Below are 97,686 nucleotides of genomic sequence, written 5' to 3' on the forward strand. Positions count from 1 at the left end.
TTATCGAATTGAGTTTGAAAAAGAAGCAAAAGAAATACTGCTATCTGATTTTGTATTATGGCATTGGCCACTATGTTATCATGACTATATAGCCAATTCAGAAGAAGAAGACATTCGTTTTGAGAAAGAAAAAGAAAATCAAAATGTTCATGGTTTTCTTAGTGGTTCTCTTGAAAAATTACCGACGTCATTGCAAACGAAAATCACCCTTAGTTGGGAAAAGATTTTTGATATGGATTTTGATGTACAATATTACACAGATTCATTTGAGGAAAAGAAAATTCAAGCAACTTTTTGGGAACTCAAAAAAGAAGAAATAACTAGAGTGGATAGATTCATTACGAGATAATTCAAAATAGTCATCTGTAACACTTTACAAAAACTCAGTACAGATACTACAAGAAACCGAAAAACGTTACCACTATGCTTAAAACTTCACTCATACCATTTGTTCTTATCATTTTAGCATATACTTCTTGTGATTTTACTACGAATTCCAAATCTCAGTTAGATGGTCTTTGGATAAAGAGCTACGCTCAGTTTTCGCAGAATGGTAGTTTTATCAATAGCCGTATTGATAATTATAAGTTTTTTTTAAAATTTAATGGAAATGAAGTTCGAATTGTAAAATTTGATGGAAAAGAAACTGGAGAACCAATAGATACAATAATCAATTTTAAACAGAAGGATAATAAAATTATTTTAGAAAATGATCTAGGAAGTTTAGTTGAGATAGAAATAGCAAAAGATAGTCTAATCATGACATCTTATTATAATCAAATACATCGTAGTATCTTAAAAAAGCTACCTGAAAACTCTAAAAGAGTACATTGGAATCCTTCGAAGAAACAATATAAAGTTTTTTATGATGAAGGAAAAGAATATTTTGATTTTAGAAATGATTCCATACTGCATTCATTTTCAGATGGTATAGGGAGATTAATTAAAAATCATTGGAAAATAGAACATATTGACAATCATACAATTTTAGTTTTTGGCTATGATTTCGAATTGTATGATAACGGTACTTTGTTGATAGATTCATTGGTAGGAAATAAAGTGTATGCAACGGATTATACATATAGGAAAAGGCAATTTGTTTTAGAAGAGCAGAAAATTGTACATAAAAAACCAACAACGTTGCTTGGAACGTGGAAACTTATTGCAAAAGAAAATTCAGAAGCAGATACACTTAGATTACCTTATCCGATTTCTTTAAATTATTTAGAAAAAATAAACTTTTACAAAGATTCACTTTTGGTTTTTCAACCACCGTTTAGGCATGTAGATGAATGGAAGTATTATGAAAATAATAAAACGATTGTGTTAAATAAGCGAGGCAATGTGATAAAAGTGGTAAAATTAACCAAGGATAGTTTGGTGTTAAATATGGATCTTACAGAACATTATCTTATGAATAAAAAATTTACTTTCATACGCGAATAAAACTCAAAATATATAATTGCTGCTAGTTATAAGTAGCAATTATTCTTTCAATTCTTTCAAATATACTTCTCGTACTTTTTTGAATAAATCAGAAGAATATACAAAGTTAGTCACAGATTCGTTATCTGTTTTAAAGATTTCTTTGTTGGTGCCTTCCCAAGCTTTGTAACCGTTTTTTAAGAACACAATCTTTTCACCAATCTCCATCACAGAGTTCATATCATGTGTGTTAATCACTGTGGTAATATTGTATTCGTCAGTAATTTCCTGAATCAAATTATCAATTACAATTGCTGTTTTCGGATCTAAACCAGAGTTGGGTTCATCACAAAATAAATATTTCGGATTCATCACAATAGCACGAGCAATTGCGACACGTTTTTGCATTCCTCCAGAAGTTTCTGCCGGAAATTTATGATGTGCATCTATTAAATTTACACGCTTCAATACAAAATCCACACGATCTTGCATTTCACTCACAGACTGATTGGTAAACATGCGCAAAGGAAACATTACATTTTCAGAAACCGTCATAGAATCAAACAAAGCACTTCCTTGAAAAACCATGCCCATTTCGGTACGCAATTCTCGTTTTTCTTTATCAGATAAGCTTTTATAATCCTTTCCATCAAACAAAATAGAACCTTCTTCAGGTGTAAATAAACCTAATAATGATTTCAAAAAAACAGTTTTTCCAGAACCACTTTGACCAATAATTAAATTGGTTTTCCCTTTGTCAAATGAGGTGCTGATTCCTTTTAAAATTTCGACACCATCAAAAGATTTCTTTATGTTTTTTACTTCGATCATTAAGTCAGTAATAATTGTGTGATGAGGTAATTTATCAAAATAATAACAACACTCGTCCAAACGAATGAGGTCGTACTCGCTTTTCCAACTTCCAAGGCACCACCTTTCATGTAATATCCGTAAAAAGAAGGAACGGTAGCCAACACAAACGAAAATACAAAGGTTTTAATAAACGCATAAGTTACATGGAATGGAATAAATTCGATTTGCAATCCTTGAATAAAATCTGCACTTGTGGAAAAACCTCCGTAAATAGAAGCCATCCAACCACCAAGGACACCTAAAAACATCGCAATGGTAATCACAAAAGGATATAAAGACAAAGCAACAATCTTAGGAAATACTAAGTAATTCAAAGAATTTACTCCCATAACTTCCAAGGCATCAATTTGCTCAGTTACACGCATAGTTCCAATACTTGAAGTAATGAACGAACCTACTTTCCCTGCCATAATAATAGAGATAAATGTCGGAGCAAACTCTAAAATTACGGATTGTCGTGTGGCAAATCCAACAAGATATTTTGGAATTAAAGGATTGGTGATGTTTAAGGCAGTTTGTATCGCAACAACACCACCCACGAAAAAGGCAATGAAACATACAATTCCCATGGAACCTATGATCAAATCGTCAATTTCTTTAAAAATAAGATTTCTTAGCATTGACCATTTGGTCATCTTACTAAATACGCTCTTTAACATCAAAAAATAGCGTCCTATATTTTCTAAGTAAATCATGGGCTAAAAATACATTATTCAGAGAAGCTAATAAAATAATTATTGATTTAATGATTAGTTAAAATGTTATTTACAGTAAAACAATTACATTTGACAGATTATAATTTTACCAAACCTAAAATAAACGATAAAAACTGTCATGAAAAATAGTATTCTACTTAGCGTCTTGTCTTTATTTTTTATTCAATGTATTTCTGTAAAACAGAAGGTAAAAACAACTCCTAAAACGACTACGAGTTCAACTACAGCATCTATATCAACTAAAAAAACAAAATTAGTTGTTGGAATTGTTGTTGATCAAATGCGCTATGATTATTTAACGCGTTTTGAAAATAAATATGGAAATGGTGGTTTTATGAGAATGATCAGAGAAGGATACAACTGTAAAAACAATCATTACAATTATATCCCAACTTATACAGGTCCAGGACATGCTTCTGTATATACTGGAACAACACCAGAAAATCATGGAATTATTGCCAATAATTGGTATGATAAATTCATAAAAGGCGGAGTATACTGTGCGTCAGATGCAAGTCAATCTTCAGTTGGAGTAGAAGGACAATGGGCAGGGCAAATGTCACCACATAGAATGCTTACAACCACAGTTACAGATCAGTTACGTTTAGATACACAAAACCAAGCGAAAGTTATCGGAATTGCCATTAAAGATAGAGGTGCTATTTTGCCAGCAGGACATGCAGCAAACGGTGCATATTGGTTTTATGGAAAAGATAAAGGAAACTGGATTACAAGTACATATTATAGAGAAGCATTGCCTACTTGGGTAAAAGAATTTAACGCGGCAGATGAAGCAGAAAAATATCTAGCTACTTGGAATACTTTATACGATATCAATACCTATACAGAAAGTGACGCGGATTTAAATTTGTATGAAGAACCATTTAAAGGAAAAGCAAAGCCTACATTTCCTTATGATTTAAAAGCTTTGCAAACCGAAAATGGTGGATTTGACGTTTTAAAAGCAACTGCTTATGGAAATAGTTTGACTACAGATTTTGCAATTGCAGCAATAAAAGGTGAAAGTTTAGGAAAAGACAGCAATACTGATTTCTTAGCAGTAAGTTATTCAAGTACAGATTATGTTGGACATCAATTTGGCGTGAATTCCAAAGAAATTCAAGATACCTATTTACGATTAGATCAAGATTTAGAACGTTTGTTTGCAACGCTTGATGCTGAAGTAGGAAAAGGAAACTATACTATTTTTTTAACAGCAGATCATGCAGCAGTGCACGTGCCAGCATTTTTGCAAGACATGAAAATTCCAGCAGGATATTTTGATCATGGTGCTTTAAAGAAACACTTAAAAAGTTTCCTAAATACTATGTATGGAAGTGAAAACATGATAGAGAATATTTCTAATGGACAAATATTTCTAAACTATGCAGAAATTAAACGTTTACAACTTTCTGCTACTGCTATTGAAAATGCGTTACAACGTGAATTGCTAAGCTATGATAAAATTTCTAAAGTTTATACACGAACTGCATTGATGAATAGTGAATTTACGCATGGAATTGCAGCTTCTTTGCAACGTGGTTTTAACCAAAAACGTTCTGGAGACGTATGTTATGTGTTAGATATTGCAACTATTACTTATTCGCGCACGGGTTCTACACATGGCTCAGGATTTAACTATGATACACATGTTCCGTTACTGTTCTATGGAAATGGAATACAGCAAGGAGAAACATTACAACGAACAAAAATTACAGATATTGCTCCAACAATTTCAGCATTATTAGAGATTTCATTTCCAAACGCTGCAACTGGCAATCCAATAGAAAGTGTCTTAAAAAATTAATGTTTTTTACTATTGTAGAGTTTTAAAAAATCAATCACTTTTTTACGATTTCTAGAAGAAGTTACGATTTCTTTGTTGTCAATCATAATCATAATTCCGTCTGGAGTAAACTCTTTCACATTTCTTAAGTTGACTAAATACGATCGATGCACTCGGAAAAAATCGCTATGTTCTACCATTGTTTCTAAAGACTTTAAGTTTTTAGAAAACAACAATTCCCTGTTGTTTCTTAAACGGATATTAGTATAACTTCCTGCTGCTTCACAATACAAAATGTTTGAAATACGAATCGTAGTATATTCGCCTTTTTCATAAATAGTAATGGATTGGTGTTTGTTTTCTAGTTGTAATTTAAACGCTTCATATTTTCGTCTATCAAAAGCGGAACGTTTTAATTCATACATGTCTAATACTTTTGTAAGCTGCACTTCATGTATAGGTTTGTTTAGGTAGTAAAAAGCAAAGTAATCCATGGCTTTTTCTTTATAGTCTAAAAAGCCTGTTGTAAAAATGACCTCAAATGTCATCTCACTTTGCAATTGATCCAATACATCAAAACCACTGCCACTGCTTAACTGTATATCTAAAAATACAAGTTCTGGATTCTTCTTTTTAATTAATGCTACTGCATCATTAGCATTTGTAGCCCAGCCAAGAATTTTTATTTTTTTGTGATTTCGGTTTAAAATAGATGTCAAATATTCCATAGAAGATTGTTCATCTTCGACGATTATTGCTTCGATCATTTATATATTTTTTACTGAATAGGGAATTCTTGAAAGGTAATATTGACTAAAATACGTTTAATTTCTGAAAAAACGTAATTTATTGTTAGAAATACGGGATAACACTTACTATTTTTCTGACTAATGAATACCAAAAATACTTTTTGCTTTTCGAGTGATTTGTATACGTCGATACTTGCGAATAAAACGTTCTTGCTCAGGATTTACCATTTTTTGAGCCTTAGTTTTTTTGGCAGCAAAGAAGCCTTTCATATAGTCTAAAAATGTTTTGAAACTTTTCTTTTGAAACGCAATTTTTACTGAAGCAATGAAGGAAATCCAAAAGCCATATCCAAGTTTATAAAAAACAGCTCCATGATTTCGATGTACTTTTTGTTTATAGGTCTTTCCTGTGGGTTTTAAATGTTTTACTTGTAACGATTGATCTACAAATACTTCCCATTCATAAAAACGAGCTAAAAGTACATCAGCTGTATCCCAACCTAATGATTTTTGCAAACCACCAATTTGCTCAAAACAAGCTTTACGATAGGCTTTAAATGGTCCACGAACATGATTTTTATCTGCAATTACTTCATAAATCCATTCTCCGTTTTTTTCAATATAAGCCAAACCGCCAGCGATTCCAATTTTTGGATTTTTTTCAAAGTGATGGCAAATTGTTTCAAAATAGTTGGTAGGTAATATAATATCGGCGTCTAACTTTACAATAATTTCAAAATTAGAATCTAAGGTTTCAAAACCTTTGTAAAAAGCCTCTACCACTTTGCTGCCAGGAATATGTTCATTGCTAGCATTGGTGTTTACTTTGCTGATGAACGCGTGTTGCTTTACAAATGTATCAATGATGCTTTCCGTTTTGTCCGTAGAATTATCATTCACAACAACCACTTTTTTAGGAGGCAAGGTTTGTTGAACAACAGAAGAAAGCGTCATTTCAATGAAATCGGCTTCGTTATGTGCAGGAATGATAACACTGTAACTCATCTTTTCAAATTTATAATCCACTCTTCTATAAAAGCTAGTTTACTTTTTGGTACAAAAAATACATTTCTAACACCATCATCTTTTTCTCTAACCAAAGTATCTACCAATTTTAATCCGTCATTTGTATGTGCATAAAAGGCATAATCATGCGAAGACATAATAGCTTCTAGCTCTTTTTCGATCTTGTTGAATAGAAGTTCACAAATAATAATTGGTTGCTGTTGTTGTATTGTATTCGTTGCACCTTTCAAAATAAAACATTCTGCACCTTCGGTATCCAATTTAATCAAATCTAAGGTTTGTAGGTCTTTGTCAGAAAAATAGTTATCTAAAGTTGTCGCTCGAACTCTGATTTTATTGGATAACTTATATGTTTTAGTGCCGATATTATGTTCGCCCGATAAGTTATAAATGGAAGGATATTTTTTATTTCGAATTTCATAAAAATCAATCTCACCTGGTCTGTCCATAAGTGCAAATGGCGCCACAAATATGCGATCTGACAATCCATTAAGTTTTACATTTTCCAACAAATAAGTTCTAGCTCCAATGGCAGGTTCAAAAGCATGTGTTGTCAATTTAGAATTTACGGTAGATCCCAAAATAGAATAATATCCGATGTTAGCTCCAATATCAAAAAAAACAGAAACTTTCTTTACCAATCCTATAAATATAGGCGTATACTCAAAATCTAAGGAACCGTCCCAAAAAAGTTCACGGCTTATGTAACTTGTTTGATTTGTTTTTAAAACAAAAGAACCATGATGTTTGTCAATAACAATTTTGAGTTTTCCCGAAGGACTAATTCTAAATTTTGAAGGGAGAAAATTTACAAACAGCAAACTTAAATTTCGAATAGCTTTATTAATTGCTGGATGATAAATAATCTTATACAGTAGATTCATAATTTTATGTATATTGCAAATATAGTGATATCATAATTTTAGAAGATAGTTTTTTAAATGATAAAGAGATTCTTAGTATTTTTTTTTCTTACCTATATTTCCCTTGGTTATACTCAAAATTACTCAGTTTCTAGTTTTCAGAAGATCAACGAATTAAATGGTAACTTCTCAGGAAATCTTGATGTGAATGATAACTTCGGAATTTCAATAGACAATATTGGAGATCTTGATGGTAATGGAGTAAATGATTTAGCAGTAGGAGCTTACACAGATGATGATGGTGCTTCTGATCAAGGAGCGGTTTGGATTTTATTTATGGATACAAACAATCAGGTGATTTCCCATACAAAGATCAGTGGTACGAGCGGTAATTTTACAGGCGATTTGGATCCAAGTGACCGATTTGGTGGCGCAGTTGCATATTTAGGCGATCTAAATAATGATGGGCGTATAGAACTTGCTGTAGGAGCAGATTATGATGGAGATGGCGGCTTTTGGCACGGAGCGGTTTGGATTTTAAGTCTCAATAATGATGGCACCGTATTTTCGCATGCAAAAATTAGTGATACCCAAGGTGGTTTTACAGGCTTCATAAATGGTGATGCAATTTTTGGTACAGATATCGAAAATATAGGTGATTTAAATGGAGATGGTATACAAGATTTGGCAGTAGGTTCTAGAAGAGATGCCGATGGCGGTTCTAGGCGAGGAGCGGTTTGGATTTTATTTATGAATGCAGACTTTACTGTAAATAGCTACCAAAAAATAAGTGATACACAAGGGAATTTTGCTGCAACATTACAATTTGAAGATTACTTTGGCGGATCAGTTTTAAACATAGGAGACCTAGATCAAGATGGAGTAACTGATATAGTTGTTGGAGCTTATCGTGATGACGATCAAATTGCAAATTCAGGAAGCTTTTATGTATTATTCTTAAATACGAACGGAACCGTAAAGTATTATCAAAAAGTATCAAATCTGGTAGGTGGTTTTACGGGAATAATTACTGTCGATGCCCTTTTTGGAGAATCAATTGATGGAGTTACTGATATTGATAATGATGGTAAAATTGAAATTGTAGTTGGAGCTTTACGGCAACAAAATCCAGCACAACTTACACAAACAGGAGCTTTTTATCTCATTGAATTAAATACGGACGGTACAGTATCAGAAGAACGTATGTATACTTTTGGAGAAAATTGTTTCGGTGGAACTTTAACTGCAGGAGACTTTTTTGGAGGTTCAGTCACTGTACTGAATGATGCTGGTACTTATCGTTTTGCGGTAGGAGCGTATAGAGATAGTGAGAACGGAAATGATAAAGGAGCGGTTTGGATTATAGAATTGGGAGAATTGCCTTTTTCAATACTTACAACACAAGATCCTAGCGGTTGTAATACCAGTGATGGTGAGATTATCGTTGGAAACTTAAGTCCAAATACAGCCTATAGCATTAGCTATGAATTTGAAGCTACAAACATGGTTCAAACTGTTACATCAAACAATAATGGAGAATTATCAATTGCTGGTTTAGCTGGCGGAAATTACACGAATATCGTTGTTAGTGATATTGGTACTGGTTGTTCTGACGACATAGGAAGTGCGCTTCTAAATGCTGTTAGTTTCAATGTAAATCACGTTTTACAAAGCCCAACAATATGCGGAGCAACAGATGGAAGTATCTTATTAAGTGGTGTAAGTCCTAATGCAGCGTATCAAATACAATATGACCTCAATGCTGTTCAAGAAACATTAAATATTACTTCTGATGCTAATGGAGAAATATTAATATCTAATCTTTCAGGCGGTTTATATACTTCTTTTGAAGTACTAGATGTCAATTTAAATTGCACAGATATTCTTGGTGATATATTTATAGACCAACCAACTTTTACACTAACATTTACTGAAAGCGACGTATCTTCTTGTGGGAGTTCAGACGGCGCCATTCTAATTTCAGGATTGGTTCCCAATAATAGCTATGTAGTTGATTATTTTTACCAATCAAATTTAGTCCAAAATACCTATAATGCAGATGCTAATGGCGAAATTTTGCTAGCCAATTTAAGCGAAGGATTGTATGAGTTTATTATGGTGGTTGATCAATTTTTTCCGTGTACGGATGGAATAGGAGCACTAGAAATAGAAGCAACTTCCCTAATGTTAACATCAAGTGTCACGAATCCTAGTGGATGTGGAGTCAACGATGGTGCAATTGAACTTGAAGGTGCAACAGCCAATGCCGCTTACACAGTTTCATATACGCTAAATGGAGTAGTAGAAACGGTTTCTGTAACAGCAGATGCTTCTGGAGTAATAGTATTGGATAATCTAGGATCAGGAAATTACACTTCTATTGTTGTTGAAGAAGTTGCGACAAACTGCACAATGACCATTGGCGATTTGCTATTGGATAGTGCAAATTTCACCTTAACAACAAGCATACTGGATCCAAGCGGATGTGGAATTAATGATGGCGCAATTTTTTTTCAAAGTGGTACTGCCAATGAGGCCTTCACAGTTTCCTATGTGCTCAATGGCGCTGCACAGACAGTTTCAGTCACGGCAGATGCTTCTGGAGTGATATCATTGAACAATTTAGTAGCTGGGAATTACACTTCTATTGTTGTGGAAGAAGTTGCGACGAGCTGTACAACGACTATTGGCGATTTGCTATTGGATGGTCCAAATCTCAACTTAACGGCAAGTGTAACCGATCCGAGCGGATGTGGCATTACTGATGGTATCATTACTTTTCAAACAGGCAATCCAAACGAGATATACATAGTTTCTTATACGCTCAACGGTGCTACGCAGGGAGTTTCTATAACAGCAGACGCTTCGGGTGTGATCTTATTGGACAATCTAGCAGCAGGTAATTATACTTCTATTACTGTGGAAGATGTTGTGACTACTTGTATAGCAACTATTGATGATTTGTTATTAGATAGTGGAAATTTCACCTTAATAGCAAGCGTCACCGATCCAAGCGGATGTGGCATTACTGACGGAACCATTTCTTTTCAAAGTGGCACCGCCAACGAAACGTATGCAGTTTCCTATGTGCTTAATGGTGCTGTACAAACAGTTTCAGTCACAGCCGATGCTTCGGGAAGTATAACTATATACAACTTAGGAAGCGGATTGTACGAATCGATTGTAGTCGAAGAAACAGCAACCAATTGTATTGCAACTATTGGAAACCTATTGCTAGAAAGTTCAGATTTGTCTTTGACGTTCTTGACGGTAGATCCGAGTGTGTGTAATATTTCGGATGGACAAATCATATTTCAAGATGCAAATCCTAATACAGCGTATACAATTTCATACGAGTTGAATTCCACAGCGTTTACAGTATCAATAACTGCAAATACGCAAGGACAACTAATTCTTGAGAATTTAAGTGCAGGTACATATGTAAACATATTCATTGAAGAAAGTGGTTCAAGTTGTACTGATCAATTTACTTTTGTAGAATTATCTTGTGAAGACGAAACAGAACAATGTTTTCGAGTGCGTAAATTTTTTACACCAAATAACGACGGATATAATGATATTTGGTACTTAGAGGAATTTGGAGGATGCAATTATATCGTAAACATATTTGATCGCTATGGGAAATTATTGAAAACACTAACGCCAAACTTTCCGGCATGGGACGGAACGTATGGAGGCAGAGCACTTCCTTCGAGTGACTATTGGATTTCAATTGATTACACAAGTAATGATCAACAATATAGATACACAACCAATATTTCGTTAAGACGTTAATGTATTCTCAAAACGATACAAAAAGTCACAAAACAACCGCCTTAAAATACTTCTTAAGGAAAATAAATGATTAATATTGTGCTGTGAACTAAAGCAACAAATTTTTATCCCAATAGATGAATTTTTTAAAGAAAATACTGCGAAAATTTAAATACACAGCAAGGTTGTTAGAGTTGTACTTTTTCTCTAAAAAATACCTAACACCAAAAGGCTGGTTTTTAAGTAGGTTTTTATTAACTCCTGTAGATCAGAATAAAGTGCCATTGCCATGGTTTACATATGCATCCATTCATTTTATTACACAAAAGCTGGAAAATACGTCTTTCAAAGTTTTTGAGTATGGAAGTGGAAACTCTACACTATGGTTTGCGCCAAAAGTAAAAAGCGTAGTTTCTGTAGAACATGATAAATCTTTCTTCGATTTAAAACTACAAGAAATAAGTGCATTAAATAATGTAGATTATCAACACATAACATTAGCAGAAGGTTACAGCGATAAAATACTAGAATTCACAAATGAATTTGATATTGTTGTCATTGACGGTAGAGATAGAGTTGCCTGTGCAAAAAACTGTATCAAAGCTTTAAAACAAGATGGTATTGTGATTTGGGATAACTCTGATAGAGATGAATACGCAGAAGGATATGCGCATCTTACCAACAACGGATTTAAAAAAATTAACTTTCACGGTTTAGGACCTATCAATCATAGAGAATGGGAAACCTCAATATTCTATAGAAGCGAGAACTGTTTTAATATCTAAAATAAAGAAGTTCTGTACAATTATGTACATTTGTGATACAAAGAAGCTCTACGATTGGAAAAACACCAAAAAGAAGTATCGTCACAAACACTTAAGTTTAGTATCATCAACTATGTTGGTGCAGCTATTGGAATTGTGTCTACGCTTTTTATTTACCCAAATGATAAAGAGTTTCTGGGAATTATTCGTTATATCTTTGATGGTGCGCAAATTTTGATGGCGTTTTTTGTGTTTGGAACCTCTCAATCGTTGGTGAATTATTTTCCTCGATTCAAAGAATCAGCCGAGAAACGAAACATCTTTTTTTCAACAACATTGTTGATTGTCATTGTTAATAGTATTTTATTTTCGGTTATCTTTCTATTGTTAGCAAGTTCTCTCTCCAGTTTATTTCCCGATTTTCATGCCTTTGATTATGTTCAATATTCTGCCATTGTCGGTTTTGCTTTTGCAATTATGGATGTCTGCAAACGACAAGCATCAAACTATAAAAAAATTGCGATTCCGACAGTATTGGAACGCTTTTCTATAAAAGTTTTCTTTCCAACGATATTTTTACTTTATTTAGGAAATTATATTACGGTAGAAACTGGAAAAATTATTTATGTACTTTGTTTTGTTGTTATTATGATTATTGCCCTATGGTATGCCAAAAAAGTAGCAAACATTCAGTTTAATTTTTCATCAAAAAAAGTATTTAATCGTTCGTTTAGAAGTGAATACACAAAGTATAGTCTGTTTGCTTTCTTCAGTATTTTAGGTTCGTTGTTAGCGTTTAAGATTGATGGGATCATGGTGCCAAACTTAATTGAAGGAGGCAATGCTGTGACTGCAAATGGGACTTATAGTATTGGTGTAGTTTTGGCAGCAACTTTGGCAATTCCGGCAATTGGTTTGTATACTATTTACAGTCCTATTATTACAGAATATATTGCTAAAGATGATATTGCGTCGTTAGGAAAAAAGTATCAGGAAGTTTCTAAATTACTCTTTGCTATTGGCGGATTTTTACTGTGTTGTATCTTCTTAGGAGTTGATGATTTATTCTCGATTTTGCCAACACGCGAAAACTTGGTTGATACAATTCCTGTCATTTTAATTCTTAGTTTTAATGTTGTGATTGATATGACAACTTCGTTCAATTCGCACATTTTACTCTATTCAAAATACTATCGTTTCAACATGGTAGCCATCGCAATTTTGGTAGTATTAAATATTTCGTTGAATATATACTTTATCAAATATCTCCAATTGGGCATTGGAGGAGCTGCGTATGCTACATTGATTTCTATGACGTTGTACAATACTGTCAAATTGATATTTATTTATTCAAAATATAAAATTCAACCTTTTACGCAGAAGCATATTTGGTTGTTACTTTCGTTTGCTGGAACGTTGACTTTACTGCACAATATTCCAAAGACAAGCTATATAATTCTTGATATCATTCTAAAAGTAGGAACATTTATGCTTGTGAATGGAATTGTGATTTACAAACTTCGAATGATTCCTGCTGTCAATGATTGGATTGCGGAGAAAATAGGAGTGAAGTAGACGTTCAATTTCTCAATACGAATTCTAAAAGACACATAAAAGCCGTATTTTTGTAGTAAAAGAAAAGCTATGAAAACAATCGAAAAAGCAAAACTAAGCTCCAATGTTTCTGCTCAAACGGAACAAACGTCTTTGTATGATATTGAATTGAATGATCTTCAAGGAAATCCAATGTCACTTTCAAAGTTTAAAGGAAAGAAATTATTGTTTGTCAATGTGGCATCCAAATGTGGGTTTACAAAACAATATAAAGAGTTGCAAGAATTAAGTGATACTTACAAGGATCAGTTGGTAATTATTGGTTCGCCATGCAATCAATTTGGGAGACAAGAACCTGGAGATGCTTCTCAAATTCAAGAGTTTTGCGCGATCAATTTTGGCGTCACATTTCCGCTTACAGAAAAACTAGATGTGAAAGGTAAAAATCAACATCCATTATATACATGGTTGACGTCTAAAAAACTAAATGGTCAAAAACGTTCTAATGTAAAATGGAATTTTCAAAAGTATTTGGTAGATGAAAATGGGCAACTTATTAATTATTACTACTCATTTACCAAACCAATGAGCACTAAGATCACAAAACATTTATAGGATCATTTAATTTTTTTGATGGTACTTTTATACACAAAATCATTTTCGTCACCGATGGATTTTGATTCTTGAGTGTATGTGTCGCCATCAACACTAGTGATATGAACCATTAAATCATACATAGGCATATCTTTGAGTCTTGATTTATCAAAAGCCTCATTGCCTTCTAAAAATTTAAGACGGTAACTGCAATCATCAATCCAAGTGATTTGTAGCTTTATCTCTTTTCCATTGAATTGTTCTGTTTAAATGGAATCGTTGCGCTGAATACTAGTTTTTACAATACCATTTTCAGTATTTACAAATTCTCCTGTTTTGAATTTTTCACACTTATTTTGCGCATAAGAAAATGCACATGTAAGTATTAGAAAGCAAAAAGCAAGTGAGTTTTTCATGTTCATTTCTTCTGAATTGTTTCAATAGACGTTTTAATTCCTTTGATTAATGAAGAACTAAATCCTTGGTGTTCCATTTCGTTCAAACCAGCAATTGTGCAACCTTTTGGCGTGGTAACTTTGTCAATTTCTTCCTCAGGATGATTGCCGTTTTGGAGTAATAATTCACTCGCTCCTTTTACGGTTTGTGAAGCGATTTTAGTAGCAGTTTTAGCATCAAAACCTATTTCAATTCCACCTTGAATCATAGCGCGGATAAAGCGTAGTACATAAGCAATTCCGCATGCACCTAAAACGGTTGCAGCATCCATCAAACTTTCATCAATCTCAATAGTTTCGCCTAAGGCGTCAAAAATAAATTTTGTTTTCGACATGTTTTCTGCAGAAGCATTTTTCGTTGCTAAACATGTTAGCGATTCGCCAATTGCAGCAGCAGTGTTTGGCATCGCACGTACAATTTGAACATTTTCGTTAACACATGCCGCTAGTTGTTCCAAGGAAAAATCACTAATTACAGAGATAATTAAATGTTCTGCTGTGATATGTGGTGCTAATTCTTTGAGTACGCTTTCTATTCGATACGGTTTTAATGCAAAAATTAGGGTTTTAGAGTTTTTTACAGCTTCTACATTGTTAGAAGTTGTATGAACGCCTTGTACTTTCAAATCATCCAACAATTCAACCTTATTACGTGTTACGTAGATTTGCGAATGATTGTTGTGTTGTTTCAGCAATCCTTGCGCAATAGACTTTCCTAAATTTCCGCCACCAATGATGGCGATCGTATCATGATTCATACTAATATTTATAAACAACCGCGTTGATGTTCATTCCAGCACCAACACTTGCAAACATAATAATGTCGCCTTTTTGTATATCTTGATTTTCTACTTTTCCTTTGGTTACCATGTCAAATAATGTAGGAATCGTTGCTACAGAACTATTTCCTAATTTATGAATGTTCATGGGCATAATACCTTCGGGAGCTTCTTGATCGTATAATTTGTAAAAACGTTCAATAATAGCTTCATCCATTTTTTCATTAGCTTGATGGATAAATATTTTTTTCAAATCGGTAATAGCTACACCGCTTTTATCCAAACAATATTTCATTGCTGCCGGAACATTGGTTAATGCAAACTCGTAAATTTTACGTCCATACATTTTGATATAACGTGTGTCTTCGCATAATTCTTGATTGTTTGATTTTCCAAAGTATAGATAATACGCTTCATCATACGCAAAAGTAGCTGTTTCATGTGCAATAATACCACTTTCATCATCAGAAACTTCTAGAATAGTAGCGCCAGCACCATCGGAATAAATCATAGAATCGCGATCGTGTTTGTCTACAACTCTTGATAACGTTTCGGAGCCAATAACTAAGCATTTTTTAGCAATTCCAGCTTTGATAAAAGCATTTGCTTGAATCATTCCTTCAACCCAACCTGGGCAGCCAAAAAGAATATCGTAGGCTACACATTTTGGATTTTTGATACGCAAACTATGTTTGACTCTACTTGCCAAGCTAGGTAAAATGTCACTTTGAATCGTGTTGTGTTTTACATCGCCAAAATTGTGTGCAAAAATGATATAATCCAATTCTTCAGGATTGATATTTGCATCTGTAATCGCTTTTTCAGCGGCAAAAAATGCCAAATCAGACGAACAGTGGTGATCCTTAGCATATCTTCGTTCACCAATTCCTGTAATGGATTTAAATTTTTTGATAATCACATTCGTATTTTGTTTGAATGGACTACCATCATCATTTAAAAATTCATGCTGGTGAAAATCTTCATTTGTTTCAACTTCGGAAGGAATATAGCATCCTGTTCCCGTTATTTTAACGTTCATATAATCGTAGTTTTGGGAATATAGACTACTAAATTAACGATAAAACGCTTTCAATTATTTAGCAAACACTTCAAAATTCACATTTTTGAGGATAATGCACTCAAATGTTAAGGTTTTGAATATTTCTCAAAATAAAGCGGTTATAATTAGTAATAATTCAAAGAAGATTTGAAGAAATTCAAAAAAAAGAGCGTTCTATTGAACGCTCTTAGTCTATAAATATGTTTGTTTTTTATGCTTCTGCATATTCTTCAATAGGAGCGCATGTACAAATTAAGTTTCGATCTCCGTAAGCATCATCCACTCTACGAACTGAAGGCCAAAATTTGTTTTCAGCAACATACGGTAATGGGAATGCCGCTTTTTGACGTGAGTATGGAAGATTCCATTCATCAGCGGTTAACATACTGAGTGTATGCGGTGCATTTTTCAAAACATTGTTAGGATCACTTGCGCTTACTTCTGAAATTTCATCAAAGATTGCTAGCATTGCATCACAGAATCTGTCTAACTCAGCTACGCTCTCACTTTCAGTTGGTTCTATCATGATTGTTCCTGCTACAGGGAACGATACTGTAGGTGCATGGAAACCGTAGTCCATCAAACGCTTTGCAATGTCAGTTACTTCAATTCCATGTTGTTTGAATGGTCTACATTCTATAATCATTTCGTGTGCACAACGTCCGCGTTCATTTGTGTATAGGATATCAAATTTTGTTTCTAAACGGGCTTTGATATAGTTAGCGTTTAAGATGGCATATTGTGTAGCTTCCGTTAAACCTTTAGAGCCTAACATAGCAATGTAGCCATAAGAGATTAAACATACCAAAGCGCTTCCCCAAGGTGCTGAAGAAATTGCTGTAATGGCTTTTTCTCCACCAGTTTCAATGATTGGATTGCTTGGTAAGAAAGGAGCTAAATGCGCAGCAACACAAATTGGGCCAACTCCAGGTCCACCACCGCCATGCGGAATAGCAAATGTTTTGTGTAAGTTTAAGTGACAAACATCTGCACCAATGGTAGCAGGGTTTGTTAATCCTACTTGTGCATTCATGTTTGCACCATCCATATATACTTGTCCACCATTATCATGAACAATTTTTGTAATTTCTTTGATTGTTGCTTCAAAAACTCCGTGTGTTGAAGGATATGTTACCATCAATGCAGCTAAGTTGTCTTTGTGTAAAAGAGCTTTTTCACGTAAGTCATCTACATCAATATTTCCATCTTCTGTCGTTCTGGTAACTACTACTTTCATTCCAGCCATTATTGCACTCGCAGGATTTGTTCCGTGTGCAGATGAAGGAATTAAACAGATGTTGCGGTGTGTATCACCTCTTGATTCATGATATGCTCTAATAACCATTAATCCTGCAAATTCTCCTTGTGCTCCAGAGTTTGGCTGCAACGAAGTTCCAGCAAATCCTGTAATTACATTGAGTTGATGCTCTAATTCTTTCAATAAAATTTGATAGCCTTCTGCTTGTTCAACAGGGACAAAAGGATGAATATTATTCCACTGTGCAGAACTTAATGATAACATTTCCGCTGCAGCGTTTAATTTCATTGTACAAGAACCTAGGGCAATCATAGAATGATTTAATGATAAATCTTTACGTTCTAATCTTTTGATATAGCGCATCATTTCTGTTTCTGAATGATAGCTATTAAATACTGTTTCTTCCATGAATGAAGTTTCACGAACTACAGCAGGAAGTATTTTTGAAGTGTCAGAATGTGTAAATTCGATAGTTTCTTTTTCTATAGAAGCAGCAAATATGAACACGATATCTTGTAAATCGCGTGTTGAAGTTGCTTCATTGATAGCGATTCCAATCGATTCTTCGTCAATATATAAAAAGTTTACTTCGTTTTGTTCAGCAATTTCTTTGACTTTTGCTGCATTAGCTTTGACAACAATAGTATCAAAGAACGATGTATTTGTTTGTTCAAATCCTAATGCTTCTAATGTGTTAGCTAAACTAACAGCATTTGAATGCACTTTGTTAGCTATGTAACGCAATCCGTTTGGACCGTGATATACTGCGTACATTCCTGCCATAACAGCTAACAATACTTGGGCAGTACAGATATTAGAAGTAGCTTTATCTCTTTTAATATGCTGCTCACGAGTTTGTAACGCCATTCGCAATCCGCGATTTCCGTCAATATCTTTTGTAATTCCAATGATACGTCCAGGAATATTACGCTTGTATGCTTCTTTTGTAGCGAAGAAACCTGCATGTGGACCACCATATCCTAACGGAATTCCAAAGCGCTGTGTGGTTCCAACGACAACATCAACACCAAAACTTCCAGGTGATTCTAACAATACTAAGCTTAAAATATCAGCAGCAACGGCAACTTTTATTTCGTTTTCACTTGCTTTTTCTGTAAAAGCTTTGTAATCAAAAATTTGCCCGTATTTACCTGGGTATTGCAATAAAGCTCCAAAATACTCTGATGAGAAATCAAATTCTTCATGATTTCCAAAAACCAATTCTATCCCGATAGGAATGGCACGTGTTTTTAGTAAAGAAATGGTTTGTGGTAATACTTCGTTAGAAACAAAGAACTTCACCACATTTCTTTTTTTCTGAGCTCTTGACCGCACACAAAATAACATGGTCATTGCTTCAGCGGCAGCAGTACTTTCATCTAAAAGTGATGCATTGGCAAGTTCCATACCTGTCAATTCTGTCACTACGGTTTGAAAGTTTAATAAGGCTTCCAATCTTCCTTGTGCAATTTCTGCTTGATAAGGCGTGTAAGCCGTGTACCAACCTGGGTTTTCAAAGATGTTACGTTGAACTACAGGAGGCGTCACAGCTTCATGATATCCTAATCCGATATAAGATTTGAAAATTTTATTGTGACCAGCTAAGTGTTGCATGTGTGATAAAAATTCGTTTTCACTTAATCCTTCAGGAAGTGCAAGTGAATTTTGTAAACGAATTTCATCAGGAATTGTTTCGTCAATAAGTTGTTCTAGAGAATCAACTCCAATTGTATGCAACATATTTAGAACATCTTGAGTTCGTGTTCCGTTGTGTCTCAATGAAAAAGAATCAGTTTTCATCAGCAAATAATGTTTTCTTTTTATAGTTGTGTATATAGCATGCAAAAATACAACTAAAAAATCATTTCTTTACAATTTTCTAAGGTTACGAATACGGAAAGTTTTTAACGAAAAAATTGGGTTATGAACAGTTTAGCTATTTTTGTTTGATGAATGTTTTAAAAAAGCTTTTCAATTTTTATTTAGACAGTAGTATTCACATTGGACTTAGTGTGTATGCGCTGACGTATTGCACGCTGTTTTTATTTGGTTTGCCGTATGATGAAGCTGTTTTATATTTCACATTTTATGGTACAATTGTGATGTATAATTTTATAAAATATGGAAGCTCGGCGAAGCGATATTTTTTTGTGGCGACAAAATATATGAAAGTGATTCAGTTTTTGAGTTTTGTTTGCTTTGGATTGGCTTCTTATTATGCATATCACTTACAATTGAAAACATTAATTATCGCGGTAGTATTGTGCTTGTTGTCTTCCTTATATATTATTCCATTTTTACCTAAACAAAAAAATTTTAGAACCTTGACTGGTTTTAAAATTTCTATTGTGGCTTTATGTTGGACAGGTGTTACGGTAATTTTACCTCTGGTAAATACAAACGTTTTTACAGGAGAAACAATGGTGTTTTTAGTAGCTTTTCAACGTTTTATTTTGGTGTTGGTATTAATGATTCCTTTTGAAATAAGCGATTTGTCGTATGATGCTGTAGCTTTAGGTACGTTACCGCAACGTATAGGAATTCGTCGTTCCAAACTGCTTGCGTATGTATGGATTGTACTATTTATTGCGCTTGAATATTTGATACAAAACGAATTTTCAACAGCATTTTTTATAACAACAGGAATAGGAGTTTTATTGGTGTTTTGTATTTGGGAATCATGCACAAAAAAATCGAAATACTTTACGTCTTTTTGGGTAGAAAGTATTCCGATACTATGGTTTTTACTTTTATTACTTGCGTAATTAGTATTTGCTCATTTCTTCTTGCAGCTTGCGGTGCATTTCATCCTTCTTATCTTGTTCAATAGCGTCAATGTTTGACTTCTTTAGAAGTTTCGTCAACTTATTGTTATCACTAGAATAAGCTCTTGTAAAGCGACACCAAGACAGTCGCACGTTAAGTTTTACTTTTTCCCAAAAGCTAGCTTCCCCATATTGCGTTTTATCGCAAATATGTTTTGCTTCTTCACAAGAAATAAAAAATTTATATTTTGTATTCATTAACTTTATAATTAATACCAGTTCTGTTCAAGGCATCCAGAAAGCGCGGTTCTCGCTCTGTGAATGATAACCCAAAGATTAGACGCGGTTATATTCAATTCATTACAAATGGTTTCGGTATCGTATCCTAAAATGGTTTTCATTTTAAAGATTTTTGCTTGTTTTTCAGGAAGTTTGTCGATACAATCTTCAATAGCGAGTCCGAGTTCTTCGTTTTGTATTTGATCTTCAGCGTTTTTATCATAACCATCGGCTACGCGTTCTTCTAACCAATCCCCTTCAGATTCGGTGTCAGAATTATAATTAATTCTAACTTCGGCTTGTCCTTTTTTGGAATTTATTTTGCGATAATAATCAATGATTTTTCGTTTTAATATTGAGATCAACCAAGTTCTTTCGGAAGCTTCTCCTTTGAAATTTGCCATTGATTTTAATCCCGCAAAGAATGTCTCTTGGACTAAATCTTCCGCGGTTTCTCTATCTTTCACTCTAACAATTGTATAATTGAAAAGGTAATCTGCATAGCGGGTAATCCACTTGTTAGGATCCAGTTGATTGTTTGGCATTTGAGTGCTATTATTTTTTCAAAAGTAACTGATAATTGTTGAAATAAAAAATTATTGTAACTATCGAAAAGTCTGTCAATCTGTTAAATTTAACAATTCAGAACGGTGTTTTATATGTTGATTTCTTTCTAGAAGAAATTTTGTGAGATATGATTTTAAAATAAAATAATTAAAAAGTAGCCCAAAAGTACCATAAGGAACTCTGTATGAAAAGACGTCTTTCATTTCAGTTTGGTTGTCAATTTCTTTAAAAATATGTTCATGTCGTAAACTTTTGAAAACACCTTCCAGCATTTCATCCACAAAATACGTAGGTGATTCCATTTCAGAGATGATGCTTGTATGTTTTAGATAAAAACCAAAATGTTTCGCGCGCCACGTAACTGTTTCACCTAAGTTGATTTTCCCAGAAGTTTTGCCTGCAATAGCTTTTTCGCGTGTGTTTTTAGTAGAATTTTCATGTTCTGTAATATCTCTTGAAATATCAAAAACAGTTTCAATTGGCGCTTTTATTTTTGTGAGAAGATGAATTGTAGTCATGTTAGATAAAATTTGTTACTTGAAATTGTTCTAATGATTTTTGATGTGCTTTTTCAAACTTGTTTGTAAAATCTGCTGGACTCAAGTATCTTTTGATCAATTCTCTAACTATAACTTCTGAAAGAATACCCGTTCTATATGTATCTCTTACATTTGATCTTTGATAGCTCTCGTATAATTCATGATAAGAATTTTCTACAGCATATATGATTGCCTCACTGGTCTCAACATCTATCTCAAAGTCTGTTGGTAAAGATTTTAGATATTTTTCTTCATAAAAAGTAAAACCAAATTTGTCTTTTACAAGATCAAGCTTAAAAGGAAGTTTTGTTATTTCTTTTTTATTATAGTATGTATTTTCATGAGTAAATTTAATTTTTGAAGAAGATAGCTTTTCAACTCCGATGATGGATAAACGATTTTTTTTCATTTCTTTCGATGCATTTGGAACAAAATTAGTTTGTTCAACGGCTATAAGTAGTAGGTTTTTCTCTTCTTTAGATTTGATAATTTTATAGCTTTTATGAACCTTTTCAAAGCACTCAAAATTCATTTCACATTTGTATTCATAAAGTGTGTCATTTTGTATATTAATAGCTATTAATTCTTTGTTTTGGATAAAATAGTATTTTGAATTTGATATGTCTTTTGAACAGGAAATGACCAGTAAGAATAACAAAACAAAACCACTACTTACATAAGTTTAATTTTTTCATACAATTGTTGTTAACGATTTATAATTTCGTTAATTGCTTTTTCAACGGTTGGATATTTAAATTGAAAACCGGTAGCGACTAATTTTTCAGGAATCACAAATCTACTTTTTAAAATCAATTCAGCCTCCGTTTTGATCATACGTGCACCAACTTTGAGTAACCATTTTGGTTGCAATAATCCAAAAGGAATGTTCATCACTTTGCGAATGGTTTTCATAAAGCGTTTGTTCGGAATTGGATTTGGAGACGTAATGTTGAATGTACCAAACGCATGTTTGTCCAGTAAAAAATCTAAAGCGCGACAAAAGTCATGCTCGTGAATCCAGCTCACTTTTTGTTTCCCGTTTCCTTGTGTTCCTCCTAAACCAAATTTTACTAAGTTTTTCAGGGGAATAAAAGCACCTCCATTTTTTCCTAATACAATAGAAGTACGCAAGGCAATTTTATTGGTTTTCGGAGTTTTACAATCGTAAAAAGCTTTTTCCCAAGATTTTGCTACGCTCATTGAAAAGTCGTTACCAATAATACCGTGTTCTTCGGTCATTTTTCGTTCTATTGAATGCTCATAAATGGTTGCTGTTGATGAATTCATCCAAACTTTTGGCGGAACTGCACAAGCGCGTACAGCTTCGCCCAAGACTTTCGTTGATTGCACTCTGGAGTTTAAAATTTCTGCTTTGTTTTTTTCGTTGTAACGACAATCAACAGACTTTCCCGTGAGGTTTATGAGTACAGTAGCTCCTTCCAATTCAGTCATCCAAATATCCAATGTTTTAGCATTCCATTCAACATAACGTAGTTTGTTGTTTCCTGTCTTTTTTGCCGTTCGTGATAACACAACAATTTCGTAATTCTTTAGCAAGAAATAAGTAATAAGAGATTGCCCTAAAAATCCACTTCCACCAGCTATGACCATTTTTTTCATGAGTTTGTAATTTAAGTTAGATATTTGGCGTTACAGGAGATTGCGGTTTTTGAGTACTTCTTGTTACTTTTTTTCTTCGCAAGAATAAGAATAAATTCAAGAGCAGCATCATGCCTAAATAGATAGAAAAACTTCCTATTTTGAGTCCCATGACTTCGATAAGTTCTTGATTGTTGATCTCATAGCGATTGCTAAAACTTGATATTTTCATTAGAATTAAAGCCATTCCAATATTAATTGGGTAGAAACCAACTTCAAATAATTTGTCAGTTGCCAATGCAGTAGCTTCTTTTCCTCTAAAAATGTCAATCATAAAGCTTTTTCCGCTTTCAAATAGCTTTTTAGACACAAAAACAGTTAGTCCAATGACAATTGGTAAATAGATAAAATACGCGATGATAATTTTTAATGATCCCATAATATATTAGTTGAATGTTTGTTTTTTTCTGTTTAAAAATTTAATCCAAAAGATATTGTTGTAGTGAAAAATTACCAGTAATAGTATTGTTTTCCCAAGGATACTTGAGAATGTGCTGATCATTTCATGAATGCTTTCAACGTTATCCCAAAGAGTGATTGTTATAGTAGTAGCGCCTAAGTTTATGAGATAATACCCTATCAATAAAAGCTTATTTACGTTTTGCGTCATTTCAAGATCATTCTGAAAAATATCACACAAAAACACTTCTCCATTTTTGAACAAAAGCCAGCCAACTTTAATCATGATAAAGAAGATGATTGGTATGTAAATGATATAAATAATGACATTGAAATTCATACTGGTTTATTTTTTAGCGGTGATGATATAGTATGCAAAGTTCATCATGCTCAAACTCGTCAGTAAAGCAAAAAAGGAACCTTTTAAATTCTTTTTGCTTTCTGGTTTTAGCGGCTCTTTTTTGAATAGTTTTTTTAGAATAAAACCACTTATCGCAAACGGAACATGCAATACTGAAGGCGCTACACGATACCAAATGTTTTGTACTTGAATCTCTTTGAAACCAATTTTTTCTAAGTCAGAAACGACACGATTTATATTGCCTAAACTTTCTAAACTCCACGATTCGCACAAACCTTTGTATGTGTATTTTGCTAATGGATTCATCTGATCGAAATCTTTTTTTGTGAAAGCATCTGCAATAACAAAGGTGGAACTTGGCTTTAAGATTCTGTAAGTTTCCTCTAAAGCATCTGTGCTGCAACCTGAATGGCACAAACTTTCTATCGCCATGGCGCCATCAAATGAATTTTCTCTTAAATGTGTATTTCGGTAATCACGATTTAAAATTGTGCCGCGATTAGAGTCTAATAGCTCATTTCCTTTTTCTACCTGAAACGGAGAAATTGTCAAGCCTGTGATTGCTAGTTTTGGATAGTTGGCAATTCCGTGACGAATAGAAGCGCCCATACCACAACCCAAATCGACAATATGCTTTTTTTGATTTTTTATATTTAATCGTTTGAATACTTCTTCGTTCATTTGGTTTAACATACGATCACGTTTAAACAAGTTTGTTTTGAAGGGAATAAAATATCCAAAGTGCATATTTAAATCTTTACTCCAAAAGCTGTAGTCGTTAGTAGCATTGTCATAAAATTCAATGATCTTTTCTTTATTGGTAGGTTTTTGTAATCCTTTCTGTAAATTGGTGAGTAAACAGAGATTTTTCATGATGTAATACTTTTTAGTGGAAATAAATTCCAATCAGGTTATACGTAAATAATAGGGTGTATACAGTTGCAAATAATACAAAGAGTGTATTCATACAGTACGAACCAATTTTAAATATCGGTTGTTGCGGAATTGTGTACATTGGGTAATACGCAATTTGTGTAGCTACTTTTCCAACCCAATACATACCAATCAATCCTGTAATAGCCAACGCTAAAAGTGTTTGATTCTTTAAATCGTTTGTCAAAAGAATTGCAATCAATCCAAAAGAAAAATTCAATCCTTGAATGTATCTTCCATAAGTTTTAGCAATTTCTTGATTCAATGGTTTTAGTTTTTTCACATCCGTATACCAATCAAAAACACGATGTCTTATATATGGGTAAATTAAAGCAGTAAATATTTGGCCAATACCTCCAAGAATAATGAGCCAATTGGGAATAAAATCTATCATAACACTGTCTGATTCAGTTTGTATACAATGTAGGTGAAATAACTAGCAATCCCCATTGGAAGCATTATCAATGAGAATAAGTTTTTGCCAAACTTTGGTGAACTTCCATAATACAACGAAAGACAAAAAATGGTTAGCATGCAATAAATGAGTAAATGTGTTTTTATTTTTTTGGAGAACTTATTGAAGTTGAAGAGTAATACCAAGAAAAATAGTACTTGAATGCCTCCTAAAACTACTTGCATCATGAGTCCAGGGAAGAGCATAGAGTATCCTAAAACGGTAAGTGCTAAAATGATGTTGTTGGTGTAATATATAAATTTCATGACTATAGAATATTTAAAACTTTCAATAATTTATGAAAGTTTTGTTGAAAATAAAAAGGAAAATGAATTCCTTTCGTGTTTATTCTTACTTTAAAAGCTTCATAAAAGTCTTTGTTAACCAATTTGATTCTTGATTGACGACTCGATTTAAAATAGAATCTGCCGTATCGGCCAATTCGTGTAATGCTTTTGTTTGTTTGATAAATTCTTTTGTTTGAGCGGTTCCGTCATCTTCAATTGTACTTACTTCTTTTAGTACTTTCAATGTTGGTTGAATTTCTCTTCTACTTCGTTCTCTTGCTATTTGCCTTGCGAGTTCATTGACATCTTTTTCGGAGGTAAAGTACTCTTTTCGTTCACCAGCTTTGGATGTTTTATATACAATTCCCCAATCAATTAACTGGCGTAAATTCATACTTGTGTTTCCTCTTGAAATGTGTAATTCTTCCATCACATCTTCCATAGATAATGGTTCAGGAGAAATGAGTAGCAAGGCATGAATTTGAGCCATTGCTTTGTTAATTCCCCAAAGCGTTCCAAGTGAACCCCATGTTTGTATAAACTTACCTTTTGCTTCTTTGTATTCCATAGTTCAAATATACAATAATTTTCAAACTTTCAAAAAATATTGAAAGTTTAATTTGTTTCAACAAGAATTTTTCAAAAAGAAAAGTCCGTTTCACACACAATTGTAGTGATAGAAACGGACTTTTATATTTCTAAAGATCTAAGCTAGTCTAAAATTCAAATAAATCTAATCTTCTAACAAACCTGCACGCTTTAACAATGCTTCTGGTTTTGGCTCACTTCCACGGAAACGTTTGTATAAAGTCATAGGATGTTCTGTACCACCTTTAGATAATACGTGTTCTGCAAACTTACGAGCGATTTCCTTACTAAAAATATCATTCTCTTTGAAGTATTCAAAGGCATCTGCATCCAACACTTCTGCCCATTTATAACTGTAATATCCTGAAGAATATCCACCTTGAAATATATGTGAAAAAGCAGTACTCATAGCCGTTTTTGGATTTTTAGGAAACAAGCGTGTGTTTTCAAAAGCAGCTGTTTCATGTGCTTTTACATCGGTAATATTTGTTGGGTCAATTCCGTGCCAACTCATATCTAAGAGTCCAAAACTTAACTGACGTAAGGTTGCCATACCTTCTAAGAAAGTTGCAGAAGCTTTTATTTTTTCAATGTATTCCATAGGAATTACTTCTCCTGTTTCGTAATGTTTTGCAAAAATAGCCAATGCATCTGCTTCGTAACACCAGTTTTCCATTACCTGACTTGGTAATTCTACAAAATCCCAAAATACAGAAGTTCCACTTAAACTTGGATATGTTGTATTGGCTAGCATTCCGTGTAATGCATGTCCAAACTCGTGGAATAATGTAGTCACTTCGTTAAATGTTAATAAAGAAGGTTTTGATTCGGTTGGTTTTGTAAAATTACATACTATAGATACATGCGGACGCTCTACAGCACCATCTTTTCGAAATTGCGATTTGTATGAAGTCATCCAGGCACCATTTCGTTTACCTTTTCTCGGGTGAAAATCAGCATAAAAAACAGCTACAAAATTATTTTGGTTGTCAAATACTTCATAGGTTTTTACATCTTCATGATACACATCAATATCGAAGACTTGTTTAAAACGAATATCAAATAACTTCTCAGCAACTGTAAATGAACCTTTAATTACATTTTCAAGTTTAAAATAAGGCTTTAGTTTTTCATCGTCCAGATTAAATAACTCTTGCTTTAATTTTTCAGAGTAATACGCACTATCCCAACTTTGTAATTGTTCAATACCGTCTAATTTTTTTGCAAAATTTGACAATTGTTTGAATTCACGTTCTGCAGCGGGTTTTGCTTTTTCTAATAATTCATTTAAAAAAGAAATTACCTTTTCAGGTCTTTCTGCCATGCGTTCTTCTAAAACAAAGTGTGCGTGTGTTTCGTATCCTAACAAATTGGCACGCTGATGACGTAGTTTTGCAATTTCTAATACATTTACTTGATTGTCCAGTTTGTCATTTTTAAAAGCTTTTGAACCAAAAGCGGTTGCCAACTGTTGACGCAATTCTCGGTTGTCAGCATATTTCATAAATGGAATATAACTAGGGTAATCGAGTGTAAAAATCCAGCCTTCTTTTTCTTGATTTTTGGCAATGGCTTTGGCAGCTTCTAAAGCACCATTTGGAATTCCAGCTACATCCTTTTCATCAGTTAGGTGTAACTGAAATTTATTTGTTTCTGCGAGCACATTTTCTCCAAATGTCAAGCTAAGTTTTGATAGTTTTTTATCAATTTCTCGAAGTATATCTTTTTTGTCAGCTGGTAAATTAGCACCATTCCTTGAAAATGACTTGAATTTTTTATCGAGTAGTGTGTGTTGTTCAACGCTTAAGTTAAGTGTGTCTTTTTGCGCATTCACGTTTTTAACTCTTTGAAATAATCCTTCATTTAAAATAATATCGTTAGACCATTCGGACAACTTAGGAGAAATTTCTTGAGCCATTTTTTGAATGTTCTCATTGGTCTCAGCAGAATTGAGATTAAAGAAAATTTTAGTGATGCGTTCAAGTTGTTCTCCAGAATATTCCAACGCTTCGATAGTGTTTTCAAACGTTGGTCTATTTGGATTGTTTACAATTTGATCTATTTCTTCTTTAGTTTTTGATATTTCAGTCTCAATAGCCTTTACAAATTCATTTTCATCAATTTGAGAAAAAGGAGCAGTAGTGTATTTTGTAAGAAATTTTGAAGTTAAGATGTTCATTTTATCTGGATATTGTGTATTTAATCGAAATTCGAAATTTAGTAGTATAGGAAAAACCTAATTAAAATTGTTGTAGGTAAGTTTATGTAAATAAGTTTGATTTTCTAATTTTTTGAGACTCAAAGATAAAGATTTTATGTATAACGAAATTGCCCAAATGATGAAAAGTAATATGATGAACAAAATAGTAACTCTTGTTTTATTAACAATAGTTATACCTACCTTAGTTGCTCAGCCTTCTTCTGATGGTTTTTACCTTGATGGAGTAGATGATTATATCATTGTACCTAATACCACAAACATTAACAGTACCACCACTAATAATAGAACTTACGAGACGTATTTTAAAGTTACGTCTACAAGTAATAGACAAATGATTTTTAAAGAAGGAGCAGGGATAAGAGCAGTAATAGCCTATGTTGAAAATGGATACTTAATTATGGGAGCGTATAACAGATCTGATTATAATCCACAATGGCAAGGGACGTATTATAGAAAAGCTATTTCGGCAAATACATGGTACCATTTTGCATTAGTATTTGATAATGCACAACCAGCAAATGCTTCCTCAAATCCTATGACAGCTTCTGCAAATACAGCCTTGAAATGGTATTTGGATGGCGTATTGCAAACAGAATTGTCAGGATATCAAGTTGGAGCACATAATTCATTACGAATTGGTTATAAAAATGAAGGACTTCGTTTTCCAACATGCAGTTCGTGGACAACTTCAGGAGCATCAGAGTACTGTTTTGGATCTATCGCAAATGATGGTGGTGGAGATGAATATTATTTTCAAGGAAATATTTGGGGTTTTAGACTTTGGAATAATGCACGTTCAGCTTCAGAAATTAATGATAATAAAGATGCCTTAATAACTGCTGTAGGAACAAATGGTTTGGTTGCAGCTCTAGATGGAGATACACTTACATATTTAAACAGTGGGAATACCCCTGTAGATGTAAATGCCTCAAACATATCTTCAATTACATGGTCAGCGACAGCAGCTTCTGGTAATTGGAATACAGCAGCAAACTGGGATGGAGGAGTCGTACCTGATGCCTCGAAATTGGAATCGGTTGTTATTCCAAGTTCTACAAATCACCCAGTATTAAATTCACATATCAAAGTAGGGAAAATTCAAGTAGATGGATCTGCTTCTATTACTGTCAATGCAGGAGCTACTTTAGATGTATATTATGATCTTACAAATAACGGAACCATTACAGTTGAGAATAATGCTTCATTAATCTTTAGAGAAAACAAGGCGGTAAGTGGAACAGGAGACTATGTAGTATTGCGTGATTCACCAGATTACACAAATAGATATTTTTATTCGTTTTGGTCTACACCAATAACAGAAACTAATGCGAATATTGCTACAATCTTTCCTAATGTAGGCGGATATAATTATTATTGGGATGCTTCACCAACAGATGCTTTTTGGAATAATGATCATTCTAATATGGGAGTGGGTAGAGGTTATGCTTTTAGAGCGAATCATTATAATGTAGAAACAGCTAGGTTTTCAGGAACAGTTAATAATGGAGATATTACGGAACCTGTATACTATACAAATGATCCAGATACCGGTGAATCAGGGTATAATATAATAGGAAATCCTTATCCATCTGCAATTGATTGGGAATCTTTTCAAAAAGACAACTCTGATGTCATTGAAGGTACATTATATTATTGGAGACAAACAGAAGCACCGACAGGAGATAACTTAGCTACAGATTATATAGAATATAACAATACAGGTTCAAACCCATTAGGAGCTGCTGATGGAAATGTAGGAACAGCACAAGGGTTTGCTATACAAGCAAAAGCAGGAGGTGGAACAGTTACTTTTAAAAATACACATAGAGTCGTAGCAAATAATACGCAATTCTTTAGACCAAGCAGTACAGGTTTACTTACGTCTGAATCAAAAGCTGTAACAACAAGCCATAGTCAAACAGATGGAAGATTATCATTGCGTTTGTCAGGAGGCGGATTGTATGCGACACAGTTAATAGGATTTATTCCAGAAGGAACTACAGCTTATGATGACACGTATGATGGAGCATTTATAAATGAAGGAGCAGGAATCGAGTTTTATTCATATATTTCAGATAGTAAAATGTCAATACAAGCATTACCAGAATTAACAAATACAGATGTAGAAGTTCCATTAGGATATCAAGTATTGTCAAGTGGAACATACACTTTGCAAATAGATGCAGAATACTTATCACAAGATTTTGATATTATTTTAGAAGATAGGTATGAAGGAACATTTACTGATTTAAGACAAACAGGATATGTGTTCACAACAAGTCCAACAGAAGAAAATGATCGTTTCTTTTTAAAAGCTCAATACAGAAATACATTAGGAATAGAGGATATAGATACATCTGAAGTGGCTATTGCAACGTTGTTCAAAGAGAATCGATTGGTAACAATCACAGATTACAGAGACATTAAAACGGTTACGTTACATGATATTTCAGGAAAGCAATTGCTCCAAAATGAATATGCTGATAACTTACTGACTCCTCAGTTATCCCAAGGAATATATTTAATAAGTTATACTACCACTCATGGTACAGTTATAAATAAGAAAGTTGTTAAAAAGTTGTAAATGTATTTGTTATCAGTGATTTGGGTTGTTTTTTATCTACAGATATTGTAGTTTCAAATGTCAAGACAGGTATTTGGTCGGGATATTTATTAGTTTTATCGATTATATAAGTATTTCTCTGTAGGAAAAACTATTTTTATGAAAGGTCATCATTTAAGCACTTGACTGAATTTGATTTTTTCGTCAATCTACGTTGACCTGAGACATACTAACTACGTTTATATATATATTATAAAAAGCCCTAAATTATGAAAAAAATATATATGTTGACTCTACTAGTGTTTAATACATTAGTAGCGATGGCACAACCACCAAATGATGGTTACTATTTAGACGGAGTTGATGATTTTATCGATTTGATTGACTCAAACAATGTGAATCTTCTAACCATAAATAATAGAACCATTGAAGGATATTTCAAAGTTGACGACGCTTCTAGCAGACAAGTTATCTATGAGGAAGGTGGTGGAGGACGTGCAATTGTTATGTTCGTCGATGCTGAATTCTTAATTGTCGGAGCATACAACCGCAATAACTCTGATTATACACCCAGATGGGCAGGTACTTTTTTCAGAACTCCAATTAGTGATGACACTTGGTACCACGTTGCATTAGTTTTTGATAATGTTTCTATTCCAACAGGAAGCCCTATTTCTGCGAATGACAATACCAATTTGAAATGGTATGTAGATGGAGTGCTTTTTGACGAAAGAGCAGGTTTTGAAGTAAGAAGTCATGGAGGAAATGTAAATCTAGGTAGGTCTGATGGAAATTTGCGATACCCAAATTGTGGGACATGGACTGCTAGCGGGAGCTCTGAGTATTGTTTTGGATCAACATCGTCAAGCGGTGCTAGCAATAATTTTGGCGGTAATATTTGGGGGTTCAGAGTTTGGAATGATGTACGTACACCCACTGAAATAAATGATAACAAAGCAGTATTAATAACAACTGTTGGATCAGATGATTTAGTTGCAGCTCTAGATGGAGATACCATTTCTTACTTGGACAGTAGTGATAATGTGATTACAAGTTCTGGAAAAAATAAGACTGAACTTACTTGGTCTGCAACAGCTGCTTCCACAGATTGGACTGACGGAGCCAATTGGGTTGGTGGAATAGCACCTGACAATACCAAATTGGAATCGGTTACAATACCATCTTCAACTAATTATCCAGTACTTAATACTCATGTTCTTACAGGAGAACTTAATTTGGATTCTACCGCAAATATCACTGTCAACGCAGGTGCAACATTAGATGTACATTATGATTTTACAAACAATGGGATCATTACAGTAGAAAATGATGGTTCATTATTGACAAGAAAAAATACTTCAATTAACGGTACTGGTGATTTTGTGATAAAACGAGATTCTCCAAATTATTCTGATAGATATTTTTATTCTTATTGGTCGACACCAATTGACGAAAGTAATAGCAATATAGCAAGTATATTTCCTAATGTAGGTGGATATGATTATTATTGGAATGCTTCAGCTACCAATGCATTTTGGAGTAATGATCACACAGAAATGCAGGTAGGTAGAGGGTATGCTTTTAGAGCAAATCACTTTAATGTTGAAACAGCAATATTCACAGGAACCGTAAATAATGGAGATATAGTTGAGCCAGTGTATTATACCAATGATCCAAATACTGGGGAATCTGGTTATAATATCATAGGAAATCCTTATCCGTCTGCAATTGATTGGGAATCATTTCAAAGCGATAATTCTGATGAAATTCAAGGAACTATATATTATTGGAGACAAACCGATTCACCAATTGGAGATAACTTGGCATCTGATTATATAGAATACAATAATACTGGATCAAATCCATTAGGAGCTGCTGACGGGAATATTGGTACAGCTCAAGGATTTGTGGTACAAGCCAAGAATACAGGATCTGGAGCAGTAACATTCAAAAACTCACACCGATTGATCGCTGCGAATACTCAATTCTTTAGACCCAGTGGTAATGCAGGAAATCCTGCACTTTCGTTTACAAATAGCAGTTCTAGTGATAGTTCAACAGACGGACGTTTATCATTGCGTTTATCAGGAGGCGGATTGTATGCAACACAGTTAATAGGTTTTATTCCTCAAGGTACTGTAGACTATGATGATACGTATGATGGTCCTTTCATTAATGAAGGAGCAGGAATTGAATTTTATTCATACATTACAGATAGTAAAATGTCTATTCAAGCATTACCAGAATTAGACAATACAGATATTGAAGTTCCATTAGGCTATCAAGTACTCTCAAGTGGAACTTATAGTTTATCCATTGATGCAGAATATCTTTCAGAAGATTTTGACATCATTCTAGAGGATAGATACCAAGGTACATTCACTGATTTACGTCAAACAGCGTATACGTTTACAACAAGTCAGACAGAGGAAAATGATCGTTTCTTTATCAATGTTCAATATAGAAATACATTAAATATTAATGATCTTGAAATAGAGGCAGATCAAGTAAATATCTTGCTTGATGGTAATGAATTGCAAACATACACTGAACGTACAGACTTTGATACTATTGCGATTTTTGATATATCAGGAAAACAACTAATTCAACAAGAATATGCTGGTGTGATAATATTACCGCCATTAGCTAGAGGAGTTTATATTGTAAAATATACAACAGAATCTGGGATCGTACTTGTGAAAAAAATCTTAAAGTCTTAACATAAAGAATTAAGAATAAACGATAAATTTTGTTTATCATTGTCATAGAGATTTTAATAACACCTTAAATGATCTCTATCATGAAGATAAAATTTTTAATAACTATTATTTTTATGGGTACGTTTTGGGTTAGTCACTCGCAAGAGTATGAAAACTCAAGTTTTTATCATAAAAAGTCTCAAGATCAGGTTCCAGTAAAAAGCACTGAAAATAGCCCAACGGATGGACGAATTTCATTGCGTTTATCGGGAAATAGTTCTTTTGTTACCATTTTATTAGGATTTATACCAGAAGGAACCGTAAACTTTGACGATGGATATGATGGTCTATTTATAAATAATGGGCAGGCAATAGAATTCTATTCGTTTTTAGGATCAACACAACTCTCCATTCAAGCATTACCAGAATTAACCAATGTAAATGTACAAGTGCCTTTGGGATACGAATTGACCTCTGATGGTTCCTACACCATATCAATTGATGCAGAATTTTTAAGTCCTGATTTTGATATTATTTTAGAAGATAGAGATCAAAATGTGTTTACAGATTTAAGACAAACAGGTTATACCTTCTCAGGGACTACAGGAGAAGAACACGATCGTTTTTTTCTAAACTTAGATTATCTCAATGCATTAGAGATCAATCATTCTGAAAAGAAATCTAATAAAGTTATTGCTTATTTTTTTGCTGATCGATTAAAAATACAAACTAAAAGAAACGATATAAAAACAGTACAGATGTTTAGCATCACAGGGAGACAAGTTTTTTCTTCTAATTTTGCGAATGAAATGACCATTAAAAACCTAAAAAAAGGAGTCTACATCATACAATATACCACAGTTACAGGAGCAAAAATGATCAAAAAGATCATAAAATAGATATAATAAATCCACTTTATCGGTAATTGGTGTATTTTATCGATTCTTAAAAGAAATATTTTTAGCTATTCTTCAAACTATCAGATAATTAAGAATTTTGTCTTGTTGATTTAGTAGAGATAAAATTTCATGGTTTAGTAATATAATATATGTAACCTACTTGACGCATAATTACAATCTTGATAGCCCTATTAACTGTTTTATAATTAAAATGGATTGGTTGATGTAAAACCCTTTAAGGAAGCTTAAAGGGTTTTTTTAAGTTTAATTGAAGCTGAAATAGGTGTTTTTTCCTAAGAAATGTCTTTCGTCGAAAAGTTTGGTCACTTTAACGATAAATGTGATTTTTATGTGTTTGAACACTAAAAAATACTAGCAATACAATACTTTTGAGCCATCATTACAAACTACTTTTATCCAGAAAGGATTTTTGGGATAAAAAATGATTAATAATATGGTAGGTTAGTTTTATTTTTGAATGGTTTGTAAAGATAAAAAAGCCGCTTTTCGAAGCGGCTTTTACTATTTTATGATGTTAAGTATTTTTTATTGAGACACTTTCTTTGCGCCTTCAATTACTTTTTGTTTCAATCCTTCTTTGTATACTAAAATCTTATCCAATACACATTTGTCAGAACTTCCAATAATTTGAGCTGCCAAAATTCCAGCATTTTTCGCACCATCTAATGCAACAGTAGCTACAGGAACGCCGCCTGGCATTTGTAAAATGGACAATACAGAATCCCAACCATCAATAGAGTTCCTAGATTTTACAGGAACACCAATTACAGGCAGAGGAGATAACGAAGCCACCATTCCAGGTAAATGCGCAGCGCCACCAGCACCAGCTATAATCACATGAATACCACGTGTGTGTGCATTTTTTCCATAATCGAATAACTTCTCTGGAGTTCGATGTGCCGATACAATATCGACATCGATCTCAATGTCGAAACCTTTTAAAATATCAATTGCTTCTTGCATTACAGGAAGATCACTTGTACTTCCCATAATAATTCCCACTTTTGCCATATTATTTGCTAATTACGTTGATTGTTTGTTTTACTTCTGCGGCTATTTTTCGTGCTTCAGCTACATCTTCATTGACAATAGTAACATGTCCCATCTTACGAAATGGACGTGTTTGTTTTTTTCCATAAATATGTGGCGTTACACCTTCAAGTTGCATAATTTTTTCAATATTCTCATACAATACGTCTCCAGTATATCCTTCAGCTCCAACTAAGTTCACCATAATTCCAGCTACTTTACTTTCCGTTTTTCCTAATGGAAGACCTAAAATAGCACGAATATGTTGTTCAAATTGATCTGTATAACTAGCTTCAATACTATAATGTCCACTATTATGAGGTCTTGGCGCAACTTCGTTTACCAAAATCTCATCGTTTTGTGTTTGAAACATTTCTACAGCCAAAATTCCTGTGTGCTCAAATGCTTCAGAAACTTGCAAAGCTACTTTAGTCGCCTTTTCTTCTATGTCTGCTGGAATTCGTGCTGGACAAATTACATATTCTACTTGATTGGCTTCTGGGTGAAACTCCATTTCTACAACTGGATAGGTTTTCACTTCCCCCGAAACATTACGTACCACAATCACAGCGAGCTCATTTTTGAAGTCTACCAATTGCTCACACATACATTCTACATTCGGTAAATTTTCCAAATCCTCTACAGAGCGTACCACTTTTACGCCAGTACCATCATATCCAAACTGTGTACTTTTCCAGACAAATGGAATAGAAATCACATCATTTTCTACACTATGCATTAATTCTTCCAAAGATATATAGATAGAAAATGGTGCTGTTGGAATATTGTGTTTTTGATAAAAAAGCTTTTGAATACCTTTATTTTGAATGGTTTGCAATGTTTTTGCAGAAGGATACACTTGTACACCTTCATCTTCCAGCTTTTGTAAAGCATCTACATTTACGTGTTCAATCTCAAAAGTTAAGACATCTACATTTTTACCAAAATTATATACGGTTTCAAAGTCCATCAAATCACCTTGATGAAACTCATTGCAGGCTATTTTACAAGGTGCTTCGGCATTTGGATCTAATACAGAAGTATACACATCAAACTTTCGTGTTGTATACAATAGCATCTTTCCTAATTGACCGCCACCTAGGATTCCTAATTTAAAATTAGAGGAGAAATAATTCATTAGTTTTCACATTTTGGACAAAAGTACAAATCTAAACTCGTAAAAGTAAACTCGTTAAACGTAATTCATAAATCAATTTGTATCTTTGCACCTTTAAAATGATTTCGGATCATTATTTGGAAGAAATAAACAGATAAAATGTCACTTTTTTTAGTAAAAAAACAGCATATTTATCAGAAAGCATTTAAAAACGTGATCAAATTACACGACAAATATTTCAAGAAATTTATCTCTGAAGCCCAAATTCAAGAGACTGTAGCAAAAATAGCTTTGGAAATGGCAGAAGATTTAGAAGATGAAAATCCAATCTTCGTAGGAATCTTGAGCGGTGTTTTTATGTTTTTTTCAGATTTTATGAAAATCTATCCATATCAATGTGAGATGAGTTTTGTAAAATTATCTTCCTATCATGGAACTTCTTCTTCAGGTGATATAAAAGAGTTAATCGGACTTTCTCAAGATATTGAAGGAAGAACAGTGGTGGTTTTAGAAGACATTATTGACACTGGAAATACTTTAGAAGAAATATACAAAATATTCAAGGCAAAGAAGGTGAAAGACTTTAAAATAGGAACCTTATTTTTTAAGCCAGAAGCATATCAAAAACAATACAAAATAGATTATATCGGGATGGAAATTCCTAATGAATTTATCGTGGGCTACGGATTAGACTATGACGAATTGGGAAGAAATTTACCCGAAGTTTATCAATTACACAATCACAACATGATCAATTTAATTTTATTCGGAAAGCCAGGTGCTGGAAAAGGAACACAAGCAAACTTCTTAAAAGAAAAATACAACTTAGTGCATATTTCTACAGCAGACGTATTTAGATATAACATCAAAAACGGAACTGAGTTAGGAATTTTAGCGAAGTCGTTTATGGACAAAGGAGATTTAGTCCCTGATGAAGTAACTATTAATATGTTGCAAGCAGAAGTAGAGAAGAATCCTGAAGCTAACGGATTTATTTTTGACGGTTTCCCAAGAACTACTGCACAAGCAGAAGCGTTGGATAATTTCTTAGCTATAAAAGACATGGGAATTTCTGCAACAATAGCATTAGAAGCAGACGAAGATATTTTAACTGAACGCTTATTAGAACGTGGAAAAGTAAGTGGTCGTGCAGATGATCAGGACGAAGAAAAAATTAGAAATCGTTTTGACGAATACAATCAAAAAACAGCGCCGTTAATTGACTTCTACAAGAAGCAGAACAAATTTTACAGCGTTGATGGAATTGGAACTATTGAAGAAATCACGGTTCGTTTAAGTACTGTTATTGATGATTTATAATAAAGAAATATACATACAAAAACTAACAGAAGAATTGGCGCCACTACAACAACAAATAGTGGCACATTCTTTATACAACAAAGTGAATTCTGTAACAGCGTTAAACACGTTTATGGAATATCATGTGTTTGCCGTATTTGATTTTATGTCCTTATTAAAGGCACTACAAATACACTTAACACAAACAACGTTACCGTGGATTCCGAAAGGAAATCCTGTAACAAGACGCTTTATCAACGAAATTGTTTTTGGAGAAGAAAGCGATATTGACAAAGAAGGAAAACCAATGAGTCACTACGAAATGTACGTAGAAGCTATGGAAGCATCGGTAGCAAATACAGGAAAAATTACGAAATGTATCTCACATATTGCAACAGGAAAAAGTATTACCGAAAGTTTAATCGCGGTTAACGCACCAAAAGCAGTACAAGATTTTGTAAACTTTACCTTTGCAATTATAGAAACGCAAGAAGTTCACAAAATTGCGGCAGTTTTTACTTTTGGTAGAGAGGATTTAATTCCAGATATGTTTTTGGAAATGGTCAAAGGAATTGATCAAAAAGGAATTAATGTCAATTTAGATAAATTCATATATTATTTAGAAAGACATATTGAACTTGATGGAGACGAACACGGACCATTGGCATTACAGATGATTCAAGAACTATGTGGTTCCGATGCTCAAAAATGGACAGATTGCATTGAAGTAAGCAAACAAGCACTGCAACATAGAATTGCGCTTTGGACAGCAATTGAACAAGAAATAGAAGTACATTCGCAACGCCAATTCGCGTAACGAAAAAAATAGAGAAACAATGACTGAAGGGAATTTTGTAGATTATGTAAAAATGCATTTGACTTCCGGAAACGGAGGAAAAGGTTCTATGCACTTACTGCGTGAAAAATATAATGCTAAAGGTGGACCTGATGGTGGTGATGGAGGACGTGGTGGACATATCATTGTACGCGGTAATCAAAACCTGTGGACATTGTTTCATTTTAAATTGAAGAGACATCATAAAGCAGGTCATGGAGCGCACGGAAGCGGAAACCGAAGTACAGGAGCTGATGGAGACGATATCTTTTTAGATGTACCTCTAGGAACCGTGATTCGCGATACGGAAACTAATAAAGTAATTCTGGAAATTACAGAACATGGCGAAGAGCGTATCATAGCAAAAGGAGGAAAAGGCGGACGCGGAAACTGGCATTTTAAATCGTCAACCAATCAAACGCCTCGATATGCACAACCAGGAATTTCAGGCGAAGAAATTGATGTTATTTTTGAATTGAAAGTCTTAGCTGATGTTGGTTTGGTAGGATTCCCAAATGCAGGGAAATCAACTTTGCTTTCGGTTATTACTTCAGCAAAACCTAAAATTGGAGATTACGAGTTTACAACTTTAAAACCAAATTTGGGAATCGTAGAATACAGAGATTACAAAACTTTTGTGATGGCCGATATTCCAGGAATCATTGAAGGAGCTTCTGAAGGAAAAGGTTTGGGACATTACTTTTTACGTCACATTGAACGTAATTCTACCTTACTCTTTTTAATTCCTGCAGATAGTGCAGATATTTCCAAAGAATATGACATCTTACTCAATGAATTAAAGAAATACAATCCAGAAATGTTAGATAAAGAACGCTTCATTGCTATTTCAAAATCTGACATGCTTGACGATGAATTGAAAGCAGAGATGAGCGTAGAACTCGATAAAGATTTAAAAGTTCCGTATATGTTTATCTCTTCGGTGGCACAACAAGGCATCATGGAATTGAAAGACAAACTCTGGGAAATGTTAAACTAATAATAAGAAGCGACTTTTAAAGTCGCTTTTTTTTATATCTTACTTTGAATAATAGCTTGTTATCATGAAAAAGCATCTTACGTTACTACTCTTAATTTTGGCGATCCATTTTTGTCAAGGGCAGGAGATACACATTACTGATAATATAGCATATGTAAATAACAAAGCGTATGTGAAATTGGAAAAGAAAAGTAAGCGGAAATACTTTGTTTACGATGTAAAAACGCATGAAAAATTACTCAAAGTAAAAGTGTCATCAATATACAACGAGCGATATAATAGATACGATTACAATACGAGCATGTACTTTTATCCCATAAAAAAGAACTTGGCTTTTAGAGATGTTGTCATAAAAGACGAAACAAGTTTAGTACAATTTTTACATGATGAAGGCATGTTTTTGTCACACAAAACTTTGAGTACTAAAACGCTATTAGAAGAATACAAACGGTTGAGCGCAAGAGCAAAATGTGACAACATATTGAAGAATGATTTCTCTCAAGTAATCAACGATCATTTTGTTTCTATTGTAAACAAAGACACTTTAATCATCAATGAAATTAAATATAGATGTGTGTATTCGGCTTTTTATACAAAAAAAGCTATGTATGATCGTTTTGGGAGATGGAATAAAGCAGTTTTTCCATACAAAGGTGCACAAAGTCCAAATCTCATTTGGAATAACATTCAACTATTGGATGATGTCGATAAAAAATTTACAGTTATTGCTAGAGGTTTAGAATCTAGACAGACAATATATGCTTCTATGATGATTTTAGACGAAAACGGAAGAGATATGTTAGCAGAAAAAGCGCCATATCGATTTCGACTCACAGAGCTTTTTGGACATTACATAAAAAATAATTCTAGAAATGAACATTTCTATGAAGCCTATTGGACTACTTTCAATCCTGAACGTTGGAAGAAAATTCAAGAATATAAACGTTCTAAAAATAGTGTGCGAGCAACATCTCCTTTCTTTCAAGAACCGACTAAAACGAGAACATTTGTAAAGCATCAATAGTAAAGGTTTTCTGAAAACTTTTGTTAAAGCAACTTTTTGAGATTGCTTTTTTTGTATCTTTTTTCTGAAAAAACAATCAATCATTATGCAATTCATCAATTCAAAAACACTCATCGTATTTCTATTTACGATTACAACACAACTCTTATCTGCACAAAAAGATGAGCGTATTTCTACTGTAGATTTTGTTAAAATTTTAGATGGAAATAAAGCAGAAGCAATCTATTATTAGAAACACAACTGAAAATTTTACGTGTCATGGCAATGGCAGAAAAGTATATTTCTTCTTTCGAAATTATGGAAACCTCCTATTCTGATGAAGCGCCATTTCATATCATGTTGATTACTACGTATGCCAACAAAGAACAATTTGAAGTCCGTGAAAAACACTTTCAAGAACTTATTGAACAAAATGGAGCACTTAATTTATTAAATGATAAAAAACCTAGTGAATTCCGAAAAAATATATTCTGTAAAGAAAATGTGATGCATCATTCTAAAAGAATTTCTGTAAGAAAAAGTTAAAATTCCATATCTTAGGGTTGTAAACCGAAATTGTTACCATGAAAAAGTACCTTACGCTGTTGCTTGTTTTTTATATTCAAGTTGCTTTAACCCAAGACATCCTGATAGAAGAAGGAATTGCATATATAGATGGCAAACCTTATGTGAAAATCATTAAAAAGAATAAGAAAAACTTATTTAAATATCATTTAAAAACAAACAAGGAAATCATACATGTCAAGCTTTCTAAAAAATATAATGTACGAACCGAAAAATACTATCCCAACACAAAGTTGTATTTTTTAAAACAAGATATCGATGCTGCTTTTCCAGAAATAAAAATCACTACAAAAAAGCACATCATCCAATTATTACTTAGTAAGGAATTAATTTTAGCAGATAATTATTTAAATGATGAATTTGCTAAAGAATATCATAAAATAACACCTGTTGGAAAACGCTATGTTAAAACGTTTAAAAAAGACTTAGTAGGTATTTTGTATGATAAATTCAAATCCATAGTCGGCAATGATACGATAGTAAACAATGAAGTAAAATACGAATGTGTATCTACTGCATTTTATACAGTAAAAGAATTGTATGATCGATTTGGCGCTTGGACAAAGGAAAAATATAGAAATACTTATCAAGGACTTCCAGAATTGGTTTGGATGAACGTTCAATTATTTGAAGACGATGATAAAAAATTTACGATTCTTGCCTGAGGTTTAGAATCCAGAAAAACGATTTATGCTTCGGTGATGGTTTTTTTATAAAAATGATTATGATATGTTAGATGAAAAGTCTCTGTTTCGTGCTAAAATTGTAACGCTTTTTTGAGATTTTATAAAGAATGATTAAGATAATAAAAACTTCTATGAAGCCTATTGTACCAAATATGATCCTGAAGGTTGGAAGCGAATACAAGCGCAAAAAAGACAAATGACGACAATGAGAAAATATCCGTATTCTCCATTTACCAAACCTACAAGTGAATCAAAAATTAGAAAACCGAATACTAGAACTAAAAAACAATGAATACTACACCAACTTTATTCGTCTATGGCGGACAAGTCAATCAAGGATTTGTAAAATATACTGCACAACTTACAGGGAAAAAGAAACCGCGAATTTGTTTTTTGCCAACAGCTACAGGTGATGCCGCTTGGTATATTGAATATTGGTACGAGTTATGTCATGACTTAGAAATAGAACCGCATGTCATGAAAATCTGGATTAGTTCTAGTTCACAGAATTGGGATTTTGAAGACTATTTATTAGAAATGGACGCTATTATTATTGGAGGCGGAAATACATTGAACATGATGACACTTTTAAAAGCGCATGAAATAGATAAAGCATTGATGAAAGCTTACAAACAAGGCATCATTTTGGCAGGCGGAAGTGCAGGCTCATTATGTTGGTTTAATGGTGGATTTACAGACTCAAGACCCAAACAACTTACCTTTGTAGAAGGTTTTAATTTTTTACCGTTTAGTCATTGTCCACACTATCATTCGGAGCCGTCACGTCGCCCATTATTTCATAGCAATATTGCCAACGGAATCTTAACCGATGGATATGCTTGTGATGATTTGGCAGGAATTGTTTTTGAAAATGAAAAACCAGTGCATGCCATTTCATTAGATGGAAACAATCATTCGTATTATGTCTACAAAAAAGACGATCAAATCATAGAGGAACGTTTGGAAGCTGAGATTATTTAGTAATTTCATTTTGCACTCACACTAAACGGAGTAGAAGAGAAGTCAACCTACACTGAGCAAGGCCAAGGAGAAGCGTACATTTATAATTTCACAGCTTTCTTAGTTTCCAGCACAGTTCCATCAGCAATGATTCTAATTAAATACATTCCTTTGACTTGTTTTGATAAATCAATCTGAGGAATTTTTGAAAACTTTGTATGCGTAGTCGATTGTAGTAGCATTCCATTCATATTGAAAACTTCTAGTGTAAGCTTTTCATAATCGTGTTGTAAATGTAGTTGAAAGAGTCCATTTCTTGAAGGGTTTGGAAAGATTGTGTTTATTCGTTGCTCACTTAAAATTTGTTCAATTTCTTTTGTTACATTTTCAACACTCTTAGTAAAACTACAAATAGTTTTACAGCGGTGGATAGTAGTACCATATGCTATAACTTCTGCTGTGGCCAATAATTCATGTGAAGTTTTTAATACAACTGAAATATCTTTTTCATCAGTAATTTTGATCTCTTTTGTTTCATACCCAAGGTAAGAAATCTCAAGTATATCTTTTGTCGTCATACCATCAATCGTAAATTCCCCTTTTGTATTGGTAATCACTCCTTTTTTTGAATTTTTCAAAATCACATTTGCGTCAGCCAACGTATTTTTATTTTCATCATATACAGTTCCGTTAATGGATTTCTGCTGTGCATAGCAGGATAACAAAAATAAGGATATGAGTATAAAATGTAGTTTATTTTTCATAGTTAATAAGTTTTTGATTCCTGAGATAACATGGACTGCTGATGTATTTGATTCTGAATCAAAACTATCGTAATTTCTATAACTAAAAAATGAAAAGTACGTGAACAATGCTTTTCAATGAGTCAACATTTAATTTTTATATGATCAAAAAATTTATGAAGTTAGATTCAGGGACAATACATTTTAAAAAAATCATAGATCATAAGAGTAATAAAAATAAGTAGACATATGTCCGTTGCAATGACCCATCATAATATTAGCAAATACAGAGAACTGATTTTTTTTAATATGATTTTAATTTGTGTTTATTTCACCTTGAGTCGAACCCCTTTGGTATGACTTCTCAACTCAGGAGCATACATACTTTCAATGGTGGTAATTCCGTTTGAAAATTCACCACTGTTATTTACACGTACTTCATATTCTAAGATAAAAGTACCTTTTGGAATTCGGTCAAAAAAGAAATTAGTACTTGCATCGCGTGTACTTTCATAATAACCAATACCATCTTGCCATTTGTATTCCGACAATACATTTATTGGTTCTAAACCAGCCGCACGCATATCTTTTAAGTGCATAAACTCAGCTTCTTTTTTATTTTGAATTGTCAAACGAACCGTAATTACATCGCCAATTTTTAATGTGTTTTTTGCGATAGGAACTAAGGTTTCTTTTTCGTTAATAGTTTTTTTTGTATATAATTTTTTAGTGATTTTGAGTGTAGCATCTTTGCTTTGTGTAACCTTGTCTAATTCTTCAAAATATTGCCAGTATGCAGCACCAAAACCTGTTGTTTCCCCGTTGTTTTTAATTTTGATAGTAGCTTTGTCTTTTGTTACCTCAGCTTTCCTCCAAGAAGTTTTAAAATAGCCTGTACCAGCTTCTTTTGCGGTTTCGTCTAGTTTTTTTGTGCTGATTTTTTCTGTTCCAATGGTAAAGCTTGTATTATCTTTGATAGAAACGAATTGTTTCGGATTCAACAATAAAGCATATATCGCTTTGGTAGTGGCTTTGGTTGTTTGCCAACGATTGTATTGTTTTTGTTGTAACAACCATAGCTGCAACTCTTGAATGGTCTTTTCATCTTTGGTAATTTCTGCAAAAGCTTCAATTAGTAATGCTTGTGACTCTACAGCACTCGAATTATAATAACGACGTTCTGTAATTTCTTTCCAGTACATACCATTTTCAGGAGTTTTTACCGCAGACTCTTCTAAAGCATTCATGATTTTTTTGGCATCTTTTCGTTTGCCCATACGCGCTAAAGTAAGTGCAATCATGGCTTTGTCTTCAATAGAAGTCAACATCCAGTTTTTACGTAAGGTTTCCAAATAAAAGAGCATTGCTTTTTCAACTTTGGCTGGAATTTTTATAAACTCAGGAGAAATGCTTCTTGTGTATAAGTATAGAATTTGCTGTCTGTATTTTGCGCCGTTTGGCTCTTTTACAAGGTCCTCATGTGCAAGTAAAAAATGTTTGTCAACAAATTCATAAGCAGCTTCCATGATACTTTTATAATACAGCGTATCTGTATCTTCTGTGATCACATTGAGTTTCAACAAGTGTGCAAAAGTTTGTATAATATGAAGCGTAATGTATTCATTATCTTTTCCGCCAGCAAACCAAGGAAATCCTCCAGATTTAGTTTGTAAGTCCTTCAATTTGTGCCACATTTCTTTTTGCATTTCTTCCAATGCTTTTTCATCAAAGAGTCTGGCTAATTGTTGCTTTTTCTGAGTTTCTGAAACCGCATCGCGAACCCAAGGAGTTTCAGAAATCAATAATGATTTTAATTCTGGATTTTTCTCTAAGTCAGAAGTCAATTGTCCATTGGCTTTCCAAGTTTCAAAGACTTCTTTCACTTTTGGCGAATTCTGTAAAATATGCGCGGCAATCATGTTGGCATACAAACGGGAGAAGGTTTGTTCGGCACATTCATACGGATATTCTATCAAATAAGGTAACGATTGAATGGCGCTCCAAGTTGGATTAGACGTGTATTCCAAGGCCAATTGATGTTGTTGTAAAGTTTCACTAGTAGTGTTGGCTAGTTTGTTAAAACGAATTTCTTTTTGCTCACCAGCTTTTACCAAAATTGGTGTTGCTTCTGTGATAAGGTCACTATTTTTAAGTACAGGAAGTACACTTTCTTCTCCATCAGAGAAATTTCCAGCGGAAGCGATTACTTTATACTGAATTGCATCAATTCCTTTTGGAATATAAAGTTTCCAAGAGACCGTTGTATTGCCTTTTGCATCTACAGAAAATGCTTTATTCTTATCTGTGAGATGTATTTTTTCGTCAATTGCGTCCATAGTTGTAGCATCAAAAAAGCGTAAGGACGAAATACCTTTGGTAGCTTTTTCTTGGAGATTTACAATTTTTGCAGAGATCACAATTGTATCTTTTTCACGTAAAAAACGCGGCATATTTGGCACAACCATCAATTCTTTCTGTGTCACAGCGTTTTTGTACAGTACTTCAAACATACCATTTTTTTGATGCGCAAAGAGTTGAAATTTCCAACGCGTCAACGATTCAGGAACTTCAAACTCAACGGCAACATTTCCGTCTGCATCGGTTCGTAAATGCGGATAGAAAAAAGCAGTTTCCTTTAAGTTTTTACGTGTTTCTACTGCATCTAAGTCTTTTTCTGTAAGACCTACAATTATATTTACACCATCAATTACCTCTTGTTTTGTTCCATATTTTGTACTGATAATTACGACACCGCCAGCACCTCTGTTTCCGTATAATGCTGTTGCAGACGCATCTTTTAATACACTTAGTTCAGAAATATTATCTTGGGATAAGTTTCTAAATGTGTTTGCATCTACTGGTACGCCATCAACTACGAATAACGGTTCTACATCACTTTTTAATGAGTTGACGCCTCTTATAGTCACGGTAGTACTACTGCCAGTATAACCGTTACTAGTAGAAATATTGACACCTGCAGCCATACCTTGCAGCATTTGATCTAGATTGCCCATTGGAACAGCATTGACAGAAACACCATTTACAGTCACAGTCATTCCAGTGCTAACACGTTTTCGAGAAATACCATAAGCAACGACCATTACAGATTCCAGTTCTTCTCCTTGTTCCAATTGTACATTGATGTCGCTACGTAAACCAACAGGAATTTCTTGAGTTTCATAACCAACATAACTTACCACTAAAGTATCATCGGAAGCAGCATCAATACTATACAAACCATCAAAATCTGTGGCAGTACCTTGTTTGGTTCCTTTAATTTGTATGGAAGCTCCAGGAAGTGGCATACCTGATTCGTCTAAGATATGACCAGTAATGTTTCCGATTATAATATTTCTATATTTTTGTTTCTTCTTTTTTGAAAGTCTACCAATATACTTATAGTTAGCATTGGTGACATCGTTAAAATCTAATCCAAACCAATCAAAGTGCAAGTAGTTTTTGAAGATAGGCATGAATATCTGATCGGTAATGTTATAAAATTGATGTGATCGTGTTGTTATGAAATAGTCACTATGCATATTTGGAATGTCATACCTGCTTCCACCATAATGACCGTTACTTGGATCCCAAAAATGTTTTTTAAACTGATCGAGCGACTCATCATACATAGAAGCCAATACTTCGGCATTGCTTGGATTTTTTTCTAAATCGAGAATTTTAAATCGCCATGTTTCTTGTTGTCCAGGAGTTAACTTACTAAGGAATGTTTCTGTTTTAATCGTAAGGAATTTATTTCTTTCATATAGTTTAAACGAAAATTGATCATCATAAAAACTATTGAATTTGGTAAAACTCATACGAATTGTATACTGATCTGTGTGTTTTGTATTTATAGGAATTCGAACGATTTTAGAACCTTGTTCAATGGTTGCTAATTGAGTAGAAAGTAATTTCCCTTGATAGAATTTATGAAGTAATATATTCAATTTTTCATTACGTAATGCAGTGGAAAGTTTTACCTGTACAAAACCGTCATTTTTGTAATCTGTATTCAATATTTCATAATCAAAAAGTTGATTGTCGTGTAAATACAAATCGTTTTTGTCAGTAATAAAAAAGGTTTTTCTTGAAGTAACGCTATCCTTTCTTCGTTCATCATAGGCTTTGCTTTCAATGATATATTTTCCAGATTCCCATGTAGAAGTATCAAAAGTTAGCGTATTCTTATTCGCAGTATCAAACACAGCATCTGCTACTTCAGCAGCTTTTTCATTGGCTTGTTGTTCTTCTTCAGAATTATAACTGGTATGTGGAAACTGTTTGATAAATGCAGCTTTCGAAATGAGTTGCGTTCTTGGTGAATTCCAAGGTCTTTCTCGAAATACACGCGAATCTTTTTTCAGTTTATGAATGCTTACTTTTCCAATAGTCATATATGGAACACCATTTAGATCATCTGCGGAGATTTGAACTTTTAACGGATTTGTACGTTCATTTTTAGCAGGAATGTCTGTATATAAACGGAAACCTTCACGATTTACAAGAACGCTTTTTTCTGCTGTTTGTGTTTCCCCATTGATATCCGTAATTTCAATGTTGATATCGTATTTGTAATCGAATACTAAATCTAATGGAATTTCGTCATTAGTTTTGGTTACAAACGGGATCATAAACTTTCCGTTAGCATCAGTTTTAGTAATCGTATCTTTAATGATTTCTGGCTTTAGATATTTTTTTCGTGTTTCATAAGAATCAAAATTCGCGCTCACTTCTCTACGTATAGTATATTTTACTTTAGCATCTGTTACAGGACTGCCCAACAATGCTTTTGCATACCCAGAAATTTGAACAGAATCATTGAAGGAGATATTTTTTGTAAGTGGATTGAGTGTAATCTCAAATCGTGGACGTTTGTATTCTTCTACCTGAAATACATGTTCATCTTCATAAAAGTTATCAATACGATCCCAAAACGGATGTTCATCTTCTTCATAATCATAATCTTCTTCTACAGACAATCTAAATTTGCCCGTACCTGCATTTTTCGGAATGACAAACGAGCCGCTAAAAGAACCAAATTCGTTGGTTTTGAGTCGCATCATTTTAATTTCATCACCAGCAGCTGATTCAATTCTAATTGGAAAAACCACGTTAGATACTGCTGCACTTACATCATTTGTTTCTTTCAATACAATTACTTTAAAATAGGCTGTTTGCCCAGGTCTGTAAATGCTTCTGTCCATAAAAACAAAAGGTCTGGCTATGGTGCGTATTTCCTCTTCTTGATTATCTGTGTAACTACTGCGCGAATCTAAATACATATTGTTTTCATATAAAGTATCATTTTCAAATAAGATATATTTCTGAACACGTTTGTATTCTTTACGCTTGTTTATATATGCGTTTCCATATACATTCGTGCGCTCCTTTTGATTGATACTTTTTTTAGTATTGAACACATGAATTGTAGCATTGTGGATTGGCTTTCCTGTGGTACGATTCAAAACCGTGTACATTTCTTTGTTTTCGAAACTTGTGGTAGCCTGTGTCAAGTTTGTTTTTTGGATAAAATCATACGCAAGCACATTGGTGTAGACTTCTCCTTTTGGATTGTCGGAAAGTGTAATTAAATAGTGTCCTTTTGGCAATGGACTCATACTAATCTCCGTAGTATGTTCGTAATAATATTTAGGGATTTTTGTGATATATAATTGTTTAAAAACTTCTTTTTTCTTTTTTAGAAAATCACCAATCAGAGAATCTCTCTTAACATAATTTGTGTTTTCTGCTAACGCGTGAGAGATGCGATATGCTTTTAAAAACAGTGTGTCAACATTTCGGGCCTTAACTTGTATCAATAAAGGTTTGTTGGGAATACTATATGTTTCCGTTTTGAATCGTATTGTTTTTTGTTCAATCTTTTTTTGAAGTAATTGACATTTGATACTTCCTTCCGAATTAGGATATTTGGCAACCATTTTTTTAGTAATGTTCAAGGCTCTAATACGTAATTTTTTATAATCTTCAGAATTTCTAAAAAGATAACTTTTGGACATGGAAAGTAATTGATCGGCAATTTCGTATTGAATCAAAGCTTCCAAAGGATCATTTTGATACTTACTAGCAAGTTGCTGCAACGCTTTGATATAGTCGTCGCTGTACTCTTGATCCAGTGATTTTTCAGATATAAATTTCAAGCGTTGGATAACTACGTCAATATAAGCTTCCTTTTTGTCTTTATAAATACGTTCTAATTTTTGGAAAAGTTGTAAAGTAGCATTGCGAGAAAAGATATTTTTTGTGCTGATTTCAAAATTTCGTTGTAAAAAATCGTCACCAATAGCAAAATCCTTTGAAGAGAATTGCTTGCTATTAGTTTCGTAATAATAGGGAATTTCATGTTTGTAAAATTCGAGCATATTGTACAAAAGAATATCATACAAACTCGAACGGTATTTTTTGGTATTGGCTTTTCCATCTAATAACACCATATAATCTTCCACTGGAAGTTGCAATAAGGCTGTTCCCTTAGTGATGGAATGCTGAAAACGTTCGTGAATTTCATCGATAAACATTTCTGTATTCCACAATTGAATGTCGTCAGGAAGTACGTCGGAAGCCAATATAGAACGTTGTCGTATCTTATATTCATACTTCTTAAAATACTGAGCTAAAAAACGCGCATACATGTTCTCTAAAATAGCATTTGTAGGGAACGAATGTTGCTCCATTTCTTTTCTTAATGTTTGAAGCACAGTTTCTTCAGAACTATCTGTAATAAGCAATGAAAATTTGGTCAAATAGATAAAACTCTTAACGGTTTGTGCAGCATTCTGTTCTTTTTCCGCGTTTTTATAAATATGTTTTACCATGCGATTGGCGGAAGAAAGTTTTCCTTTCAATTCAAAATTTTCTACTTTTTGCCACTTTTTTGTATAGTTATATTGCGCAATACTCAATTGAACAAAACACAGCAGGCAAAAACTCAGTACGAATATTTTTTTCATGGGATCTTTCAATTCGGTTGATAAGCAAATGACTACAAACTCCTGTAAAGATACAATAACGGATTAGGGAATATAGTTTATGAATTAGGGAACAGCTTTTTTTTAGAACTTTAATTTTGATGTCACCTAAGATTCCTATAGCTTTAACAAACAAAACCGATAACACCTGTATTTATGAAATATATACCGCAATTCTTTTTTTGGGCAACTTCTTTTTGTTTTAGTCAAGAGATTTCTGAAAAAGTAGTTCCGTTAAAAGATTTAAAAGCTGTTTTGGCTACCATTTTGGAAACTGAACAAACACCGATACAACAAAGAGATGCAGCTAGAAGAAAACATAGCATCGATTCTGAACAGTTTCAAAAATAACACAGACTTATAAAAAAGAGCTTAAAGAGAACAGGCGAGTTTATAAAATAAAAGAAAAACAAAAATTAACCAACCATACGTATCTTGGTTGACAATCATTACTATATATGAAAAACCATATTACTTTTTTGTTAGGTTTTGTGTTAGCTTTCGGGAATGTACATGCACAGGAATTTCCGAAACCAAAAATAGCATCACCAGAAACACTTTTTTATGATTATTTGGACAACGAACATATTTCTGATCCCACAAAATTTAATGGAAAAGTCAAAAAAGTAGTTCGAACGTTCAAAGAATATGATCAAAGTGCTAACACTACTACGATTGAAAAAATAAATTTGTTTGTCAATAAAAATAATGTGCTAGAAAAGACAGTTCGACGAACATATTCGTTTGGAATAGAAGATTATAAAGAAGTCACAAATCATTTAGAAGAACCCAAAGCTGAAATTGTTAAAAAAGGCAATCAAACCATAAAAAAAATTATTAAAAACGAACCAGAAAATAATTTTTATATAGAAAACGAATTCAAAGGAGACGATCAATATATGTATGAAAATGATCGACTGATTGCACTTTACAATAATATAGACAGTATATCCTATAGGTATGATGCAAAAGATCGTTTAATTTCAATTCGTAGCTTGGAAAGCTTAGTAGCAGAAGAATATGATGAAAATGAAAATCTGGTAGCCTATTGGCAATATGATTTTGAAGATAAAGCATTTGAAAAAATATACTACAAAAACGATTTGCCTACTCGAAAAGTTGCGTACGATAAATTTGGCGAAGTCATTGATGTTTATAAAAAACATACACGTATTCCTCAAACAAATTACTAGAGAAGTTTCAAACCGAATACAAACGCTATTTGTTTGATTATTATGATACGTCAATTCCAATAGACAAGCAGAAATACGAGGAATTTCCAAGAGTTGAAACCAACGACAGTATTCAAATGGGAACATTTCAGTATTCAAAAACCAATAAAATTACTGCGTATCATAGAACAAAAGGTGAAGAAAAAGAAACCTACACGATAACCTATGACAAGAATGATCGGATGTATTTTGTAGAAGGAACGCTGGTGTTTTACCAAAAAGGAAAACTAGTTCCGCTCAATATTGAATATGAATATTTATACGATGAAAAAGGAAATCCGAGTTCTATACGATCGTATTATTATTTAGGTGGAGAAAAATTACTGCATAAAGAAACTACTTTTGAGATTACATATTATGAATAAACATGCTATAACTTAATTGCAGGATTCTATGAAACATAGCATATACTTTATTTTGATTTGTTTTTTGATGAGTTGCGGATCAAAAGAAAAAGAAACTACAAAAAAGCAAGCTAAAGAAACGCAAACTGTAGTTTCGGTTGATACTTAGAGTATTGTTGCTAACACTTTTGATAAATTAAATGTAATCGCACCTAAAGGAAGTCAATTACTAAGTGAAAGTGTAAAAATTCGAAATTTAGGGTTTGATGGCTACACTTTGCAAAAGGTCGAAGTGTCAGAATGTGAAGAATCTGGAGATGGAACACAAGATCCTAATGATGATAAAAAAATCAAATCTATTAGCTTTAAAGACAATACATTTACCGTTGAATTTACTGTAGTAGAAAATTGTTGTTCAGCGTTTTTGTGTGAAGCAGAATTAGTAAGCAAATCCACACTGAACATCATATATCATGCTTATGGAAGACATTGTACTTGCTATTGTAAATTTATGTTGAAATATACTTTTGAAAAAAATGATTTCCTTGAAAACCTTGGAGAGAAAAAAATACCGATCACTCATGTACAATTCAATAGTGTTCGAAGCTCTAGAAAAAGATTCAAAAAATTCTAAATAATATACCGCTAATGAGATACTTTATTGTATTCATACTTTTTGGTTTTCTAAGTTGAACAACTAAAACGAGATCAGCAGACATTTGTTTGCCAGATGCAGGTATTAAAACTGCAAAAATGTATGCTGTAAATAATGCTGAGTATTATCGTATTTTAGAATATGATAGGAAAGGAAATCCTATAAAAGAATATCTCAAACTATTAAAAAAGACATATCAGCACGTGTTTATAAATGATACGTTGCGATATACTATAACTGAAAACTTAGATAGAGGAAATTATCCTGAAGGTGAACCAGATGCTGACTATATAGATACACTGTTTGTAAAGAAATTTGAAAAAGATGCAGGAAGGTATCTTTATGTTCAACTAGAGAATAAATTTGGTCTTCAAATTGAATTTACAATAACTAATTGTAGAAAAGAAGTATTAGTTGTGCATCTAAAAGGGAAGAAAATGCATGATATAGAATCCATAAAAGAAGATGGAAATGTCATCAAAACCATTGGCGTATATAATGAACCAGAAAAAACGATAGAAATCGTGAACTACACAGATTATAAATTTGATAGCCAAGGACATTGGGTTGAAAGGACATTGCGATTTGATGATGGCGGTATGACTATTCAAAAACGCGAATTAGAATATTATTAAATATGGGATTAGATATACTATTACAAACAGAAATTGAACTAGAAACAAAAGGCCTAGATGATTATAATACCCAAAGCTTAAGCCGTGAATTTTGCAATTTAATCTGTCGAAGAGATATAGTTGATCATGAAGCTGAATTGGATCAAATTGGCAGACTAACGAATGTTGATGTTTCTTGTATTTATCAGATGAATATGTATCCTGATGAAGGTGATATTGCAGAAGCTATAGAGTTTGCTGTAAATGAAGCTGAAAAAGAAAAGATTCTGGCTGAAGCAGAAATTTCCAGAAAAGCAATTACGGGAAATATTGATACGATATTGCAAACACTCAATGCACTCCTTGAAAAATTATCCAACATATTGAATTAGCCTTCTTTATTACACCAAACGGATGATGATGCACTAAACTCAAAGTATTACTTTTCAGATTTTAATCAAGACAAAGGAAAAGGATATATTGATAATAATTTTGGTCAAGATTTACGAAACTTTAAACGTTTTGTAGAAACCGCTAAATCTATAGGAAACAAAACTATTTGGTTCATGTATGGGTAATTTCTATACGATCGTATTAGAAATGCCGTTGTATTTGAAGATCTATTAAATCTACTAAATGAAAAAAATAATAATTACTTTATGCAGCATTGTAATGGTAAGCTGTAACAGCTGTCCTGAAACGGAATCATATGCTACTTCTTGCTTTCAAAATGCTTCAAAACTACTTAAAAATAAAGCGACAAGTCAATTAGACTTTGCAGAAATTATCAATTGTTTTGAATGGGATCGTTTGGAAATTCATTCTAAGAGTAATCATGAAGAGCTTAGCTGTTTCAAATTCCATCAAGTAGATCTTGATGATGGAATTCATTTAGGAAAAGATTTAGAAGCTGAAATGGATTTTATCGATGGTGATCGTCATTGGTATTTTATACATTTTTACAAATATGATCAATTATTACCTGAAATTTTAGCTATCAATGAAGGGATTGCTAGTTTTTATAATTTGACACAAGACAGAAAATTGACACCATCTTTTCAAAAAGAAGCAGCTAACTTTTACTATACAAAAAGTATATATGGCGGAATTGCAGGAGAAACGTTGATGAAGCAACGACAACTTATTAAACTAGCTTCTGAAAAATAAAGTCATTTCTTAAGAAATAGAAACGACTTTGTGCATAAAAACAGTACGTCTTTTATTGTACGTCTCATTCAAGTTTTATTTGTCTTTGTGAAATTCTATATTGTAATTGTAAAGTGTTAAACTCTACAATAACTGGTGTTTGTTCAGGATGCAAAGGAATTGAAGGCGGTTGTCCGTTAACACCATAATAAACTTCTACTTGACCTGATGGTTCAAAAGTAAGTAAAACTTGTTCTGGGTACTTACTTGGTCTCACCTGTGCCTGACCATTGGTTCCTTGATCTAAAAGTAGTTTGGATCTTGTCATAATGACGTATTTTAAAAGATTAATAAATAATAGTTTGGTTATTGATATTATAAAATTGCATCTTTATAAGTTGCTGAGTGAGAGTAGCATTAACCAATGCGAAATACAGGTATATTAACAGCAGAAGTAAGTGTTTTCTCTTAATTCTATGAAATAAGTATTAGCTGTAAAGGAACTATTTGAAAGTCAGCTAGTTTTTAGCTGAAGTAAAAGAAAAACGCCTGTGTTATCTCAATTGTATGATAACACAGACGTATATGATTTCAAAGATGATCCAAAGGATAAACCTAATCCACTTTTACACGGACACCTTCACTATGACTGCTAAATTCTGGCGCATACATACTTTGAATGGTGGTAATTCCATTGGAGAAATCTCCTTTATTATTGACACGTAAATCGTATTCAAAAACAAAAATACCTTTTGGTAAATAGTCAAAGAAGAAGTTAGTGCTTGCATCTTTGGTACTTTCATAATAACCCAAACCATCTTGCCTTTTGTATTGCGATAATACATTCACAGGTTCAAAACCAGCAGCACGCATATCTTTCATATGTACAAATTCCATAGGTCTGTCGTTTCGCAATTCAATACGAACACGTACTAAATCGCCTAATTCCAATTTGGTATTTTCGTCAATTTCGGTAATCACTTCGCCAGTACTGTCATACGTTCGTTTGAACAATTTTTTCTTCAATTGTAAAGACGTTTCTGCAGTTGTGATTTTATCCAAATCTTCAAAATATTGCCAGTACAATCCGCCCCAAGCAATCCCATTTCCTTTCTTCGTGATGGTCACTGTTGCCATTTCTGGTTTCACTTCGTTTCCATTCCATGAGGTTTTAAAATACCCAGTACCAGCTTCTACTTTTACATTTTCTAATGTTTCAGGCGAAATCTTTTGATCACCAATAGTTACATCAACCATATCTGTTACCGAAAGCCAATCACTTCCTTGTAATAATAATGCATACACTGCATCCGAAGTCGCTTTGGTGGTAGACCAACGATTGGTTTGTTTGTGCTTCAATAACCAAATCTTTAGATTATCTACCGTAGTGATATCTTCTGAAATTTCAGCAAAAGCTTCAATCATCAAGGCTTGTGTCTCAATAGGTGCTTGATACCAATACCAAGAAGCAGTATTTGCTTTCCAATACATGCCCAATTCTTCACTTGTAATACTATTTTCTTGAAGTGAACGTAAAATTCCTGTTGCTGTTTTTGCATGATTCATTCGGTGCGAAACCAATGCCATCAAACCTTTGGCATATAAGCTGCGTTTTAACCAATATTGATCAATTTGGCCTAAGTAATAGTTCATGATTTTTTGCACATCATTTGAAGCTGGAATTTCCTCAAAGAAGCTTCGCATATACAAATAGTGCAACTGCGTGTAAGACAAATGATCTTTTGATAAATCTGCTTTTTTATCGTATTTGCGAATGTCATTATATTCTTTAACGAATTCCTTATCAAGATAGGTAACGGCTTTTTGTACAAGCCTTTTGGTATCATTATCTTGTTTTACATTCACGCCTAATTTTCTTAAATGACCAAAGCCAGTCATAATATGTTGCGTGATGAATCTATTGCCACGTCCGTCAGCAAACCAAGGAAAAGCACCTGAAAGCAACTGCATTTGTTGTAGCTTTTTGAACGTACGTGTTTCTTCATTTTTCATACGATTCAGATCAAATAACAAGGCAATTCGCTTTTTTTGTTCTGTTTCTGACTGTGCATCGCGAACCCACGGAGTTTCTTGCAGTATTAACGATTTTAATTCCTGATTCTTCTCTAAATTACTCAACAAGGCATCTGAAGATTTCCACTGATTGAACACATCTTGAATTCTAGGATTGCTATTTGCAATATGACTAGCCAACGAATTTGCGTAATAACGTGAAAATGTTTGCTCCGAACACTCATACGGATATTCCATTAAATATGGTAAGGCTTGTACAGCATACCACGCAGGATTAGAAGTCATTTCCAAACTCAATTTGTGATGTGCAAGCGTACTAGATTTTGTATTTGCTAATTTGTCTAAAGTAAATGTCTTTGTTTCGTCAGAACGAATCCACATAGGAAGTGTTTCTGTTACTAACATTCTGTTTGACAATACAGGCAATGCATTTTGTTCGCCATCACAAAATTCGCCTGCTTTGGCAATAATGGTATACTGAACCGCTTGTAAATTTTGTGGTACATACAGTGTCCACGAAACTTGTGTATTTCCTTTGGCATCTACTGAAAAAGATTGTGTTGGATTTCCGGTACGTGGAAACAACGCAGGATTGATATCGTTTCCATTTATTGGATCTTCCAATTGTAAGGAAGCTTCACCACGTAAGTTCTTTTCAGAAAGATTAGAAATTTTTGTGCTGATTACAACTTCATCACCTTCACGGAAAAAACGTGGCGCATTTGGCAACACCATCAATTCTTTCTGTGTTACTGTTGTCAGTGTTTTTGTTGCAGAATGCAATTCTTTGGTATGTGCTAATAATTGTACATTCCATTTGGTCAACGCTTCAGGTGTTGTAAAAGTAAATGAAACATTGCCTTCACTATCAGTTTGTAATTGTGGAAAGAAAAAGGCAGTTTCATTTAAATTTTTTCTTGGAACTACAGTTTCATTAGACAATGGTTTTTGAAGAGCATTTCCATTAGTAATTGTATCATATTGTGCCAATTTATTACCACTAATCTTAGCTTTTTTATCTCCAAGGCCATATTGTAATTCAGTATTTCCAGCATCATCATAATCGGCTTCTTCTTCAACTTCAGCCACTTTCATTGTTACAGGCTCAGCCATTCTCGCAGATTCAAACACTACGCCTTTTCTAAAACGACCTCGTCTTGAACCGTGAAAATACAAGCCAAACCAATTGAGTCGATCATACGATTGTGCAGAGTAACTATAGTTATTTCTATAAGTATCTCCAAAACGTGTAACTCCGAAACTTTTACCTGCATTGATATTTATATAACTGTAATATTTTGGTTGATAGAACGGACTAAAACTCCATTTGTGAGATCTGAATTCATCCAGAGAAGCGTCATACATGCTAGAAAGCATTTCTGCAGCTACCTTTTCACCTTTTGGTCCTTTGATACGGAAACTCCAAGTTTCCTCTTGTCCAGGCTTTAATTTATCTCTGAAGGTTGAGGTTTCTATCGTTAATTTTGTTGGTGGATATTTTACAACTACTGAAACTTGTTTTTCAACATAACTATTAAAAATGGTTCCTGTGCAATGAATTTTAAAGCCACCTTCATCTTTTTTGTCAACAGGAATTTTAATCGTTTTTTTACCATCTTTTAATGAAACTTGATATGATTGTACAATCTGTTTATCTTTTTCGATATCAACCGTAACCTTCATTGCTTTTGTTGCCGAATTGATTGTTAAAAGGACTTCGTCACCTGATTCATACGCTTTTTTATCAACAGCTATTTCCAATAATTTGTTATCGGCAGCAATTTTATCTTTTGTATTCCAAACATCTGTGTACATGACATCTTTGATCTCATAACCATTTTCATCAATGGTGAGCAATTCTACAATGTATTTTCCTGATTCCCAACGTTTAATTTTTCCTAATTCGAGTTTGTTGCTTTTTTCGGTATCAAACGTTTCACTAAATACATTTTTGCCTTTTTTCCATTTTAAATAATCCTGTTCTTCAACAGTATACGCTTCATGTGGAAACAACTTTTTGAATTCAGTTTCTGAAATGGATTTGTAATCAGGAACTTTAAAAGGACGTGGACGTAATACACGATCTGGTGCTTGTAATTTATGAATCGTTAATGTTCCCTTAGCAGGAACTTTTTCACCATTTAGATTTTTTATAATGACTTTTGCAGTGTAATCACGTTTGGTGGCATTCAACTTACGATCCATCACAATATTGGCATTTAAACTGTGATAACCCACATGAACAATGGTTGAGGTACTGCGCGTTTCTCCATTGATATCTGTAATATTTGCGGTAACTTCATAATCAAATACAGGCAGTAATTCTTTGTCAGCACTTGCATCAGGAATAGCTTTGAAGGTAATTTCAAAATTTCCAGATGCATCTGTCGTTGTTTCTCCACTAGTAATTTGTTGTGAATCTGTATTTAGATAAGGTCTTCTCCAAAATGCCCAATGTGGATAGCGTGGCGTACGTTTTACAGAATAACTAACTTTTGCATCAGAGATGGTACTTCCCGCGAAAGCGATAGCATTTCCTTTAGCTATGACAGAATCATTTATGGCAAATGCTTTTGTAATTGGTAAAAACGTTGCTTCAAACTTTGGACGTTTGTATTCTTCCACAGAAAAATTAGTGCTTCCAATACCTTGATCATCTTTGAATACTTGGATTGAGTAATTTCCTGTTAAGCCATTATTAGGGATCACAAATTCGCCTTTTAATGAACCGTATTCGTTGGTGCTAAATGATTGTTCACTGACAATTTGATAATTCGCATCGCGCAGTGTGAGTTTCACTTTTTCGTTGCTTTCAATGGTAGATTTTGTACCTTCTCTTCGAACTAAAATTCCTTTGAAATACACTATTTGCGATGGTCTGTAAATACTTCTGTCTGTAAATAAAAAGAGTGAACTTCTTGGATTTGAATTGTCAGAAAGGTTTCGACTGTAGAAATTAAAATTGTCAAAGTGAGCAACATCGTTTTGTTTCGAAACTTTGATGTCTAAATCATACATACGACCACTATGATTTCCGTTTAGTGTAGCACTTCCTGTATTATCTGTTGTGAGTGTTTGCGTTTGTGTTTTTCCTCTGTAGCCGACTTTGTATGATATATGAAGTTTTTGATTCGGAATTGATGTTCCGTCATTTCTGTCTGTAAGTTGAAAAATATACCTAGATGCTGTTTTTTTATGCGTAATGGCAATATTGGTTACTTGTATGATATCAGTAGCTAAAAACGATTTCTTTAGCGTTTCAGTCGGAGAAGCCGTAATGAGATAGAAACCATTTTTTAATGGTGGGACTGCAACTTCAGTAGTGTGATTATGATAATCATTTTCTGTAGGTAAATTAGCATTCCATGTTTCACTAATTGGCAACTTGTTGATGAATTTTACACGTTCTACATCATTGTATAATTCATAATAATTTTTCAATTGATTATAATTGATTTTACGCACAGAAAAATACAATTGTGCTACATTTTGATAATTGATAGATAGTATCGAATGTTTCCCAATTGGAATGACTTCTTCTGTTGTGAGTCTAATTATTTTTTCTTCAATATTGCTTTTAATGACTTTACACTTTTTGGCAGCTTCACTTTCTGGAAACTTACTAATGACTGCATCACATAATGTGATGGCAGTTTTATATTTCCACTTGTACTTTTCTGGAGTATTGATATTGTATTGATCTCCAAATTGCTTTTGTAATTCGGCAGTTTCAGCATCGTACATTCCTGAATATGGATGCGATGCGAAAGTCGTTTTTTCATTCTGATACACTTGAATCAGTTTTTCTTTTGATCCTTTAAATGTAGCGTTGCCTTGTACAAACTTCAAACGCTCTATATTTACATTGATTAAGGCTTCTGGAGATTTGTCATTTAAGTGAAAACGAATCAAATCCTGATAGATTTTTAATGCTTTAAATTCTTGTGAAAGTGCATCTTTAGAAGTTAAACTAAGTTCTGAAAAAAGTGTTGCATCGCACAAATACTCCTCATTGTCAATTTCAAAAGTCTCACTTGGTTTGGTAATTGTGTTTTCAGGCGATTTGAAAAACTCTAAGGCATTATGAGCCAAGAAGTCATATACCGTTGGGCGATAAATTTTAGATCCTTTTTGTGTGTTTAAAATTTCGTTGAACTCTTTTAAGTTGATATTTTGTAACTGTGCTGGATTTTCGAGAGAAGCTTCTAAAAGTGTAAAAACTTCCTTAAATAAAGTATCTAAATCCCACGTTCTAAAATCATTGGTATCTACTTTTTCTGCAGTCTTCGTTCGATCGTAAAATTTATAACGATTTGCTTGAAAATATTGCCAATACAACTGTCCTAAAATACTTTGTAAAATATTTTTTGAAGGAAATGTTTGTGTGGCAATTTCTGCTTTGAGTTCATTGACAATTGTTAATTCTGCATTTTCTTCTAGTGTTAACTGATAGTTAGATTTGTGCAGAAATGCTTTGATGATCTGCGGATTGTTTTGATCGCGCTTTGCAATTGCGTAAATTTGGGAGACTTTTTCTAAAGCTGACTTGGTCAATCCTTTGTTTTCAAGCGCAGTTACTTCTTTCCATAATTGGGAATATTTTTCTTGGGCGTCTGAGAATTGACTAAACAATAGAATCATAAATAAAGTGAGGACGTTTTTCATTCGGGTTATAATTTATTCACAATGTAAAAGCTATTCTTTCGTTGTTCTTAGTATAAAACTTTACAATAGGTTTTTTACGTATGTAAAGTAAGAATTTTTACAAACAATAGCGTTTACTTGTGTGTTATTATTTTGATACATCTAAATTTTAAAAAACAAAGAGTATTCCAAAAATTGATCTTGATACTATTTATTTCTTAAAAACCGTAAGCAAATAAAGAAGTGAATGACCAAAGCTTTAGATATTTTGTATATGAAATAGTATCTTTGAGATTAATAAGTTCATAAGTTATTGAAATTAAGAAAAAACAAATGAAGTATTATTTTTTAGTCCTTTTATGTGTTCCGATGTTATTAATGAGTCAAACAACAGCCGAAACAGTCAAACAATTATTTGATAGTAAACAGTATAGTAAAGCAGAATCTATTTTAAAAGTTGCGGTAGAAAATTCACCGAACGATCGCCAGTTGATTGAGCTTTTAGGTGATGCGTATGGATATCAAGAAAAATGGGATGGCGCTATTGAAAACTATGAAAAACTAGTTAAAATGGACGATTATAATGCAAATTACCATTATAAGTTTGGAGGTGCTAAAGGAATGAAAGCTTTGGAAGTGAGTAAATTTAGAGCTTTAGGATTAATTGGTGATGTAAAAAGATCCTTTAACCGTGCTGCTGAACTTGATCCTACACATATTGATGTGCGCTGGGCAATGGTTGAATTGTATATGCAATTGCCCGGAATTATTGGAGGAAGCTATAAGAAATCAATGAAGTATGCCAACGAATTGGAAAACCTTTCCAAAGTAGATGGCTATTTAGCCAAAGGATATATTTACGAATACGATGATGAACCTGAATTGGCAGAAGAATATTATAAAAAAGCGATTGAAGTTGGTGGATCTGTAACTTGTTATGATAAGTTGACAAGTTTATATCAGAAAGAGCATAAGCCTTTAAAAGCCATTGAAAATATGGAAAACTCGCATAAGAAACACCAACGTAATGCAATACATTATCAAATTGGAAAGGTTGCTGCCGATTATAATGTTCAGTTAGAAAAAGGGGAAAAGTGTTTGTATACTTACATCACAAATTATACAGCAAAAGATGGCGTACCTGTGTGTTGGGCATATTACCGCTTGTCGCAAATCTTTACGCACAAAGGTGATAAAAGCAAGGCCTTGGAATGGATTAATAAAGCTTTAGCAGCTGAACAATTAGATCCATTTGAAGAACACAAAGAGAAGATTTTGAAGATGTAATGAATACTGTTAATTTGGCTTTTCTGTAGATGTAACGCAATCAATTTTCCATGTATCACCATATTTTTTGCAAATAGCTGTCCATGCAAAATGTGTTTCTCCTTGCACCGAATTTCCTTCTTAGTTTTTATAGGTTACTGTTACAATTTTGTCAACAATGGTATATGCCATGCTTCCATCATCCAAAAATTTAATGATTGGTTCAGTAACATCATCCCATTTTACAAATTCAACCGCAGAAAAATATCCGTTATAACGCGCTAATGTTTCTTCTTTTTTTGGGTGACTAATAATTCCCTTGTTTATAGAAATGAAATGCTGATAGAGCTGATTCAAAAAAGCAATGGAATCTTTTTTGAAGTGATGCGCTCTTTGAGCATTGTGTAATTTTAAGATTTGTTTCTTTTCTTTTTCAAGATCAAACGGTTGTTTATTAACACAAGAAGCAAATAGTAATAGCAAAAAAATACTGATACTAAGTTGTTTTGTAGATATCATAATTACAGTATTTTTATGTTTTAAAACTATCGTTTCGTCCAAATGCGAAGGTTTAAATCCAAGTCATTAATGATTTCTAGAATACTATTTACCTCAGCTAAAAAACGTTCTATTTGGTTGAAACTTACCTCTTCATTAATGCTAGCTTCAAACATATCAAACGATTCACTGATGGCGATGTACACATAATGTCCTCTAAATGATAAGTATAAATTTTCGCCAAAACGATCTTCTAATTCTACAATTCTGCTCATCATTTTGGGCGTTAGAATATATCTAGCTTCTATTTGGTCGTCACTGTAGACATTGAAACGATCTTCAAATTCAGGATCTTCCAATCGAACACGTTTGAATCGCGAAAACCACTTCCCGCCCGAAGAATACACATAGGTTTCGTGCTTAATTTCCTTGTTGAAATCTGCAATTAAAAATAAGCCTCTAAAGATAGTCGTATACCAGGTGGTTTTATTACCATCTTTATCTTTGGTTTCGTGTTTTTCTTCGGCATGAATTTCCGAAAAAGTAAAGGTAGTGGCATCTAATTTTCCTGTAAATAAATCTTCACCATTAAAACGATCAGGTCTTGTAAAAAGATTACTTGCAGTAAACATCGATTTAGATATATGCTGCTCGTCTTCATATAAAATGCCAGGAAATTCCGCTTCTACAATCGGTTTTAATACTTCATCCTTATATTTTTCAACCCACTTTCCTTTGAGTGAAAAAGAAATTGAGTAGGGAATCATAAAAATGATAGCTGGAGCCAAGAAAATAATCAGCAACATATAGTTATTGTGAAGTCGAATAACTTCAAATAATACTAAAAGAAACCCTAAAGCTACAATACCAAGATACACATATATTGTTGTTTTCCAGTTCTTTTTTGACCTTCTAAAGATATCTTGTTTCGCAGCTTTGAATGTGGAAAGAATCGCTGCGTATCTATTTTTTACTTCTTCAGAAATCATTAATTGTCAAATAAATTCTTTACACTAGGATTTTCTCTTTCTTCTGGATATACATCAAAGAATTCTTCTCTTCTAAAGTTGAAGATATTGGCAATAATGTTTGAAGGAAACTTATCCAATCCATTATTATAATCCAATACAGAAGCATTATACGCTCTTCTAGAAGCCGATAATTGACTTTCAATTTCGTTTAGGTTGTATTGAAGATTTAGGAAGTTTTCGTTGGCTTTTAAGTCAGGATAATTTTCAACACTTACGTTGAGTTGTTGCAAACCTTGCGACAATTTATTTTCTAATAGATGTCTTTCAGATTTATCTATAGGTTGTGTCATTAATTTTGATCGCAGAGCAGTAATGTTTTCTAACAAATCTTTCTCATGATTCATATATTGTTTGACAGTTTCTACTAAATTTGGAATGAGATCGTAGCGTTTTTTGAGCATAACGTCAATAGAGCTTTCGGCATTTTGTACTTGATTCCTTCTTCCAATTAAACTGTTGTAAATAGCAATAACTGCAATTAAAATGATGACAATAATCGCAATGAGAGCAATAGACATTTCCATAGTTTTAAATTTTAGATTAGTGTATATTTTATTGTATGCGTGTTATTTTTTGATAGAATATTTCACGCTACATCAAAATTCTCGATAAAATACATGATTTTTTTAGGATTTGAAATGAAAATGTAGCGATTGTTATAAATGAAGTACTCGCGGAAATGTTTGTAGTATTTTTGGGGAGAATATAAAGTTCTCCAAACCTTTGATCCTTTAAATCAAAAGTGCATGTCAGATATCTGAATTAATATGAAAAATACCAGTCATACCGTAAATATGGGATTTCTTTGATCAGTCGTTTTTTATAAACTCTAGCTTTTATTAGAAAAGGAATGGATACCAGTACTCCAAAAACACTTAAAAAGAACAGAATATTTCTTGAGAAGGAATGTTTTGATAGGCTCAAAACTGTAGTGTCAATATATACAAGTCCAATAATAGTTAGCGGTGTAGAAATTATAAGTATCACAGTAGCCATTAAAATACTTTGGTTTATACTTTTGAGTTTCTTTTTATTTCTTTTGATCAATGCCGTAACGCGCTCAGAAAAAGTATTATTCCAATAACATTTAGAGCATCTTCCTTCTTTAAATGTATGATGACATTGACGTTGTCCATACAAGTAATGCGCGCAATTTGGACACAAGTTTTCTTTTTTGGAAGTAGCTGCATAGTACTCGCTTTTACATTCTTTGCAAGTATTTATTTCTTTCGTCATTCTTTTGTATTTGTTTATTCTAGGATGGCGACTACACGCGCAGGCGCCGCTGAAGCTCCTACAATTTTTAAAGGAAATACAGCCACTTTAAACCCTGTGTGAGGTAGCGCATCTAAATTAACCAGTTGTTCCATATGGCAATATTCTTTACGTTGTCCAACTAAGTGCGCTTCCCAAAATAGCTCGGAATTCCCTGTTTGTTTGGCTTTTTGAAGCATATATGGTAGTGGTAAATCCCAACCCCAAGAATCAATTCCCATGACTTTGATTCCTTGGTCTATGAGCCATTCTGTAGCTTCGGCGCTCATGCCTGTTCCGATTTTATGAAAATCTTTTGTGCCGTTAAATTTGTCTCTTCCTGTTTTGATTAATACAATCATTTTAGGTTTGATTGTTAGGTTATTTTCGGAGAGAAATGTTGTAATATCTTCAACCGTAATGGCATCAAAATCAGCTTTGTGCTTCATATCAATTACAATACCTTCACCATAACACCAGTCGAGTGGAACTTCATCTATAGTTTTGGCTTTTTCTCCATTTACAGTTGGAGAGTAGTGCCAAGGCGCATCAATATGTGTGGTAGAATGTACGCCCATTTTTTTGATGGTATCATCTGCCCAACCATCAAATCCTTTTGGAAATAATTTAAAAGGCAACCCCAAGACGCGAATGAGCCATTTGGCTTTGCGATGTGGTTTATGCTTGATTTTAACTTTCATAAACCAAGGATCGTTTTTATTGTATTGAATTGGTTTGGAAAGGTCAATAATTTTCATGGTTGGTAGTTTTGGTTAGTCAGTTTTTATTTTAATTCCCGAAAGTAAATAGTCTGGATTATCTGTTCCGAAAGTTAAAAATAAATAGAGATAATTATCCTGAAATATCGGAGAAATAAATCCTCCTAAATGGTCAGATGTCCATTCGTATTCAGGGTATTTGTTATAAATCGTCATTGGGTTTACAATCAATGGACTTCGTTTATCGTGAATCCATTCGTTATTTTCAAGTGAAAGCAAACCGTATTCACGATTGAAAGAAGTTAAATATTCCGAAGGCAATTCCTCACTTCCTAATAGTATGTATAGTTTTGAATTGAAAGCTATATAAGTTGCGTCATCTGCTTTGCCACGTACATATCCTGTTTCATTTTTGGCTTTTTGTATGATTTTAGAAGAATGAATTCCTTTGTTCTGATTGAAGGCTTTTAGAATGTTTTTAGTGGTAATCTCATGAATTTCAGATTCAATGAAACGTTTACTTCTTCTGTGAAATAATATTCTATACAAGCCTTTGTGTTTTGTGATTGCTAAGGGGAAACTATTTTGATTTTCACCATGCCAATCTGGAATTTTGATTTCTTGCGGCGCTTGAACAATTTCTAGTTTTTTATTCAGAATCATATACGCAGAAGTGTACTTTCCGTTTGGTTGTTCTACGCCAAGTAACACTAAATAAGTTCCGTTTTTCAGTTCTAGAGGATTTCCAGTACTAAATACATTTCCTTCTTTTTTTGCAAACGGAATTTGCGAGGTGTCTAATAGTTTTTGTACTTGAAACGTCCAGTTTTCCATATCAGTACTTGTGGCATAATAGATGGCTCTTGTTTTGTGTGCGCCAAATATTACGGGAGTTAGTAAGACATAATCATTTTTGCTTCTTTCAATAATGCCACCAGCTTGTATATAGTTAATACGCTCGTCTTTTATGTATGTTGGATATTCTTTAAATAAAGGTTTGTTATGGATAATTTTGTAATTGATAAACGGATTAAAAAACTCTAAGGTTTCACCTTCATCCATGTTGAAAACGCCTGCATAGGTTTCGCCAAGTGTGATCCAACCTGAATTCGCATCCACATTTTTTATTTCTACAATCGTAGATGCTTCTTCACTTTGAGTAATAAACCAAGACTGTTTTTCTGTTGCTTGTACAAGGAGATTCTGTAAGTTTTGGTAATTAGTTTTAATACGATTATTTTCTTCATCAATCTCAATAATGTGAATTGGATTGGCGCGAGCTATATTACTTTCCGTATCTGATATCAGACAATTTGCAAAAAGATCATTTAAGTTTTGCGCTGGTAATGAGAAATTGCATAGAATACAGAAAAGTAGTAGTGATTTTTTCATGAAAATGATACTGATTTTTCATATTATCTGTATGGAGGACCTGAAACCCAGCCTACAATAGACTGGCGTGTTCCTTTTGTGATTTCAGTCACACGGTGCATTATGAATGAAGGAAAAACAATAATTGTTCCTTTGGTTCTAGGCGCTTTCACTATTTTTTTGTTGATCATAAATTCTAAATCGCCACCTTCATAGTCATCAGGATCTGATAATTGGATGGTCATACTTAGTTTTCTAGCAGAAATTTCTCCTGCGCCAAAATCAAGATGCCAATCAAAAAAGTCACCAGTGCTATACCTTGTTAACTGTAACTCTTGATGAAAACCTAGCAAGTCAAACCAATAGCGTTCGTTATTACAAGCCACGGCAATACTCGCCAGTTTGCTGTAAATCCAATCATTTTCAGGAGTATTATCAATAAACATCACGGAGCTTTTTCGCAATTCATCATCATATTTATTATCACCAGAAAGAGTTGCTTTTATGGTCTTATCATCATCCCAAAAATTCAAAATTCTATCGATTTCATGTGGAAGAAACAAGCCTTGATAGTATACATATTCTGCAAAATTGTGTTTTAAAGGAAGTCCAAAAGAGTAATTTATTGACATAATAGAAGCTGGTTGTTTTATGGAAACAAGATAATGAAATTATAATCTAACAAAAAAACTACTTAAAATCATGATAAAATTAGATTGAAGAAATATCTAAATCAATATTAATGTCTTCAATTTGAGTCATTTCAAGATCAAAACTTGAGACTCTCTAGATGTTCTTATAAATTTTTGAAGTAGTCTTTTTCTTTTGAATAGCTTCAATTTTATCTTCGTTAGAGAGCTTTACATAAGGAATACTTTCTTTATTTAGAATTTTTACGTCTTCAAACTTTAATTCAAATCTATTTGTGTTTTTAGCCGAACTACCTTCACGCCTTAAATTCCAAAACTTATTGATTTCAACATTTTTATAAGCATTAACTTCTCCTTCAAAATTCCCTAAATTATTATGAGTGACCAATTGAACTTTTGCCTCTTTAATGAATAAATTTTTTAGAGAAGTACGTATATGTTTCTCGGATTCTGATTTTTTAAATTGAATTGTACCACTGACCAATAAATCATAACCATTACAAAAGTTCATTGCTTTTAAGATGTATTCGTTTCGTTCTTGCAACTTTTTATTATCAAGTTTATCATTTACTTGTTGGGATATAGTCACAGAGGTGAGTATAAGCAAAACACCAATCAAGACAAAGCCAAACTTGTTTAAATTTTTTAAACTTAATGGTTTGCGAATATTTTTCTTAGGTTGGAATAGAATTCCATTTAAAGCAACTATTAATGTAAGAATCCCGATTACATATGCCATATTTTATTTTTATCAAGTTTAAATATCTATAGTGTTTTAATGTGAGGAAACACACATTAAAACTAATTTAAAAAAGCGGTGTTATATAAGAAGCATCATTCAAAAACCACTTCATCAATGTAGATCGATAGTGGGAATCCAAAACTGCTTGAAAAAAGTACCAAACCAGAGCGAATACAGCTTAAATTTTCGCGTTTGATTTTAAATGTATATTTTTTCCATTCGCTAGTTAGTTCAAGTTTTTTAGATTTTTTTGCGGTATCAGGAAAAGGTTTGTCATTGTCTATCAAACCAAACCCAATAGTTGCAGTAACGCCATCACGATTGGCTTTTGCCCAAAAAGAGAATTTTTTTGCACCTTCTATTTCGTAACCGCCCAAGGTTTCTCCCCAATCGTCTTTTGGATCTACAAAAGCAAGTCCGTACCAACCACTTCGTTCTTTGTATTCTATTTTGATAGCATAGTTTCCAGCATGCACTTCGTCAGTGTTTTGGGTGTCTACAGACATCGCTTTGTAATTTCCCATGTATCCAGTTGGCATGTATGGTAAGTCATTCCCATCTTTATATACATAAAAAGGAAGTGTTACTTTTGGAACTAAATATTTTTTGTTTTTAGCATCTTCATCATTTACTTTAATTCCTGTGGAAGCAATGCCTACATTATTGAAAGTATCTTGCACGTTGACATAAACTTTGACAGCGCCATGTTCTTTAGGAATTTGAATTTCGAAACCATCTTTCAACGAGCCTTTGGAGTTTACTTTATTGATTTGACTTCTTCGTTTGCGACTTCCTGTTCGTTGATTGTAGAAGAAACTAACGGTTAAATCTTCATTTTCAGCATCTAAGACTTCTAAAGAAACAGGAATCCATGTATGACTTTCTAAAGTTGTTTCTGGTAATTCAAAGGTTTTTATTTTAGGAATTGCATTTGTAGGTTCTTTTCTAGTATATGCCTTACGGATTCCCCAATATGTTGGACGATATAAACCTCTGTGATGCGTAAATAACCATGGCGTTCCAAAATCATTTCCGTTGGCATAATGAAAGACATACACTCCTAAACACTGCGATTTATTTTGAATCCAGTTGTGATAACCATCTACAATTGTATTGTATTTTTCTTCGTCAGATGGCTCTACTTTGACGCCATTTTTTTCATTTTTAATGTCCCATTCTCCAGTAACATTAAATTCAGTAATGATATACGGTTTGTCAATAGCTCTTTTTTTGAGTTCTTCTTGAAGAAAATTCGCACCGGCGCCATAACAGTTTAAACCATAAATATCTACAGAAGGCACATATTTTTGCCACCATTCCAATCCAAACGTCCATGCTTCAGTAGAAGAAATGGGATGGTTTTTATCAATCTTTTTAATGTCACTGCATACACGCTCTAAAAATTTGGAATAGGCTTCTTTTTCAGCGTCTGTTGCCATGTTGAGATAGACTTCATTTCCAACGCCCCAAGTCAGTACAGCAGGATGATCTTTATACATTTCAACTACTCTTATAGAGGTCTCATACATGGCTTCCATACCTTCCATATCTTGTAAATAATCAAAACTATCATCGTCTTCCATGCCAGGACGTCCGTGTCGCATCCAAATACCAACCATGACTTTGATATTGTATTTATGAGCAGCATCTAAAAACTTTTTGGTGTTTTTTCCGGTTGCCCATGTACGAAGCGTATTGACACCAAGCGATTGCAAATCTTTGAAATAGGCATCATAATTGACAACATCGTTTTCATGTCCAAACGTAGCGCCTTTTACAACAAAAGGTTGCCCATTGACTAATAAACGCCAAGTAGCATCTTTTTTGTCAAGAGTTACTTGTGCATTCGTACTAAAACAACAGAAATACAATAAGAGTATGCTAAAAATAGAAGTTTTGCTTGTATTCATACATTGAGGAATTAGAAATGTGCAGTACTATAAAAATACGAATTATTGCTGACTTTTTTTGAAGTTTTCCAAATCCCCAAACAAAATATAACCCAACAAAAAAAAGATAATGATACTTGAAATTTCAAATTTCTGTTCAAAAACTAATTGCAAAACAACATGAATTAATGTCATCACACCAACGGTTCGTAGTGTCCAACTATTTTTAATGAAGTTTATAATTTTATTCATGGTAAATGATTCTATATATAGAGATAAGTTGCTAATTTGCAAGGTATGTTACATACTTAATTCATTATTTCCAAAACTTCCAGAATGTTTTTTTAGCCACTATTTTATTTGTGGATGTATGTTCTTTTTGAAAAATTGAAAATACACGATCGTAATTGTAATCAATACCATCATATGCTTTTTGCCAATTGATATCAGTAATTTTTATGCGGGTTTCTACAGAATTATTCCAACAAGTTTGAAAGTTATTTTCATGCAATAACTCAATAATTCGATTGGCGATTTTAAGTGCTACTTCATCATTGTAATCTACGCTGTCAAATCCGATAAAGAGTACTTTTTCGTGAATGGCACGTTCTAAATCTTGAATGTGATAATAGCAATATCCTTTAGCTGTAATACCTAAGGTGCTGAGTTCGTCAATAATTTCTCTACAATCACCTTCTGCATCTTGTCGTGTAAATCCTGCTTTGTGAAGACTTACAATTTTTTCTTTGTTGAGTTGGTCAAATACTGCTACAAGTCTATCAAAATCTGTTGGTTTCTTCCATTGTAGACTTTCTTTTTTGTGAGCTGCAAATTGTTTTGAAATCTCTATATGTAGCCAATCAACGTCAAAATCATCTACATCATAAAACAGGTCATTAATAATTTCAGAAATTGTATATTCATCGTCAAAGCCAAAAAGAACTTCTTTTTGAATTTGTTCTAGCGTTTCATCTTTTAGTGCTTGTGTCAAGAATGTTTATTTTTTAGCAATAACAAATTAGTCTTTTATTCTACTTTTTAAGTAATGTAAATATAGAAAGAGTCCACCCAAAACAAAGAGTACAAATTTTAGAATAATCAAGAAAACTTTTGTTCCATCCATACGCCCACTGTACTCAAAATAATTAAGAACAGATTCTATATCAATCCAAAATATACAAGCAATCAGAATGCTAATACCAATTTTTCCAAATAATAAATTTAGATTTTCTGTATGTGTAAACGCTTTCCCTTCTCGTTTGTTTAAGAATGCTTTTTTGAAAAAGATCATTTCTAATAAAACTCCTAAAACCCATGAAACTGAAGTTACTATTAAAAGTATTGTAAGTCCTTGACCTGTTGAGATACCTATAAATGTGCTCAATACAAAGAATAAAATTAAGCCAGGGATGAAGTTCAGTATGAATTTATCGAATATGATTTCATTAAAAAACGTATTGATTTTGTTATTATCCATGTTGATTATTATTAGTGGTTATTTTTCTTGGTTAGAATTGATTATCTTCTTTAAAAGTAAGAAATTACTAAAGAAGTATGAAGATTAATATTTCGGAATGTGAAATGAAGGAGGAAAAAAATATGATATTCAGCAATGAGTTCAGTCAGAAACTTTGATGAATTAAAATTCCAAAAAACAAAAAAGCGGTTTATCTTTACACTTTAGAATTCTACAAAACATGCGAATACATTTTATAGCAATTGGCGGAAGCGCAATGCACAATTTAGCCTTAGCTCTACATGCCAAAGGATACCAAATTACAGGAAGTGACGATGTGATTTTTGAACCTTCAAAAAGTCGATTAGAAGCCAAGGGATTGTTGCCAGAAACTTTTGGTTGGTTTCCAGAAAAAATTACTGCCGATTTGGATGCTATTATTTTAGGAATGCACGCAAAACCTGATAATGCAGAATTATTGAAAGCGCAAGAATTAGGAGTTACTATTTATTCGTATCCAGAGTTTTTGTACGAACAGTCTAAATACAAAACACGTGTTGTGATTGGCGGAAGTCATGGGAAAACGACCATTACTTCGATGATTTTACATGTGTTAAATTACCATGACATTGCAGTCGATTATATGGTAGGTGCGCAATTGGAAGGATTTGATACGATGGTACATCTTACCGAAGAAAACGATTTTATTGTTTAGGAAGGAGACGAATATTTATCGTCGCCAATTGATCGTAGACCAAAATTTCATTTGTACAAACCGAATATTGCTTTGTTAAGTGGAATTGCTTGGGATCATATCAATGTGTTTCCAACGTATGAAAACTATGTAGAGCAATTTCAAATATTTGTAGATTCTATTACTAGAGGTGGAAGCATCAATTACAACGAGGAAGATCCAGAAGTTGTCAAAGTTGTAGAAGCTTCTGAGAATCCAATTCGTAAATTGAGTTATAAAACACCAAACTACACAATTGAAAATGGAGAAACCTTTTTAGAAACTCCTGATGGTTTGATGCCGATTGAAGTATTCGGAAAACATAACCTTAACAATCTTGCTGGAGCCAAATGGATTTGCCAACACATAGGCGTAGACGAAGAAGATTTCTACGAAGCCATTTCTACGTTTAAAGGAGCAAGCAAGCGCTTAGAAAAAATAGCAGAGAAAGGTTCTACGGTAGTGTATAAAGACTTTGCACATTCGCCAAGTAAAGTAAAAGCAACTACGCAAGCAGTAAAAGAACAGTATGCAGATAGTACAGTATTTGCTTGCTTAGAATTACATACTTATAGTAGTTTGAATGCCGAATTTTTAAAAGAATACAAAGGTGCTTTAGATGCTGCAGACAAAGCAGTAGTATTCTATTCTCCACATGCTGTAAAAATTAAACAATTGGACGAAGTTTCAGAAGCGCAAATTGCAGCAGCTTTTCAACGAGAAGATTTAGTTATTTATACAGATCCAGCAGCATTCAAAGCATATTTATTCAATCAAAACTTACAAAATACAGCTGTATTACTCATGAGTTCTGGAAACTATGGAGGACTCGATTTGGAAGAATTTACACAACATATACACTAAAAAAAAGTAGCGTTAGGGAAAAAGACCAAACCAATAAAACCAACTGCATATTTTTCATAATTACTTTTACCAAAATAATAAATCGATTAATTATGAAAAAACCACTTTTCTTAGCGTTTATAGCGCTTAGTTTATCCATTATTTCTTGTTCCAACGATGGCAATATTATTCCTGAACCCGAAGAAAATTTCTTTGCTTTAACCGTTGGGAATTCTTGGGTATACGAACATTGTCGTAGAGAAAATCAAGTTACAGCAGTCTATAATAGTGTTGGTGTTATAGATTCTATTAAAATTACAGGAACCGAAATCATCGACGGCAACGAGTTTTATAAATATCGAATTCGCACTTCAGGAAACGATACAAACAATCCTATATATCGACAAAACAGAGAGCGTTTTCAATATCTCAGAGATTCTACTGGTTATTTATTCAACCAACTAGGAGATATATTATTCTCTGGAGAAGACGAACAAGAGTTTCTGGCAAGTGATGGCGCTACTTATCCAGTTTATTCCAGACGTGGAGAAGGCACAGAAACAATTTCAACACTAAGCTGGTGAATTTGAATGTGAATTTATGGAAGTATATGCACGTATGGCTCCTAGTGGAGAATTGCTGCCAGGACTTGATAAAAAATACTATACAAACGGTATTGGACGTGTTCTTAGTACCATATCTTTTGCAAGTAGCCCAATTCCTGTAACAGAATAACGTTTGATTTCTTACGATATTCGATAGAACTATTTCAAAATACCATAAATAATTTACTTTAAGTGACCTGTGTAGAAGTTAGTGTTAACTACAAAATGTTGTCGAGAAAAGCCGTAATATCTTTGCGGCTTTCTTGTATTAAAACTTCTTTGGCAAGTTTTCTGTCTTTGGGCAATTTGTCTTGTGATAACTTAAACTTTCCTTCCCAAGATGTAATTTCTAACTTTATTCCAACAATATAGTCCAAAAGTGCTTGTGCCCTTGGGTTTTTAGTATCTAGTACATACGGATTATCTGAAGTTTCCAAAGTAGAAGTCATGTGAGCAATAGAAGCAATTACGTCCTCATTATTTGTTATGCGTGTAGCTTTTGCCGAAATGTGTACCTTGATATAATTCCATGTGGGAAATTGTGTGGTGCTATAAGTGTTTGGTGAAATGTAACAATTTGGTCCGTGAAATATAACTTGCGCGGGAATGTTCTCTTGAAGCAATTCAATATGCGGATTAAACTTATCTACATGTCCAATCAAAGAACCAAACTCACCATCGGAAGTATTATACATCAATGGAAGATGCGTGGTAAAAATTTCACTGTCTTTCGCAGAAATTAAAGTAGCTAATGGATATTGCTTGATTGTTTCAACAATATTCGTAAAATCGGTCTCTTGATGATGTTTTGGAGGATAATTCATATTTACACACCAAATTGCGTTAAATGATGATTCAAATGTTTATACTGCATCTTTCCCCATTGTTCATGTGTAAAGTCTCCAAACAATGGATGAGCTGGCCATTCAGTTGTATCTTCAGAAGCACTAAATTTAGTTACCAATGCAGCTAGTTTTGCTTTTTCAGCAGCAAGATCTCTTTCATCACTAATAATAAAATCACGTACAGTAGGTAAATCTTGTTTCCAAGGCTTATCGTTATACATTAAAGGTTTATATATCCTAAAAACCAATCGTTTCATAAAACCAAGTTTCTTTTTACCAAGTTGTAAAGATCCCATGGCAACTTCTAAAGGTTTCTGGCAGTGCGTACACATCTGTGCAACCGACATTTTTCCCCAACTAGGAGTTGATTCTACAGTTAAACTCTCAATACGATTTTGAATTTCTTCATGAGTATCTGCGTCAAATAATGATTTCATGTTGGTGTATTTTTAATGATGTAATTGTAAAAAATAGTTGCGATCTAAAGGTACTGTAATCGCCTTAAACCTAAAAATAATTCTTAAAAAATAACGCTTATATAATTTTTTCAACGCTTATAAACTCATTTTACAAATCAATAGAAAAAAAGAGTAGCTTTAATCAAATTGGAGTAAAAATGAAAGACAGAAATGTACAGCTTGGATCTATAAAATATTGGTCAGAAGATGACCGACCACGGGAAAAATTAGAACTCAAAGGTAAAACCGCTTTGAGTGATGCTGAATTATTAGCCATCTTAATTCGATTGGGCAATAAAGAAGAAAGTGCTGTGTCGCTTTCCAAACGAATTTTAGCCTCTGTTGGAGGAAATTTGAATGAACTAGGAAAACTATCTTCCGAACAACTCCAAAAGTTCAAAGGTGTCGGTTTGGTCAAGGCAATTACTATCATAGCAGCATTAGAATTAGGGAAACGTAGGCAAATAGAAACCAAAGTAGAACGTAAAAAAATCACTTCAAGCAAAATGGTGTTTGAAATTATGCAACCGATTATTGGCGAATTACCACACGAAGAATTTTGGATTATCTATTTAAACAATTCCAATAAAGTCCTCAAAAAAACACGATTAAGCAAAGGCGGCATTACAGGAACATTGGTCGATATTCGTTTGGTCTTAAAAACAGCTTTAGAAGTTGGAGCCGTGGCAATTATACTAGCACACAATCATCCATCAGGTACTTTAAAAGCAAGTGCAGCTGACAAAGCTATCACTAAGAAATTGAGTTTGGGTGCTGAAAATTTAGATATAAAAGTATTAGATCATTTAATTATCACAGATAAAGAGTATTTTAGTTTCGCTGATGAAAACTTACTCTAAGAACTCGTTTATGCTATGTACATTTAAGCGAAAATTAGAACTTAAAAAGTAAATTTTCAACAAAATAAAAAGTTTAAAAGAGTTCCACAATGCTGTTAGTATATACGAAAACCATTACCCCAAGATTACGGTATACATTCAAACATGTACTCACACGTATTTTAGGAATTCCTATTGATTTTACAACGAAAATTGAAACCTTTATTGCTCACAATGAAGTCAAAATGTCGTATGTAAAACAACCATTAGGCGATGAATTTTCAGTGCGAAGTCATGATTTACTTTTTGAACAAGGAATAGGAGAAGTAGAATTTTCTATTCAAAAATGGGACAACACTCCTTGTTTTTTTCCAACTGGAGAAAAAAGCTCGATTCCGTATGACATTTTTGCAGCAAGTTTTTACATGTTGAGTCGTTATGAAGAATATTTACCGTACGTAAAAGACGAGCATGGGCGTTATACCGCAGAAGAAAGCTTAGCGTTTAAAAACGATTTTCTTACCACTCCAGTAGTGGATATTTGGGCACATAAGTTTTTAGAAATTATTTTGGAACGTTTTCCTGATGTTGTGTCCGAAAAGCGTGTCTTTGAATACAAACCCATCATAAATATTCCGGTGGCGTATGCGTATAAAAAACGTGGTATTTTAAGAACATTAGGTGGTTTTGCTACAGATATTGTACGACTTAAGTTTTCACGTTTCATAGAACGTTTTGCAGTATTACTAGGAATGCGAGACGATCCTTTTGACAATTTTGAAACCTTTATTGCATTACACAAAAAGTATCAATCAAAAGCGTATTATTTCTTTCAAATTGGCGATTATGCAACCAATGATCATAACATATCCATTTATAAAAATGTATTTGTGCGTTTGATAAAAAACGTATCCGATTATAGCAAAGTGGGACTGTTAGCATCGTATGCTTCCTTTTCGGAAATCAAAAAATTGAAAATAGAGAAGAAGCGACTGACGACTACCATTAATAAACCTGTTAAGCGCGTGCGACAACATTTTAATATGCTTAATGTTCCACAATTTTATCGAGCGCTGATTAATTTAGAATTTACAGAAGATTATTCAATGGGTTACAGAGATACTATTGGATTTCGCGCAGGTACCTGTAGTCCGTTTTACTTTTATGACATTGGCATGGAAATTCAAACACCTTTAAAAGTCAATCCATTTTGCATGCAATATACAGGTGATATAGAATCGGAGATTTTTCCGAATGAAATCATGAAAATGGCAACTGAAGTCCAAAAAGTAAATGGTACTTTTGCAGCAGTATTTCACAATGTAGTGCTTTCAGAACGCAATATGGAGTGGAAAGAATTGTATGTCAATTTATTAAAAGCGTATAGCAATGAAACACATCACTGATATTTTCTTTGATTTAGATCACACACTTTGGGATTTTGAAAAAAACTCTGCGTTAACCTTTAAAAAAATACTATCTGAAAATAAAGTTGACGTTGAAATTGAACGCTTTTTAGCAGTATATGTGCCTGTAAATTTGGAGTATTGGCGCTTGTATCGTCATGAGAAAATTACCAAAAAAGAACTGCGCTACCAACGTTTGTCAAAAACATTTCAGGCTCTTGAATATAATGCTTCAGACGATTTAATTGATACACTATCTTTTCAATATATAGAATTTTTATCTACGTTTAACCATCTTTTTGATTACACAGAAACGTTATTAGATAATCTTCAAGAGCGCTATAAACTTCACATAATTACAAATGGTTTTCGCGAAGTACAACGTAAAAAGATGAAAGCTTCAGGAAGTTTTAACTATTTTGAACATATTATTGATTCCGAAAGTGTCAATGTAAAAAAACCGAATCCAAAAATCTTTGAACACGCGTTAGAATTGGCAAAAGTAGCACCCGAAAACGCACTGATGGTAGGTGATAGCTTTGAAGCAGACATCATGGGAGCATTGGAAGTAAACATGCATGCCATACATGTAGATTTTGATAAAAAGTACACACATTTGCTCTGCCCAATTGTACATCACTTAGCAGAAATTGAAAAAATCCTGTAATAAATTGTAAAAAGCGTCGTTTTTTTAATAGAAAGTTGTTATTAAGAAGAAAAGTCGTATGCTTTTCCCAAAAGTTGAATTATATTCAATATCCTGCCTTATTGCATTGTTTTTTTAGTGAATGATTCTGAATTGAAAGCTTTTCAAAAGTTTTGCATATAGGTATATCCTTAAATTAAAATCTTGATTGCAGATGTTACAAAAAATTGCGCCAATACTATTTGTACTTCTCTTCGCTTCCTGCGTAAAAGATGTCGATTTTGACCAAGCAGAAGATATTGCTATTTCTCCTGTAGTAGAATCGAGTTTGATCTTTTTTGATTTTGAAGCAGCTCAGTTTTCAGAGCCTACAGGAACAGAAATTGTTGTAGAAGGAGATGATTTGGAACTTGATCTTTTCAATGATCAATTTTTCCGTGATAATTTAACGAAAGTTGAATTCTTTTTTGAAGTAACCAACTCTATTGATAGAAATTTTAGAGCCGATGTTACTTTATTTGATGCAAATGATCAAATACAACATGCGTTTGCTATTGATGTAGTTCCTGATGGAAATAACGAAGTTGAGGTAACACATACCGAAGTGTTTGAAGATGCTTTGCTAGAGCAATTAACGAATACAAAACGCCTTGGGTTTGTTTTAAGTATGTTTCCAAGTCCGACAGGAATTCCATTAGATGAAAACAGTATTGGGAACATAAAAATGCGTTCTAAAGCTACTTTATTCTTTTTAATAGATAACGAATAATTAATTGTTCACTCTTTGAAAAAACTCAGTTTCATATTCCTATTCTTGACTTGTTTTGCCTTTGCACAAAATAAGCAACTGCTCTATAATTATACGGATATTCCCCAATCGTTATTGCTCAATCCTGGAACAGAAGTAAATTATAAATGGCATGTAGGGATTCCGATATTGTCGCATATTCATGCAAGTGCTGGTGCTTCTGGAGTAACGGCCTATGATTTGTTTGCAGACAATGGAGTTAATTTTAATGACAAATTGCGTCGTGTTGTTTATAATTTAGATCGAAATGACTATTTCACCGTCAATCAGCAATTGGAAATTTTAAGTGGTGGATTTGCCTTTGGAAACTCTTATGAACCTAATAAATACTTGTCTTTTGGATTGTATCAAGAATTAGATTTACATTTTTACTATCCAAGAGATTATGCCATTCTTGCTTTAGAAGGAAATCAGTCTAATATTGGACGTGAGTTTGATTTGGGAGATTTGAATGGTAAAGGAGAATTGATTTCAGTATTGCATGTAGGTTTGACCACAAAAGTCAATAAGAAGTTTACCTATGGTATTCGCGGAAAAATTTATTCGAGCTTGCTTAATTTTAAATCGACCAATAACAGAGGTACATTTGTTACAACAGAAGGTACCAATAACTTTTACAATCACACCTTTGATTTAGATTTGGAATTACAAACTTCGGGCTATGCTTCTTTAATTGATTTGGATAATGACGGACAAAACGATTGGAATAAAAAAGCAGTTAAAGAACTTCGTAAACGTTTACTTTTTGGTGCAAACTTAGGTTTAGGACTTGATTTTGGTTTTACGTATCATCCAAAAGAACAATGGACTGTTACTGGAAGTGTACAAGACTTAGGATTTATTTATCATACCAAAGATGTAGAAACTTATAAACTTAAAGGTGAATACACTTTTGAAGGAATCAACCCTTTATTCCCTAATAATGGTTCTGGACAAACTGCAGATGAATACTGGCAAGAAATCTCCGATAATTTTGAAGATTTATTTGAATTAGATACCATTTCAAAGAATTATATTTCATGGCGTTCGCCAAAATTGAATGGTTCTGTTTCGTATAGATATGGAAAGAAAAACATAAAGGAATGCAATTGTACTGCTGATGAAGGTGATTATTTGAACGAAGCAGGATTGCAATTGTTTGCTATCGGGAGATCTAGACGTCCACAATTTGCTTTATCAGCATTTTATCGCAGGCAATTATTCAACTTTTTAAGCGGAAAAGTAACCTATGCAGTTGATGGTTTTTCTAAAACCAATATAGGCGTTGGTTTGTCTACACATATTGGAAATGTCAACTTCTACATAATGGCAGATAATCTTCTGGAATATCAAAATCTGGCAAAATCCAATTATGCTTCGTTTCAATTAGGATTTAATTACATTTTTCCGATAAAGAAAAAGTAGTCAATTCCAATAAAATTCTTAATTTGGAAGCCTAATAGAAAAAAATATACAGATGAAACGTTTTTTGGCAAGTGTTGTTTTTCTTTTAATCACCTTTTCTTGTTTTTCACAAGGACTTAATGAATACAAGTATGCAGTTATTCCTTATAAGTTTGACTTTTTAAATAAGCATGATAAATATCGTGTAAATACCTTAGTGCGTCACTTGTTCAAAAAAGAAGGTTTTCATGTATTATATGATAATCAAGATTTTCCAGATGAGCTAGTAGCAGATCGTTGCATGGCATTTTATGTTGATATCAAAAACGATTCTAACATTTTTACGACAAAAATGTCTTTTATATTGCGTGATTGCTCTAATAAAATCATCATGGAAACTCCTATAGGACGTTCAAAGATCAAAGCTTACGAAAAGGCATACAACCAAGCTTTACGAAGAGCTTTTGAGCATATTCAGGCTGAAAATTATTCATACGAACCAAAGAAAAAAGAAGTTGTGGAAGTTCCGCCTCCACCGTCACCAGTTGTTGTTAAAGAAACTCCAAAAAAAGTAGTAAATCCAAAAGTGGAAGAAGTGGTTGAAGTAGAAGCTACTGTAAAGGAAACCGTTACCAAAAAGCCAATGAAAGAAACAGTTGCAGAAACTGCGAATACTGTTTTGTATGCTCAAGCTATTGAAAATGGATATCAGTTGGTAGATACAACACCAAAAGTGGTGATGATTTTATTAAAAACGGGTGCGCCAAATGTATATTTAGTAAAAGGAAAAGATGCTACCGTATATAAGGAAAACGGAAAGTGGATTTTGTCTAAATCATCAGGAAGCGGAATCCAAAAATCTACTTTAGACATTAAGTTTTAATTTCAATGTCTAATTGCTGAAAGCATAACAATCTATATTTTACAGTCTAATAATCATATTTATCTTGCCATCGATTTTTTAAGAAATCACGAAGGCTTTTCTCGCGCGGACTTCTTCCAGGATCATAGATTTTAGTATTTGAAATTTCATTAGGAAGATATTCTTGTGCTACAAAATTATGATTGTAATCGTGTGAATATTTGTAATCTTCGCCATAACCCAAATCTTTCATCAATTTCGTTGGTGCATTTCGCAAATGTAGTGGAACTGTCAAATCGCCTGTTTCGCGTACAATTGCTTGTGCTTTTTTGATGGCCATGTATGAAGCATTACTTTTTGGAGAAGTTGCTAAATAGACAGCGCATTGACTCAAAATAATACGTGCTTCAGGATATCCTATAATAGTAACCGCCTGAAACGTATTCGTTGCAATGACCAATGCGGTCGGATTGGCAATTCCGATATCTTCACTGGCAGAAATCAGCATTCTACGAGCAATAAACTTTACATCTTCGCCGCCTTCAATCATTCGAGCTAACCAGTATAGAGCACCGTTTGGGTCACTTCCACGGATAGATTTGATAAAAGCAGAAATGATATCGTAATGCTGTTCGCCAGTTTTATCGTATAAAACCGTATTTTTATGAACACGACTTAATACCAACTCATTTGTAATCTCAATTTTTTCTGTGCCTTCAGAATTGATCAGGAGTTCAAAAATATTGAGCAATTTTCGTGCATCTCCGCCAGAAAGTTTTAATAAAGCTTCCGTTTCCTTGAGTGTTATTTGTTTCTTGGAGAGTTTTATATCTTCTTTGATGGCACGTTGTAATAGTTTTACCAAATCTTCTTTTCCGAAAGGATTTAAGATATATACTTGACAGCGCGATAATAATGCGGGAATTACTTCAAAACTTGGGTTTTCAGTGGTGGCTCCAATTAGAGTTACCCAACCTTTTTCGACAGCTCCTAACAAAGAATCTTGTTGTGATTTGCTGAATCTGTGAATCTCATCAATAAATAAGATTGGATTTTTTGTAGTAAATAAACCATTGTCTTGTTTGGCACGTTGAATTACTTCACGCACTTCTTTTACACCAGAACTAATTGCACTTAGTGTATAAAATGGTCTATCGGAAGTTGTAGCAATAATATTTGCTAGGGTTGTTTTTCCTGTACCTGGCGGTCCCCAAAGCAGGAGCGAAGGAATAATTCCTTGTTGAATTTGGCGTGTAAGCACACCAGTTTCTCCAACCAAGTGTTCTTGGCTGATATAGTCTTTTAATGTTTTTGGACGAATGCGTTCAGCTAATGGTTCACTCATGCTGCAAAAATAATGCAATTATCCAAACTAATCATGAGAAGTTGGCATAAGATACAGCAACTACAAATCAAACTTTATACAGGTGTGCTTATTTTCAAATCATAATATTATATTCGAACACCACAGGATTTCTTTTTGGCATGTTTTATAGCACAATCCAAATCTCTTCCGTCTAAAACGCCTCCACAATTCCCACCAACGATAAAGCCTCCAACGTAAGCACTAGCTCTTCTGATTCCACGCCAGATATCACCTAAAAGGTTTTTTTGTACAGGTGCTGTTTTAGCGTCTTTTCGACTTGCAAGGTTTAATTGAGTTAAACGATAGTTCCATGGATGAGAACAGTCAAGTGTTGCATTAACCCAATAGCTATAACTATGTTTGGCAATACTGCATGCTCTTAAAAAGTTGGCAGCGTAGTTTCCTGTTTTTAAATTCGGGTCATATATTATTAGGGGATTGTTTATGACAAAATCTACAAGCGCTTCAATCTAGGCAGTAAACTCTTGAATACTTTTATAAAGAGTTATTTTCATAAGAAATGGCATTGTCAAAAATGCTAAAGAGCATATCCGTAAGCGGAACATCTTCTGCTTTGATGGCATTCATGCTTAATAGTATGTTAGAAGTTCTGTTCAGATTTACTTTCAATTGTTCTATCATATCCATTTGGACTTCGTGTGTTTGCCAATCTTTACATTAACAAGAATTACTATTGTATGATTTGTATAGCTGTCAGCAAAGTGGAAGATGTCTTCTAAAGTTGCAACATTAAAATTTGGCATCGTGGCTATGTGATCCATAGCTAGATTGTGTGATACTCCATAGTTGTCGAAATCATAGATAGACTTTAGGGTAGCTTCTTCAGTTATTTTGTCCGTTGTATTTTCTTCATGGCTATAAGAAAAAAGTAAAAGGACTAGCAGCGTCGTGATTATTAATTTTTTTTTCTTGGTGTTGGTTTTAATAGGCTTTTTTATTTAATTAGACAATTAATAATCAGTAAGATATATGTGTATCCCATATTTTTTTAATGGAAAAACCTTAATAATTGTTGGAATATGTAGTCGCTATGACAATTTTTCATGAAAACACATCTTGGCTAATTTTTTGACTAGTTTGTGTAAAATGTACTATGAATTCCAATGAACAGCCTTTTATATTCACGCCAGCAGTAGTTTTATTACCATTTCTATTTATCCTTTCGATTTGGTTGGTGTATTGGAGTGAAATTCGTTTCGGATTTCGTTTCAACGATTATGGTGTATATCCAAGATCATTTAAAGGTTTGAGAGGCGTTATTTTTAGTCCATTTATTCATGGAAGTATGCGTCACCTCTGGAATAATACTGTACCACTTTTTTTACTGAGTGCAGCCGTTATTTATTTTTACCGTTCGCAACGTTGGACTATTTTTATTGTTGGATTTTTTGGTTCAGGAATTATTACGTGGCTTATTGGTAGAGAAGCTAATCATATTGGCGCCAGTGGATTTATTTATGTGTTGATGAGTTTTATCTTTTTTAAAGGCGTGATTACTCGATATTATAGATTTATTGCGCTTTCTTTGATTATCATGTTTATTTATGGTGGAATGTTGTGGTATTTATTTCCGATTGAACCTCATATTTCTTGGGAAGGACATTTGGGAGGATTTATCACTGGTTTTTTACTGGCTGTTTTTTTACCAGTAGTTTATACCAAGGAAACCTATGAGTGGGAAAAAGAAGAATTTGATCCAGAAGATGATCCGTTTATGCGCCATTTTGATGAAAACGGAAATTTTATAGAAACACTACCAGATGAAGTAGAGGAGGAGTCAATCACTCAACCTAGAATCAGAGTAAATTATATTTATGTAAAAAAAGCTAAAACCTTTGAAGAAGAATAATTTTTACAATCGTTGTCTTACAATCTCATACAAAAACGCTCCACAGGCTACAGAAACATTCAAAGAAGCAATTTCGCCATACATTGGTAGTTTTGCACGATGATCTACTATTTTTAATATAGAGGGGGAAACGCCTTTTCCTTCCGATCCCATAACAATAGCTACAGGAACTGTAAAATCTACATCATATACATTGTTTTCTGTTTTCTCGGTTGCAGCTACTATTTGCACACCTGAACTTTGTAAATGGTAAATAGCATCTTTGATATGATCTACTTTGCAAATAGGAATTTTAAAAATGGCACCAGCTGATGTTTTCACAGCATCTGCATTTACAGGAGCACCACCTTTTTTCTGAATAATAATTCCGTCGACACCTGAACATTCAGCAGTTCTAATGATGGCTCCAAAATTACGTACATCGCTTAGTTGATCAAGAATTAAAAACTTGGGAACTTTTCCTGATTCAATCACGTTTAGTACTAAGGAATCTAAGTCATGAAATTCAACGGGAGATATTAATGCAATTACACCTTGATGATTCTTCTTGGTTAGTCTATTTAATTTTTCAGGAGGAACAAATGAAGTGCTGATAGCATTTGATCTTAAAAGTTGGTCTAATTCGTTAAATAAATCACCTCTGAGACCTTTTTGAATAAAAACCTTATCAATTGTACTACCTGAATTAATTGCCTCTATAATAGCTCTTATACCAAAAATTTGTGTTTTATTATTTTGCATGGGACAAATATAAAACAAAAAACCACCCGAGTGGGTGGTTTTTTTATGTATTCTAATGTTATATTAGATTTTATGCTATAGTGGTGTATAAACAGACACTCCATTTTCTCCGTATCCTTCGCAGAACCAAGAGATAGTAACTACTCCTGTTGCAATATCAACTTCGTTAACACCTCCATCTAAAGGAATACAAGCTCCCCAAGGATCACTTTGACCTTCCCATTGGATTTTGTTACAAGAGTTGCTGAAATTTACATCAAAACTAGTTGGACCAGTGTTGTATGCAGCACTGTAAGGGCCTCCATTGTAAAGACCTCCTGAGAAATCTTGTATGAAGAAAGTTCCGTCTCCATTGTCAACGATTTCTGTCACTTCAGTATGAGGGTTGAAGCTTGGCAAGAAATCATGGTAACCATAATTAGTAGTTACACTGTTCATTCCACCTAAGTCTAACGTAAGGTCACATACTAAGTTAACTGTATGTACAGTTGTAGCTGAACCATCTGATAATCCGATTCCAATGCCTCTTGAAGCACTTTGTAAAACGATATCAAAAGTGATATCAGAAGATACTAATGCAACATCCGCACCTGGCACAACACTTAAATCGATCGTTGCAGTGTTTGTATTTGGAGCGATATTAACTGTTCCTGAAGCTGTAATAGCATCACTTGCGTTCCCTAATACATCTTGAATAGTATAAGAAACACTCACGTTACTAGTATTAATAGGCGCTGTAAAATTAACAGGAATTGAAATAGTTTCTAATGAACTATTAACTGACGTAGTTGTTGTAGCAGAAGGGAACTCAATCCATCCAGACTCTGGATTTGCTTGAAATCTGCTATCATCATCGCTTACACAACTATATGTAAGTACCAATACTAATGGTAGGATGAATAATTTTACGATTTTTTTCATAACAAGGTTGATTATAGTTTAGTTAGTGTATATGAAGTAGTAGCTACAGAACCACAGATTTCAGCAGTATCTTCTGCAAAAATAAGTGTCATGTTAGTGTCATCTCCAACAGTATAAGTACCTGGTGTTGGTGCAGGTCCAAAAGCAATTGAACCACCACATCCAACTCCTGATATTTGTCCATCAACAATACCATTAGCTACAGTAGTACCACAAACTAAGCTGAAAGAAAAATCAGCTGGTGCATTTGCAAATCCAAAGCTTGGGTAACACTTTACATTAAAGATTCTTTCCGTAGAAGCTGTCCCTGGTGCTAAAGTAACTGTAATACCAGTTCCTAGAGCTGGAGCAAAACCTGCAGCTCCAATTCCACCAGATACAAAGTTTAATGTATAATCACCAACTGCAAATGTAGATGCAATTGGGCAAATCTCTACTATTGATACTGTGTGTGTAATTGAACTTCCAACACCTCCACCATCAATTGAATCAATCTTCAATGATAACGTTTCTGGCGTTGTAGTTAATCCATTATCTACAGCAGTTACAGTTAAATTTGTAAAGTATTCACCTGCTGGAATTGTTACAGTAGATGGAAAGCTATAGATTGCAGCATCAGCAGTAGTATTATCAGTATCAACAGAAATTGAAACCGTCCTGTCAGATGATGAAATTGTACTAGCTCCAACTTCAATATCAATAGTATTACTATCGTTTATTTCAACTTCTAAAGTTGAGGAAGTTCCATTAAAGTACGCCAAGGTCTGGCTACCGTCGTATATAGGAGATTCTGTTTCCTCACAAGAAGTCAACAAGAATAAAGCTCCCATAAAAAATATTGCTATTTTTTTCATTACTTTTTTTTTTAATTATTAGTATCCAGGGTTTTGAACCATATTAGGATTTGCATTGATTTCTGCTTGAGGAATTGGAAAAGTAAATTTCTCAGAAGAAACAGGTAAAGAACAAGGTACTGTTTCACAATCAATAGAAATTCTTTCAATTCCTACATTTAATATGTTTCTGAATCTTTTGATATCAAGATATCTGAAACCTTCAAAACATAATTCAATTCTTCTTTCAGCTTTAATATTTGTAATAGCTTCATTTAATGAAGTATATGTAGGCACAGTTTGTGCCGAACCGAATCTAGCAGTTCTAATCGCAGCAATATCAGCAGCAGCAGCAGCAAAATCAGGAGACGCTTTTCTAGCGTGAGCTTCAGCTCTGATTAAGTACATCTCTGAAAGTCTCATCGCTTTATAGTCATTGATATAGTTAGTATCCGCGTTTGGTGGATACTTTCCAATGCCTAAAGACGGTGGGGTAGCACCTGGATCACTACTTGGATCAACATTAACAGTACGACGAACATCTGCTGCTTCAAACTGAGCAAATAACTCGTTAGACATTTCCATAAAGTTTCCTCCTGTACCTGTAAAGATCCAGTTACCTGCAATCGAAGCATTGTTTCCTAAAACATTATCAAATTTGAAGATAACTTCAGTAGTATCACCATCACCAGCAAACATAGATGCATACTGAGCTTGATTAGCTAATGTATAGCTAGAGATGATAGTGTTTGCGTTAGAAATAGCAGTTGTATAGTCACCTGTGTATAATGCAATTCTAGCTCTTAAGAATGTAATGAAATTCTGTGAAGCGTAATTTACATCAGTTGAACTAGATGGCATTAAAGTTGATGCCAACGTAAGGTCATTTTCGATTTCTGTTAATACTTCTCCAACTGTATTTCTAGCAGGGAAACCAGAAGTCGCAACTACATTTTGATAGTATACTCCTAAAGAAGAAGAATTTGATAAATCTTCAGCATAGTAAGTTAATAAATCAAAGTGCAAGTAAGCTCTGAAAGCATATGATTGTGCTAAAACATTGTCATAAGCATCCTGCTCATCTGCTTCAGGGGTTATAGTAGAAGCAGCAGCTAGAAGTCGGTTGAAGTTATTTATTGCATTATATCTATCAGTCCAAGTTCCTTGGTCACCACCTTGAGAGTTTAATACTTGATTGATTAAAGCAATCTGTTGTCCTCCATTATCTGCGCCTACTTTACAGTTGTCAGCAAAAATAGAGTTAAACCCGAGTAAACTTACACGATTGATGCTATTGATAGCTCCACGAAGTCCGTTTTCTAAGTCGGATACTTGTTGAAAGGCTGTTTCTTCAACTAACGTATCTACAGGAAATCGTTCTAATTGATCATCACAACTTACTGTAAATAGTAAGGTAACAATAATTGGTATTAGAAAATATTTTTTCATTTTTTATTTTTTTTTTAAAAGTTTAAGTCAAATCCTAAAGAAAATGTTCTAGGAACTGGATAATCAAAGAAACCTCCAGCATCGTTACCTTCTGGATCAAACCCTCTCCATTTTGTCCAAGTAAATACGTTTGTTCCTTGAACATAAACTCTCATTCCAGAGAAGATGTTGGTTTTCTCTAAAATTTTAGAGTCAACAGTATATGATAATGTTACATTTCTTAAACGTAAGAATGATGCATCTTCGATGTAACGATCTCCAATTTCAGCACGACCTTGGAAATTTAATCTTGGAATATCTGTTATTTGACCTGGAGTAGTCCAAGCATTTAATACAGATACAGATTGGTTTGCAAAACCAGCTAAAGAAGCGTCTTCAATAATTGCTAGAGAGCTGTTACGTCTCCATCTGTCAGCTGCAAAAGAGAATAACGTGTTTAATGTAAATCCTTTATAAGATATATCTGCTCCAAAACCTCCGGTGTATGTAGGATCAAAGTTTTTATCTAAATAAACAGCGTTATTTGGATCATATTCGTTTGTAATATTACCATTAACATCGTAGTAAAGTGGTTGACCATTAGAAGGATCTACCCCAGCCCATCTTACATCATGCCAAGTTAAAGCTTGACGACCTTCAGTAGTACGTAAAGTATTTCCAGTAAATCCTACTGGCAATTCTTCAACTCTGTTTTTGTTGTAATTACCATTAGCTCTAACTGTTATAGACCATGGGTTAGATTGAGATTTTCTTAAAACATCATAAGCAATCTGTAAATCAACACCAGAGTTTCTCATACTTCCAATATTTGTAATTACAGTATTGTAACCTGTTTGAGCAACAGATAAAGGCGCGTTTGTTGAGAATAATTCTTCTGTTAAATTATTATAGTAATCAAATTCTCCAGATAATCTGTTATTCCAAAGTCCAAAACTTAAACCAACGTTTAACTGATTGGTAGTTTCCCATTTTATATCCTCATCTACTAAACCATTTAATCCGTATCCAGTACCTAATTGGTAACTAGTTGGGTCAGAAGCAACAGTTTGTAAACCTTGGTAACGGCTACCAACACCTTGGTTACCCACAACTCCATAACTAGCTCTTAGTTTTAATGTACTAATAAAATCTACATCATTCATGAAATCCTCGTTATCTATATTCCAACGACCTGCAACAGACCAGAATGTACCTGTTGAATTTTTTGGGAAACGAGAAGTTTTATCACGTCTTATTGTTCCAGAAAAACCGTATTTACCGTCGTAATCTAAATCTAAAGTAGCAAATAAAGAAGCTAAAGCAAGTTCAGTTTCGCTAGAAAATACTCCTGGAACATAGTTTAATGCAAGTTCCGTATCAGCATCTAAAATTCCGTCTCCATTTGTGTCATCACCTTCTTGAGTGTTTCCAGCAGTGAAACCAGCAGATGAACCTGGTAAAGCAGGATTCAATCCAAAAGCAGTAAATCCAGCTGATTGTGTATTTGAGTAGTTATACTCCCCGTATATAGAGGCAGATAAACTTAACTTGTCAGTAATGTCGTTTTGATATCTTAAAAAAGCATTCATTATGAAATTAGCATCTCTAAGAAACGACTCACCTTGCGATCCTTTTATTTCAGAACCTTGGTTAGGTGTAATTAAACCTCTAATACTTCCTGGAGTTGTGATCTGTAAAAATTCAATATTTGTATAATCAATACCAACAGAACCTCCAGCAGTTAAATTTTTAGCAAAATTGTAATCTGCAGAAATACTACCTACTGCCTTAAATTCAGTTTCTTGGTCAGTGTTAAATCTTGCAGTATTAATTGCTAAGAATGGAGTGTTTAAAAATCCATTAGCATTTACTTGGTTTCCGTTAGCATCGATAGCTCCACTTCGGATTGTACCAAATGTATTTAAACTTCCATCAGGATTAAATCTGTTTAAATAAGGAAGACCAATGTATGGCACTAAGAATGGGTTGTCTAACTGTCCACCTGTATTACCTCCTCTGGCAGCATCAACAATAAAGTTACTTACAGAGTAGTTTAATGTTAATGTAGTTCCATAATTAAATTTCTTGCTTTCAGAGCTTCCATTGAAGTTGTTTCTAAAAGAAAAACGCTTTAAGTCACTACCAAGAGTAATACCTTCTTGCTTATAGTATTGAGCAGATGTGTATGAGCTTGTATTCTCATTTCCTGTTGAAATACTTAATTCGTGAGAAAGAGTAGTTCCTTGTTGGAAGAATACATCTGACCAGTTTGTATTTGTCTGACCTGCAATAGCAGCGATCTGTGTATCAGATAAACCATCACCAAATTGTGTACCTGGCAATAAATCTCTTTGGTAAGTTAAGAATTGAGTAGCATTCATAACCTCAAATCTAGTTTTAGGTTTTACAGCAACACCATAAAGAGTTCTGTACTGAATGTTTATACCAGATCCTTTTTTACCTTTCTTGGTAGTTACGATTACAACACCACCGGCACCTCTGTTACCGTAAATTGCTGTAGCAGCCGCATCTTTTAATACTGATAAAGATTCGATGTCGTTTTGGTTTAAACTTCTAAAGTTATCTTGATCTACCGGTACACCATCAATTACGAATAATGGCTCAATATCTCCTTGTAAAGATCCACGACCTCTAATGATGATTGTTGCAGATTGACCTGGTTGTCCAGAACCTGTGTTCACATTTACCCCGGCAGCAGCACCCTGAAGTACCTGGTCTAACGAGTTGATTGGAACTTGTTCAATTGTTGAACCATCAACAGTTGCAATTGCAGATGCAACTTTTGCACTGTTTACAGCACCACCATAAGCGACTACTGTTACAGCTTCTAAAGCCTCACCTTGTTTTAATTGTACATTGATAGTTGTAGACGAAACCTTAACTTCTTGGTTTGCATATCCTACATAGCTAAAAACAAGCGTTTGCCCGTTGTTGGCTTTAATAGAATAATTTCCATCGAAATCAGTAGTCTTACCTGTAGTAGTACCTTTAATCAAAACAGTTGCTCCTGGCAGCGGCATACCTGTGTCATCGGTAACCGTACCTGAGACAGTCTGTTGTTGTGCAAACAGAATTTGCACAAATAACGCTAGAAATAGCGTTAGAATTCCACTAAACTTTGTTCTCATTTTTTTAATTTATTTGAATTAGCTATCGCCAAAAATCCTAATTATATGTTAATAATCCAATTTTTTTTTCTTAAAAATGCTTTGAAAGACCAAGTTTTTTTGAAAAATGAGGTTTATTTTGTCTTAATTTACAAGGGTATAGGTGTAGAAATGAGGGCGATGCGCAGCAATACATCTTAAAATTCTCAAAAGAAGAAGGTTTTGTTAAATATTTTAACTGATTGATGAAAATATGAATTATTAGCAGCAGCTTCTTTAATATTTTCAATAAATACCAATAAACTCAATAATTCAAAATAAGTGAATTATTGAGTTTATTTTTTTTGGAGCGTACTATTGAAAGTTTAGTCCAGTAACTATTTCTTTAAAACTTTCGTTGTAGTTATTTTGTTATTAGAATAAAGTTTGAGAATGTAAAGTCCTGAATGTTGATTACTAAAATCAATATTTCTTTTTTTAGTAGTCTGTATTAGTTGACCTAAAGTCGAGTATATTTCAACTTTATTCAGAGAAGCATTGCCAGTAATTGATATAAAGTTTTTTAGAGGGTCAGAGATAATCTTATAATCGGTAAGTTCTGATTCAGGAGTACTTAAAATTAAGCAACCTGTTAGATCTGGATTTTGTTCTACTGCTGCTCCTGGAGTCAGTGTGCGACCGTCAAATGCGGGATAGTCTGCAGCGTAGCGTAGGACTCTAAAAGTTAAATTTGGGGAAGCCGTTGAGTCATCTCCTTGTGATAAGATACCATTTGGTGTAACTGGGTTTATGTATTCCCATACAATTTCTTCATTTGGTGTTATTTCAAAAAAGTAGCCATCATCTCCATCGCAAATTAGTGTATTTCCATTAGGTAAGCGTTGTGCACTAGATAGAATTCTTGAGTAAAAATCTGTTTCTACTGCAGATTTGTATGTGTAATCAGTGTTAGTTGGTCCATAAGCTGTTCCAGTGGTATAACTATAAACTCCCTCAGAATCTTCTGGCGGTGTTATGATATCTATTTGTGATACACTAGGAACTCGATTGAAACCATTATTGAATAGTATAATTTTTCGAGCATCATCTAAACCATCAGGGATAAAATGTGGATAATGTTGTCCAAATAGTTTTTGATCATCTGCAGTTCCTCTTTTGTAAGCTTGAGGATTTCCCCATCTGTATAGGAAATCGCCTCCTTTTCCTCTATTTCCTCCTGTACTGCTTGCAGCTTCTGCAGTTGTAGTACTATGATCAATTATATATAATTCACTCAATAAACGTGAACTGATTACAATTTGATCCAGGCGTTCATCATATTGGATGGAGTTAAAATGTAACCAGTTAGCATTTCCTGCGGAATTTCCTAAAAAATTTATATCAAGTAGTTGAGGATTATTTTCAACAATACCATGATTATCTTTTGAGGGGTCAAGATCTTGTATTAAATGGTCTTTTACATTCCATTCCCAAACAACATTTGCAGTATTTAGACCAGTGGGTTCCAATTCAAAAATTTGCTCATTGAACAATTTTCCTTGTGTAAGATCGCTTGGATTTCTACCAGCCTGAATTGCTTCAGCTTCTGTCATTGTAGTTACTGCTAGCATAAGAATATTTCCATTTGGCATTGGAAATACGTCATGGTGCTGAGAAACTGTGGTAGTAGAGTAGGTGAAGTCCCAAAGTAGATTTCCATCCCAGTCAAATAACTCAACTTTACCACCAACACCTCCAAAATTTATGTCTGCATTTGAAACTCTACCTGCGCGAAGTAAGTTTCCGTTTTTTAATAGGTATACAGCATTCCCTGGAGCTACATCGCTTGTCCATTGATTGACAATTTCTCCGCAGTTGTTAATTAGATATGTTTCAGTGTGTCCTGCAGGAGCATAAAGTGTATATCCGTTAAAAGTGCCTGGGGCGTTCGTTATTGTACCGACAGTATTTTGAGCTTTTAATGTGATAAAAAACAATAAGGTACCGTACAAAAAGAGTTTACTTTTCATTTGATTTTTCATAGCATTTAATCTTGATTAAATCTAGTTCTTAGATTTTTGTCGCGAAAAGTAAAGAATATTAACTTTAAAAAAAAACTGCCCTTGAATAATTTCAAGGGCAGTTCTATAATATTAAGATATTTTAATCTTATTCATTACATAAGTTTAATGCGATTGGTCCAGCTGCAGATCCAGCTGTAGCAGTAGCTACTGTACTACCACTTGGTCCGGTGATTTGGTAAGACATTTCTCCCCAGAAATCACCATTGAATACCCAGTCTCCACTTACTCCATCAGGAATAGTAATAGTAATGGAGCCTGAACTTACACCAGGAGTACATGGGTAACCTGGATCTTCGTATGGAGTACAAAGTCCAATTTCAAATACAGTTCCATTACTTAATGTAATTGTAATTCCTGGTCCACCACCACCACTAGTAGTTGGTTGCCATCCATCTCCGTATGAATCTTGCATGTCAATTATCCAGTCTCCTGCAGGTAATGTTGGTGAATCGCACACAACTGTAGAAGAGAAAGTATGGTCTGCAGATTGATTGTCAAAGTTTGCACTTACATCAGAGAATGTTCCTTGTGGATTTGTTAATGCTAATCTGTAGTCAAAAGTATCTCCTCCTTCTAAACCAGCAGGATCAATACCTAAAGCAGCAATAATTGATGCACCATCAAAAGAAATATTTACTTCAGGGTATCCTCCGTCTGTATTTGTAAAACTTGAAGATTCAACAGTAGATAGTAAAACTTCAGCGGCTGTTACATTTTGTCCAGCAATGCTTACATATACTTCTACTTTTGAGATATCAGTTCCTCCAGCAGGAGAAATTAGCTGATAATCTTTAGAGAAACTAGAACTACTAGGATCTAACTTATTTACGTTGGTAGAACCATTTGTTATGATTTCGGAAGCAAATGGAACGCCTGTATTAATTAAATCATCAAAATCAACAGGTAACGTATCGTCATCTTTACAGCTATAAAATGCTATACATAAAGCACTTAAAGCTACGATTGTTTTTAAAAATTTATTTTTCATAATTTATTTTTTATTGAATAAATCCAGCAGGATTATTATCCCAAAATACTTGTACCGCTAGTCCAGGTTTTTGAGAAATATTAATGTTTCTATCAACTGTAACGTTTGGATACAGGAATGATCTTGGGAATGTACTTGTTCCTAATAATGTAGGCTGTAAGTTTCCTGGTGCACCAGTTCTTCTATATAAGTTATATCCTTCAACACCGTTACCATACATTGCTAACCAGTATTCCTTACCAATGATGTTCATTCTCTCAGTATCATTTGCAGCTGCCATGTACGAAGCCATTACTGCAGTCACATAATCATCGATATCTGTTGCTGAAGCAGTATTTGTAAAGTCTCCAGGGTTTGGTAAAAATCCAGTTACAGTAGCCATAGAAGATCTTATTCCTTGTTCTAACATTGCAGCAGCGTCATCAGAAGTTCCTAAGAATAATGCAGCTTCAGCTCTCATGAAATATACAAATGAATCCATCATGATTGGCCAAATACCAGCACCTTGTAATCCTTCATTGTCATCAATTCCTTCTGCGTCATTATCATCAAAACGACCTCCTACAGGATATACTCCAAATGTAGTTCTTTTTGCGTTATCTGGTGGAATACCATCGTTGTTACCATGGTCTCTTCCCCAATATCCATCGCCTCTTCCAAATAAAGAACAGTATGGTAATGGAACTGGTTGTGTAGCGTCAATCGCTGCATATGTTGCAGGTCTTGGGTTATTCCAACAATCGATTTCGTTGTTCAATGTAGCTTCATCTGTTGGGAAAGAATTTACCTGTCTGTAGATGTAGTATCTTAATCTTGGGTCATCCATACCTTTTTCTTCAGTTAATGCCCATGATAAATAGTTAGGAATGTATTCACCTGTATTGGCAGCAGAGTATTCTTCAACATAATATGGGTGTCTACTTTGAGGATTTATCGATGTTCCTGAAGACCATTTGAAATCGTCTGCGCTGGTAGTGATAATATCTCCACTAGTTAATAAAGCGTTGATTCCAGCAGCTGAACCTGTTGGGTCTATAAGCCTTCTGTTTAGATGATACTTTAATTTTAAAGTGTTTGCAAACTTAGTCCAGTTTGGCATGGTGTTACTAGCTCCTTCACTGTAGTATAAGTCATTGAAGTTAGGAGTGTTCCCATCAATACTCGCAAAATCAATTAAAGCTTGATCTATTTCTGCTAAAGCAGCATCATACACATCGCTACCTGCATCAGGAGCAGGGAAAACAATTCCGCTGTTTCCTTGTAAAGCTTCAGTATATGGTACATCACCAAAGTAATCTACCATTGTCATCATAGTGTATGCTCTAATAATTCTAGCTACTCCAATGTGTCTAAAACGAGATGAAGCTGTAGCAATTGGAATTAATGCTTCTACTTCGTTTAAAATATTAGCATAAGCTGTTGTCCACATTCCGCTGTTACTTGCGTTTGTGTTGTTAAAGTTTACATCATATTCGTCGAACATGTACTCTAATCGTACAGCTTCAGCTCCAGATTCTGTAGCATCTTCAAAAAATTCTGCTAACTGAAACTGGATATAGTTCAAGTTTGTGTCCGGGTCCAGTGCGTCTGGGCTCGGTACATTCGGGTCAACTAATAAATCTAATTCTGTTGTTTCACAAGAGAATACAAGTATTAGACCTAGCAACCAAAATAATTTATTACTTTTTATTTTCATTGTTGATTTTTTTAGAAAGTTACTTTTACGCTCATACCGTATCTTCTTGAGTTCCAAGAAGTTAAGTAGTCAAATCCTTGAGAGTTACCAACACCTAAACTGTTTAATTCAGGATCGTAGTTTACACTGTCAGGAGTGTTAAATGCCTTCACAAATAAGTTTTGACCAGAAAGTGTGAACGATACATTTCCAAATGGCGTTCTATCTAACCATTTTCTAGGAAGTCTGTAGCTGATAGAAGCTTCTCTTAATCGTAAATGTGTAGCATCGTAAATTAATGCTTCGTCAGTTCCAAAACCAATATTGTTAAAGTATGCTTCTGTAGCAGTTAACTGAATATCGTTTGGTTGTCCTGTAGATTGACGTACACCAGGTAGCACGATACTTTGTGTTCTGTCGAAGTCAGTGTCTTCTACAAGTCCTCTACCTACTAAAGCACCAACTGTTGTAGCATAAATATCTCCACCTTGTTGGTATTCCCACTGCATATTAACAGACCAGTTTTTCCAAGTAATTCCTGTGTTAACTG

86 protein-coding genes and 2 pseudogenes (1 of these 88 cut by a window edge) are annotated in these 97,686 nt (G+C 33.7%); 37 read left to right on the plus strand and 51 right to left on the minus strand.

All coding sequences use genetic code 11. The annotated features are described in order from the left end of the window. Both MK119_RS08045 and MK119_RS08050 read left to right on the plus strand, forming a co-directional pair. A protein-coding gene (locus MK119_RS08045; RefSeq protein ID WP_290672765.1) for a DUF3841 domain-containing protein crosses the window boundary here: on the plus strand, window positions 1-349 show its 3' portion. 263 nt of this gene lie to the left of the window's left edge; 349 of the gene's 612 nt are visible here — the last part of the coding sequence; the start codon falls outside the window, past its left edge; its stop codon occupies window positions 347-349. 74 nt (window positions 350-423) lie between these two features. After that, window positions 424-1,446, plus strand: coding sequence for a hypothetical protein (locus MK119_RS08050; protein WP_290672768.1), 1,023 nt, complete (start codon window positions 424-426; stop codon window positions 1,444-1,446). 39 nt (window positions 1,447-1,485) lie between these two features. On the opposite strand, the gene MK119_RS08055 is transcribed toward MK119_RS08050, so the two are convergent. Both MK119_RS08055 and MK119_RS08060 read right to left on the minus strand, forming a co-directional pair. Next, entirely contained in the window at window positions 1,486-2,256 is a 771-nt protein-coding gene (locus MK119_RS08055; protein WP_290672771.1) for an ATP-binding cassette domain-containing protein, read from the minus strand. Then, the gene (locus MK119_RS08060) at window positions 2,256-2,993 is read right to left on the minus strand and encodes an ABC transporter permease (RefSeq protein WP_290672774.1); all 738 of its coding nucleotides are present in this window, start codon (window positions 2,991-2,993) and stop codon (window positions 2,256-2,258) included. Before MK119_RS08060 ends, MK119_RS08055 begins: the two co-directional genes overlap by 1 nt. Before the next feature lie 139 nt (window positions 2,994-3,132). Between MK119_RS08060 and pafA the strand changes: the two genes are divergently transcribed. Then, the gene (gene pafA, locus MK119_RS08065) at window positions 3,133-4,821 is read left to right on the plus strand and encodes an alkaline phosphatase PafA (RefSeq protein ID WP_290672777.1); all 1,689 of its coding nucleotides are present in this window, start codon (window positions 3,133-3,135) and stop codon (window positions 4,819-4,821) included. On the opposite strand, the gene MK119_RS08070 is transcribed toward pafA, so the two are convergent. The 3 genes from MK119_RS08070 to MK119_RS08080 form a co-directional block, all read right to left on the minus strand. Continuing rightward, on the minus strand, window positions 4,818-5,567 hold the full coding sequence (locus tag MK119_RS08070; RefSeq protein ID WP_290672780.1) for a LytTR family DNA-binding domain-containing protein: 750 nt from the start codon (window positions 5,565-5,567) through the stop codon (window positions 4,818-4,820). The genes pafA and MK119_RS08070 overlap by 4 nt on opposite strands. A 120-nt stretch (window positions 5,568-5,687) precedes the next feature. Next, window positions 5,688-6,554: a glycosyltransferase family A protein gene (locus MK119_RS08075; protein WP_290672783.1), complete on the minus strand. Its 867-nt coding sequence runs from the start codon at window positions 6,552-6,554 to the stop codon at window positions 5,688-5,690. After that, window positions 6,551-7,459, minus strand: coding sequence for an FkbM family methyltransferase (locus MK119_RS08080; RefSeq protein WP_290672786.1), 909 nt, complete (start codon window positions 7,457-7,459; stop codon window positions 6,551-6,553). The genes MK119_RS08075 and MK119_RS08080 overlap by 4 nt, the downstream gene beginning before the upstream one ends. 57 nt (window positions 7,460-7,516) lie before the next feature. Here MK119_RS08080 and MK119_RS08085 point away from each other — a divergent pair, with 57 nt between their 5' ends. The 4 genes from MK119_RS08085 to MK119_RS08100 all read left to right on the plus strand — a co-directional run bounded on the left by MK119_RS08085 (window position 7,517) and on the right by MK119_RS08100 (window position 14,145). Next, window positions 7,517-11,233 carry a T9SS type B sorting domain-containing protein gene (locus MK119_RS08085; RefSeq protein WP_290672789.1) on the plus strand — a complete coding sequence of 1,239 codons (3,717 nt, stop codon included), beginning with the start codon at window positions 7,517-7,519 and terminating at the stop codon, window positions 11,231-11,233. 116 nt (window positions 11,234-11,349) lie between these two features. After that, window positions 11,350-11,997: a hypothetical protein gene (locus tag MK119_RS08090; RefSeq protein ID WP_290672792.1), complete on the plus strand. Its 648-nt coding sequence runs from the start codon at window positions 11,350-11,352 to the stop codon at window positions 11,995-11,997. 54 nt (window positions 11,998-12,051) lie between these two features. Then, a complete protein-coding gene (locus MK119_RS08095) occupies window positions 12,052-13,551 on the plus strand; it encodes a polysaccharide biosynthesis C-terminal domain-containing protein (protein ID WP_290672795.1) in 1,500 nt (499 codons plus the stop codon). A 69-nt stretch (window positions 13,552-13,620) separates the two neighbouring features. Further along, window positions 13,621-14,145, plus strand: coding sequence for a glutathione peroxidase (locus tag MK119_RS08100; protein ID WP_290672798.1), 525 nt, complete (start codon window positions 13,621-13,623; stop codon window positions 14,143-14,145). Window positions 14,146-14,390: 245 nt separating this feature from the next. Here the strand turns inward: MK119_RS08100 and MK119_RS08105 are convergent, their stop codons facing one another. From MK119_RS08105 to gcvP, 4 genes are all read right to left on the minus strand, one after another. Then, entirely contained in the window at window positions 14,391-14,540 is a 150-nt protein-coding gene (locus tag MK119_RS08105; protein WP_290672801.1) for a hypothetical protein, read from the minus strand. Between the two features lie 2 nt (window positions 14,541-14,542). Next, window positions 14,543-15,337 (minus strand): pyrroline-5-carboxylate reductase, encoded by a 795-nt coding sequence (gene proC / locus MK119_RS08110; RefSeq protein ID WP_290672804.1) that lies wholly within the window; start codon window positions 15,335-15,337, stop codon window positions 14,543-14,545. A gap of 1 nt (window position 15,338) precedes the next feature. Next, complete coding sequence (locus tag MK119_RS08115; protein WP_290672807.1) at window positions 15,339-16,397, minus strand: 3-oxoacyl-ACP synthase III family protein; 1,059 nt, start codon at window positions 16,395-16,397, stop codon at window positions 15,339-15,341. 232 nt (window positions 16,398-16,629) lie between these two features. Next, a complete protein-coding gene (gene gcvP, locus MK119_RS08120; RefSeq protein ID WP_290672810.1) occupies window positions 16,630-19,476 on the minus strand; it encodes an aminomethyl-transferring glycine dehydrogenase in 2,847 nt (948 codons plus the stop codon). Window positions 19,477-19,625: 149 nt separating this feature from the next. Between gcvP and MK119_RS08125 the strand changes: the two genes are divergently transcribed. Further along, on the plus strand, window positions 19,626-20,441 hold the full coding sequence (locus tag MK119_RS08125; RefSeq protein WP_290672812.1) for a hypothetical protein: 816 nt from the start codon (window positions 19,626-19,628) through the stop codon (window positions 20,439-20,441). Here the strand turns inward: MK119_RS08125 and MK119_RS08130 are convergent, their stop codons facing one another. From MK119_RS08130 to MK119_RS08185, 12 genes are all read right to left on the minus strand, one after another. After that, window positions 20,442-20,699: a hypothetical protein gene (locus MK119_RS08130; RefSeq protein WP_290672815.1), complete on the minus strand. Its 258-nt coding sequence runs from the start codon at window positions 20,697-20,699 to the stop codon at window positions 20,442-20,444. A gap of 11 nt (window positions 20,700-20,710) precedes the next feature. Next, the gene (locus MK119_RS08135) at window positions 20,711-21,265 is read right to left on the minus strand and encodes a sigma-70 family RNA polymerase sigma factor (protein ID WP_290672818.1); all 555 of its coding nucleotides are present in this window, start codon (window positions 21,263-21,265) and stop codon (window positions 20,711-20,713) included. 75 nt (window positions 21,266-21,340) lie between these two features. Beyond that, complete coding sequence (locus tag MK119_RS08140; protein ID WP_290672821.1) at window positions 21,341-21,805, minus strand: SRPBCC family protein; 465 nt, start codon at window positions 21,803-21,805, stop codon at window positions 21,341-21,343. Between the two features lies 1 nt (window position 21,806). Continuing rightward, window positions 21,807-22,484: a hypothetical protein gene (locus tag MK119_RS08145; RefSeq protein WP_290672825.1), complete on the minus strand. Its 678-nt coding sequence runs from the start codon at window positions 22,482-22,484 to the stop codon at window positions 21,807-21,809. Window positions 22,485-22,531: 47 nt separating this feature from the next. Further along, complete coding sequence (locus MK119_RS08150; RefSeq protein WP_290672828.1) at window positions 22,532-23,446, minus strand: TIGR01777 family oxidoreductase; 915 nt, start codon at window positions 23,444-23,446, stop codon at window positions 22,532-22,534. A gap of 16 nt (window positions 23,447-23,462) precedes the next feature. Continuing rightward, on the minus strand, window positions 23,463-23,864 hold the full coding sequence (locus MK119_RS08155) for a hypothetical protein (protein ID WP_290672830.1): 402 nt from the start codon (window positions 23,862-23,864) through the stop codon (window positions 23,463-23,465). A 6-nt stretch (window positions 23,865-23,870) separates the two neighbouring features. Next, complete coding sequence (locus tag MK119_RS08160; protein WP_290672833.1) at window positions 23,871-24,224, minus strand: hypothetical protein; 354 nt, start codon at window positions 24,222-24,224, stop codon at window positions 23,871-23,873. Between the two features lie 6 nt (window positions 24,225-24,230). Then, the gene (locus MK119_RS08165) at window positions 24,231-25,118 is read right to left on the minus strand and encodes a class I SAM-dependent methyltransferase (protein WP_290672835.1); all 888 of its coding nucleotides are present in this window, start codon (window positions 25,116-25,118) and stop codon (window positions 24,231-24,233) included. A 13-nt stretch (window positions 25,119-25,131) separates the two neighbouring features. After that, on the minus strand, window positions 25,132-25,572 hold the full coding sequence (locus MK119_RS08170) for a hypothetical protein (protein WP_290672838.1): 441 nt from the start codon (window positions 25,570-25,572) through the stop codon (window positions 25,132-25,134). Next, window positions 25,569-25,898 carry a hypothetical protein gene (locus tag MK119_RS08175; protein WP_290672841.1) on the minus strand — a complete coding sequence of 110 codons (330 nt, stop codon included), beginning with the start codon at window positions 25,896-25,898 and terminating at the stop codon, window positions 25,569-25,571. The genes MK119_RS08170 and MK119_RS08175 overlap by 4 nt, the downstream gene beginning before the upstream one ends. A gap of 85 nt (window positions 25,899-25,983) precedes the next feature. Further along, complete coding sequence (locus MK119_RS08180; protein ID WP_290672844.1) at window positions 25,984-26,487, minus strand: MarR family transcriptional regulator; 504 nt, start codon at window positions 26,485-26,487, stop codon at window positions 25,984-25,986. 165 nt (window positions 26,488-26,652) lie between these two features. Continuing rightward, entirely contained in the window at window positions 26,653-28,686 is a 2,034-nt protein-coding gene (locus MK119_RS08185; RefSeq protein ID WP_290672847.1) for a M3 family metallopeptidase, read from the minus strand. A gap of 136 nt (window positions 28,687-28,822) precedes the next feature. Here MK119_RS08185 and MK119_RS08190 point away from each other — a divergent pair, with 136 nt between their 5' ends. The 3 genes from MK119_RS08190 to MK119_RS08200 all read left to right on the plus strand — a co-directional run bounded on the left by MK119_RS08190 (window position 28,823) and on the right by MK119_RS08200 (window position 34,889). Further along, window positions 28,823-31,312: a T9SS type A sorting domain-containing protein gene (locus MK119_RS08190; RefSeq protein ID WP_290672850.1), complete on the plus strand. Its 2,490-nt coding sequence runs from the start codon at window positions 28,823-28,825 to the stop codon at window positions 31,310-31,312. Between the two features lie 248 nt (window positions 31,313-31,560). Continuing rightward, the gene (locus MK119_RS08195) at window positions 31,561-34,011 is read left to right on the plus strand and encodes a LamG-like jellyroll fold domain-containing protein (protein WP_290672853.1); all 2,451 of its coding nucleotides are present in this window, start codon (window positions 31,561-31,563) and stop codon (window positions 34,009-34,011) included. An 80-nt stretch (window positions 34,012-34,091) separates the two neighbouring features. Next, window positions 34,092-34,889: a T9SS type A sorting domain-containing protein gene (locus tag MK119_RS08200; RefSeq protein ID WP_290672856.1), complete on the plus strand. Its 798-nt coding sequence runs from the start codon at window positions 34,092-34,094 to the stop codon at window positions 34,887-34,889. A gap of 546 nt (window positions 34,890-35,435) precedes the next feature. Here the strand turns inward: MK119_RS08200 and purE are convergent. Next, the gene (gene purE / locus MK119_RS08205) at window positions 35,436-35,921 is read right to left on the minus strand and encodes a 5-(carboxyamino)imidazole ribonucleotide mutase (RefSeq protein ID WP_290672859.1); all 486 of its coding nucleotides are present in this window, start codon (window positions 35,919-35,921) and stop codon (window positions 35,436-35,438) included. Window position 35,922: 1 nt separating this feature from the next. Next, the gene (locus MK119_RS08210) at window positions 35,923-37,077 is read right to left on the minus strand and encodes a 5-(carboxyamino)imidazole ribonucleotide synthase (protein ID WP_290672861.1); all 1,155 of its coding nucleotides are present in this window, start codon (window positions 37,075-37,077) and stop codon (window positions 35,923-35,925) included. 138 nt (window positions 37,078-37,215) lie between these two features. Between MK119_RS08210 and MK119_RS08215 the strand changes: the two genes are divergently transcribed. From MK119_RS08215 to MK119_RS08250, 8 genes are all read left to right on the plus strand, one after another. After that, window positions 37,216-38,376 carry an adenylate kinase gene (locus MK119_RS08215; RefSeq protein ID WP_290672864.1) on the plus strand — a complete coding sequence of 387 codons (1,161 nt, stop codon included), beginning with the start codon at window positions 37,216-37,218 and terminating at the stop codon, window positions 38,374-38,376. Continuing rightward, the gene (locus tag MK119_RS08220; RefSeq protein ID WP_290672867.1) at window positions 38,366-39,172 is read left to right on the plus strand and encodes a DUF3050 domain-containing protein; all 807 of its coding nucleotides are present in this window, start codon (window positions 38,366-38,368) and stop codon (window positions 39,170-39,172) included. Before MK119_RS08215 ends, MK119_RS08220 begins: the two co-directional genes overlap by 11 nt. Before the next feature lie 19 nt (window positions 39,173-39,191). After that, window positions 39,192-40,187 carry a GTPase ObgE gene (obgE, locus tag MK119_RS08225; RefSeq protein WP_290672870.1) on the plus strand — a complete coding sequence of 332 codons (996 nt, stop codon included), beginning with the start codon at window positions 39,192-39,194 and terminating at the stop codon, window positions 40,185-40,187. Between the two features lie 64 nt (window positions 40,188-40,251). Further along, the gene (locus MK119_RS08230) at window positions 40,252-41,211 is read left to right on the plus strand and encodes a hypothetical protein (protein ID WP_290672872.1); all 960 of its coding nucleotides are present in this window, start codon (window positions 40,252-40,254) and stop codon (window positions 41,209-41,211) included. Between the two features lie 85 nt (window positions 41,212-41,296). Beyond that, window positions 41,297-41,443 (plus strand): hypothetical protein, encoded by a 147-nt coding sequence (locus MK119_RS08235; protein WP_290672874.1) that lies wholly within the window; start codon window positions 41,297-41,299, stop codon window positions 41,441-41,443. A gap of 32 nt (window positions 41,444-41,475) precedes the next feature. Further along, window positions 41,476-41,736, plus strand: a complete 261-nt coding sequence (locus MK119_RS08240; protein WP_290672876.1) for a hypothetical protein — start codon at window positions 41,476-41,478, stop codon at window positions 41,734-41,736. 38 nt (window positions 41,737-41,774) lie between these two features. After that, complete coding sequence (locus tag MK119_RS08245; RefSeq protein ID WP_290672878.1) at window positions 41,775-42,440, plus strand: hypothetical protein; 666 nt, start codon at window positions 41,775-41,777, stop codon at window positions 42,438-42,440. A gap of 309 nt (window positions 42,441-42,749) precedes the next feature. After that, window positions 42,750-43,442, plus strand: a complete 693-nt coding sequence (locus MK119_RS08250; protein WP_290672880.1) for a peptidase E — start codon at window positions 42,750-42,752, stop codon at window positions 43,440-43,442. Window positions 43,443-43,522: 80 nt separating this feature from the next. Here MK119_RS08250 and MK119_RS08255 read toward each other — a convergent pair whose 3' ends face one another. Both MK119_RS08255 and MK119_RS08260 read right to left on the minus strand, forming a co-directional pair. Then, the gene (locus MK119_RS08255) at window positions 43,523-44,185 is read right to left on the minus strand and encodes a carboxypeptidase-like regulatory domain-containing protein (RefSeq protein WP_290672882.1); all 663 of its coding nucleotides are present in this window, start codon (window positions 44,183-44,185) and stop codon (window positions 43,523-43,525) included. 305 nt (window positions 44,186-44,490) lie between these two features. Beyond that, window positions 44,491-51,132: a carboxypeptidase-like regulatory domain-containing protein gene (locus MK119_RS08260; protein WP_290672884.1), complete on the minus strand. Its 6,642-nt coding sequence runs from the start codon at window positions 51,130-51,132 to the stop codon at window positions 44,491-44,493. 174 nt (window positions 51,133-51,306) lie between these two features. Here MK119_RS08260 and MK119_RS08265 point away from each other — a divergent pair, with 174 nt between their 5' ends. The 7 genes from MK119_RS08265 (at window position 51,307) to MK119_RS08295 (ending at window position 55,162) form a co-directional block, all read left to right on the plus strand. After that, a complete protein-coding gene (locus MK119_RS08265) occupies window positions 51,307-51,501 on the plus strand; it encodes a hypothetical protein (RefSeq protein WP_290672887.1) in 195 nt (64 codons plus the stop codon). 107 nt (window positions 51,502-51,608) lie between these two features. Next, window positions 51,609-52,343 carry a hypothetical protein gene (locus MK119_RS08270; RefSeq protein ID WP_290672889.1) on the plus strand — a complete coding sequence of 245 codons (735 nt, stop codon included), beginning with the start codon at window positions 51,609-51,611 and terminating at the stop codon, window positions 52,341-52,343. Window positions 52,344-52,372: 29 nt separating this feature from the next. After that, window positions 52,373-52,747 (plus strand): hypothetical protein, encoded by a 375-nt coding sequence (locus tag MK119_RS08275; protein ID WP_290672892.1) that lies wholly within the window; start codon window positions 52,373-52,375, stop codon window positions 52,745-52,747. A 256-nt stretch (window positions 52,748-53,003) separates the two neighbouring features. Beyond that, window positions 53,004-53,360, plus strand: coding sequence for a hypothetical protein (locus MK119_RS08280; protein ID WP_290672895.1), 357 nt, complete (start codon window positions 53,004-53,006; stop codon window positions 53,358-53,360). Window positions 53,361-53,449: 89 nt separating this feature from the next. Further along, window positions 53,450-54,016 (plus strand): hypothetical protein, encoded by a 567-nt coding sequence (locus tag MK119_RS08285; RefSeq protein ID WP_290676845.1) that lies wholly within the window; start codon window positions 53,450-53,452, stop codon window positions 54,014-54,016. A gap of 2 nt (window positions 54,017-54,018) precedes the next feature. Further along, window positions 54,019-54,387: a hypothetical protein gene (locus MK119_RS08290; protein WP_290676847.1), complete on the plus strand. Its 369-nt coding sequence runs from the start codon at window positions 54,019-54,021 to the stop codon at window positions 54,385-54,387. 244 nt (window positions 54,388-54,631) lie between these two features. Then, window positions 54,632-55,162 carry a hypothetical protein gene (locus tag MK119_RS08295; protein WP_290676850.1) on the plus strand — a complete coding sequence of 177 codons (531 nt, stop codon included), beginning with the start codon at window positions 54,632-54,634 and terminating at the stop codon, window positions 55,160-55,162. A 64-nt stretch (window positions 55,163-55,226) separates the two neighbouring features. Here the strand turns inward: MK119_RS08295 and MK119_RS08300 are convergent, their stop codons facing one another. Further along, window positions 55,227-55,469 carry a hypothetical protein gene (locus tag MK119_RS08300; protein ID WP_290676853.1) on the minus strand — a complete coding sequence of 81 codons (243 nt, stop codon included), beginning with the start codon at window positions 55,467-55,469 and terminating at the stop codon, window positions 55,227-55,229. Window positions 55,470-55,756: 287 nt separating this feature from the next. After that, a complete protein-coding gene (locus MK119_RS08305) occupies window positions 55,757-61,840 on the minus strand; it encodes an MG2 domain-containing protein (RefSeq protein WP_290676856.1) in 6,084 nt (2,027 codons plus the stop codon). Window positions 61,841-62,152: 312 nt separating this feature from the next. On the opposite strand from MK119_RS08305, the gene MK119_RS08310 reads away from it, so the two are divergent. Further along, window positions 62,153-63,106, plus strand: a complete 954-nt coding sequence (locus MK119_RS08310) for a hypothetical protein (protein ID WP_290676859.1) — start codon at window positions 62,153-62,155, stop codon at window positions 63,104-63,106. Between the two features lie 120 nt (window positions 63,107-63,226). Here the strand turns inward: MK119_RS08310 and MK119_RS08315 are convergent, their stop codons facing one another. From MK119_RS08315 to MK119_RS08365, 11 genes are all read right to left on the minus strand, one after another. Next, the gene (locus MK119_RS08315; RefSeq protein ID WP_290676862.1) at window positions 63,227-63,604 is read right to left on the minus strand and encodes a hypothetical protein; all 378 of its coding nucleotides are present in this window, start codon (window positions 63,602-63,604) and stop codon (window positions 63,227-63,229) included. A gap of 26 nt (window positions 63,605-63,630) precedes the next feature. Beyond that, on the minus strand, window positions 63,631-64,572 hold the full coding sequence (locus MK119_RS08320) for a DUF3137 domain-containing protein (RefSeq protein WP_290676865.1): 942 nt from the start codon (window positions 64,570-64,572) through the stop codon (window positions 63,631-63,633). Beyond that, window positions 64,572-65,132, minus strand: a complete 561-nt coding sequence (locus MK119_RS08325) for a LemA family protein (RefSeq protein WP_290676869.1) — start codon at window positions 65,130-65,132, stop codon at window positions 64,572-64,574. Before MK119_RS08325 ends, MK119_RS08320 begins: the two co-directional genes overlap by 1 nt. Before the next feature lie 244 nt (window positions 65,133-65,376). After that, entirely contained in the window at window positions 65,377-65,850 is a 474-nt protein-coding gene (locus MK119_RS08330; RefSeq protein WP_290676872.1) for a hypothetical protein, read from the minus strand. Window positions 65,851-65,864: 14 nt separating this feature from the next. Further along, a complete protein-coding gene (locus tag MK119_RS08335; protein ID WP_290676875.1) occupies window positions 65,865-66,626 on the minus strand; it encodes a cyclase family protein in 762 nt (253 codons plus the stop codon). Between the two features lie 15 nt (window positions 66,627-66,641). Next, complete coding sequence (locus MK119_RS08340) at window positions 66,642-67,979, minus strand: hypothetical protein (RefSeq protein ID WP_290676878.1); 1,338 nt, start codon at window positions 67,977-67,979, stop codon at window positions 66,642-66,644. A gap of 23 nt (window positions 67,980-68,002) precedes the next feature. Next, window positions 68,003-68,590 (minus strand): 2OG-Fe(II) oxygenase, encoded by a 588-nt coding sequence (locus tag MK119_RS08345; protein WP_290676881.1) that lies wholly within the window; start codon window positions 68,588-68,590, stop codon window positions 68,003-68,005. Window positions 68,591-68,744: 154 nt separating this feature from the next. Next, window positions 68,745-69,347: a hypothetical protein gene (locus MK119_RS08350; protein WP_290676884.1), complete on the minus strand. Its 603-nt coding sequence runs from the start codon at window positions 69,345-69,347 to the stop codon at window positions 68,745-68,747. 95 nt (window positions 69,348-69,442) lie between these two features. Then, a complete protein-coding gene (locus tag MK119_RS08355; protein ID WP_290676887.1) occupies window positions 69,443-71,260 on the minus strand; it encodes a glycoside hydrolase family 2 TIM barrel-domain containing protein in 1,818 nt (605 codons plus the stop codon). Window positions 71,261-71,555: 295 nt separating this feature from the next. Continuing rightward, window positions 71,556-72,230: a hypothetical protein gene (locus MK119_RS08360; RefSeq protein ID WP_290676890.1), complete on the minus strand. Its 675-nt coding sequence runs from the start codon at window positions 72,228-72,230 to the stop codon at window positions 71,556-71,558. A 27-nt stretch (window positions 72,231-72,257) separates the two neighbouring features. Beyond that, window positions 72,258-72,716 carry a hypothetical protein gene (locus MK119_RS08365; RefSeq protein ID WP_290676893.1) on the minus strand — a complete coding sequence of 153 codons (459 nt, stop codon included), beginning with the start codon at window positions 72,714-72,716 and terminating at the stop codon, window positions 72,258-72,260. Between the two features lie 220 nt (window positions 72,717-72,936). On the opposite strand from MK119_RS08365, the pseudogene MK119_RS08370 reads away from it, so the two are divergent. The 3 genes and pseudogenes from MK119_RS08370 (at window position 72,937) to MK119_RS08380 (ending at window position 75,006) form a co-directional block, all read left to right on the plus strand. After that, window positions 72,937-74,292: pseudogene (locus tag MK119_RS08370) on the plus strand (Mur ligase family protein). A gap of 92 nt (window positions 74,293-74,384) precedes the next feature. Beyond that, the gene (locus MK119_RS08375) at window positions 74,385-74,855 is read left to right on the plus strand and encodes a hypothetical protein (RefSeq protein ID WP_290676896.1); all 471 of its coding nucleotides are present in this window, start codon (window positions 74,385-74,387) and stop codon (window positions 74,853-74,855) included. 16 nt (window positions 74,856-74,871) lie between these two features. Continuing rightward, a complete protein-coding gene (locus MK119_RS08380) occupies window positions 74,872-75,006 on the plus strand; it encodes a hypothetical protein (RefSeq protein WP_290676899.1) in 135 nt (44 codons plus the stop codon). A gap of 88 nt (window positions 75,007-75,094) precedes the next feature. Here MK119_RS08380 and MK119_RS08385 read toward each other — a convergent pair whose 3' ends face one another. Both MK119_RS08385 and MK119_RS08390 read right to left on the minus strand, forming a co-directional pair. Further along, the gene (locus MK119_RS08385) at window positions 75,095-75,700 is read right to left on the minus strand and encodes an FMN-binding negative transcriptional regulator (RefSeq protein ID WP_290676902.1); all 606 of its coding nucleotides are present in this window, start codon (window positions 75,698-75,700) and stop codon (window positions 75,095-75,097) included. A 2-nt stretch (window positions 75,701-75,702) separates the two neighbouring features. Continuing rightward, entirely contained in the window at window positions 75,703-76,158 is a 456-nt protein-coding gene (locus MK119_RS08390; RefSeq protein WP_290676904.1) for a DUF1569 domain-containing protein, read from the minus strand. A gap of 179 nt (window positions 76,159-76,337) precedes the next feature. Here MK119_RS08390 and radC point away from each other — a divergent pair, with 179 nt between their 5' ends. From radC to MK119_RS08420, 6 genes are all read left to right on the plus strand, one after another. Continuing rightward, entirely contained in the window at window positions 76,338-77,039 is a 702-nt protein-coding gene (gene radC / locus MK119_RS08395; protein WP_290676907.1) for a DNA repair protein RadC, read from the plus strand. Between the two features lie 89 nt (window positions 77,040-77,128). Further along, complete coding sequence (locus MK119_RS08400) at window positions 77,129-78,424, plus strand: polysaccharide deacetylase family protein (protein WP_290676910.1); 1,296 nt, start codon at window positions 77,129-77,131, stop codon at window positions 78,422-78,424. Beyond that, entirely contained in the window at window positions 78,408-79,091 is a 684-nt protein-coding gene (locus MK119_RS08405; RefSeq protein ID WP_290676913.1) for a YjjG family noncanonical pyrimidine nucleotidase, read from the plus strand. Before MK119_RS08400 ends, MK119_RS08405 begins: the two co-directional genes overlap by 17 nt. Before the next feature lie 193 nt (window positions 79,092-79,284). Beyond that, a complete protein-coding gene (locus MK119_RS08410) occupies window positions 79,285-79,839 on the plus strand; it encodes a hypothetical protein (RefSeq protein WP_290676916.1) in 555 nt (184 codons plus the stop codon). 15 nt (window positions 79,840-79,854) lie between these two features. After that, window positions 79,855-81,282: a DUF5723 family protein gene (locus MK119_RS08415; RefSeq protein ID WP_290676919.1), complete on the plus strand. Its 1,428-nt coding sequence runs from the start codon at window positions 79,855-79,857 to the stop codon at window positions 81,280-81,282. Window positions 81,283-81,334: 52 nt separating this feature from the next. Continuing rightward, a complete protein-coding gene (locus MK119_RS08420) occupies window positions 81,335-82,144 on the plus strand; it encodes a hypothetical protein (RefSeq protein ID WP_290676922.1) in 810 nt (269 codons plus the stop codon). 46 nt (window positions 82,145-82,190) lie between these two features. Here MK119_RS08420 and MK119_RS08425 read toward each other — a convergent pair whose 3' ends face one another. Together MK119_RS08425 and MK119_RS08430 are read right to left on the minus strand one after the other, a co-directional pair. Then, entirely contained in the window at window positions 82,191-83,468 is a 1,278-nt protein-coding gene (locus MK119_RS08425) for a replication-associated recombination protein A (RefSeq protein WP_290676925.1), read from the minus strand. A 516-nt stretch (window positions 83,469-83,984) separates the two neighbouring features. After that, window positions 83,985-84,137, minus strand: a complete 153-nt coding sequence (locus tag MK119_RS08430) for a hypothetical protein (protein ID WP_290676928.1) — start codon at window positions 84,135-84,137, stop codon at window positions 83,985-83,987. Window positions 84,138-84,603: 466 nt separating this feature from the next. On the opposite strand from MK119_RS08430, the gene MK119_RS08435 reads away from it, so the two are divergent. Next, a complete protein-coding gene (locus MK119_RS08435; protein WP_290676931.1) occupies window positions 84,604-85,359 on the plus strand; it encodes a rhomboid family intramembrane serine protease in 756 nt (251 codons plus the stop codon). A gap of 3 nt (window positions 85,360-85,362) precedes the next feature. Here the strand turns inward: MK119_RS08435 and rlmB are convergent, their stop codons facing one another. From rlmB to MK119_RS08480, 9 genes and pseudogenes are all read right to left on the minus strand, one after another. Then, window positions 85,363-86,100: a 23S rRNA (guanosine(2251)-2'-O)-methyltransferase RlmB gene (gene rlmB, locus MK119_RS08440; RefSeq protein ID WP_290676934.1), complete on the minus strand. Its 738-nt coding sequence runs from the start codon at window positions 86,098-86,100 to the stop codon at window positions 85,363-85,365. A 75-nt stretch (window positions 86,101-86,175) separates the two neighbouring features. Then, window positions 86,176-87,021 carry a hypothetical protein gene (locus MK119_RS08445; RefSeq protein ID WP_290676937.1) on the minus strand — a complete coding sequence of 282 codons (846 nt, stop codon included), beginning with the start codon at window positions 87,019-87,021 and terminating at the stop codon, window positions 86,176-86,178. An 11-nt stretch (window positions 87,022-87,032) separates the two neighbouring features. Then, a complete protein-coding gene (locus tag MK119_RS08450) occupies window positions 87,033-87,875 on the minus strand; it encodes a hypothetical protein (protein ID WP_290676940.1) in 843 nt (280 codons plus the stop codon). A gap of 18 nt (window positions 87,876-87,893) precedes the next feature. Further along, on the minus strand, window positions 87,894-89,303 hold the full coding sequence (locus MK119_RS08455) for a RagB/SusD family nutrient uptake outer membrane protein (RefSeq protein ID WP_290676943.1): 1,410 nt from the start codon (window positions 89,301-89,303) through the stop codon (window positions 87,894-87,896). Between the two features lie 14 nt (window positions 89,304-89,317). Next, the gene (locus MK119_RS08460; protein ID WP_290676946.1) at window positions 89,318-92,431 is read right to left on the minus strand and encodes a SusC/RagA family TonB-linked outer membrane protein; all 3,114 of its coding nucleotides are present in this window, start codon (window positions 92,429-92,431) and stop codon (window positions 89,318-89,320) included. 356 nt (window positions 92,432-92,787) lie between these two features. Further along, window positions 92,788-94,419 carry an aryl-sulfate sulfotransferase gene (locus MK119_RS08465; protein WP_290676950.1) on the minus strand — a complete coding sequence of 544 codons (1,632 nt, stop codon included), beginning with the start codon at window positions 94,417-94,419 and terminating at the stop codon, window positions 92,788-92,790. A gap of 139 nt (window positions 94,420-94,558) precedes the next feature. Continuing rightward, window positions 94,559-95,461, minus strand: a complete 903-nt coding sequence (locus tag MK119_RS08470; protein WP_290676952.1) for a hypothetical protein — start codon at window positions 95,459-95,461, stop codon at window positions 94,559-94,561. A gap of 10 nt (window positions 95,462-95,471) precedes the next feature. Further along, a complete protein-coding gene (locus MK119_RS08475; RefSeq protein WP_290676954.1) occupies window positions 95,472-97,157 on the minus strand; it encodes a SusD/RagB family nutrient-binding outer membrane lipoprotein in 1,686 nt (561 codons plus the stop codon). Between the two features lie 11 nt (window positions 97,158-97,168). Continuing rightward, window positions 97,169-97,686, minus strand: a pseudogene (locus MK119_RS08480) (SusC/RagA family TonB-linked outer membrane protein); the annotation flags it as partial.

It is taken from the genome of Kordia sp. (assembly GCF_022447245.1).
In the GTDB taxonomy this organism is placed as follows: Bacteria; Bacteroidota; Bacteroidia; order Flavobacteriales; family Flavobacteriaceae; genus Kordia.

What these genes read in the sequence shown, in the direction of transcription:
- MK119_RS08050 (WP_290672768.1), top strand. Translation starts at nt 424, where the DNA reads ATGCTTAAAACTTCACTCATACCATTTGTTCTTATCATTTTAGCATAT.
- MK119_RS08055 (WP_290672771.1), bottom strand. Translation starts at nt 2,256, where the DNA reads ATGATCGAAGTAAAAAACATAAAGAAATCTTTTGATGGTGTCGAAATT.
- MK119_RS08060 (WP_290672774.1), bottom strand. Translation starts at nt 2,993, where the DNA reads ATGATTTACTTAGAAAATATAGGACGCTATTTTTTGATGTTAAAGAGC.
- pafA (WP_290672777.1), top strand. Translation starts at nt 3,133, where the DNA reads ATGAAAAATAGTATTCTACTTAGCGTCTTGTCTTTATTTTTTATTCAA.
- MK119_RS08070 (WP_290672780.1), bottom strand. Translation starts at nt 5,567, where the DNA reads ATGATCGAAGCAATAATCGTCGAAGATGAACAATCTTCTATGGAATAT.
- MK119_RS08075 (WP_290672783.1), bottom strand. Translation starts at nt 6,554, where the DNA reads ATGAGTTACAGTGTTATCATTCCTGCACATAACGAAGCCGATTTCATT.
- MK119_RS08080 (WP_290672786.1), bottom strand. Translation starts at nt 7,459, where the DNA reads ATGAATCTACTGTATAAGATTATTTATCATCCAGCAATTAATAAAGCT.
- MK119_RS08085 (WP_290672789.1), top strand. Translation starts at nt 7,517, where the DNA reads ATGATAAAGAGATTCTTAGTATTTTTTTTTCTTACCTATATTTCCCTT.
- MK119_RS08090 (WP_290672792.1), top strand. Translation starts at nt 11,350, where the DNA reads ATGAATTTTTTAAAGAAAATACTGCGAAAATTTAAATACACAGCAAGG.
- MK119_RS08100 (WP_290672798.1), top strand. Translation starts at nt 13,621, where the DNA reads ATGAAAACAATCGAAAAAGCAAAACTAAGCTCCAATGTTTCTGCTCAA.
- MK119_RS08105 (WP_290672801.1), bottom strand. Translation starts at nt 14,540, where the DNA reads ATGAAAAACTCACTTGCTTTTTGCTTTCTAATACTTACATGTGCATTT.
- proC (WP_290672804.1), bottom strand. Translation starts at nt 15,337, where the DNA reads ATGAATCATGATACGATCGCCATCATTGGTGGCGGAAATTTAGGAAAG.
- MK119_RS08115 (WP_290672807.1), bottom strand. Translation starts at nt 16,397, where the DNA reads ATGAACGTTAAAATAACGGGAACAGGATGCTATATTCCTTCCGAAGTT.
- gcvP (WP_290672810.1), bottom strand. Translation starts at nt 19,476, where the DNA reads ATGAAAACTGATTCTTTTTCATTGAGACACAACGGAACACGAACTCAA.
- MK119_RS08125 (WP_290672812.1), top strand. Translation starts at nt 19,626, where the DNA reads ATGAATGTTTTAAAAAAGCTTTTCAATTTTTATTTAGACAGTAGTATT.
- MK119_RS08130 (WP_290672815.1), bottom strand. Translation starts at nt 20,699, where the DNA reads ATGAATACAAAATATAAATTTTTTATTTCTTGTGAAGAAGCAAAACAT.
- MK119_RS08135 (WP_290672818.1), bottom strand. Translation starts at nt 21,265, where the DNA reads ATGCCAAACAATCAACTGGATCCTAACAAGTGGATTACCCGCTATGCA.
- MK119_RS08140 (WP_290672821.1), bottom strand. Translation starts at nt 21,805, where the DNA reads ATGACTACAATTCATCTTCTCACAAAAATAAAAGCGCCAATTGAAACT.
- MK119_RS08150 (WP_290672828.1), bottom strand. Translation starts at nt 23,446, where the DNA reads ATGAAAAAAATGGTCATAGCTGGTGGAAGTGGATTTTTAGGGCAATCT.
- MK119_RS08155 (WP_290672830.1), bottom strand. Translation starts at nt 23,864, where the DNA reads ATGGGATCATTAAAAATTATCATCGCGTATTTTATCTATTTACCAATT.
- MK119_RS08160 (WP_290672833.1), bottom strand. Translation starts at nt 24,224, where the DNA reads ATGAATTTCAATGTCATTATTTATATCATTTACATACCAATCATCTTC.
- MK119_RS08165 (WP_290672835.1), bottom strand. Translation starts at nt 25,118, where the DNA reads ATGAAAAATCTCTGTTTACTCACCAATTTACAGAAAGGATTACAAAAA.
- MK119_RS08170 (WP_290672838.1), bottom strand. Translation starts at nt 25,572, where the DNA reads ATGATAGATTTTATTCCCAATTGGCTCATTATTCTTGGAGGTATTGGC.
- MK119_RS08175 (WP_290672841.1), bottom strand. Translation starts at nt 25,898, where the DNA reads ATGAAATTTATATATTACACCAACAACATCATTTTAGCACTTACCGTT.
- MK119_RS08180 (WP_290672844.1), bottom strand. Translation starts at nt 26,487, where the DNA reads ATGGAATACAAAGAAGCAAAAGGTAAGTTTATACAAACATGGGGTTCA.
- MK119_RS08185 (WP_290672847.1), bottom strand. Translation starts at nt 28,686, where the DNA reads ATGAACATCTTAACTTCAAAATTTCTTACAAAATACACTACTGCTCCT.
- MK119_RS08190 (WP_290672850.1), top strand. Translation starts at nt 28,823, where the DNA reads ATGTATAACGAAATTGCCCAAATGATGAAAAGTAATATGATGAACAAA.
- MK119_RS08195 (WP_290672853.1), top strand. Translation starts at nt 31,561, where the DNA reads ATGAAAAAAATATATATGTTGACTCTACTAGTGTTTAATACATTAGTA.
- MK119_RS08200 (WP_290672856.1), top strand. Translation starts at nt 34,092, where the DNA reads ATGAAGATAAAATTTTTAATAACTATTATTTTTATGGGTACGTTTTGG.
- purE (WP_290672859.1), bottom strand. Translation starts at nt 35,921, where the DNA reads ATGGCAAAAGTGGGAATTATTATGGGAAGTACAAGTGATCTTCCTGTA.
- MK119_RS08210 (WP_290672861.1), bottom strand. Translation starts at nt 37,077, where the DNA reads ATGAATTATTTCTCCTCTAATTTTAAATTAGGAATCCTAGGTGGCGGT.
- MK119_RS08215 (WP_290672864.1), top strand. Translation starts at nt 37,216, where the DNA reads ATGTCACTTTTTTTAGTAAAAAAACAGCATATTTATCAGAAAGCATTT.
- MK119_RS08220 (WP_290672867.1), top strand. Translation starts at nt 38,366, where the DNA reads ATGATTTATAATAAAGAAATATACATACAAAAACTAACAGAAGAATTG.
- obgE (WP_290672870.1), top strand. Translation starts at nt 39,192, where the DNA reads ATGACTGAAGGGAATTTTGTAGATTATGTAAAAATGCATTTGACTTCC.
- MK119_RS08230 (WP_290672872.1), top strand. Translation starts at nt 40,252, where the DNA reads ATGAAAAAGCATCTTACGTTACTACTCTTAATTTTGGCGATCCATTTT.
- MK119_RS08235 (WP_290672874.1), top strand. Translation starts at nt 41,297, where the DNA reads ATGCAATTCATCAATTCAAAAACACTCATCGTATTTCTATTTACGATT.
- MK119_RS08240 (WP_290672876.1), top strand. Translation starts at nt 41,476, where the DNA reads ATGGCAGAAAAGTATATTTCTTCTTTCGAAATTATGGAAACCTCCTAT.
- MK119_RS08245 (WP_290672878.1), top strand. Translation starts at nt 41,775, where the DNA reads ATGAAAAAGTACCTTACGCTGTTGCTTGTTTTTTATATTCAAGTTGCT.
- MK119_RS08250 (WP_290672880.1), top strand. Translation starts at nt 42,750, where the DNA reads ATGAATACTACACCAACTTTATTCGTCTATGGCGGACAAGTCAATCAA.
- MK119_RS08255 (WP_290672882.1), bottom strand. Translation starts at nt 44,185, where the DNA reads ATGAAAAATAAACTACATTTTATACTCATATCCTTATTTTTGTTATCC.
- MK119_RS08260 (WP_290672884.1), bottom strand. Translation starts at nt 51,132, where the DNA reads ATGAAAAAAATATTCGTACTGAGTTTTTGCCTGCTGTGTTTTGTTCAA.
- MK119_RS08265 (WP_290672887.1), top strand. Translation starts at nt 51,307, where the DNA reads ATGAAATATATACCGCAATTCTTTTTTTGGGCAACTTCTTTTTGTTTT.
- MK119_RS08270 (WP_290672889.1), top strand. Translation starts at nt 51,609, where the DNA reads ATGAAAAACCATATTACTTTTTTGTTAGGTTTTGTGTTAGCTTTCGGG.
- MK119_RS08290 (WP_290676847.1), top strand. Translation starts at nt 54,019, where the DNA reads ATGGGATTAGATATACTATTACAAACAGAAATTGAACTAGAAACAAAA.
- MK119_RS08295 (WP_290676850.1), top strand. Translation starts at nt 54,632, where the DNA reads ATGAAAAAAATAATAATTACTTTATGCAGCATTGTAATGGTAAGCTGT.
- MK119_RS08300 (WP_290676853.1), bottom strand. Translation starts at nt 55,469, where the DNA reads ATGACAAGATCCAAACTACTTTTAGATCAAGGAACCAATGGTCAGGCA.
- MK119_RS08305 (WP_290676856.1), bottom strand. Translation starts at nt 61,840, where the DNA reads ATGAAAAACGTCCTCACTTTATTTATGATTCTATTGTTTAGTCAATTC.
- MK119_RS08310 (WP_290676859.1), top strand. Translation starts at nt 62,153, where the DNA reads ATGAAGTATTATTTTTTAGTCCTTTTATGTGTTCCGATGTTATTAATG.
- MK119_RS08315 (WP_290676862.1), bottom strand. Translation starts at nt 63,604, where the DNA reads ATGATATCTACAAAACAACTTAGTATCAGTATTTTTTTGCTATTACTA.
- MK119_RS08320 (WP_290676865.1), bottom strand. Translation starts at nt 64,572, where the DNA reads ATGATTTCTGAAGAAGTAAAAAATAGATACGCAGCGATTCTTTCCACA.
- MK119_RS08325 (WP_290676869.1), bottom strand. Translation starts at nt 65,132, where the DNA reads ATGTCTATTGCTCTCATTGCGATTATTGTCATCATTTTAATTGCAGTT.
- MK119_RS08330 (WP_290676872.1), bottom strand. Translation starts at nt 65,850, where the DNA reads ATGACGAAAGAAATAAATACTTGCAAAGAATGTAAAAGCGAGTACTAT.
- MK119_RS08335 (WP_290676875.1), bottom strand. Translation starts at nt 66,626, where the DNA reads ATGAAAATTATTGACCTTTCCAAACCAATTCAATACAATAAAAACGAT.
- MK119_RS08340 (WP_290676878.1), bottom strand. Translation starts at nt 67,979, where the DNA reads ATGAAAAAATCACTACTACTTTTCTGTATTCTATGCAATTTCTCATTA.
- MK119_RS08345 (WP_290676881.1), bottom strand. Translation starts at nt 68,590, where the DNA reads ATGTCAATAAATTACTCTTTTGGACTTCCTTTAAAACACAATTTTGCA.
- MK119_RS08350 (WP_290676884.1), bottom strand. Translation starts at nt 69,347, where the DNA reads ATGGCATATGTAATCGGGATTCTTACATTAATAGTTGCTTTAAATGGA.
- MK119_RS08355 (WP_290676887.1), bottom strand. Translation starts at nt 71,260, where the DNA reads ATGAATACAAGCAAAACTTCTATTTTTAGCATACTCTTATTGTATTTC.
- MK119_RS08365 (WP_290676893.1), bottom strand. Translation starts at nt 72,716, where the DNA reads ATGGATAATAACAAAATCAATACGTTTTTTAATGAAATCATATTCGAT.
- MK119_RS08375 (WP_290676896.1), top strand. Translation starts at nt 74,385, where the DNA reads ATGAAAAAACCACTTTTCTTAGCGTTTATAGCGCTTAGTTTATCCATT.
- MK119_RS08380 (WP_290676899.1), top strand. Translation starts at nt 74,872, where the DNA reads ATGGAAGTATATGCACGTATGGCTCCTAGTGGAGAATTGCTGCCAGGA.
- MK119_RS08385 (WP_290676902.1), bottom strand. Translation starts at nt 75,700, where the DNA reads ATGAATTATCCTCCAAAACATCATCAAGAGACCGATTTTACGAATATT.
- MK119_RS08390 (WP_290676904.1), bottom strand. Translation starts at nt 76,158, where the DNA reads ATGAAATCATTATTTGACGCAGATACTCATGAAGAAATTCAAAATCGT.
- radC (WP_290676907.1), top strand. Translation starts at nt 76,338, where the DNA reads ATGAAAGACAGAAATGTACAGCTTGGATCTATAAAATATTGGTCAGAA.
- MK119_RS08400 (WP_290676910.1), top strand. Translation starts at nt 77,129, where the DNA reads ATGCTGTTAGTATATACGAAAACCATTACCCCAAGATTACGGTATACA.
- MK119_RS08405 (WP_290676913.1), top strand. Translation starts at nt 78,408, where the DNA reads ATGAAACACATCACTGATATTTTCTTTGATTTAGATCACACACTTTGG.
- MK119_RS08410 (WP_290676916.1), top strand. Translation starts at nt 79,285, where the DNA reads ATGTTACAAAAAATTGCGCCAATACTATTTGTACTTCTCTTCGCTTCC.
- MK119_RS08420 (WP_290676922.1), top strand. Translation starts at nt 81,335, where the DNA reads ATGAAACGTTTTTTGGCAAGTGTTGTTTTTCTTTTAATCACCTTTTCT.
- MK119_RS08425 (WP_290676925.1), bottom strand. Translation starts at nt 83,468, where the DNA reads ATGAGTGAACCATTAGCTGAACGCATTCGTCCAAAAACATTAAAAGAC.
- MK119_RS08430 (WP_290676928.1), bottom strand. Translation starts at nt 84,137, where the DNA reads ATGGATATGATAGAACAATTGAAAGTAAATCTGAACAGAACTTCTAAC.
- MK119_RS08435 (WP_290676931.1), top strand. Translation starts at nt 84,604, where the DNA reads ATGAATTCCAATGAACAGCCTTTTATATTCACGCCAGCAGTAGTTTTA.
- rlmB (WP_290676934.1), bottom strand. Translation starts at nt 86,100, where the DNA reads ATGCAAAATAATAAAACACAAATTTTTGGTATAAGAGCTATTATAGAG.
- MK119_RS08445 (WP_290676937.1), bottom strand. Translation starts at nt 87,021, where the DNA reads ATGAAAAAAATCGTAAAATTATTCATCCTACCATTAGTATTGGTACTT.
- MK119_RS08450 (WP_290676940.1), bottom strand. Translation starts at nt 87,875, where the DNA reads ATGAAAAAAATAGCAATATTTTTTATGGGAGCTTTATTCTTGTTGACT.
- MK119_RS08455 (WP_290676943.1), bottom strand. Translation starts at nt 89,303, where the DNA reads ATGAAAAAATATTTTCTAATACCAATTATTGTTACCTTACTATTTACA.
- MK119_RS08460 (WP_290676946.1), bottom strand. Translation starts at nt 92,431, where the DNA reads ATGAGAACAAAGTTTAGTGGAATTCTAACGCTATTTCTAGCGTTATTT.
- MK119_RS08465 (WP_290676950.1), bottom strand. Translation starts at nt 94,419, where the DNA reads ATGAAAAGTAAACTCTTTTTGTACGGTACCTTATTGTTTTTTATCACA.
- MK119_RS08470 (WP_290676952.1), bottom strand. Translation starts at nt 95,461, where the DNA reads ATGAAAAATAAATTTTTAAAAACAATCGTAGCTTTAAGTGCTTTATGT.
- MK119_RS08475 (WP_290676954.1), bottom strand. Translation starts at nt 97,157, where the DNA reads ATGAAAATAAAAAGTAATAAATTATTTTGGTTGCTAGGTCTAATACTT.